This is a genomic window from Sphingobacterium sp. BIGb0165 (assembly GCF_024810095.1).
Taxonomy (GTDB): domain Bacteria; phylum Bacteroidota; class Bacteroidia; order Sphingobacteriales; family Sphingobacteriaceae; genus Sphingobacterium; species Sphingobacterium detergens.
This window is the reverse complement of the sequence record NZ_JANUEB010000004.1, coordinates 346,029-461,371: the sequence shown is the minus strand read 5'-3', so window position 1 is coordinate 461,371 and position 115,343 is coordinate 346,029. Positions and strand designations below refer to the sequence as shown.

Sequence of the window (115,343 nt, the reverse complement as noted above, 5' to 3'; positions counted from 1 at the left end):
CAATTGGGATCAGGTGCAGGTTGAACAGGCAGACTTTTTCCCGGAACGTTTTGAACGTCAATTTACTGGAGGCAGCCAATCTATCCGTAGAGCATGGCCCGTGCTACGTACTGCTGGAGCTACCGCACGACAGATGCTGATCCTTGCTGCCGCACAACACTGGGCTGTTTCAGCCGATGAAATAACAACTGATGCAGGTATCCTCTATCATCAAAAGAGCAAACTCGAGCTGCCCTATGGAGAACTTGCTTCTGCGGCTGCCCTGATACCGCTGCCAAAAAATGTAAAGCTCAAAGCGATCGCCGATTTCAAAATTATTGGTTCATCCAAACACAATGTTGAAATCGACAATATTGTAACCGGGAAACCATTATTTACAAGCGATTATAAAAAAGAGGGAATGCTGATTGCCATGATTGTCCACCCTGCTAGCTTCGGTAGAGAGATTACAACCATAGATGATAAAGCTGTCCGGAAAATGCCTGGAATAAAGGATGTGTTTATGATAGAACCTGTTCTCAAGGATTATAAGAAAAACGGATTTGATGTATTCACCTATGAACAGGTCGCTGTCATCGTTGGCAATACCACCTGGGAGGTAATGCAGGCCAAGAAAAAATTGATTTTGCAACTGAGTGGCCCAACAGGCAATGCCCGCAATGGGAAACCTGATTTTTTGGAGAGCACAGCGCGACATTATGCCGATATGGAACATTATTCCACGCTGCCTGCGGAAGTGAAACGTCGGGATGGTGATCCAGAGTCGGCTTTTAAAAACGCTACACGCATTATTGAACGCACCTATACAGCACCTTTTCTTGTCCACAATACAATGGAGCCGGTAAGCTGTTTTGCTGATGTCAAGTCAGATCATGCGGAATTGTATGCACCCATACAAGCACCCGAATTTATTACCACAACCTTATCTGCTCGGCTGGGCCTACCGAAAGAGAAAATAAAAATTAATCTAGCCCGAATGGGTGGTGGTTTTGGATTGCGAGCCTACGGACATCATGTGGTTGAGGCAGCTGTTATTTCCCAAAAGATTAAAGCTCCGGTCAAGCTGATGTATACACGCGAGGATGAAGCGACCTATGGCATTTACCGTCCCAGTTATAGTGCTACTTATAGAGCTGCGTTAGATGAAAACAACCAATTAATTGGCTTTCATATCAAAGCAGGTGGTGTCCCGGAAACTCCCCTACATGAAAACAGATTTCCAGCAGGGGCGATAGACAATTACCTAGCTGAAGCCTGGGCGGTATCTTCAGCGATTACAATAGGGGCTTTCCGCGCACCGCGATCCAACTTTATAGCAAGTGCTGAACAATCTTTTTTGGATGAGCTCGCTTTTGAAATGAAAAAGGATCCCTTAGATTTTAGATTGGAATTGCTCAAACGGGCAAAGGAAAAACCTGTCGGGCAACGCAATGAATATGATGCTGACCGCTATGCAGGCGTAATCCAATTGTTAAAGGACAAAGCGTCAATCCTACCAAGACCAGCTGGAACAGGAAGGGGGATGGCGGCTTATTTTTGTCATAACACCTATGCTGCTGCGATGGTAGATATCGGCGTAAAGAACAATGAGCCTTATGTTTGCCAAGCCCTAGCCACCATGGATTGTGGCATCGTCGTCAATAAAGACGCTGCCATTAATATGGCTGAGGGTGCACTTATTGATGGGATAGGTAATGCTTTGTATGGCGAACAGCTGTTTATGGATGGCGTACCATTAAAAAGTAATTTCAATACCTATCGGATGATCCGCATGAATGAGGCTCCCACAAAACTAGAAGTACATTTTGTAGAAAACCAGGATAACCCAACGGGTATGGGGGAACCGCTGTTTCCACCGACATTTGCCGCTGTAGCAAATGCTTTATTTGACCATACAGGAAAAAGATACTACGATCAGCCTTTTGTGAAACAATATTTGGATGAGAACAGAAATTCTGTAATTTAATTGAATTACAGAATTTTACAATTTCGGGAGATTTAGTTTTTTGTGATTCAAATTTCAGGAAGATGCTCTTGGACTATTGGCTGCAGTATTCTCAGTATTGATGATTTTTAGTCGATTCCCGACTTTTCCAATCGCAGGTTTAAAGGTTTAAAGAATAGATAAACTACACCGATGCCTAATGTCATTGCAACAACATAGCCTATAAATGCGACCGTTTCGGCCTGTTGTTCTGTTCCGCTACGAACTGTCTCGATAAAAAAACCGGTATTCCCCTTGAAGCCAAATAGCCAATGTATTAGATTCCAAGCAAAATGAAGTCCAGCCGATAGCGCGATATTCCCTGTTCTCAAAGTAGCAAAGCCAAATAGGATCGCTCCCAATCCTGATCCAATAAATGCATTTACGACAGAATAACCACCTAGTAGGTGTTCAATAATGAAAACCGCTGTAACAATAATCATTGCAATAACAGAACCAGCATTTGCCTTTAATTTCCAAAGCATATATGTCCTAAAGACAAGTTCTTCACGACAGGCGACAAAAAGAAATAATGGAATATATACGCCTAAAGTATGTGGATCAAAGGTTTGCGACTGAATAAAGGATACTTCGCTAAAATTAATTACAATCAAGGTCATTATAAGCACCATAACTATACCCATACCAAATCCCGATGCAAAGTATATGAAGCTCTTTCTATTATAACCTAGCCCGTTTTTGGAAAGTGTACTTTTATCATTCCGAATGAACCAATAAACCAAGGCAAAAGTAAGGGTGGATGCAATGATTATAGAAAGCAGATCTGATGACGGCAGCTGTTTTGTAATAGCAGATGAGCCAACAAAAATGAGCAATGTAAGCAAGTAAAAAATGACCACCTTTAAATAGCTAAATACTTTTCCCATTTTTTATAAGCTCCTTTACATAAAGTTAATAGATTATTGGCAGAAATCGTTGAGCTATCTTTAGTTATCCCCAGGATCGCTGATAAAAATTATCCTGGGGATAGATTGTTAATTATTTTTAGGACCTTGCATCCATTATTTATTCAGCTTTGTCATACGAAAATTGAATACCCGCAGTTCCGCCAGTTTCTATAAAAAGATTCATAAAGCCATGGGCGGTATCTGCTCTCGCCCAATCTCGTTGTAATTCACAGAAAAGTTGTGCAACACTAACCGGCTGACCTCCGGCTTGTTCAATTCTGCGCAATGCGGCATCATGTGCTGCTATGGAAGTACCCCCGACAGCATCAACGACCGGATAAACTTCAAACCCCTCTTGTAGTGCATCCAAAGAAGGGAAGGAAAGGCAGGCTTCAGTCCATAAGGCAGTCATAATGAGTTTAGACCGTTTTGTTTTTTTAACAGCCTTTAAAAATTCTACATCCTCCCAAGCATTTATTGTTGTTCGATCATAGGAAGGTATTCCTTTAAGCTCCTTCCGTAATTGGGGAATTGTTTCAAAGTTCAAACCAGTTTTCACATTGACAGTTGAAAGGATGATAGGCAGATTATAGAGCTTTGCCATCTTGGCCAACCCAACAATATTGTTAATAAGGAGTTGCCTATCCATGGAGGCTATCGAATTAACCTGTACCGGCTGATAATCAATAATGATTAAAGCCGCATTTTCTGGAGTGATCAGATGATCCTTCTTTTGATCACGAATTGGAAAACTTGCCATAACGTTGTTTTTTAAATTTTTTGATAATCTTAATAGACCACATTCGCGACCTATTTTTCTCACTGGTAAAATTAGATAAGGCCACTCTTTTAAAGAATAATCTAGATTAAGTAGTAAACTTAATGCACATTAAGTTTTTGAGAATGCTGATAAAAGTTCTTTACAGCTAATTTTTATATAGCAACAACTTCCAAAAAAATAACCATAACCAACTGAATATAAGATAAATTACAGATACTATTGCTTCATAACAGGTATCTTTTATGATTCTATTTAAAACAATTGTTGAACAGACAGACTTGTCTGTTCAACAATTGTTTTCTATTTTTGTATTATAAAATCTTAAAGAAATGGATAATCCAAGAGATAGAGTTTTAAATACAACCTCCTTATTATTCCATCAACAGGGATACAATAGTACAGGAATAAATCAGATCATAAGTGAGGCAAAGGTTGCCAAAGCTAGTTTTTATCAGCATTTTAAATCCAAAGATGATCTTTGCATCGCTTTTTTGACCTCCAGACATGACTTTTGGTTTTCGGAGCTCCGTGCATATACGCAAGACTCAGTCAGCCATAAACAATCCATATTAGCTGCATTTGATTTCATTATTTGTATGAATGAGAAGGAGGATTTTAGAGGTTGTAGTTTTCTAAATATTCTTTCTGAGCTCTCAAAACAACAAGATGCAATTCTTTCTGTCATACAGTCTCACAAAAATGATCTCAGGAAATTTTTCACAGAAATACTTGGTGAGGGGTTATTGGCTGCGCATATCTATCTGTTGTTTGAAAGCGCAATTATTGAAAGTCAGCTTTTTAGATCAAATGAACTAGTTCTGAAATCAAAAGAAATTGTTAATCATATTATTTAAAATTTATGGAACAGAAACATCCATTGCCACCTTTTACATTGGAAACGGCAAAACAAAAGATCCAGATGGCTGAAGATGCATGGAACTCCCAGAATCCTGAGCGGGTGTCTATGGCTTATACAATAGACAGCGAATGGCGAAATCGGCATCTATTTATCAATGGGAGGGAAGAGATTGTCCAGTTTCTAACGACAAAATGGGCGAATGAACTTGATTATAAATTGAAAAAAGAGTATTGGTCTCATACCGAAAATAGAATTGCTGTCCGATTTGAGTATGAATACAGAAACAAAGATGGAAGATGGTTTAGAGCCTATGGAAATGAGAACTGGGAGTTTGATGAAAATGGTCTGATGAGAAAACGGTACGCGAGTATTAATGATTTAGAAATAGCAGGGGGGGATCGGTATTTGTAAAAGTGTTATTGCTTTTTGAAAGCGGAACCTATCATGTTCTTATATAAGTAAAGCCCGACATATAATATCGCGCTCTACTTGCACTTGATTATACAAATCATTTTTTATTTGCTAATCGAGGTCTTCGATCGTTGCATCTGGCGCGTTTGATTTTACAGATTCAATACCGTTTTCCATTCCACTCGCACTTTCATACATTTCGCTTGTTCCTATAACTTGGCCGTTGGTCGCTTTCAAGTTGAAATAGTGCTTCCCATTTGTTGAAGTCTTTCTTTCAAATTTATCATTATCCTGGGCGTTACGTTTTACAGATTCAATCCCATTTAAACAGTTCGCCTTTGTTTTATATCCTTCACTGTTCAAAATAACCTGACCATTTCCAGCTTTTAAATTAAACTGGAATTCGCCATCTTTTCTTGTTTTCACTACAAATTTTCCCATTTTTTCTATTATAAATTTTTATGTGATAAATGCGATTTACGCTCCTAATAAAGATAACGTAATAAATTGTTTTTATTGTGAAACAATGATTAAATTATTTGCGCTAAAACAGTAAGCTGCCAAAACAGTAGATAAAAGTTTACATGATAAAATCAAAAAAATGTGTATGTGTGCTTTATCAAATTTTTCTAGGAATAAAGAAGGGGAGTTTCTACGAAACAAAAAAGAGCAACTTTTTACAGTTGCTCTTTATTTTGCGGAAAGGGAGGGATTCGAACCCTCGATACAGTCATCCCGTATACAGTCTTTCCAGGACTGCTCATTCGACCACTCTGACACCTTTCCGTGTTTCAGTGCACAAATGTAGTAATTTTTTACTTTATTGCAATACCCCTCGTGTTTTTTACAGCTTGATTTTCTCTATACTGTTGAACTTAAGCCTATTGTTTTTATTTTTTTTTGAATAAAACATATTTCTTATTTTTCAGAATGACAAATAGCTATTTTGATATAAAAAAGATGGTTTTAGAAGTTTCCATCGCACGGACAAATGATCGGATCGCGATGATTGAATCTGCTCTGGAAACCGCTAGAGATTCCAGTAATGACGATACAAAAAGTAGCGCTGGTGACAAATATGAAACTTCCCGCGAGATGATCCAACAAGATATCAATCGCTATCAGGGACAACTTCTGGAAGCGAATAAAGACCTGTTACAACTGACCAATATAGCGACAACAATAACAGACGCAACGGACTTTGTAAAACTAGGGAGCCTTGTCAAGACAAATCTAGGACTCTACTTTATTGCAACTAGTATCGGTGCATTAAAAATAGACGATATGAATGTATTTGCAATTTCACCAGTATCACCTATAGGTCAACTGCTTCTGAGTAAAAAAACAGGAGATAGCTTTCTATTTAACAAACTAAATCAGACAATTACAGGAGTCTATTAATCGCCAAAATACAGGAAAGCTAAACAATATCTCAATCTAACTGTTTTTACTATGAACGAAAATAAAACGATACGATGAAATTAAACAACTTACTTTTGATATTTTCATTAGGTGTTTTACCTTTTGTTCACTCATGCCGGTCACCAGAATCCGATGATAAGTTAAAGTCTAAAATTGAAGAAGCTTTAGCAGATAACCAAGGCATAGCAGTGGATGTAGAAGCGGGTAATGTTACCTTAAACGGACAATTAGGATCAGATTCATTGAAACAGGCTATTGAAGAGAAAACAAAGCTGACCGGTGGTGAAAGTATCAAATCTATCCATAACAATATTATGGTCAATCTTCCAGAACCGGAAGACGCACGCGAAAAATATCATGAAATAGTAGAGGGGGCGGTGGATTCTACTTTAACCAGAGATGTCAATCGGGTTTTAAAGGATTTTCCGACGATTACAGCTCAAGTAAAGGAGGGGACAATTATTGCTACCGGAAATATTGAAAAATCGCAATTGGATTCGTTAAAGAAAAGATTGGAACATATTAAACCAAAAGGTCTTGATATGAAAGCGGTAACGAGTCGATAGCTCACCCGTATCCATAACAAAATAAGAGCTACAAACCCATAGGCGAGTAGCTCTTATAATTTATGCATATGTTTATTTAGCACCAATTTAGGGATTTTCCATCAGATCCCGAATAGCAACTGAAGCAATCGCACCGCCAAAAGCTGCCGGTAGATAAGACATTGTTCCATAAGCCGATTTCTTGAAATTACTTCCATCGGTATACAGCAAGGATTTTTTGTCTGGCAATTCAGTTGAGAAGGCAACTTTAACACCGTCACGGATACCATGTTTACGCAATTTTTTGCGGATATGCTGGGCTAACTTGCAGTTATAGGACTTACTAATATCGGCAATCTCAATTTTAGTTGGATCAACTTTACCGCCCGCACCCATTGAACTTACAAATGGCATTTTTGCATCCAGTGCCAGTCTGATAAAGAATAACTTTGGTGTGATACTATCAATGGCTTCCACACAATAGTCAGGTTTCATGTCCAATAAAGCTGGTATTTTTTCGGGGATAATAAAGTCCTTGATCACGGTCAACTCCAATTCTGGATTGATAGCCAAAAGACGCTGTCTCATGATTTCAGCCTTCGCTTCACCGTGGTTCGTTGCAAGAGCTGGGAGTTGTCTATTTCTGTTAGATGGGTCTACCGTATCACCATCTATAATGGTCATTTTACCAACCCCTGCACGACAGATAAATTCTGCTGCAAAGGAACCTACACCACCTAGACCCAGAACCATTACGTGTGAATCCGCTAATTTTTCCAAAGCTGTCCTACCGACCAATGCCTCAGTGCGTGACAGCCAACTTAAATCTTTCATTTTTTTAATACAATCTTATAATTATGATATAATGCCTGCTTTAGCATCTCTACTGGAATAGATCGAACTTGAGCGACATATTGATATAGGCTAGCAATTTCCGTTGCTGTATCGGTATCTGTTTCCAAAAATAAATGTGCAAGGGGAATATTTTTTACGACTTGGTCCTGGCTGCCATCCAAACAATGGACACCGATTGAAAGGTAGTACCCTTTATCAATGAGCTGTTTGGCTAAGATCCAATTCTTGCGATAACCATGAAAGATAACCGGGAGTCGAAATTTTTCTTTTACCAAAGAAGCCTGAATCTCCTGAAAAGCACGAACACAATGAATAATCAGCGGTTTCTGAAAAGCTATGGCCAATAGAATCTGTTGGTTAAAAACTGCTTGTTGTTCCGCGAAGGGTACGTCACTATTTTTGTCCAGACCACTTTCACCTACTGCTAAAACATTTGCGTTTTGTATCATTGTCCGCATCAATTCCAATGCTTTTTCTGTATTGTTGTTGATATACCATGGATGTAACCCAATCGAGCAGTCTCCCCCCTTAATGATAGTCTCATTATGGTTCAATGCTACGTTTACAATAGATAGACTGGAGCCATCCTTTATAGCATTGGGCTGATGTGTATGTATATCAATATAAGGAATCTGCATTTTCAACAGCACAAAGGTCGAAAAAATAGTTGAAGCAAAAAATATTCTCTACAAAATTAGTATAGTTTTATCATTGTACCACCGTATCCAATGCATATAGAAGAGCTGAGGCTTTCAGCAGGCACTCTTGATATTCTTGTTCCGCTAATGCTTGGTTGGTAACAGCCCCACCTGTATGAAAGGACAGGTAATGTTCCCGCTTGTTGTATAGGAGGGAGCGGATCACTACATTAAAATCAAATTCATCACGAACAGTATCAAAATAGCCTGCCGAACCCGCGTAAATACCCCTTTTGGAGCCTTCAATCCGATCACAGATTCCCATTGCTGCAATCTTAGGCGCACCTGTCATTGAACCTGCAGGAAATGTATGTCTAAATACGTCCATATTGGACACCTTTGGATCTTGAGTACAGGTGATGGTAGATATCATCTGATGCACCTGTTTAAAAGATTGGATTTCAAACAAACGTGTTGCTTCAACCGTTCCGGGAAAGGCACTTCGCGTTAAATCATTACGGACAAGATCCACAATCATTACATTTTCGGCGATCTCCTTTTGTGATTGGAGCATACGACTGACAATCTCTTGATCCTCGTACGCTGTAACACCTCTTTTAGCAGTGCCTTTAATGGGCTGAGAAATCAGTTTACCTTGTCTTTTCGCCAAAAACCGTTCCGGAGAAGCGCTCATGATATAATGATGGCCAACTTTAAAAAAGTTGCTGAATGGAGTAGGTGATACAGTATTCAATTTTAGATAAACCTCGATAGGGTTAATATCTGCATTTTCGGCGAAGAACTCCTGACAGAGATTTACTTCATAGATATCACCACGTTGGATATGTTGTTGTACCTTATCAAAGGCGGCAAAATATTCTTCTTTCGTCCACCGCGAGCGTACGTGCAGATCCAGGGTAGCATCTATCTGTGGAATTGTTGTGTCGCAGATGGACTGATACACCGCAACTGGATCATCGGCTTGGATGTGAACCTGATTAGCGGCCCATCTGACCGTAATGGTTGGAACAAAAAAATAGGCTGCTGGAAATCCGAGCTTATCAGTGGCGCTAGTATGTAAATTTTCGATCTCATTCTTAAGATCATAGGATAGAAATCCCGGAATAAACTCGCATTGATGTTTGACTAGGAATTGCTGCAATTGATCCAATACATCATCATCGGCACAAAATGAATGCAAGGCCTTCACCGCCAATACACTCTCAAATCTTCCCCATTCGTCAGGCGCGCCGTTGCTATTAAAGAAAGAAATTTCATCAAATTGCCCCGACCAATGCAGGGCTTTCTGATGAAATTTATCTTTAGAATCGAGAAGATCAAAACTTTCGATCCTCATATTTTACTTTGATAAAGCCAGTGTTTGTTTACGATCCGGACCTACCGATAAAATCGTGATAGGAACTTCAAGTGCTTTCTCCAAATAAGAAATATAGTTGTTTAACGCCTCAGGAATCTCGCCCTCAGATGTGATACCAGTCAAATCTTGTTTCCAGCCTTGAATTTCTTCCAAGATCGGTTCTGCTTGATGAGTAATAATCTCGTATGGCATATAATCAATTACCTCACCATTATATTTATAATGTGTACAAGCATAAATCTTGTCGAAAGTATCCAATACATCCGCCTTCATCATGATTAAATCAGTCACACCATTCAGCATAATCGCATATTTCAGTGCTGGGATATCAATCCATCCTGTACGACGGGCACGTCCTGTTGTAGCGCCAAACTCATGACCCAATTGACGTAGTTTTTCACCAGTCTCATCATGAAGTTCAGTAGGGAAGGGACCTCCACCTACGCGGGTCGCATAAGCTTTGAAAATACCGTATACCTTACCAATTTTATTGGGAGCGATACCAAGACCGGTACAAGCTCCAGCAGTAGTTGTATTTGATGAAGTAACAAATGGATAAGAACCGAAATCCACATCTAAAAGGGTACCTTGAGCTCCCTCAGCCAATACACGTTTGCCTTCTTTCAGATATTGATTGACTAAATGCTCTGAATCAACATGAGGAATGGTTTTAATAAATTCGATAGCATCTAGGAACGCTTGTTCTTTTTCACTGAAATCAGGAATATCGCCATAGTGTGAAAGAATATTTAAATGCTTTTCTTTCAACTTTTGGTAACGCTCTTGAAAATCTGGAAGTGTCGTATCACCTACACGTAAGCCGTTTCTACCAGTCTTATCCATGTACGTCGGGCCGATACCTTTTAAGGTAGATCCAATCTTGCCTGCGCCCATTTTCGATTCTGAAGCGGCATCCAATAATTGGTGTGTTGGCAAAATAAGGTGTGCTTTGCGCGCTAGCACCAAATTGCCTTTACCCACCGGATCAAAACCAGCTGTCTTAAGGTTGTCTAATTCTCTTTTTAGGATAATCGGATCAATAACGACACCATTACCAATAAGATTTAGTGTACCTTCATTGAAGATACCAGATGGAATTGTGTTGAGCACGAATTTTTTGTTATCAAATTCCAACGTGTGTCCGGCGTTAGGGCCGCCTTGGAAACGAGCGATTAAATCGTATTTTGGACAAAATACGTCTACGATTTTACCTTTACCCTCGTCACCCCATTGTAAGCCCAAAAGCACATCAACTTGCATAGCTTTTAAAGTATAGTAATTAAAATGTTATTAATAAAAATAGACTCATTAAAAAAATAAAAATGTTCAGGAATTTTTCTCCTGAACATTCCTGAACAAATGTACTATTATATTTAACAAAAATATAAGATTAATTTGAAATAGCTTCTTGGGCTACGGTTTCTTCTTTTTTATTTTTTTCCTGGCAATCTTGACATACACCGTATAAATTTAAAGAATGGTGTTTGATGTCAAACTTCAATAGGTCCCCCATAAGGCTTTGGATCTGGTTGATACGAGGGTCACAAAACTCTACAACCTTATTACATTCAATACAAATCACGTGGTCGTGTTGTTTGAAACCGTAAGACTTTTCGAATTGAGCCATATTACGGCCAAATTGGTGTTTAGTAACCAAATCACAAGACACTAATAATTCGAGGGTATTATAAACTGTAGCACGGCTGACACGGTATTTCTTGTTCTTCATATGGATATACAAAGACTCAACATCAAAGTGATCAGTACGTGAATAGATCTCTTCCAAGATAGCATAACGCTCTGGAGTTTTTCTTAGATTTTTATTTTCTAAGTATGCTTCAAAGATTTTTTTTACAGTTGCAAAATTTTCAGCTTGATTCATAGTAAAAATATTCTTGTACAAATTTACCAATTTAGATTGACATTTGATAGTATTTCTAAATTGTGATATTCATTTGATTAATTTTCAGATTCATAACGATTTACTCCTGTGATCCCTCTTACTTGTTTGAGGTTTTTCATCAAGCTCTCTAATTGCTGTGTATCATTGACGTATACCATAATATTACCATCAAAAATACCATCATTACTCGATATGGATAAGGAGCGAATATTAACGGCAAACTCTTGAGAAATAACCGTTGTGAGTTTATTGACCAATCCGACATCATCGATCCCCACAATATGCAACCCAGTCAGGAATGCAGAGTCTTTTGTAGAAGCCCAGCGTGCCTTCAGTATACGGTAGCCATAATTCGCCATTAACTTGGACGCATTGGGGCAACTGGTACGATGGATCTTGATACCGTCATTGACTGTCAGGAAGCCAAAAATATCATCGCCAGGAATCGGATTGCAACAAGGGGCTAGGGTATAGTCAACTTTTTGCATATCATCTCCAATAAGGATGGTATCAAACTCTTTCTTATTGATCTTTTCGACTAAACCACCTATATGGCTATTGAACTGATTGCCAGAAGAAGAACCCGCATTAATTTCAACTGCTTTCTCATGCGCCACGTACTCGCGCAATTGCTTGATATCAACAATGCCTTTTGCGACGTTATAAAAAAGGTCCTGAGAACTTGGATATTTCAGATAATTAGCAATCTTGTTGATATTATCTGTATTGTAGGTTACTTTTAAAGACTTCAATTTGCGTTCCAGAATCTCCTTACCGTCCTCTGCGACTCTTCGTTTTTCTTCTTTAAGGGAGGATCTAATTTTAGATTTCGCTTTTGCGGTAACGACAAAATTGAGCCAATCTTCTTTTGGAGACTGCTTACTCGATGTAATAATCTCTACTTGATCACCATTTTGCAAGACGTGGCTAAGTGGGACCAATTTATGGTTCACTTTGGCACCAATACAACTTGCACCTATATCGGAGTGGATCTCAAAGGCAAAGTCCAACGCTGTGGCATTATTGGGTAATTGAATCAGTGTACCTTTTGGCGTGAAGATAAAAATCTCATCGGAGAACAAATTCATCTTAAAATCATCCACAAAATCCATGGCATTCTGATCAGGGCTGCTCAATACATCACGTACCTTTTTGATCCATTGATCCAGGCCTGAATCCGAATTAGACTCTTTATATTTCCAGTGGGCCGCAAATCCTTTCTCTGCAATTTCATTCATCCGTTTGGTCCTGATCTGAACCTCCACCCATTGGCCTTTGGGGCCCATCACTGTGGTATGTAAAGATTCATAACCATTCCCTTTGGGGGAGGAGATCCAATCGCGTAAACGGTCTGGATTGGGGCGGTATAAATCCGTAACAATGGAATATACTTTCCAACATTCGGTTTTTTCCTTTTCGTCTACCGCATCGATGACGATACGGATGGCAAATAAATCATATACTTCCTCGAATGGAATTGACTTTTTGCGCATCTTGTTCCAGATCGAATGGATGGATTTGGGCCTTCCAAACACAGATGCTTTAATCCCTTGTTCTTCTAGAATTTCTTTAATAGGGTCAATAAAATCACCAATAAATCTCTCGCGCTCGGCCTTCTTCTCATTCAGTTTTCGAGCAATAAATTTGTAGGTATCCGGATCGGTGAACTTCATGGACAAGTCCTCCAATTCTGATTTAATCGCATAAAGCCCCAAACGGTGGGCTAGAGGGGCATAAAGATAACTGGTCTCCGAAGCAATCTTCAGCTGTTTATCTCTTGCCATAAACTCCATCGTCCGCATATTATGCAGCCTATCCGCCAATTTGATAAGAATAACACGTACGTCGTCTGCAAGAGTGAGCAGCATTTTACGGAAGTTTTCGGCCTGCATTGAACTATTGGGATCAAATATTCCGGAAATTTTAGTTAATCCGTCGATAATGCGACGAACTTTTTTTCCAAACATTTCCTCAATTTCGTCCAAGGTTACATTGGTATCCTCAACAACATCATGGAGCAAAGCGCATACAATGGAGGTCGTACCTAAGCCTATTTCCTCAGCAGCAATTTGCGCCACAGCAATAGGATGATAAATATAAGGTTCTCCTGATTTGCGGCGCATTTCCTTATGACTATCCAATGCCAAATCAAAAGCTTTACGAATCTCTTGCTTATCCCCGCGCTGCAAAGTAGGCTTGCAAGCGCGCAATAATGCACGGTAACGTTTTCTTATCTCTTTGTTTTCTGCCTCTATATCAATCACATAATCTTTCATAAACGTTGCAGGTAAATGATGTTTTTTTGAGTATTTTTGTTTAATTTAGTTAATGTATTTCGAATACGATTATCAAGCTAACTTATTTTGTAATAAATTTACCAAAATATAATAGCATTGACAAATTAAAAGAGTTATATAGTCATTCAGATGAAGACAATAGTAGGTGGTTTGCTTTTTCTTCTTGGGACCTTGTCAGGTGTGACACAGGCTCAATCTCTTGTTCTTCCATTATATGGTGAAGGGGCACAAGAGACTGTGACTGATTATATGAAAACAACATTACCTTCGGGCGAGATTCTACCTTGGTTTCCCATCCCTGAGGTTGTTATTGTCAGAAAACGAGTATGGTCAAGCGAGGAAGCAAGACGGGAATATCTACGCTTTAGACGAAATGTACTGAAGGTACTCCCTTATGCGATCTATGCGCAAAAAAGATACGACCAGCTGGATCGGGATCTAGCCATGACATCTGAAAAAAAGGAACATGAAGCCTTGGTGGAGCGTTGTGAAAATGACGTGAAACAAATGTTTAATAGGGAAATTAAAAACATGACCATTTCCCAGGGTAAAATTCTTATAAAACTGATCGATCGCTATACAGGGCACACAAGCTACGAAATGGTAAAAGAAATGAAAGGTGGAATTTCCGCGTTCTTTTATCAAGGGGTTGCCAAAATTTTTGGACATAATCTAAAATCTGCGTACGATCCAAAGGAGGACTTCGAAATCGAAAACATTATCCGGGAATTTGAAAGATCAAGACCTAAACCGGTCATGTAGACTTCAATATACTAATTACAAGGAGACTTGAAAAAGTATCCGGATCCTCATGTAAATACCTAAATTAAGATAATATGAAAACGATTTATGACTTTGATGCCTTGCAATTCAATGGAACCATGAAATCTCTAGGGGATTTTGAAGGAAAGGTTTTGTTGGTCGTCAATACAGCGAGTCAGTGTCTGTTTACGAGACAATTTAAATCGCTTGAAAAGCTCTACCAAAAGTATAAAGAAAAGGGGTTTGAGATACTAGCATTCCCATCCAATAACTTTCGGAATCAAGAACCCCTGACAGGCAGTACGTTAGAGACATTTTGTCGAATAAACCAACAAGTCAGTTTTCCGGTTTTTAAGCGCAGCCATGTCATTGGTACCTATACGACGCCATTGTATAATTTTCTTTCAAATAAGACAGAAAACGGTCATATAAATAGTAAACCTTCCTGGAACTTTCACAAGTACCTGATCAACAAGCAGGGAGAGGTTGTGGATTTCTATTACCCCACGACTTCGCCATTGTCAGGTAAAATTTGTCGTAATATCGAACGACTTTTAGCGGAGTAAACAACAAACTTTCTACCTTTGACCTCGGCTTCACAGCAGTAAGTCCATCTATGTTGGCTATCGTCAAAATAAGCTAGCAATATGAAAGAATTAACTGCAGAATCATTTTAACCGATTTTGGTGAAATTGGAAGCTGTAAACAAAAAAGAGGATATCAATATGCTAAAACTAGATTTATTAGTCATTGCTGTGCATCCCGATGACGCAGAATTAGGGGCAGGCGGAGTAATGGCAAAATATGTTGCTGAAGGAAAAAAAGTAGGAATTGTAGACCTGACACAGGGCGAACTAGGTACACGCGGTACAGCTGAAACAAGGGCGCAAGAGGCAAAAGATGCCGCAACGATCCTGGGATTGGCTACTCGCGAAAATCTTGGCCTCAGAGATGGTTTTTTCGAAAATGCTATCGAAGAAAAAATGGCTATTATAAGTGCAATAAGGAAATACCAACCTGAAATTGTTATTACCAATGCGATTACCGACCGTCACCCTGATCATGGTAGGGCAGGACAGCTTGTGAATGAAGCTTGTTTCCTTTCGGGTTTAAGAAAAGTGGAAACAAAAGATGAAAATAATCATGTCCAAGAAGCCTTTCGACCACGGTTAGTATTACAGTTTGTACAAGATTATTATATCAAGCCTGATGTGGTTATTGATATTACGGACTACTATACTATCAAGGAGAAGTCAATCCTAGCCTATAAAACACAATTCTATACAGGTGAAAACACCAATCCAGACGAGCCACAAACCTATATCTCCAATCCGGATTTTATGGAATCTACTGCTGCTAGAGCGAGAGAATTTGGCCGTTATATCCAGGCAAAGTATGCGGAAGGATTTACTTCTAAAAAGATATTAGGTGTTGATGATTTATTCGACCTGAGATAAAGATGTAATAAAAGTAAAGAAGTGAAAAGTCGAAGATTTTATGGAGCCTCCTAGAATCTTCGACTTTTATATATATAAACGATAGGCAGTTTATCAGGAGATAAAACCTTTCACATATTGTTTTGTGATCTCATGCTGTGGATTTAACAACACTTGCTCAGTGGGGCCAAATTCAAGGATTTCCCCCCCATAAACGAAAAGAATATAGTCGGACACCCTTCTAGCTTGTCGTAAGATATGTGTAACCAGTACAATGGTATAATCCTGCTTCAGCTCGATTAATAATTCTTCAATTTTTGCTGTAGATAGTGGATCCAATGCAGAAGTCGATTCATCGCCAAGTATAATTTCAGGTTCAACAGCAAGGCCCCTGGCTAAGCAAAGTCGTTGCTGCTGTCCAATCGAAAGACCGCTTGCAGACTGCCCCAAACGATCCTTGACCTCATCCCATAAGGCTACATTTCGTAATTGTGTCTCGACAATCTTATCCAGTTCTTTTTTATTCTTGGTGCCATGTATACGCGGGCCATAAGCGACATTATCGTAGATGGACATCGGTAAGGGATAAGGTTTTTGGGATAAAAGCCCCATCTTCTTACGAATATGTGTTACCTCAGCATCCTTACCATAAATATCCTCACCGTTTACGAGCACAGACCCCGTTATTTCAACACCTTTCGTATCGTCAACCAGTCGATTAAGTGTTTTCAGCAAGGTGGTCTTACCACAACCTGAGGGCCCAATGATCGAGGTTACACTGTTGTTTGGTAAGGCAAGATTAATATTCTTTAAGATATGTCTCCCATCGATATACACATTGAGATCCTTGATCTTAATGTGAGGATCAGTCAAAGGACTGTTTAACGACGATTCTTTTGTTTCGATTGAAGGATATGAGTGCATACTACGATAATTAAAATAATGATTGTTAAAACCAGGGCTGAAGCGTAAGCTCGCCCCTGTACCTCAGGAATTGGACTACTTAACTGAAAAAATATGGCCAAGGGAAGTGTTGCTGCAGGCTCGTCTATATATTTAGGCAGATTATCACTGAAGCCTGTTGTCAATAGCACACCAGCAACATCACCAATAGCCCTTCCAAACGCCAACAGAATAGCCGTTAATAGTCCAGCGCGAATGCTCCGCAACATAACCTTAGCGAGCTCCCAACGTGTTGTACCAAGGGAAAGCGTGACATTTTTCAAATCTTCAGGAATCGTTTTGATTAATTCGTCTACTGTCCGTACCACAATAGGGATCGTCAATAGTGTGACCGTAAGGATACCACCCAATAGCGAAGCTCTAATGCCAAAATAGACCATGATACCAAAGCCGACAGCACCATAAACAATGGATGGAACACCGTAAAGTACATCGAACAAAAGCTTTGAAAACTGTGTTACTTTGGATTTTGTACCCAAATAGATATTCAGATAAATTGATATTGGAATACCAATAAAAGCCGATAAGGTAGTCGCTACACCTGCCAGATAGAGTGAACCTAATATGGCATTTAAGATTCCGCCTTCTTTACCGATGTAAAACCCACCTTTGGGCAATTGGCTGACCATATCCCAATCGAGATAGGGAAGACCTTTATAAAGTATTGTACCTACAATAAAAAACAGTGAAGCCGTCACCGTAATTCCGGATAGATGCATGAAGCCCTTCGCGATTTTTTCGCTCAATAACCTTCTTTTGGTATTATCCATCTAAACCTCCTTCAAGACGTCTCAAGATCAGACGTGATATTAAATTGAAAACAAATATGATCACAAATAGCAATAATGCTGAAAACATCAATGCTGACTCATAAAGTGGGATAGACATCATCTCACCAAAATTGTTGGCAATTAAAGCTGGGATGGGGTAACCGGCATCAAAGATGGACGTAGGAACCTTAGGCACATTACCACAAACCATTAATACCGCAATCGTTTCTCCAAACGCACGAGAGGTTGATAGGACAATTGCCGCAATAATCCCGGGCTTTGCTTTTTTGAGAATAACATGTTTTATGGTATCCCATTTTGTTGCTCCTAAAGACAAAGAGGCTGCTTTTAATTCATATGGAATCGTTTGGAGCACCTCAACCATAATTGAAATCATGATCGGAAATATCATGACTGCCAATACGATCCCACCGGCTAACACCGAATAACCAGATGTCACCACGCCAAAAATCGGAGCAATATAAAGCTGGATCAATGGTACAATAAATAACACGCCCCAAACACCATATAGCACTGGAGGAATGGCAGCCAAAACATTAACAAGCGGGAGCATCATATTTTTCAATGCATCTGAAGCATATTCAGTCAGATAAACAGCTGTTAATATACACAGTGGTATGGCAATGGCAAGAGATATCAATGTGACAGCGAGTGTGCCAGCGATAAAAGGCAAAAATCCGAATGAGCCCTTCATAGGTGCCCATACTTTGTCTGTCAATAACTGAAATACATTGCTATATTCAAATAGTGGAATGGATTTTACGGTTAAACCGACCGCAATAATGAGGACAACTGAAAGCGAAATCAGCAGCAACAATAATGTGGACCGTTTTACGAAAGTATCTTTAACTAGACGTGTATTTAGCATGCTATAACTTATTTAGTTCTTCATTGATTAGTGTTGCACTCAATGGTACATAACCATTTTCCAGTAATTGTGATTGCGCCTGTTTCTGCAATACAAATGAGATAAATTCCTTCAAGAGCAGAGATTCTGTCTTATTACGTGTGACAAATGTCAGATCACGTGAAGGGGGGGCAGGGTATCTTCCCGCCGCTACCGCTCCTGTCAAGTCCGACAGGGAGCCATAGAATTGCTCATCTGCTTCAATTTGCCCATTTTTATTTAAATCCAATGGCAATACATCAATATGATCAAATACTTTGTTTGTCTTTAAATTATATACATAATTAATGTTGTTGAAGCCAATGCCAAACTTATCATCTTTAATCGCTTGGGCGATGCCAGGGTCTCCGAAGATGCCAACGCCTTGCAGATCCTCCTGTTTGTGTCCAAAAAATTTGGCCCAGGTTTCTGCCGCTCCGGCGGCATCCGAACGCACGTAGACATTAATCGGATCTGAAGTAAATTGCGGATCAATTTGATTCCATGTTTTAAATTTTCGATTGACAAAAATATCCGCGAGTTCCTCCCGTGTTAAACCTCGTTTCAGTAATGCTTTATAATTCGGATTGCCCGGATTCAATGTACAAATCACAGCGTCTTTAGCGACGATAATAGGAACTGCACCTTTTTTAACTTCTTGCGCATGTAAATCCCGTGACACCAGACCAATGTCTACCATACCAGTTAGCACATCGGCTATTCCTTTGCCCGCTCCGCCTGCGGAAATATTAAAACGAACATGAGGGTGAATTTTTTTAAAGTCTTCACTCCAGATTACCGCCAAAGGGTAGAGGGCAAAGGCTCCAGATAATGAAATATTACCTTCAAACCCACGCTCTTTGCTATATCCATTCTTTACTTTTGGCGCGCATGACGTGATCTTAGATACAACTATAAAGCTAAAAACAAGGACTATAAAACATCTTTTTATCATTACACCTATTAGTCTACAGGTTTAGTATATTAAATTTTATACGGCAAATATATATTAATTTGGTAGATATTATAGAATATTAAAAAAATATTTTTACATTTGACATCGAGAAAAGAATACTAAATCAATAGATTTTATTTGTTTTATGCAAAGCTTCCGTACAGAATTAGAAAATCCAGTCGTGGAAAAGGAGATTATTGAACTTGAAAAAAAGATTCGGTTATTTCACGAAGGTAAGATCGCTGATGAGAAATTTAGATCACTGCGCCTTGCCAGGGGAGTATATGGACAGAGACAACCAGGGGTTCAAATGGTTCGTATCAAACTTCCATTTGGAAAAGTTACTTTTAAACAATTGATCAAAATCGCGGCAATCTCTGATGAATATGCAAGTCGCAATCTGCATCTGACCACACGTCAGGATATTCAGATTCATTACGTCAGTCTGGATCGCACGCCAGAGCTTTGGTCAAAATTGGCAGAGGACGATATTACCCTAAGGGAAGCCTGTGGTAATACTGTTCGTAATGTAACGGCTTCACCAACTTCGGGTATTGATCCGAAAGAACCTTTTGATGTATCACCATATGCACAGGCGACATTTGAATATTTTCTACGTAATCCAGTCTGTGCGGAGATGGGTAGAAAATTCAAGATGTCTTTTTCTGCAAGTGAAGAGGACACCGCTTTCTCGTATATCCATGACTTGGGTTTTATTCCAAAATTAAAGTATGTCGATGGTGTAGAAGTACGTGGTTTCAAAGTCTTGCTAGGAGGTGGACTGGGATCACAGCCATTTTTAGCATCGCTAACAAATGAATTTCTACCGGAAGATGAGCTAATTCCTTATATAGAGGCTACCTTAAGGGTGTTTGACCGATACGGCGAACGCAACAACCGTAACAAGGCTCGCTTTAAATATCTTATTCAGAAACTTGGCTTGGAAGAGGTGTTAAATCTGATCGAAGCAGAAAAGATTGCTACAAAAGTAAAAACTTTCGCTATCGATCGAACCAAAATTGAACAACCGCTACCACCGGATGACAGCCAAATCACCGTACTTGATCTCGATACCGATTTAAACTATCAGGTATGGAAGAACACGAATACATTTGAACAAAAGCAAGCAGGCTATTATGGTGTCTATGTACGTGTTTCTACCGGGGACATCGGTACCGATAAAGCGCGGTCCTTGATCGCTGAACTAAAAGATCTCGTTGCGGATGATATCCGGATAACACAAAACCAAAGTTTGCTATTGAAGTATGCAACCGAAAAGTCGCTACCTCATATTTATCAACTGCTAAAATCATTAGATCTTGCTCAGGTAGGCTTTGACAGTACTGCAGATGTGACAACATGCCCTGGCACGGACACCTGTAATCTTGGCATTTCAAATAGTACCGAAATGGCGCGGGTCATTGAGTCGTATATCGCCGAATTCCACCAAGATTTTATTTTCAACAGAGATTTGAAAATTAAGATATCCGGTTGTATGAATTCCTGTGGTCAACATGGACTGGCACATATTGGCTTCCATGGCAGCTCAGTTAAAGCAGAGGGTAAGGTAGTTCCTGCCGCCCAGGTTATGCTCGGTGGTGGCACGATCGGCGATGGTGAAGGCCGAGTCGCCGAACGGATTATCAAAGTACCCACCAAACGCGTATTGCATGTGGTTGAATTCGTGCTGAACGATTACAAAAAGAATGCTGAAGAAACTGAAAACTTTCATGCGTATTACGACAGACAAGGTAAAAATTATTTTTACAATCTATTAAAGCCACTGTCAGATCTAACAACGCTTTCGGAAGATGAGTTTGTGGATTGGGGACATGAAGGTACTTTTCAAACAGCGATAGGTGTGGGTGAGTGTGCTGGGGTAGTGATCGATCTGGTAGCAACATTGATTTATGAGGCGGAGGAAAAGCTGCAATGGGCAAATGAGACATTCGGGGAAGCAAAATTCGCAGACGCTATCTATCATGCATACAATGCCTTTGTTCAGGCAGCGAAAGCCTTGCTGTTAGATAAAGGTATTAGCGCAAGCACACAAAATACAGTGATCAATGAATTCCAGACACATTTTGTGGAGTCCGGGGAATATAACTTTGATCAGTCATTTCCGGAGCTTGTCTTACAAATCAGTAAAAATGAACCTACGGAGGTCTTTGCAACAGGTTATCTGCAAGAAGCCACAAAGTTTATCAATGAGGTTTATCAACGTAAAAATTTAACGCCTGTATTGGCTTAGGAGGGAACGGAATGTCGATAGAAGCAAAAGTTACTTTAGTAGGTGCTGGACCAGGAGACCCAGAATTGATTAGCCTTAAAGGGATCAAAGCAATCCAGAAAGCGGATGTTATTTTGTATGATGCGCTGGTTAATGAAGAACTATTGGATTATGCGAAGGCAGATTGTATAAAAATTTACGTCGGAAAACGTGCTGAACAGCTTTCAACATCACAAGATGAAATCAATCGCTTACTGGTTGATTATGCTTTAAATTATGGGCATGTGGTGCGTTTAAAGGGTGGAGATCCCTTTGTCTTTGGACGTGGCGGTGAGGAGATCGATCATGTGGCACAATATGGTATTGAAACAGCCGTTGTACCTGGTATTTCCTCCGCTATCGGTTTGACAGGGCTACAGCAGATTCCTTTGACCTATAGAGGGATTAGTGAAAGCTTTTGGGTGATAACAGGGTCAAAATCTGATGGCAGTTTATCTAGCGATCTATACCTGGCAGCGGAATCCAATGCGACTGTAGTCGTTCTGATGGGCTATGGAAAATTAACTGAAATTGTAGCCATCTACCGGGATAAAAATCTTCATCATCTACCGATCGCTTTGATTCAGAATGGCTCACTTCCTAATGAAAAGGTTGTATTGGGAACAATGGATAATATACTAGATGAATCTACTGAAAAAAGAGTTGGGGTACCAGCTATTATCATCATAGGTGAAGTGGTGGCGAAACACAGATCGTTTCAACATATTAAAGAAAAAGCGCTTGCATTATAAGTATGAATCAGTTGTTTCCCATATTCGTTAAACTTGATCAGATCCAGACCTTACTGGTCGGAGGTGGAAAAGTTGCGTTGGAAAAATTCCAGGCATTGATAACAAATGATGAGAGATTGAACCTAACTGTTGTGGCAAGGGAAATTGTTCCAGAATTTGAACTATTGCTTGCGAATTATCCTCACATTCAACTTCACATACGTCCTTTTGAGACTACTGATATTGAAAACAAGCAACTTGTGATTGCGGCAACGAACAATATGGAACTGAATGATGAACTTCGTGAGTTAACATCACTTCACAATATACTTTTCAATGCAGCGGATAAACCAGATCTATGCGACTTTTATTTGGGATCAATTGTTACTAAAGGCAATCTGAAAGTTGCGATTTCCACAAACGGCAAATCGCCAACAATTGCAAAAAGGGTGAAGGAATTGCTCAACGATCTATTACCAGCCGAAATCGACGAAACGCTTTCACTAATGAGCGAATATCGTGAACAGTTGAAAGGAGACTTTGAATTTAAGGTAAAGAAGCTGAACGAACATACTAAAAATATATTACGTCATGAGCGTTAAGGAAATTAAAGAAATTATCGGCGATAAAAAAGGAGCGGAGATGCTGCAAGCAATTGCAGCGCTATATCCTTCAGAAGTTGTTTTTTCGACTTCTTTTGGGATAGAAGATCAGATTATCACCGAATGGATTGGCAAAAACAATATCGGTATTGAGATTTTCACTTTAGATACCGGGCGATTATTCAAAGAGACATACTCTTTGTGGAGTCGCACATTAGAACGTTATCAACTGAATATCAAAACATACACACCGGATACGACATTGTTGGAAGATTTTATCAGTAAAAAGGGGCCTAATTCTTTCTATGAATCTGTTGAAAACCGTAAGGAATGTTGTCGAATCAGGAAGATTGAACCATTGCAGCGTGCTATCAAAGGAAAAAAAATCTGGATTACCGGCATTCGGTCTGAACAATCGGTCAATAGACATGATATGGATTTTGTAGAGTATGACGAAATAAATGATATCATAAAAATCCATCCGCTGTTTGAATGGACCTTTGAGCAGGTAAAAATGTATTGTAAAGAACAGTATATTCCCTATAATGTCTTACATGACAAGGGTTTTCCGAGCATTGGTTGCCAACCATGTACAAGGGCTGTTCAGGAAGGAGAAGATTTTCGTGCCGGAAGATGGTGGTGGGAAGATCAGAGTAAAAAAGAATGTGGTTTACATGCTGTTAAATCTTAATTATAAAAAAGCATAAACCCGAATTCATTAAATCAAATTTTATTATTTCAAAGAATGGACTATTTAGATCATTTAGAAGCGGAAGCAATATATATATTAAGAGAAGTCGCTGGACAGTTTGAAAAACCAGCACTATTATTCTCGGGCGGAAAAGATTCCATTACATTGGTTCATCTAGCAAAAAAAGCTTTCAGACCGGGTAAATTTCCCTTTCCACTGGTTCATATTGATACTGGGCACAATTTCCCAGAAACTATTGCTTTCCGTGACAGTCTTATTGAAGAGATCGGAGAAAAACTTATTGTTGGCTATGTCCAAGATAGTATAGATCAGGGCAAAGTCGTTGAGCAAAAAGGTAAAAACGCAAGTCGTAATGCACTTCAGACTGTTACCTTACTTGATACGATCTCGAAACACGGTTTCGATGCATGTATCGGAGGGGCACGTAGGGATGAGGAAAAAGCACGTGCAAAAGAACGTATTTTCTCCGTTCGTGATGAGTTTGGACAATGGGATCCAAAAAGACAAAGACCTGAGTTGTGGAGTATTTTCAACGGCAAGATAAACAAAGGCGAAAATGTACGGGTGTTCCCGATATCAAACTGGACTGAGCTCGATGTCTGGAATTATATCAAACGCGAACAAATCGCATTGCCATCCATTTATTTTAGCCATGAGCGGGAGGTAATTACCCGTAACGGACAATTAATGGCAGCTGCACCATTTTTGAATATTGATGAGGAGGATGTTGTTGAAACTAAATCTGTTCGTTTCAGGACGGTGGGTGATATGACCTGTACAGCAGCAGTAGATTCTACAGCAACTGCTTTGGATGACATCATCGCGGAAATCAAAGCATCAACAGTCAGTGAACGTGGGGCTCGGATGGATGACAAAGTATCCGAGGCAGCAATGGAAGAACGCAAAAAACAGGGATATTTTTAATTCCTCAAATCTAATACTTGATTTTGACAACAATGAATATATTGAAATTTATAACAGCTGGTTCGGTAGACGATGGTAAAAGCACCCTAATCGGTCGATTGCTATACGATACCAATTCTATTTTGGAGGACCAATTGGAAGCGATACAGCGTGCCAACCGAAAAAATGATGATGGAACAGTAGATTTAGCGATATTAACGGATGGACTAAAGGCAGAACGCGAACAGGGAATAACCATCGATGTCGCTTACAAATATTTTCAGACCGATCATCGAAAATACATTATCGCTGATGCTCCTGGCCATATCCAATATACGCGAAACATGGTTACCGGTGCATCCAATTCTGAGCTGATTATCATCTTGGTAGATGCACGGAAGGGGGTTATTGAACAAACCAAAAGGCATTCGTTTATTGCTAAATTACTGGCAATGAAACAAGTATTAGTCTGTGTCAATAAAATGGATATGGTAGATTATAGCGCTACTGTTTTTGAACAAATCAAAAATGATTACCAGCAATTGGCTGCTAACTTAGGTCTTCAGGACGTTGATTTTATCCCGGTATCCGCATTGAAAGGTGACAATATTGTTCATAAATCCGATCGTATGCTCTGGTATTCCGGAGAATCACTATTGGATTACCTGGAAAATGTTGAAATTCACGAAAATCAGGCAGCGAATTGGAGATTCCCAGTGCAATGGGTTGTAAGGCCACAAACGGATGATCTGCATGACTATAGGGGATATGCCGGCAGAGTGTTAGGAGAGGGGCTTACCCTTGGCGATCAGGTGATTATTTATCCCTCAGAAACATATAGCACTGTAAAGGCTATAGAATTTAACGGCCTGCAGCTTGACCGTGCAGAAAATGGACAGTCAGTTATACTTCATTTAACAGACGATGTGGACATTAGTCGTGGCGACACCATTGCAAATGTTGAAAAACAACCAAAATTTGAGCGCAATATACAGGCAAACGTATGTTGGTTTGACAATAAGCCCTTGGATACCGAACAGATCTACTTGCTTCAGAGCCACAGTAAATTGACAAAAATTAAGATTGTCGATGTGCTTTATAAATTTGACATCAACACACAGGAAAAAGTTTTCGACGAAACGATCAAGCTCAATGATATTGGTCGGATTGCAATCAAATCTGCTGAAAATCTTGTATTTGATTTACAAACAGAAAATTCTGCAAATTCTCAAGCCATTGTCATAGATCCACGGACTAACTTAACAGTTGGTGCTTTGATGATTCAGGCAGTTGATTAGTATTTTTTATTCTGTAAATATTCAACCTAAATATTTATTGAGGAATCTAAGCGTTTCGCTTAGATTCCTTTTTTATTTAAAATATGTAAGCCTTATTTGTAAATCATTGTAAGAAAACTTATTTTATATAATATCAAAAACCAGCAATAACTATATTAAATAATTCATTAAAAACCTCCATTCTCATCACTATACATATTTATTATAATTTATATTATGTTAAATAGTAATTTGTAAACCCTCCCTTTTTCCCAATAGTATTGCTACATTGTTATAACGAAGATTCTAATCTCATTGCACATAGCCAATTTTAATTCCGCTTAAAATTAGATCTTACAATTTATTGAGACTTCACGATGTAATGGCCTTATAAATTTTAAAATATATAAGGCTTAGAATTACACAAATCATTACGTTTAGTCTGTTCTATTATAAAAACGAAAATGATTCTTTTTTTTAGCTAAAGTGTCGAATAAAATACGTGGATGATTTGATTTCGGCTACAATTCTATATTACCAAGCTAAATAGACATATTTTATAGAATTCGAAATTTCATTATAACAACGTAAAATTTATAAAAAATTAACAAAAATTGGATTTTTATTAAAAAATACATAAATTAGTGCCAGCCAAAGGGAAATTTTACTAATTAAAACATGTCAAAAAATTTTAACGAGTTCATTGCGAGCGTTGAGAAACGCAATCCAAATGAGCCAGAATTCTTACAAGCTGTAAAAGAAGTTACAGAGGATTTATTTCCTTATATCACCAACAATCATCCTGAGTTTTTCGATCAAAAAATTCTTGAACGTCTTACCGAACCTGAACGTATTATCTCTTTTCGCGTAACCTGGTTAGATGATAATCATAATGTACAGGTAAACCGCGGATACCGTGTGCAAATGAATAGTTCTATTGGTCCATATAAAGGCGGACTTCGCTTCGCTCCTTCTGTGAATCAAAGTATCTTGAAATTTCTTGCTTTTGAACAAGTTTTCAAAAACAGTTTAACAGGCTTACCAATAGGTGGCGGTAAAGGTGGTTCTGATTTTGATCCTAAAGGCAAATCAGACAATGAAATCATGCGTTTTTGTCAAAGCTTTATGACAGAATTATATCGTCATATAGGTGCAGATACAGATGTTCCTGCTGGGGATATTGGTGTTGGAGGACGTGAAATTGGCTTTTTATTCGGACAATTTAAGCGTCTTCAGAATAACTTTACGGGGGTTCTAACAGGCAAAGGTGAATTATGGGGCGGCTCCTATATTCGTCCAGAAGCTACCGGATATGGCCTACTATACTTCGTAGATTGTATATTTAAACATAGAGGACAATCCTTACAAGGAAAAGTGGCAACAGTTTCTGGTGCTGGTAATGTTGCATTTTATGCTGTTGAAAAAGCAATGCAATTAGGTGCAAAAGTAATTACTGTTTCTAATAGCTTGGGTACATTGTATGATCCAGATGGCTTTGATACAGAAAAAATGGCTTTTGGAGCAACTTTAGGACGGAATTTAGACCAATACCCTGCTCGTTATCCAAATGCACAGTTTTTACCGGGCCAAAAACCTTGGCAATTTAAATGTGATATTGCATTACCATGTGCGACACAAAATGAATTGGATGAATCCGATGCGAAAACACTTGTGTCAAATGGCTGTATTTGTGTTGCTGAAGGCGCTAATATGCCTTCCACTGCCGAAGCTATTAAGGTTTTCTTAGATGCAAAAATTAGTTTTGCACCAGGGAAAGCGGCAAATGCTGGCGGGGTTGCCGTAAGTGGTCTGGAAATGTCCCAAAACTCGATCCGTACACAATGGGGTACTGAGGAAGTTGATAGCCGCCTGAAAACAATTATGGAAAGCATTCACGAAACTTGTTTGAAATATGGCAAAGAAAGTGACTTTGTTAATTACTTAAAAGGTGCCAATATTGGCGGCTTTATTAAAGTGGCTAATGCCATGAAAGCTCAGGGAGTTGTATAATCAGCCTTTTTCTAATCATATCATAATCCTGAACGCTCAAATGTATTTCATTTGGGCGTTTTTTTATACTTTTATGGTAATTTTTAAAACAAGAGATTTACATGAGATTAATAGCGGAACTCCCCCATCCTGATTGCAAGATTTCCATCTTTGGAATGAACCAGAAATTCATCATCAAATTTGAACAAGGAAATCTGGAGCAATCCTATAAAATTGCAGAGGTTGACATCATAGGCGGCGTAAATGGTGTTTTTGAATTGCTTGATGAGGAATTTCTTAAAAGTGTAATACACCAGTTCTCGTTAATGCGTCAATCTTTTAACGGTGCTTACAGTAGATACGAATAGCGACAGTTATGTTAAACTACCTTTATTTTGCGGCATTTTGGGCTTGCCAAATTGTCTCCTCCATCCTATTTAAGCTGGGCGGTATTCACCCCAAATATAAATGGGCGGCGTTGATTGTTGGGAATATTATTTTGCTTTCGGCAAGTTGGTTTCTCATTCAATTATTTAAGAATGTCTCTCAACCTATTGTTATAGCCTTATGTTCAGGAGGGACTTTTCTGACGGTTCAATTGGCAATGGCATTTTATTTTAAAAGTCCACTAAGCTGGCAGCAAGTTCTCGGTATGTTTATCATCATTGTAGGTATGGTGATGATCACCTTTGGTGGCAAAGATCAAACGATCTAAAAAGGTAAAAAAGAACTCGCATTTTACATGTGCGAGTTCTTTTTATTGTTATAAATAAGCGTAAGTTATTCCGTCTCCACCGCGGTCTTGATGTTCATCTTCAAACCTACTGACATGGCTGTATTTACGCAAGTAATCCCGAATGAATTTTCGTAAAATGCCGTCTCCTTTACCGTGGATAATTTTTAAAGATGGGTAGCCTACCATAACAGCCCTATCCAGTACTTTCTCCAATTCATTCAACGCATCTTCGGTGCGCATCCCTCTGAGGTCAAGTTCCGGATTAAAATCTGCGACAGTACCCGCAGACAATGATTTAGACAAGCTTTTTGCTGATTTCTTATTCTCTCGTCCTTCGAGCTTAATGACATTCTTTCGCTTCTGTACTGTTCTCAATTCTCCCATAGCAAGAATCAAATTGTTTTTAGCAATTTCAACAACCTGTGCTTCAGCACCATTATCAATAATCTGTACCCAGTCACCTATACTCAATTCGGAGGATTCCGTTACTTTTTCTTTAATGACATGTTTTACTGTTTGCTCTTTCGGCAAAACAGCTTTCAAAGCTTGATCCAGATTACTGCGCAATTCACGGGTTTTCTCCTTATCAGCTTTCGCTGATTTGATCTGTGCAACCGTATTTTCGATTAATTTATTGGAGTTTCTGATGATTTCCTGAGCCTCCTCTTTGGCTTTTTTCAGGATAACCCGCTTATTTTCTTCAAGATAACCTTGTAATTCCAAGTACTCCGATTTAAGCGTTTCAAGTTCTTTCTCTCTTTTATTGATGGCAACTTTCGTGTCAAACACCTCTTTCTTCTCCCGTTCAAGATCGATCAACAAGGTATCTACCTTTTTCTGTTGTACACCGATTTTCCCTTTGGCGGCCTCTAGAATATCCTTGCCTAAGCCGATTTTCTGTGCAATTTCGAAGGCATAAGAGCTTCCAGGTTTACCGATCTGGAGAATATACATTGGACGCATCTCGCGGTTATCGAACAACATGGAAGCATTCTCCAGCCCCGTTGTATTGCTCGCAAATACCTTTAAGTTTGAGTAATGGGTTGTTACAACGCCTCTAATCTGCTTTTTATTCAACGATTCCAATACAGCTTCGGCAATAGGTCCGCCAAATAGAGGGTCTGTTCCGGTTCCGAATTCATCAATGAGTACCAAGGTGCGTCCATTAGCAAATTCCGTAAAATACTTCATTTTCGACAAGTGTGCACTGTAGGTACTGAGGTCACTCTCAATAGATTGATCGTCACCAATATCAGCAAATATTTGCTTGAATACACCTACTTTCGTCGTCGGCTCAGCTGGGATCAATAGACCTGATTGCACCATGATCTGTAGCAAGCCCACTGTCTTCATACAGACTGACTTACCACCGGCATTTGGTCCAGAGACAACAATGACACGTTGCAACTGGTCGATTTGTATATTCAATGGAACGACAGTGCCTTTATGGTGTTCGTTAAGTATGAGCAATGGATGACGCGCATTGATGAGATTGATCTCCGCCTCTTTGGACAATTCAGGCATCTCGGCCTCAATATCCAAGGCAAACAATGCTTTGGCTCTAACAAAATCAACCTTGGTCAATAAGCCATGATAGGATAACAATAAAGGGAGATGCGGGCGCACTTTATCTGTGAGTTCCACAAGAATTCGGATGACCTCCCTCCTGCGCTCAAATTCAAGATCTCTAATTTTATTGTTTAGCTGAAATACTTCTTCTGGCTCAATATAAGCCGTTTGTCCTGTCGCAGACTCGTCATGAATCAATCCTTTAAGCTTCCTTTTATTTTCAGCCAAGATCGGAATACATAGACGTCCATCCCGTACAGTCAAATTGCCATCCGCAGTCCAGCCACTGTCCTGGGCATTTTTGAAAATACTATTTATACGTTTGAGCGCATCTTGTTCTGCCCGTTGTATTTGTTGAGTGATTTCGAGCAATAAGCGTGAAGCATTATTTTTGAGTTTTCCTCGCTCGTCAATCACTATTTCAATATCACGGATGATTCCCTTCTCGATAGGTAAATGCTCAAATAGCACTTCCAAATTCGGATAAAGGCCCTCTCTTTCGTTAAAATAGCGAATGATGGCATAAACAGTTTTCAAGGACAACAGGACACGAAAAAATTCTTCTTCAAGTAGAAAAGCACCTTCCACCCTCGCTTTTTCAATAATGGATTTTAAAGGAAAAAAATTCTCTACGGGAAATGCTCCATCATTGACAAGAAGATCTTTGAATTCACTAGTCTGTCTCAAAAAACGATCTATCTGATCAAAGCGAGTTTGTGGCTGAATTTTTTCGACCAGCTCACGGCCTGATTCACTCAGGCACTTTTGTTTTATTTTATCTTTTATCTCGGAAAAGCCGAGTTTATCTATCGCATTTAATGGATATACCATAAAATTATATTCTTTGATGGTTAAAGTTTTGATACAGGCTTCAATGCCTGTGGTGGAGTAAGAATAGGTTTTTCAAGCCTTTGCTCCATTTGTTTTGGTAACGTTACTGTGTCCTTTGCCGAAACGCCAGGTGTTGTTGCTGGGGACGCAGGATTTCCAGAGGAAGTAGGTGGCGGTGATCCAGCTGGAGTAATTGAACTACCATTAGTTAGCTGGTTCATTAAATAGCTATCCAAGCTAACACCTGTTTTCTGTTGGAAATTTTTGTTAAACAACGAAGACGCTTCTTTAAAACTGAATTTCTCCTTACTTGGTTTGTAGTGGATAAGCGCAGCAATACGTTCTTGATACTGTTGCTGTTGTCGCATCACACGACTTGTACTATCCTGAATTCTTGCATTGACAATCGAATCCCTTGTTCGGATAGAATCTTGTTTTTTACGTTCGATATCCGTATAAAACTTATTCTCCTTCGTCAAATTATCTTCCACTTTCTTATAAATGGCTGACATGACCTCAGCATCTTTACCGTAATAGTCCAGGTTCTTTTTAAAAGAAACGGAATCCAGTCCGTATTTATCAAAAGTCACCTGGTACAAAGGCACCATCACTTTGCGTGCACTATCAATGGGCAAAATATTGAGATATGAATCTGTCAATTGGATTTCTGTCAAAGCATTTACAAATTTGCTTTGTGAGATAATATCCTTCTCCTCTGGTCTGACACAGGAACCAAATAAAAAAATCACCGCAAGTAGATTCAGTATTAATCGTAGCATTTCGTAGTTTTGTACAAATTTACAAAAAGCACCGACATTTGGCACTTTTTACATCATCAAACTATATCGGAAATGAGTATTGCGAGTAATTTAGAAGCTTTAAGGTTGGAAACTGAAGCAAAGGGCGTTCAGCTTGTAGCAGTTTCAAAGACAAAGTCCAATTCAGAAATCATGGAAGCCTATGAGGCTGGACAACGTATCTTTGGTGAAAATCATGTTCAAGAATTAATTGAGAAAGCGGAGCTTTTACCCAAAGATATTCAATGGCATATGATCGGACACCTACAGACGAACAAAGTAAAATATATTGCGCCATTTATTAGTCTAATTGCTTCTATTGACTCCCTAAAACTGCTAAAAGAAGTTAATAAACATGCGATAAAAGCGAATCGTACCATCGATTGTTTATTGCAAGTATATATTGCTGACGAGGATACCAAGTTCGGTTTGGATCATGCCGAATTGATCGAGCTGCTTCGTGATGAAGAATTCCTGGAACTAAAAAATATCCAAATTTGTGGGCTAATGGGGATCGCGTCCAATACAGACAATGAAAAGGTGATCAAAGCAGAGTTCTACGAATTAAAAATGTTATTTGATGGAGTTAAAGCCAGCTTCTACCGTAAAGACGACTATTTTAATATCCTTTCTATGGGAATGTCTTCGGACTATAAATTAGCAATTGAAGAGGGATCTACCATGGTCCGTATTGGAAGTACAATCTTTGGTAAAAGAGTAATTAAACATTATAAAAACAATGACTAAACCAATTATACGTGCAGCAATTAAATCGGATTGCCCACAAATGCTTGAGCTAATCAAAGAATTGGCTATCTATGAGAAAGCACCGGATGAGGTGACCGTTTCTCTCGCGGAGTTTGAAGAAGCTGGATTTGGACATAGCCCTATTTGGGGTGCGTTTGTAGCGGAAATTGGCCAAGAAATTGTTGGAATTTCATTATATTACGTCAGATACTCCACTTGGAAAGGAAGAAGGCTTTACCTGGAAGATTTAATCGTTACCGAAAAAATGCGTGGACTGGGAATGGGTAAACAACTCTTTGACAGAACACTGGCCTATGGTAAAGAATGCGGTTATCACGGCATGGTATGGCAAGTTTTGGACTGGAACGAGTCTGCCATAAAATTCTACGAGCGGTATAAAGCTGATTTTGATTCGGAGTGGATTAATGTATCAATCACATATTAAATTAGAGGGTAAGCAATCAATTCAATGCGGTTTTATCTTTTTTTGAAAATTTTATTTATAGGCAGCTTGTTGTACTCATGTCAAAACAAAAGTGCCGCACCTTCTCTTGCTCAAACTGGAGATACACTCTCATATCATAAAAAAATGGTTGATGAGCATAGTAATTATTTTCTAAAAGGAGATGATCAGTTGGATACCACATACTTTCGGGCAAACTATCCGGTGTTCGATGAAGTAAAAATCAATGATATTGTTTCATCTATTGTTCATCTCGAAGGGGATACAAGCATGGAAGAAGCTGCCCATCGTTTTATAAGTGCTTACAATGAATATGTGGATGATAACAACGGCAAATCTACTGCAACCTGGAATCGCGATCTTCAGGTAGATGTAGTTGCTAACACACCGGTCTATCTTGCTTTACGAACGAAACAGGAAGAATATACTGGCGGAGCTCATGGCGACCATGTAACGTTATATTCAAACTTTGATAGGCAGTCTAATCGTTCTATCACGATTGACGATATTATTCGCAAAGAAGATAAAGGCAGATTTACAACAATAGCCGAACAATGCTTTCGTAAACAAGAAGGGTTAAATAAGGATGATTCCTTAAATGGAAAGTATTTTTTTGAAGAGGGCAAGTTTTCACTCGCAGATAATTTTACGTTTGAAAAAAACGAATTATTATTCTACTATAATATCTATGAAATTAAATCCTATGCGGAAGGTAGTACAGAATTACGCATCCCTTACACCGCTATTAAAGATCTAATGTCAGAAAAAGGATTACATTATATCAATAGTATCAATTAGCAATCAACTAAACTCAATAAAATAAATGCAGGTTTTTAAATTTGGAGGTGCATCAGTAAAGGATGCGGAAAGTGTCAGAAATTCAGCAAAGATTATTTCGAAATACAAAGGTGAAGCTTTGTTGGTCGTTATATCTGCCATGGGTAAGACGACAAACCTTCTGGAGAAATTGACCAGAGAATATTATAACAATACAGGGTTGCAGCTTCAAACCCTTGAAGATGCCAAAGCATTCCATTTTCAAATTCTTCAGGGCCTATTTCCTGATGGTGAGCACCCAATATTCGATGAAATTGCCAATTGTTTCGTCGAGATCGAATGGATTTTGGAAGAGGATCCGCAGGATTCCTATGACTATCTATTTGACCAAATTGTATCAATGGGTGAATTGATATCGACTAAAATTGTTGCTGCCTATGTTGCCTTTATTGGTGAAAAAGTTAAATGGTTAGATGCCCGTGATTATATTTTAACAGATAACACCTACCGAGAGGCTGCAGTTGACTGGAATAAAACAGAAGAAAAGATCCGTGCTGAACTACCATCCATATTAGACGAATACATTGTCATTACACAAGGTTTTCTAGGATCTACATCTGAGAATTTCACAACAACATTGGGTCGTGAAGGATCTGATTATTCTGCAGCGATATTTGCGTCTTGTTTAAATGCCGAAAATGTAACAATCTGGAAAGACGTCCCGGGTGTACTCAATGCTGATCCTAAATGGTTTGAAAAAACTGAATTGATCCCTGAACTATCTTATACGGATGCGATCGAACTGACCTATTATGGTGCGACCGTAATTCACCCGAAAACGATCAAACCACTACAGAATAAGAAAATTGCCTTAAATGTGCGTTCTTTTGTTGATCCGGAGTCTCCCGGAACGATAATTCGAAGTACAAATCAGACATTACCGGTTCCCTCGTTTATATTTAAAGTAAATCAGATTTTTATTTCCATTTCGCCCAGGGATTTTTCTTTCATCGTGGAAGATAACCTCAGAGACATCTTTAATCTATTCCATGAACATCGTATCAAAATAAATATGATGCACAACACAGCGATCAATTTTACGGTCTCCGTGGATGACACTGGAAAGAATTTGGTGGATTTAATTAACGATCTTGAACAACGATTTAAAGTTACCTATGAGTCTGGTCTTGAATTAATCACGATCCGTTATTATAACCAGGAAACGATCGACCGTGTTCTGGTTGATAAAGAGGTGATCAGTGAATTAAAGGATAGATATACATGCCAGCTTCTTGTTAAGAAAATATAAATGAATAGATTGATTCTTCAAAAGGAGGTACAGCTGTTTTTGGAAAAAAACCTGAGCGAGTCTCCTACTAAAATAGCTTTAAAGAAATCTCCTTTTGAAGGAATATCGTCTTCTGAATTAGCTGCACAACTCGATGGTAAGCAGCGTACACGGATTAAAATACCTTTGTGGGCAGGGACTCCAGGAGCCTATTTTCCTGCTAAACTAAATCTAGAACAGTGTTCATCAGAAAAAACGGCACTATTTAAAAGTTCGCTCATTAAGAAAGGCACCAATTTAGTTGATGCGACAAGCGGTTTTGGTGTCGACAGCTTTTATTTTTCAACGCGAGCAAAGCAAGTGATTTCATGCGAACTCAATCCTGATCTTGCACAAATTTCTGCATATAATGCCAGGATATTGTCTGCCGTAAATATCGAGGTTATTGCCACAAATGGTGTAGATTACATACTTAACAATCCACAGGCGCATTTTGATTATATCTATCTGGATCCTTCGCGTAGAGTTCAAAATAAGAAGGTATTTTTACTGGACGAATGTGAACCTAATTTGGTGGCTCTGCAAAACGATTTTTTCGAACGATCAGATGTCATTATTAGCAAGCTTGCACCATTGTTGGATATCTCCTCAGCATTGAGCATGTTAGTCCATGTAAAGGATGTTTATGTCGTTTCCTTGCAAAATGATTGTAAAGAACTTATTTTTATTCAAGAGAAAGGATATATAGGCGAGCCGGTCATTCATGCTGTCCGACTATTCAAAGAGGAACAACAGATCATCTCTTTTACTTATGAGGAGGAACGCGCTACCCTTGTCGATTATAGTCCACCTCTATCCTATCTTTATGAGCCGGATGTTGCCCTGACCAAAGCCGGTGCGTTTAAAACAATCGTCAATCGCCTTGATGTAAAAAAACTACACAAAAGCACCCATTTATATACATCGGATCAGAAAATCCCTGATTTTCCGGGCAAAATATTTATGATAAAACAGGTTGAATCTTTTACAGAATTCAAGAAAAGGAAAAGTCCTCTAATTGCGGATATTATTGCCAAAAATTTTCCGTTAAAAACAGAGGATATAAAAAAGAAATTTAAGATTAAAGATACCGGTGACACCTTCAGCTTCTTCACAACAACATTGAATGATCAGCTGATTGTCATACATACACAGCGAATCCTAGAATAGACAATTTTATTACAATTGTCCTATTTCTTCTCCGTAATTTTAATGCATGGATAAAATCGTATTATCAGCATTAGATTTAGCTCCTGTCAAAAAGGGAGAAAATGCAGCTAGTGCTATCGCTCGCAGTGTAAAAGTTGCACAACATATCGAAAAACTAGATTTTAAAAGAATCTGGGTAGCTGAACACCATAATATGGAGTATATCGCAAGTTCGGCAACCTCACTACTTATACAACATATTGCTTCAAATACTGATCGGATCAGAGTAGGTTCGGGTGGTATCATGTTGCCTAATCATGCTCCCCTAGTGATTGCCGAACAATTTGGCACATTGGAAACGTTATTTCCCGGTCGAATTGATCTTGGCTTAGGTCGCGCACCAGGTACCGATCAATTAACAGCAATGGCCTTGCGAAGAAATAATCTGAATACTGCCTTTCAGTTTCCGCAGGAGGTCAAAGATCTTCAGCGTTATTTCAGCACCGATAATTATGATGCAAAGGTGCGGGCATTCCCCGGTGAAGGACTGGAAATCCCTCTTTATATTCTGGGTTCTAGTACGGATAGCGCTTATTTAGCGGCTAGTTTAGGACTTCCCTACGCCTTTGCGACACATTTTGCACCGGCTCAATTTGCTTCAGCAAGCATGATCTATCATCAGAACTTTGTACCATCGGAGGTATTGGATAAACCTTATTTTATTTCCTGTGTCAATGTTATTGCTGCGGACAGTACAGAAGAGGCTGAGTTTTTGTCAACCAGCTTCTATAATTTATTTGCTGGCATAGTAACCAATACAAGGAGACCATTATCTCCTCCGACGGAAGAGGTAATTTATAAAGGCATTCCGGCCATCGAACAAGCAGTACACAGCATGGCTTCCTGCGCTTTTGTGGGAGATAAAAATAAGATCACCCCAGAGATAGAAAAATTCGTCAAAGATCATAAAGTCGATGAAATTATGGCTACCTCCTATATCTTTGATGATGAAAAATGCCTGAAATCATTTTCCTTACTTAAGGAAGCACTCTCCTAACAAAGCTGAAGGGGGGCATATATTGTGAATTTTTATATATTTAAATAAAAATTCACAATATATGAACAACTACTCTGCTTTCACCTTACTATTTACGCTATTATTTATCCAAGCTTGTCATAGTCCCACGACAAAAAAAAATAACACTCCGATAGACACAATTGCCACAAAAGATAGTTCATCTTTGACGTCAAAAGACAGTACAGGGTTGTCAATTTCGACAGCAGCCGATAGTTCAAAGGGGCAGATTTTCTTGGTTCGCAGTTATCGCATCTGGGAAAAAGAGGATCCGACCGCTGTATTGAATAAGGATTGGTTTGATCTCTATGAGCGTGAGGGAAAATATTATCTGGAGAAAGTGGATTATGAAATTAAGGATAGTTACGATGAATGTGCTCAGGTTCCGTCAAAAAGTGTCGAGTCTAAAAGGAACTCGCTTTTGTTTCTGAATATAAAGGGATTAAAACCGGGCGCCGTGGAAAATATGAAGATAAACCATTCGGAAATCTGGCCCAAAGAATCCGTAGAATATACCTTTAGAAAACAACATATTATCCTGAAAGGATTTGGAGACATCAAATCCACTGAAGTGCAGACGGATGAAAAAGGACATGAAAAACTATTTCACGAAGTCGCACATTACAAGCTTAATGCCACCTTTGGAGGAGCTAAAGAAATAACTTTATTTCAAAAAGATCAATATGATCATATATTTATGTCTACACAGTTTGTTGGTGACATAGATCGTGATGGGCAATTGGATTTTATCTTTTCCAATCCTAATCACTACGAGGAAGAAGCATTGCTCTTGTTTCTTTCTAATGGCGGAAAACCGTTGATTTTTGAGGCGAGCGAGCAGTTCGATTGTTAATTTATGATCATGGAAAAAATAAAGACAATACTGCATCAAATGAAGTCCATTCACCGGGCTCTAATCGCAATTTGCGCTTTTATCCTCGTGTACATCTTCTCCCCGATTAAATCCCTGCCCTTGCTAAGTTTGGTTTTATGTTGGTTTGGCTTTTGTGTTTCCTATATCACCGTCTCCTGGTATACATTCTACACCATGCCAATAGAGGCCATCGCCAAGAAAGCACAACAAGAAGATGGTAGCAGGCTCTTTGTATCATTATTTATTATTTTAGTTACAGTAAGTTGCTTTATTTCGGTACTGATGATAATTATATCAAGTAGGGAAAAACAGCTTAGTGATTCATTTATTATCGTCATCTGTATGTTAGCCATACTGGCGTCCTGGTGTCTGGTTCATACCATCTACACATTCCATTATGCACGTTTATACTATGAAAATGGTTCCGAGGGCAATGGACTGGAATTCCCTGGGGACGACAAACTGGACTATTTGGATTTTGCCTATTTTTCTTTTGTCATGGGCTGTACATTTCAGGTGTCTGATGTGGGTATTTCATCAAAAAAGATTAGACGGGTTGCGTTGTTCCATGGTCTCCTCTCCTTTGCACTGAATACATTCGTCGTTGCCTTGACTATCAATATCATTTCTGGTTTGATAAATTGAGTTTTTAAACTAAAAACCGTATTTTAGTCCAAAATTTACACGTATGAAGTTGCTCAAACCACTAGTTGTACTCATTTTATGCCTTATCACTTTTTTTTCGTGTAAGAAGAATCAAAATACGGATGGTGAAGGATCTGCTGGAGTTACTGGAAATTATGTCGGTAGGGTTCAATTTCAGGGCAACTCATTGTCTGTTGATCGATCCAATAGATTGATCCGCATTCTACGTGAAGGAGGTGTCGAATCATTTAAAATTGAGTTTTTTACTGGCGTACCAAATATTACAGGAGTTCGCTTTACACCGGTTAATGACAGCACCTGGGTCTCGAGCGATACAACAGGACTAAGAAATGTGACCATAGAGGGCAAATTACTTAAAATAAACTACCAGCTAAATAGCCAAAGCTGGATTGTAGATGACGGGATCCGTAAATAATAATCAATCTAAATTGTCATAATAACTTCATTTTTCGTTGCTAAAGTATTTTCTTATCGCTATATTTAGTCAAGCATAAGGAAAAGAGAAATGAAACACGTCAAAAAAATTGGAGCAATTGCTTCTGTATTTGCTATAGCCATCGCCTTGAGTGCATTTAACTTCCAACAGGAAAAACCTCAGGAAGAACCCAAACCAACAAATTTAAAGGTCTTACCAAAGAACATTTCTCATGACGAACTGATCTCAACAATGAAAGAGTTTAATGTCGCATTGGGTGTAAAATGTGGCTTTTGTCATGCCGCTTCAAAAGAAGATCCTAAAGAGCTGGATTTTGCTAGTGATGAGAACCATAAAAAGGAAATTGGCCGAGCAATGATCAAAATGACCAAAAAGATCAATAAAAAGTATTTTAACCACAGTTGGGATAGCTCTCCTGCCAAAGCAATTTCTTGTAAAACTTGTCATGGCGGAAAAGAAGAACCAGAAATGGTCATAGCGAAAAACTAATCAAACTATATATTTATGTAACACCATAAGGTTTCTCTTATGGTGTTTTTTATTGCCTATTCTTTGCTTATTTATTGGCATTTGTTTGGTTATTCTTTGCCATTTCTTTGAGCTTTCCTTGGTATTGGTTTGCCATTCCTTTGCTGTTTCTCTGCTTATTCTTTGGTATAATAGCAATAAAACAGCAGAGAAATACCAATAAAATGGCATAAAAATAGCAAGCGAAGTGGTATGTTGTCTCAAACCTAGTGATAAGAATGTCCAACGTAGTAGAGATAGTCAGCGTTTCATGTGTAATATGATCCATACTGGCCGTGATAAACATAAAAAAGGCTTTTCAAATTGAAAAGCCTTTTTTATTGTACCCGGAGCCGGAGTCGAACCGGCACGGTTTCCCACTGGTGTTTGAGACCAGCGCGTCTACCAATTCCGCCATCCGGGCATATCCGTTTGGGATGATGCAAAAGTAAGGAAAGTTTTTATTTTTCCAAACTATCTCCCGCTTCTTTTCCTAAACTGCCTGAAAATGAATTAGAAATTTTTTATAAAACTATTTACAATGCCTCTCCAAAGGCTTAACTGGCATTTTTTTCTTAATTTTAAGCTAGAAATATTAGGTAAAACATGGAAAAGGTAAAGTTAGGAAATAGTGAAATTGAATTTAAACCGATCGTTTTTGGCGGAAATGTATTTGGTTGGACTATTGATGAGCAACAGTCGTTTGCTCTTTTGGATGCATTTGTCGATATGGGCTTTAGTTTTATAGACACATCCAACAACTACTCCCATTGGGTACCCGGTCACACAGGATCGGAGTCCGAATCCATTATTGGTAAATGGATCAGTAAACGGGATGTGCGGGATAAAATTCAGATTGCAACGAAAGTAGGCGGACGTCGGGCCGGCAATGACAAACCCAATTTGAAAAAAGAACATATTATAAAGTCTGTGGACGAATCGCTCATGAGATTACAAATAGACACAATAGATCTTTATCAGTCCCATCACGATGACCTTTCAACAGCCATAGATGAAACGCTTGAGGCTTACCAGCAATTGGTCCATGCCGGTAAAGTAAAATGGATTGGAGCGTCTAATTTAAGCCCTGAACGCCTAAAGGAATCATTAGTTGTCGCAGAGAAGCATAATCTCCCTGCCTATATTGCTATCCAGCCCGAGTATAATTTGTACGACCGTTCAAAATATGAGAACGATTATGAGCAACTCGCGCTCGAAAATCACTTGGGCGTAATCACCTATTATTCTCTTGCAAGCGGATTCCTCTCAGGAAAGTATAGGTCGATAGATGACATTAGAGATGCAAAACGATCTGACGCCTTAAAAGGCCGATTTGATAACCGCGGACTTCGCATTCTGGACGCCTTAGCTCAAGTAGCACACAGTCAACAGGCCGCTATGCCGACAATTGCTCTTGCTTGGATTCTTCATCGACCTTCTGTCACCGCTCCTATTGTAAGCGCCACCTCCTTGCAACAACTTGAGGAACTAACTAGGGCAACCAAAATAAATTTGTCAACTGAGGAAATGTCTCTATTAAATAGAGCTAGTTCACATGAAGAAAGTTGATTTGAAAATAGCTACAAAGTATTGACATAAAGATCTTTAAAATCAAATTAAATGCTAGTCAGAATATTATTTGGCAAGAAGACCTGTAAAAGCGTTAATACCGGGCTTTACAGCGAAGGCATACTTCACATAGAATACCATAACAAACTGTATTTCAAATAAAAAAATATCCCAACAAAATAATATTTTGTTGGGATATTTTGTATTTCATAACGATAAATTGAGCGATTAGCGCTTTGGTAATCTCTTCTCCTCCAATAAGCTTAGAACTTCCGCAGGCACCATCTCGCTAACATCTCCCCCGTTAAACCAGACATCCCGCACGATAGTGGATGATATATGAGCCTTCCCAGATCTACTCATCAAAAAATAACTTTCGACTGCTGGGTTTAGCAACAAGTTATTTTGAGCGATCGCATTTTCGAATTCAAAATCTCCCGTATTTCGCAAACCGCGCAATATAAACTTCGCACCAACTTTCTGGCAGAAATCCACAGTCAAACCACTATATTTTACCACTTCAATCACCTGTATGCCTTGAAAAACATCTTGTATAGCATTGACTCGTTCGTCATGATCTAACATACCTTTTTTGCTCGCATTATAACCTACAGCAATAATGATCTTATCAAATAATGGCAACGCCCTTTCAACCAGATCCTGATGGGCTAAGGTAAAAGGATCAAATGAGCCTGGAAAAACAGCAATTTTCATATTATAAGGGATTTGCGTAGAATGAAAAAGATGAATAACCGTATTTTCTGGTTTCTATGAAATTCGGATGCTCCTCCATTTGTCTTGTAGAAGGATGTTCGACAATAAGAAGCCCATTATTATTCAATAGATTGTTATCAAAAACCAATTTTGGTAATTGGGGCAGTTTTGGAATATCGTAAGGCGGATCTGCAAAAATTAAATCATAGGTACTTTTGCAGCTGGTCATAAATTTAAAAACATCTGCTTTCCTGGCATTGATCTGTTCCAGCTTCATTTTTTTAGCAGTGTCCGCAATATATTGTACACATTTAAAATGTAAATCGACAGAATCAACATGCTCCACCCCACGAGATGCTAGCTCAAAGCTAATATTTCCGGTTCCTGCAAAAAGATCAAGGCAATTTAGACCATCAAATTCCAAACGATTCTGCAGAATATTAAATAAAGCTTCTTTAGCGATATCTGTGGTTGGCCTAACCGGCAAATTGGTTGGTGGATTCAGCCTTAAGCCACCAATTTTACCTCCTATTATTCGCATAATATTGAATCAAATAATATGTTGTATGGTGTTAAGTTACTATTCACCTCCTGATCCGCCAAGACAACCTTTGTTTTTAAATCCAATACTTCAATATCTCCGGCATAGGACGCTATGCGCTTATAAAAGGATTCGTTGGGAACTTCACCGGAAAGGAGAATTTTATCAATAGAATCGCCCAAGCCAAATTGTGTTAATATGTTCAATATGTAATAACTAACATCATCAAGATTATGAATTTCAAAGCTGTTGTAAAGTTGAAAAACACCATTCTTGAACAAATAAAAGTCGACAATGTTATCAGCTACAAAGTGTAACCCCAATACACTACCCCGAATAGATATACGCTCTTGTGCACGATCCAACACAACGGCAAATTCAGGAAGAATAACAGCATCCGGGAACAACCTGCGCCAGCGATTTAAAAGAAGCTTATCAAATTGATACAAAGCCACCAAACCAAGATTATCTAAATAATAAATAAATGTATTTTCAAGATCTGATGTACTCAAAAATTGTAGATATTGCGCAATATTATCCTTCTGAAAAACCTCCTTTGGTATAAATGTAAAGCTTTGATGTGGGATCACAATCCGAACGAATCGAAATGGCAGACTCATTATTCTTGTCGCATCTAAAATTGGCTCCTCCGAGGAATATTCGATCAATATAGGTGCTACTGACTTCTTATCAACTACCGCTAATACATCTTTCTGGAAGCCAGCTTTTACCAAAAGATTATACTCGGGTAAGTAATGAATGTTAAATTGTTTTGAAATATAATTCATTCGCTGAATTGTAAAAATAAAAACTTGTTAAAGCAAAAATAGCTTTTTCTAGAGGATAAGACAAACCTTTTAAATAACTTTGGGAGTGTTCATCAAAAATCTGCTAATACAACAATTTCCCTGGCAACCAACCGCACAGCAGTTGGAAGCATTCGAGCTATTGGAAGAATTTCTGCTTGCTTTTGACAGGCAGTCTTGTTTTGTCCTCAAAGGCTATGCCGGAACCGGTAAAACAACATTAATTGCGGCATTGGTCAAAGTATTACCTGCATTGAAAAAAAGAGCCGTGCTCCTAGCGCCAACCGGTAGAGCGGCTAAAGTGATGAGTTATTATTCCGGACGAAAGGCACTGACCATCCACAAGAAGATCTATCGGAAAAAATCCGCCATTTCCTTTCAACTAGACTTCACTTTAGCGGAGAATTTGCACGAAGACACTTTATTTATCATAGATGAAGCCTCTATGATTTCCAATGAAGCTGTAAATGTATTTTCAAAAAGCCTTTTAAATGACCTCTTTAGCTATGTACAATCTGGCAAGAATTGTAGCCTCTTGTTTGTTGGAGATACCGCTCAGTTGCCGCCAGTTGGTTTATTGGACAGCCCAGCATTGAACCCCGGCTATCTTGAAAATGAATTCCACCTCTGTGTCTACCCCTATGAACTGACCACGGTAGTACGGCAGTCCCAAGATTCGGGCATATTGTACAATGCTACTAAAATACGAAATGAGATCATATCGGCTGAAGAAGGACAACATGACTTCCCGTTTCCAAAATTCATAACAAAAGGATTTAAAGATCTTTATAGAATGACAGGTGAACGGTTAATAGAGGGAATAAACTATGCCTATGATAAATATGGTGTAGAAAACACCATGATCATATGCCGTTCGAACCGTTCAGCAAACTTATATAATCAGAACATCCGCAACAGGATCCTTTTTAGAGATGAAGAACTAACGGGTGGGGATTACATCATGGTTGTGAAAAACAACTACTTCTGGCTACAGGAAAACAATATGGGCGATGGTTTTATTGCAAATGGTGATATGGCCAAAGTCCGGAAGGTGAGCAATATCCACGAGCAACATGGCTATAGATTTGCCGACGTTACACTAGAATTTATGGATATAGATGAAATCGAACCGATCACTTGTCGCGTTATTTTAGATAGCCTCTATACAGAGGGTCCCAACCTTTCCTATGAAAGTCAGAAAAACCTGTACGAAGAGATTGGTATGGATTATGCAGATATATTAGACAGGAAAGATCGGCTTGAAGCTATTAAAAAAGACCCCTATTATAATGCACTCCAGATTAAATTTGCGTTTGCGATCACTTGCCATAAAGCTCAAGGGGGACAATGGCCTATTGTATTTGTCGACCAAGGATATATCAATGATGAAATGCTCGATCTTGAGTTTCTTCGCTGGCTATATACTGGTGTTACCCGAGCCACACAGGAACTTTTTTTGGTAAACTTTAATGAAAACTTCTATCCATCATAGTATTATTACACGAATCATTCGTATGACTGTACAATAATGAATATTTTAGTGGTCAAAACCAAGATTACACAATTATCTATATTTATTTAATGCATAAGTTCTATTTTATTTTTGCAGCCAGTCTATTACCCTACTTCGGCTCCGGACAGCAGATTCAAGAACCTCCGGTAAAAGCGAATTATCAATTGGCCGCCAAATTTTCTCCAGAGAAATTAAAAAAAATGATTTTCTCTACAAGCATCAAACCAAATTGGATCAATTTTTCGGACCGCTTCTGGTATGATTACGCAAGTCCACAAGGCAAAAACTGGTATATCGTCAATCCAGCTCTTAAAAAGAAAGAGACCCTTTTTGACAGCGAGAGTGTAGCCGCTCAAATAACCAAGATTGTTAAAAATCCTGTCGATGCACAGCATCTGGAATTACAGGGCCTGAGATTCACCAAAGATGAAAAAAAGATCAGATTTCAGATCCAGAGCACAAAAGACACTGTGAAGGCTAAAGATGAGATCGAAAAGCTTAAAAACAAATCAGACACAACAAAGAAAAAGCTTTTTTATCTAGAATATGATTTTGTTTCAAAGACAGTAACTGAAATCAGCGATTCTACTAAGGTTAAGGCGCCGCTAGCTTGGGCAAGTTTTTCACCCGACATCAATACTATCTACTTCGCCAAAGACTTTAATCTGTATTGGATGGACAAAGCCAACTATCTCAAAGCAGTCAAGAATGAGAAAGATAGCACCATTGTTGAGCACCAGATTACAAAAGACGGTGTACAATATTATGCTTGGGGTGGTGATGAATATAGCACTACCACAGGTGACGAAAAGGATAAAGATAGTGAAACGAAACGTAAGCGTGTATGGATCAGCTGGTCACCGGACGGTCGCTATTTTACCCTGACAAGAAAAGATAACAGATCATTAAAACCTCTGTGGGTGATCAATAATGTCGGTTCTGCTCGCCCTACCCTGGAAACTTATAAATACCAAATGCCAGGTGAGGTTGACTCGACCGAAACCGAATTCTATATCTTTGAAGCGGCAACAAAGGCACCACGCAGGATAAATATCGCAGCTTTTAAAAACCAAACTATCTCCAACTGGACCAAAACGCCAGACAGAAATTCATACAAAGAGGATTATTACATTAACTACTGGCTAGGAAATAACGAAGAGTTCTATATCTCCCGTTCCAGCCGTGATTTAAAAAGAATAGACTTATTGAAGGTGAATGTAAATGGGACGGTCAATCCTATTATTCAGGAACGTTCAAACGTATATCTTGATGTCCAAAAACCGCTCCTGACCGAAAATGGGAATCATTTGGTTCATTGGTCCGAAAGAGATGGATGGGGACATTACTACCACTACGATACCAACGGTAAATTGATTAACCAAATTACAAAGGGAAGTTTTCATTGTGAGGAAATTACAGGGATAGATCCGACAACTCAGACTTTGTTTTTTACAGCATCCGGTCGTGAGAAAAATGAAGATCCTTATTACCTTCACCATTATAGTGTCAATCTCAACGGCAATGGGATTAAACTGTTGAACCCAGGAAACTTTGATCATCAGATTGAGATGAGCGAATCCTCCAAGTATTTTGTCAACAACTCCTCAAGAGTAAATACAACACCAGAATCTATATTATTGAATAGCAATGGGCAGAAGATCATGACGCTTGAAAAGGCAGATCTGTCTTTACTATTTGCCGCAGGTTATAAATTCCCTGAACCGTTTAAAGTAAAGGCTGGCGACGGTACCACAGATCTCTATGGTGTCATGTACAAACCTTTTGATTTTGATAGTACAAGAACCTATCCTATCGTAGAATATGTCTATCCAGGCCCACAGACAGAAGCTGTCAATAAATCTTTTGGACGGAGCATGGATCGGATAGATCGATTGGCCCAATTTGGTTTTATCGTTGTTACCGTAGGAAATCGAGGCGGACATCCATCCCGTTCACAATGGTACCATACTTATGGTTATGGCAATCTACGTGATTATGGATTGGAAGACAAAAAGGTGACAGCGGAGCAGCTTGCTGACCGTTATAAATTTATTGACATCAATCGTGTGGGTATCACAGGACACTCTGGAGGTGGTTTTATGTCAACTGCAGCAATGCTAGTTTACCCAGACTTCTTTAAAGTAGCGGTATCGGGAGCCGGAAACCATGAAAATCAAATCTACAACCGTTGGTGGAGCGAACGCCACCATGGTGTGACAGAAAAAGTGTCGGCAAAAGGTGATACAACTTTTTCATACCAGATCAACAAGAATACCGAATTAGCCAAAAATCTAAAAGGAAGACTATTGATTGCCACGGGTGATATAGACAACAATGTTCACCCTGCAAATTCGATCCGAATGGTCGATGCATTGATAAAAGCAAACAAACGATTCGATTTCCTACTCTTACCAGGACAAAGGCATGGATTTGGTGATATGACGGAATATTTCTTCTGGAAAATGGGCGATTATTTCAGCCAATATCTCTTGGGTGATTCCAAAATGAATGAAGTCGATATGACCGAAATGAATAGAGAAAAACCTCAAAAATAATAGGTTTTATGACCTACATCGAAAAAATAAAGTTTTTATCCGTTACCTTAAGATCATTTGAGGTAACGGATTTTTCTTTGAATATACTTGGGGATATTAGCCTTCAGGACTTACTAGACATCTCACTGGAGAAAGATAAAACCGTTTCTTTCCGGGCTGCCTGGGTATTTGAAACCATCGTATTAAAGGATACGGCTTTGCTTGATGGATTGTTACCACAATTCTTTGATAATTTGAAAAAACAAAAAAACTGGAGCTGTCTTAGGAGTTATAGCAAAATTTTGATGTATTTGACCTCAAAAAAGAATAAACGCTATGATCTTGATGAAAAGACTGAAGAAGAACTTATTGAACAGGCTTTTCAATGGATGATCGAACAACAATGCCCCGTAGCTGTTTTGGTCAATTGTTTGGATATATTAAATAATCTGAGTAAGAAACATGTTTGGATAAAAGAAGAGCTTTTTGCTCAGATAAATCATTTTCAAAAAATAAAACCTAGTCCGGCATTATTGAGCCGAACGAATCGTATCCTTCGAAGCGAGTAAAAAAAGCTCCCTCCTAAATCATTAGAGATCAAAACAATGTATTTCCTTTTGGATTATACGCCCGACCAAGGTGTTTATAGGCAGCTTCAGTGCACTCACGCCCCCTCGAGGTACGCATAATATAACCTTCCTGAATCAAAAAGGGTTCATACACCTCTTCGATTGTCCCCTCGTCTTCTCCTACTGCAGTAGCAACAGTTTTAAGTCCTACTGGCCCGCCTTTGAATTTGTCAATAATTGTAGTCAAGATTTTATTATCCATCTCATCCAAGCCATTTTCATCCACGTTCAGCGCTTGCAGCGCATATTTTGCAATTTCTTGATCGATACTTCCATTTCCCTTTATCTGAGCAAAATCCCGTGTACGACGCAATAAAGCATTTGCGATCCGTGGGGTCCCTCTACTCCTACGTGCTATTTCGTAAGCACCCTCATCAGAAATAGGTGTATTCAGAATATGTGCAGAACGGAGTACGATTGTTGTCAATAGTTTTGCATCATAATATTGAAGCCGTGAATTGATCCCAAAACGTGCACGCAGCGGAGCCGTTAACAAACCTGATCGCGTCGTTGCACCAATTAGTGTAAAAGGATTTAATGAGATCTGCACAGATCGGGCATTAGGCCCTGTTTCCAGCATGATATCGATCTTAAAATCCTCCATAGCCGAATAGAGATACTCCTCCACCAAAGGGCTTAACCGATGGATTTCGTCAATAAACAACACATCACCCTCCTCCAGATTTGTCAATAATCCTGCGAGATCCCCTGGTTTGTCCAAGACGGGGCCTGAGGTAATTTTTATACCTACTCCCATTTCATTGGCAATAATATGCGAAAGTGTCGTTTTACCTAGTCCTGGAGGGCCATGTAACAAGACATGATCCAAAGCTTCTCCTCTCAATCGTGCGGCTTTTACAAAAATATTTAGATTCTCCAATATTTTTGCCTGCCCTGTAAAATCTTCAAATGCTTGAGGTCGCAACGCCCGTTCGATGTCACGATCTGTATTGTTCAAACGTTCCGGATTTGGATCTAAGTTTTCGTTCATTGACCAAGATTATTAATTTCTCTTATAGCTTTTTCCGATACTCCCCAGTTTCAACTGGATCACACCAAAAAAAGCCTCCTTAAAGATACTCGTACTCATTTTAGATGTGCCTTCGGTTCTATCCGTAAATATGATAGGTACCTCCACAACATTAAAACCATATTGTATGGCCGTGAATTTCATCTCAATTTGGAAAGCATAGCCAACAAATTTAATCTTGTCCAAAGGAATAGTCTTCAACACCTCCCGTGTAAAGCAGACAAAACCAGCCGTAGCATCCTGAATTTTAATTCCAGTGATAAAACGGACATATACAGACGCAAAATACGACATCAAGACCCGGCTCATAGGCCAGTTGACAACATTTACGCCTTTAATATACCGAGAACCAATACTCATATCAGCACCATCCACACAGGCTTGTCTCAGACGGACCAAATCCTCCGGATTGTGACTAAAATCAGCATCCATTTCAAAGATATATTGATAATGTTCTCTGGCAAGCCCCCATTTAAACCCATGAATATAAGCGGTCCCCAAGCCCAGCTTCCCTTTCCGTTCTTCTATAAACAAGCGGTCAGCGAACTCGTTCAATTGTAAATTTTTTACGATATCTGCTGTGCCATCAGGCGACCCGTCATCCACAATCAGGATATCAAATTCATGTGATAAGGAAAAAACTTTACGAATAATCTTTTCAATATTTTCCTTCTCGTTATATGTTGGAATAATTACTAAACTCTCCGCCACTTTTCTTTTATTTAAGACCCGTAAAGGTAATAATTTAAGCCAAATTCTATACTAGGAATTTCGATGAAATCTTCACAAATGGGATATTTTGTATAATAACTAAAAAAAGAAAAGCCCGCTACTATGGGAGTAACGAGCTTTCATTAACCAATTATAAACTTAAATTATGAGACTGCAAATATGATGAATATTGCTTACATATGCAAATTTTTGTGCGTTTTCATGCAACATTTTCAATACAATATCCCATTTTTTATCAAAACATCTTCATAATGTGCAGAATACTGCAACTTATCGATCTACTTCACCCAAAACAATGTCAATTGACCCAAGTATAGCAATGAGATCCGCAATCAACACCCCTTTTCCCAATTCGGAAATAACAGAAAGGTTATTGAAACTTGGCCCCCTCGATTTTACCCGCAATGGAATATCGGATTTCTCTTTCGTCACAAAATAAAAACCGAGCTCTCCTTTTGGATTTTCCGCACGCACATAGTAATCTTGCGCTTTCAAATTCACTTTTTTGGGTACGAGTGCACGTGGATCAAAATCAGCTGTACGCTTAAAATCTTTCTGCAGCCGCTCAAGGCATTGTTCAACGATACGAACAGATTCATGCACCTCATCTACCCTAACCTTATAGCGATCCCAGCAATCTCCAATGCTCCCCATAGCTCCTTTTCCTACTGGAATCTCAAAATCTATTTCCGGATAGACGGAGTATCCATCAATCCGCCTCAAATCCCATTTAATACCTGATGCGCGCAACATAGGACCCGAAACACCATAATTGATTGCAACATCCGCTGGTAGGATACCTATATTCGCTGTCCTAGATATAAATATCTGATTCTGGGTTAATATCTCATCCAATTCAACCAATTTCGGTTTAAAATAGTTGATGAATTCTGCGCAACGCGCTTCAAAACCAACAGGCAAATCATAGAAAAGACCACCGACCCAGATGTAATTATATAACATACGCGAACCGGATGCCCATTCCAACATATTCATAATATGTTCACGATCTCTAAAACACCATAGAAAAGGAGTGGTAGCACCAATATCGATGCCGTAGGTACCAATAGCAATTAGATGTGATGCAATGCGATTGAGTTCACAGACCAATACCCGAATATATTCTATTCTTTTAGGAATTTTACTATCCAGCCCCAACATACGTTCCACTCCCATCACAAATGCATGGCTATTGTTCATCGATGCCAAGTAATCTAGACGATCGGTAAATGGAATTGTCTTCCCATAGTTTAAAGATTCCGCATGTTTATCAAAACATCGGTGCAGATACCCCAAATGCGGAACGACTTCCTTAACGATTTCCCCATCCGTGATCAACTGCAAACGCAATACACCATGGGTTGAAGGGTGCTGCGGCCCCATATTCAAGACCATCTCTTGCGTAGAAATCTCCGTGAGATGCCTTTCATAACGATCTAACGCTTCTTTATATTTTGGATTCGCCATACAGATCAATTAATGTTAATGCCATGATATTTTTCAGCCTCCTGATAATCCTTTCGTAGCGGATAACCCTCCCAATCATCCGGCAGGAGAATTCTTCTTAGATCGGGATGTCCTGAAAAATAAATTCCCATCAGATCAAAAGCTTCCCTTTCATGCCAATCTGCTGTACGCCAAACGGAAGTAACGGACGGGATTTCTGGCAGCTCATCCAACGAGCGATTGCCCTCCAGTTCCACTTTCAATACGACTGTATGTTGATAAGGCAATGAACTCAGATGATAGACGATCGTAAAGTGATCTTCGTAATCTACAGCAGTTATATTACTCAAAAAATCAAAATATAGACCTTCGGTATCCCTAAGAAAAGAGCAAACAGGAACTAGGTCTTCAACATGGACAAACAAAGCGGCTTGTAAGCCAGTCTCCTCCTCTTTCAGGATTACTGAATCTCCAAATGTGGAAACTAGTTTTAATTTAATTTCTTCAAATGTCATATTATGGAGCTAGACGCGTGATTTTCCAAGAATCCGAAACCTTTTTATAGACAATCCGATCATGAAGACGACTAGCACGTCCCTGCCAAAATTCAAAATAGATCGGTTTTAGGATATAACCACCCCAATGTGCCGGTCGAGGTATGATCTCATCACCCGTATATTGATCCAAAAGTTCTTCTACTCTACTCTCCAAAAAATTTCGGTTTGGAATTTCGCGGCTTTGGGGTGATGCCAAGGCACCTATGCGACTACCCTTAGGACGCGATTGAAAATATTCATCCGAATCTGATTCATTTACAAGCTCAATGATCCCCTCAATACGGATTTGCCGTTGTAGCTCAGGCCAGAAAAATAAAAGCGCAGCATGCGGATTGTCTTTCATATCTTCCCCTTTTCGGCTCTCATAATTTGTAAAAAATACCAGCCCTCCTTCTGAAATATCTTTTAATAGAACGATCCTTGAGGATGGCAAATGCTGTGGCGAAACAGTGGACAACACCATAGCATTGGGCTCAATCACCTCACTATGAATAGCCTCATCAAACCATTTTTTAAACTGATGGATGGGATCATGATCCACATCAGATTCAGATAGGTTACCCAATACGTAATCTTGTCTGATCGCTGCAATATCTTTATGTTGAATGGACATAGAAACCTATTTTTATATTCCTACAAACTTACTAAAATCATTGCTTTTTCTCTATAAACTTAGTAGAAATTGCCAAAAACGTTTTTTTGGCACAAATCTCGCATGAGTTAAGCAAAAAAGGATTAATTTCAACATATACTTAATTTTGCGTCCTATGTTTAATGAATTAGACCCACAAAAAGGAAGCTTACTGATTTCAGAGCCATTCATGTTAGACCCTCGGTTCCTAAGGTCCGTTATCCTATTATGTGATTATAACCAAGAAGGCAGCTTAGGCTTTGTATTGAATAATAAAACAAATGTCCATATTGGTCAATTATTAGAATCAATAGCGCAATGTCATTTCCCGATCTATATAGGCGGACCTGTGGCACAGGAGAGTCTATTTTTTGTACATAGTCGGTTTGATCTTCTACTAAGTGGTGAAGAGGTTGCTCCAAACCTCTATTTTGGTGGTGATGAAGAAAAACTTATTGACGCAATTCAACAGGACCAGATTAAATCTGATGAAATTAAGTTTTTCATCGGCTATTCAGGTTGGTCAAGTGGACAATTGGATAAGGAAATAAACGAAAACAGCTGGGCTGTTCAAAACAAATACCATCATCAGATTATTTTTGAGGGTAATGGTGAGTTGCTCTGGAAGGATGCCATTATTGGGCTAGGTCCAAAATATGCCCATGTCGCCAATTTCCCACAGAGCCCCGAATTAAATTAAGATTATTTTTAGATCTAAATCTTCTACTGGATTGTTGATCGCCCGATTCCAACATTCACTTGCCCCCATAGTGGGCCTGTATAATTTTTTCTGTCTAAGCTACCCTGACATAGGTTCAAATACGATTACTAGGGTATATTGAACGTTTATGACAAAATGAATGAATTTCTGCCATCCTGTCCTACAATCGCTATTTGGAACACAGATTGTACATTAATCACCAAAATCATAAAATTAAATAGCAACATACAAATTATGAATCCAGAAAAAGGTAGTATTTCAATCCACACGGAGAACATATTTCCCGTAATCAAAAAATTCTTATACTCAGATAATGAGATTTTCTTGCGCGAACTGGTATCTAATGCAGTTGATGCTTCCCAAAAGATTAAACGTTTGGCATCTTTGGGGCAATACAATGGCGAAACAGGTGAGTTAATCGTAGATGTGAAGTTTGATGAGGCGGCCAAAACCATTACGATCTCAGACAATGGTATTGGTATGACTGCCGAAGAAATCAAAAAATATATTAATCAAATCGCATTTTCGGGAGCAACAGAATTCATGGAGAAATTCAAGGAAGCTAACGATGCAAATGAGATTATCGGTCGCTTTGGATTAGGATTCTACTCTGCATTTATGGTGGCAGACACCGTAGAAATTCAATCATTATCCTACCAAGATGAAGCCGAACCAGCGCATTGGACATGTGATGGTAGTACTTCTTACGAAATTTCAACAGGGACTAGAACAACACGTGGTACAGACATCATTTTGCATATCAATGATGAATCCACTGAGTTTTTGAGTCAAGCTCGTCTACAGGACATCTTGGATAAATATGCGAAGTTCCTTCCTATCCCAATTCGTTTTGGCACGAAGACAAACTCTGAGCCAGATGGAGAAGATGAGGAAGGCAAACCAAAGTATAAATCTGTAGAAGTTGACAATATCATCAACAATACAAATCCAGCTTGGACAAAGTCTCCTTCAGAATTAAAAGATGAGGATTATTTAGCTTTCTATCGCGAACTATATCCTTATTCGATGGATGAGCCATTGTTTTGGATCCACCTTAACGTAGATTATCCATTTAACCTGACTGGTATTCTTTACTTCCCTAAAGTGAAAAATGAGCTGGAAATCCAACGCAACAAAATCAAGCTCTACTCTAGACAGGTGTTCATTACCGATGAAGTAAAGGATATTGTGCCGGAATTCCTAATGTTACTTCATGGGGTAATTGATTCACCGGATATTCCGTTGAATGTCTCGCGCTCTTTCTTACAGGCAGATAGCAATGTTAAGAAGATCAATAGCTATATTACCAAAAAAGTTGCGGATAAATTAAATGAAATATTCAAAACTGACCGCAAAGGCTTTGAAGAAAAATGGACAGATATTGGCTTGTTTATCAAGTATGGCATGCTAAGCGATGAAAAGTTCGCAGAAAAAGCGAGTGATTTCTGCTTGGTAAAAAACACCAACAACGCGAGCTTTACAATCAAAGAATACTATGAAAAGGTAAAAGATATTCAAGTCGATAAAGATGGTAATATTGTTTACTTATATACACATGATGCTGCTCAGCAAGATGGTTTTATCCAAACAGCATTAAACAAAGGCTACGATGTTTTGGTACTTGATGGCCCACTTGATACACATTTCACCTCCTATTTGGAACAAAAAGGAGGCGAAAAGGTACAGCTTAAACGTGTAGACGCGGATGTGATCGACAAGCTCATTCAAAAAGATGAGAAAATCGAACTTTCATTATCTGAGGAGGAATCCAAAAAAGCTTTGGAAGTTTTCGAAAAAGCGATTTCGCGCCAGGATATGAAAGTTGAGGTAGATGCCCTTCGTGAAGGCGACTTACCCGTATCCGTTACTATAGACGAGTTTATGCGTCGTATGAAAGATATGGCCAAAACTGGCGGTGGTGGTATGAACTTTTATGGTTCATTGCCAGATAATTACAAAGTAACGGTTAACGGCAATCACCCGTTGATCAAAAGAATTTTATCTTCTTCTGATGAAGAAAGTGCGAAATTGGCGAAACAAGCCTTTGATCTAGCACTCTTGTCAAGAGGCCTGTTATCTGGTGCAGATCTAACATCTTTTGTAAAAAGATGTGTTGAGATGATCTAATATCACAATAACTGTATAAAAAAGCGTTCACTCTAGTCGGGTGATCGCTTTTTTTTATACTTTTTGATTCAATTACCGAACAAAAATCGCCCTCTTTTTAAATAAAAATCTCAAATCAGGTCCTACGGGCTATTACAATCTTTTTTTATTAAAATTTAATAAACTAATCTTCACCTAGTTGACTTTAATGCCTGTTTTTTTTCATTCAAATATTTGGAGGCAATAGGGTTTAATCGTACTTTTGTATCATCAAAATCACGGTAGGTATAGCTCAGTTGGTTAGAGCACTAGATTGTGGTTCTAGGGGTCGTCGGTTCGAGCCCGATTACTTACCCGAAAAGGGCAAATCAAAATAAATTGGTTTGCCCTTTTTCCATTTTATATCGGCTATATTTTTACTCAACAACACGACAATTTACTTTCCCTATCCATAACTTGCAACATGAAACACTTTTCAGTAGTCATGCGAATTTGTTTGCAATAGATCTGTGCAAATGGCCACTTTTTATTTGCGAGCAATCAAAATAGCTGTTATGGAGAGATTAAGGACAATTTTAGATTCCCAAGGCCAGATCTCGTCGATAAAAATATGATCATGAATCTGCCGCGATTAGCACATGTCCACAGCTTTGAAATCTTTCCTGATCCAACGATAATATCGTCCTCTAGGACCATTCCCACGCAGTTCGAGCCAACCAAGAGCATGCAGCAATTTAATTGTGGAGTATAAAGTTGCCCAACTGATATGTTGTATTGTTCGTAACTCAACATAGAGGTCGTCAATGTTGTCAATAATAACTTTGCGCCACAAATGCTTGATAATATGTAGGCGTTGAGGTGTTAATTTGTGTCCATTACTTGTTAATGAGCTGATTAAAACTTCCATATCTCTTATACTATAAATAGTAGAGTCCGATGACCTTGTTCTCTCCATATCTTACCATCCAACTCTATATTATATATTGCATAACTTGTAAAATACCGAAGGTAAAAAACTATCCCTCCAATGAATAATACACAATAAACTAATAATCAACCTAATAAAATTCATCAAACTATTACACATAACTCATCATTTTTAAAGAATTATCTTGTCTTTGATCATATTAAGTGATAATACATGAAGATACTCTTAAGAATGAAAACAACTGGATATATTTACTTGAGTAAGAATTGTAGTTCTTTAGATCTCCTAAACCCGGCGTATTTCGCTGGCCTATTGTGATCATAGATTTGTAATGAACAATGATGGCATATAGGTATAGATAGGTAAAATCCAGATAAAGTGGACAACAAATGTAATTTTCCCAAAGAAAAATCAATCCAAATATATAAGGATCGATCTAAAATAAGCCAAGATATACTTATATTTATATCTAGGGCCCTACTTCGGTCCAACAGTTCGTAGATGTAATTACAAAAAGAATACTCAACAGCAAATAACCTTGCTTCAACAAGATCATATAAAAATGAAAAATACCAAGATCAATACCGGAATTCTAAGCTTTGGTATGTCGGGTCGCGTCTTCCACGCACCTTTCATCCACAGCAATCCACATTTTAACTTAGTCGCCGTTGTCGAACGGTCACAGAAAATAGCAAAAGACCTTTATCCCGAAATCAAAAGCTATGATACCGTAGATCAGTTATTGGCAGACGATACGATAGCACTGGTGATTGTAAACACGCCAAATCATACACACTTTGAGTTCGCGACAGAGGCCCTAAAAGCAGGAAAACATGTTCTGATCGAAAAACCAGCTGTGGAAAATATAACGCAGTTCAACGAAATTTCCGAGGTCAGCAAAAAAAGTGGGAAGCGGATTTTCTTTTATCAAAACAGACGTTATGACAGCCATTTTCTCGATGTAAAAAAAGTTATTGAAAGTGGCAATCTTGGTAAACTGACCGAAGTATCTTTCCGCTTCGACCGCTATAAAATGGAATTAGGTCAAAAATATTTCAAGGAAAATAACCAATATATTTCGAGTGGTCTCACCTATGATCTAGGGCCTCATATTATAGATCAGGCTATTTCGCTCTTCGGAAAACCATTGAAATTTAGCAAAACAACTTCAATTAATCGGCCCGACTCCCAAGTAGCAGACTACTTCCATTATCATTTACGCTACCCCAATGAACTGAATGTATTTCTAACGGGGAGCCTTGCTGTGGCCGATCCCTTACCCGCTTTTGTGGTAAATGGTACCAAAGGAAGCTTCATAAAAACGATGGCTGATGTGCAAGAACAGCAATTGATAGATGGCATGCTTCCCGATAATCCAGCCTATGGTGTAGAACCGAATGGCAGTGAGGGTAAGTTGGTGACTATCGACAACACAAATCAAAAGCATATTTCTTATCCGCTTCCACATAGAGGAGATTACAATCTATTATTCAACGACATCTATGAGAATCTTGTTAATGAGGTCGAATATCCAATTACAATGGACCATATCAGATGGCAAATTGAAATGTTATCTGCCGATAACAACCTCTAGCATATAGCATTAATAAGGCAATCGTAAAGACTCAAGCACAAAAGTAGTAGCTTTTAACACAAAAAACCATCCCAATTAAATTGGGATGGTCCTCTCCTGTTTATATTGCCAATATCAATTTTTATGCATTAAAAACTAATAGTTTAGCAAAGTCTTTCACAAATGGATTTTGCACTGAAATCGATTTAAAACAGCTCGAATTTGAGTCCCAGTTGATATTGTTCAATATCCGCAGTCCAATTGTCTATGATATCATTTGTTCTATTAAATTTTCTATACCGAAAATAAACCTTACCCAATTCTGCACCTAAACTGTAACCTGTTCTCGGTTTACTACGAAATGCGTTCTCTCCGTTGTTGAGTTTGTAACGGTCATCATTGAGCAAAAAATTGAAATCCAGTCCCCCCATAATCGCAATTGTACGGGTAAAATTTACCTTTAGATACAACGGCACACTCATATATTCTAATTTTCTGGTTCCGGCTCCTATCCCATATTCACTTTCTGCAGTCTGATCATTATTACGGATCCGCATTAAATTATAGACCGGTTCGGCTTGCAACGCTATGTTTTTGTTAAAATGATAGCGAAGATCCCCTCCGATCTGAAAACCGATTCTTTTACCGGAACGAAAAGCCGAACCATTTGTACCAGATAGATTCCCGCCGGCCCTAAGCCCCATTCCAAATTGCGCTAACGCATCATGTGTACACAACATTCCAAAAATTACTGTTACCGCAAATACTATTTTCATTCTTTTGTTGACTAGCATACAATGTTATTTACAATATAAGCTTCTCCCAACAATCCATCCAACATAACTGCATGTATATTTAACAAAGCGCCCTCATCGTGAACAGGAGGAGAAAACTTACAGACAATCTATTTCCATAGAAATAAATTGTTATTTAGAATAAAGCTAAAGGAAAAATAAATACAAATTGACAAAATTATACGAACATCGCTATTTGATATACGAACAGGCTAATTCTTGCCAAACAGGGCCGTTTAGTCTATATATGTACTCGGTTCGATGTGGATCATAACATGACCAAGGTCGGGTATATGTTCGATCAGATAGTCTTTGAGCTCATGAGCCAGTGCATGACCTTCTTTCACCGTGATCTCACTATCCACAATCGCATGTAGGTCGACGTGATATTTTGTTCCCGACTTTCGAACATAGCATTTCTCCGTCGCTTTTATACCCGCTACCTCCAAAGCATATTTTCTGATTTCCTCGATCACTTCCTCGTAAACATTTTCATCCATGATTTCACCAAGAGCAGGTCTAAAAATATGGTAACAATTATACAAAATAAATCCAGCTGCAAATAACGCGGCATAATCATCCGCATTCTCGTATCCCTTACCCAATACTAAAGCGATAGATATACCAATAAAAGCCGCCACCGAAGTAATCGCATCACTTCGATGATGCCATGCGTCCGCTTTCAGTGAAGAGCTATTGGTCTCTCGACTCTTTTTCATCACAATTCTGTAAGAACTTTCTTTCCAGATAATGATCCCTCCAAGGACGAATAATGTCCAGGGCTTCGGCAGTTCATGGGGTGTCCCAATATTTTCTATACTTTCATAGGCAATGATCGTAGCTGATACAATGAGAAAGCCAACAACGATAAACGTAATAAGTGGCTCTACCCTTCCATGGCCATAGGGATGATTTTCATCAGCAGGCCGCTGGGCATATTTTAATCCAAGAAGAACCAAAAAGGAAGAAAAAATATCAGCGGTGGATTCAATGGCATCTGCTATAAGTGCATATGAATTTCCAAAAAAACCCGCCAACCACTTCAGCAAAGCCAACACTGTATTTCCTATAATACTGAAATAGGTAGTTTTTATCGCTGTTTGCTCTTTAATTTGGGACATATCATTATTGCTGTGATCTATTACGAAGGTAATATTTTTATAGTCAACTGTAAAGAAAGTATATGATTCAATGTTGTGACATACTATCAAAAGTTTTCAATAATTTTAATACAAAATTATTGTGGCTTAAAATTTTTACCAGCTATGTCTGAGATTGTAAACGAATACACTAAGTTTGGACCCCTATTTTTGGTCGATGAAGAACACTATCCTGAATTTTGTAGTTATCTCAAATTGGCAACCTATAAAAAGTCCGATTTCTTTTTGAAAGAAGGCGAAAAATGTCAATACTTAGGTTTTTTAAAAACCGGTTTTATGCGAACGTTTTATATCAATGATAACGGAGAAGATGTAACTTTCAATTTCCATTTTGACAATTACTTTTTTACCGATTACGAAAGTATCCTTTGTAATACGAAGTCGCGTATGAATATTAAAGCGGTATCCGATGCTGAGGTCTTACTTCTACACAAAGATGACCTTCAAAAACTCTATCAAAAGGATGTTTACTGGCAAGAATTTGGGCGAAAGATGACCGAGGTCATTTATCTCGGAGCTAAAAAGAGAATCGAAGAGTTGTTATATTACTCGCCGGAAATACGGTATAATAATCTACTCGCCGAGAATGCACAAATTTTTCAACTCGTAGCCCAAAAACATATTGCCAGCTATCTCGGTGTTAAACCACCTTCACTAAGTAGAATCCGTCGACGAATTTTAAAACGTTAACTTAAGTTAATATGTTTAATAGCAACTTAAACATATATTTGTTCTATAAACTTCAACGAATATGGGAAATCAAAATGTAACAATTATTTTAGTCCATGGAGCCTGGGGAGACGGGTCTCATTGGAGACATGTTATCACTAATCTTCATGCGGAAGGATATACAGTACGAAGCGTACAAAATCCATTGACATCGGCCGAAGACGATATCCAAAAGACCAAAGATTTGATCGACCTACAAGCAGGTAAAGTTATTCTGGTTGGTCACTCTTATGGTGGCGCAGTAATATCCGCCGCTGGACATCATGAAAAAGTTGCAGGCTTAGTATATATCGCTGCCTTTGCTCCGGACAAGGGTGAAAGTTTGGGCGGTATCTTCGGCCGTAGAGAACCACCATCCGGTGCGGCCAACCTTGTTCCTGATGAAAAAGGATTTCTATGGATCAAGTACGATAAATTCCACGAAAGCTTCGCTCAAGATTTAGATGAAAAAGATGCGATCGCAATGTCTTTGGCGCAGAAACCAACACATGGAAGTATTTTTGCGGCAGAGGCGGGAGAGCCAGCCTGGAAAACAAAACCCAGCTGGTATCAAGTATCAGACAATGATCATATGATACCGCCAGTGACTCAACAAGAAATGGCGGAACGAATTAATGCTCGTAAAATTATTCATTTGGAAGCCAGCCACGCTTCACTAGCTACCCATCCAAACGAAATTACAGCATTGATCAAAGAGGCGGTTGAAGCAGTATCTTAGGTCAAAAATCATAAAAAGAGCTAAATAGGCGTTAAACCTACTTAGCTCTTTTTAGTCCTTGCGACTTTCGTTGTGCACTAGTAGTGTTAATTTGCCTTTGTCAGCTCTACTAAAGCCTTTGCAATCTCCGGAGCTGCATAATCTCTGCTCCCCTCCAAACGTTCTACAATTTGTCCATTTTTGTCCAAAATCACCGTTGTAGGAATGGATCCACCCAAAAATTCTGGTGGAATTTCTCCCGCTGAGGTATATAGTGGTAAATCATATTTGTTCTCCTCCATAAACGCCGCCGATTGCTCAATATCATTGTCGACATCAACCATTAGGAATACTATATTTTTGTTGTCTTTGAATCCCTGTCTTAAGGTATTAATGGACGGCATTTCATGTATACACGGTGGACACCAAGTAGCCCAGAAATTGATAAAGACAACCTTCCCTTTTAAATCACCTAGTTTAACAACATTACCGGCTTTATCTTTGAAGGAAACATCGGCTGCTTTTGGTTCCTCAACTTCTTTAAAAGCTTGAGCTTGCTCTTTTTCTGCTTTGGGTTTGTTACCATCTGCCGAGTTTCCACAGGCAGTCAAAACACTTGCTGCAATAATGAAAAGTCCAAAACCTGTTATAATCCTATTAAATTTTATATTCATTATTATATATGTAAATTACTATATTTTAATTATTTATACTAATACCAAAATCCGCCAACGGTTTATCTTTCTTGATCTTAATAGTTCCCTACCGTATAAAAACAGATAAATATCTAGACTATCTCCTAGCGAAGACAGAGCTGATTAAAAAAGAATCCTAAATGCGTAATGTTCGATATTGGAGAAAAATGGGTAAAGTATGCACAATCTTCTGGCGACTGTTTCGATTAGCCGACAGTTGCAGATGCTCCTGTATGCTAAAAGGATAAGACGACCTCAGGATTTGCACATCATCTGGTAAAAGAAGAGTTTCTTTTACAAAGCTTAGTCGGGCATTTTCACTATCTACCAACTCACTACAGCGCTCAAATCCGTTATCAAGGGGTATGGCCCGATCCGCTATTCTCCCCTGCTCCGTATTCATTGGTGTCCCTATGAGACTTTTGATTCCATTTTTTATTGGACAAGATGTGAGCAATACAAGAATAAACATTACCAAAATAGTAATGTATTGTCCATAGCTTCTGAGAATATTAGTTTTAATGCTGCCCATTAATGGCTAAAATAAGCTTATTTGCGCAAGCACACAAATAGCTTGGGCTATTTTCTTCAACAGATAGTCTATAAAACGAGACCTCTTCATAAAAAGATTGACCTTGTAATTAAAAAAACAATTCAGCCATGCTTGTTTTTGCTCATATCAGTCGGTTAGTATAGGCAAGACTATAGCGGCTTTCAAGTGTTGATAGGATCCTATGCCTTGTAACAACTTAAGTCTAAGAATAAAAGTCGTCCCGGATAAAGGACGACTTTTTCTTGATTTCCGTATTCAATTTATGCAGAATGTGATGTTGCAATGAAACCTTTTCTTTTGATGATTTCTATAACCTCTTCTTCAGAGATACCGTTTGATTTCACTGTAAGAATTTTATCGCTATCTGATGTATCGACGCTCCATTCACAGATCCCTGCTGCATTGTCTAAATCAGCACTTACTTTGGATACACAGCCTCCACAGTTAAGGTTTGTTTTGAATTGAATATTTTTGCTTTCCATGTTATTTAATTTTAAAGTTATTATTTACTATTACTATCTATTTTTTCCATTTTAAACGCAAGCTGTTGCTCACGACACTAACACTGCTTAAGGCCATTGCTGCTCCAGCGAGCATGGGATTCAAAAGAAAACCATTGATTGGGAAGAGTATACCTGCAGCAACAGGAATACCGATCACATTGTAAATAAAAGCCCAAAACAGATTTTGCTTGATGGTGGCCACCGTTTGTTTCGACAAGCGTATTGCTTGTGGTATTTTAGTCAAATCCGAGGAAATGATGGTCATTTTTGCCACATCCATAGCAATATCACTTCCTTTACCCATCGCTATACTGACATCCGCAGTTGCTAAGGCGGTACTGTCGTTGATACCATCACCAACCATCGCCACTACCTTTCCGCGTTGTTGAAGCGCTCTTACGAAGTCAGCTTTATCTTGCGGCATCACTTCTGCTTTATAATGTTTAATGCCTGTCTGTTCTGCAATAGCTTTGGCAGTCGATTCATTGTCACCGGTAAGCATATAAAGCTCAATACCCATGGCCTGCATCTCTTGAATGGCCAATACAGAGGTTTCCTTAATCTTATCAGCAATAGCGATCACTGCTAACGCCTGGGTACTATTGGCAAACCAGATGACAGTTTTCGACTCCTCACTCCATTGTTCTGCCTGATCCTGCAATTGCTCTGCGATAGCGATGCCATTTTCAACCAATAGTTTCCTGTTGCCAACGTAATAAGTCTCCAGACCATGATTGGCTTTCGCCCCTTTTCCCGTAATACTGTCAAATGCCGATATTGTCGTCACTGCTACACCTTCAAGGTGATTGACAACAGCCTCCGCAAGTGGATGTTCAGATTGCTTCTCTATACTTAATAATATTGCATTTGTCGTATCATCGTCGTTCAACCATTGGATACCTGTTACCTGCGGTCTGCCCTCGGTAATTGTTCCAGTCTTATCCAAGACAATTGCATTGACACGTTTGGCAAGCTCCAAGCTCTCAGCGTCTTTGATCAGAATACCTTGTTCTGCCCCTTTGCCAACACCTACCATAATTGCTGTGGGCGTCGCTAAGCCAAGCGCACAGGGACAGGCTATAACTAATACTGTTACAGCAGCCAGCAGACCTTGTACCACACCATTTTCACCGCCCAGAATAAACCACAATACGAAAGTAAATAGGGCAATACCAATCACCACTGGAACAAATATTCCGGCAATCTTATCGACCATCTTTTGCACTGGAGCCTTACTACCCTGGGCGTCTTGAACCATTTTGATGATCTGCGCCAGCATCGTCTCCTTACCTACTTTGACCGCTTTGAATTGAAAGCTACCTTTCTGGTTAATTGTACCAGCAAAGACCTTTTCGTTTTCTTTTTTGAATACTGGAACCGGTTCACCACTCAACATGCTTTCATCAACATAGGAATCGCCCAAAATGACCATACCATCCACAGCAATCTTTTCACCAGGTTTTACCAGGATAATATCACCTGCTTTTACGGCTTCTATTGCAACTTGTATTTCAGATCCGTCAGGTTGTATGACCATGACCGTTTTGGGTTGCAGCCCCATTAATTTTTTTATAGCCGAAGAAGTATTACCTTTCGCTTTTTCTTCCAATAATTTTCCAAGCAAGATAAATGCAATAACCACCGCTGCAGCTTCGAAATACACATGCGCATGCAGCCCACGCTGATGCCAGAAATCGGCAAATAACATATTGAAAACACTAAATATATAGGCGATCCCTGTGCTTAATGCAACCAGTGTATCCATATTTGCTGAACGATGCTTTGCTTGTTTCCATGCATTAATAAAAAAGTCCTTACCCAACCAGAGCACAACAGGTGTTGCAAAGAACCACATGATCGGATTTGCATACGGAATATCCATAAAAAACATACCTATTACTACCACGGGAAGTGATAGGATAATTGCCCATATCGTTTTGCTTTTGAGTGTCCGAAATTTTTCGGCATGGATAGATTCCAACGTTTCTTGTTGGGTTGATTCGTCTTCCACTAATAGATCATAACCGCCGGTTTGTACAGCTTTTTGGATTTTAACGGCATCAGTGATATTCGGAAGATACTCAACAGTCAAATTTCCGGTAGCAAAATTTACGGAAGCATTCACTACACCAGATTCGTATTTTACCATACTTTCCGCACTCCCTGCACAGGAAGCACAGGTCATTCCCAGTACAGGAAATGTTTTGACGACAGTCGACACGCCATAGCCAAGATCCTTTACAGCTTTCACAGCATTGGCTACAACCTCATTATTTTTGACCGTAATAGCCGCCCTACGATTGTTCAGTTCAACTTTGTGGCTCTCTATACCCTTTACCAAGGCCAACTCTTTTTCAACAATTAATGCGCAATGTTCGCTTTCTACATCCTCCAAAGGAATATAAATTGTTTCGTTATAATTATTTGTAGCCATATCTGTATGTATTAATCTTACATTACAAATTTGGCCACAAACGTGGAGTAAATCATTACAGAATTACGGAATTGATTTGTAATATTATGGCTTGTTTTCTATCCTCCTATTCCTAAATGCAAGATCAAACTTTTAATCTGATCTAAGAATAGATCCTGTCTATTTTACCCTAAGTTATTTTTAAATGCTGCCTTAAATATACAGCAGTTAGTGATATCTTATCTTCCAACAGATTAGCCACTGTTCCTTCAAAGAGCAGCTCACCACCATATTTGCCAGCTCCGGGACCAATATCTATCACCCAGTCCGCCTGAGCAATGATGTCAAGATTATGTTCGATCACAATAACGGTGTTCCTATTTTTCACAAGTTCATCTATAAAGTTCAGTAGTTTTTGTGTATCTGATGGATGTAATCCTGTACTTGGCTCATCGAGGACTATTATACCATTACTTTGGTTGAGTTCCCTTGTAAGCTTCAGACGCTGCCGTTCACCACCAGAAAAGCTATCCAGTCGCTGTCCCAAGCTGAGATAACCTAGACCAAGGTTGGATAACATGTTAAAAGCATCATGAAAGGACTCATCGGGAAAGAATACAGCTGCCTCCGTGACAGTCATATTCATGACATCAACTATATTTTTACCCTTATAATGATAATCTAGTACCTGTGCCGTGAATCCTGAACCACCACATAGCTCACAAGGTTGTTCAATATCATCCATAAAAGCCAGATCAATTTTCTCAACCCCCAATCCGTTGCAATTTTCGCATGCCCCTAAACTATTTCTACTGAATAATTTATCAGAGACCTTATTTGCTTTTGAAAAAAGCTTCCTGATCATATCTGATAAATTAAGATAAGTGAGCAGATTGGAACGTACACTGGCCGCAAATAGCGCCTGATCAACTACTTTGATCTCTTGATAAAACATAGGCAATATTTTGTTGATCAGCGTACTCTTACCTGAACCGGCAACACCTGTAACAACAGAAAGCACTTGTTTGGGTATTCTTACATGGATATTTTTCAAATTATGCAAGCTCGCATTCTTTATCTCCAGATAACTTTCCGCCTGTCGTGGAGTGTGATTGAAATTGAAGCATCGTCCAAAGTAAGATCCTGTTTTTCCCTTGGAATATTTCAGTCCTTCAAATTTGCCTTCGTAGACAATTTCACCACCTAATTTTCCTGATCCCGGTCCCATATCGATAACCCAATCCGCAATCCTAATTAAATCTGGATCGTGTTCTACAATAATTACAGTATTGCCCTTCTCCTTGATCTGTTGAATAATCGTTGTGATATTTTGCAAATCTTTAGGATGGAGACCAATACTCGGTTCATCAAAAATATAAAGCAAGTCAGTTAAACTATTACCAAGATTACGTACCATCTTGATACGTTGGGATTCTCCGCCAGATAAGGTATCTGTGCGTCTGTCCAAAGTCAGGTATTGGAGGCCAATAGTGACTATATCATGTAATTTCTTGCTCAGTTCATTTAACAATACCTGATAGGTCTTAGCATTTATTGCACCTATGAATTCGAGTAGCTCATCGACGGATAGTGATGCACAATCCGCGATGCTTTTCCCCAATATTTTACACGATAGAACCTTTCTATTTAGCCTTGTCCCATTACATACAGGACATTTTTTTGTGATTATAATATTTTTGAGAGCCTCTTTACGAGTTATATTCTCCTTCGAATCTTTTTTTAAGAATGCCTTTTCGATACGATGAATTAAGCCTTCGTACTTCACAGTCTTTCCCCATTGTTTGTCAGGGTATCTGGGCTTATGTTCCGTTGCATTCAAAAGCATCTCCCATTCTGATTTGCTATAATTTTTTAATTTCTTGTCATTGTCAAAATATCCAGATAAAGTATATCGAGTTAAGCGCCATCCTCCGGGCTGAAATGTCGGAAATGCGATTGCACCTTCATTCAAAGATTTTTCCATATCCAAAAGTCGTGTAATGTCAAGGGTTTGCACAAAACCAAGTCCCTCACATTCACGACACATACCCAGTGGGTTGTTAAATGAAAATACATTGGAATATCCCACAAACGGAGTACCCATTCTAGAAAAAAGCAATCGCAATGAACTATAGATATCTGTAGCTGTACCTACCGTGGAACGGGCATTCCCACCTAGCCTTTTTTGATTGATAATAATAGGTACATTTAAGTGTTCAATCTTATCTACTTCTGGAACCCCGATGTGCTGCAAACGATTTCTGATAAAACTTGTCTGAGTCTCGTTAAACTGCCGCTGTGCTTCTGCTCCAATCGTTTCAAATACCAAAGACGATTTTCCTGAACCAGATACACCCGTGAAAACAGTGATCTCTTTTTTTGGAATATTGAGCGAAATATTCTTCAGATTGTTTTGCTTTGCATTTACAATGACGATATAATCCATTTTAATTATCTTTGATATTGATTAACTTAGTTAAATATAATACTTAACAAAGTTAACTAAACTATTGTTTTATGAATAAGAGTGAAACTGATTTTTATCAGGTCTTTACAGATCTACAGTGTTTTATATTAGCCAATATGAACCGGGGAAATATACATGGGGTGACCGCCACACATTACAATATAATGGAATATATTTATAGAGGTCATCAGGTTACTGGTAAGCAGATCGCTGAAGCCTTTCAGATCAGTCAGGCTGCTATTTCTAAGCAGCTTAAATTTTTGACCGAAAATAGGCTTATCAAGCAACAGCAATCTACAATAGATCGTAGATTTTTCGATCTGACCCTGACTGATGAAGGTCGATATATTATTGATAATTCGGAAAACTTTAGGGAAAGTATTGCAAAAAAAGCCTCACGCTCTTTGACAAAGGATGAATTAAAAACACTTACTTTACTTCTTCATAAGCTTATGCAACAGGTAAAAGATTAATACAATGATTTGGTGCTGCTTCTATTATTTTTGTACTGCGCCCAGTTAATGCTAATACCGTTAATAATTCACAACCAGTTACTATTGCAAAGGATCATGCTCTTTGCTATTGCGAGCCAATGAGATACAACGACGGTTACAGCTAATAGAGCTAAAGTTCGAATTCAAAGTACGAAATAATATTCTATACGAAATACGTGGAAAACTTATCAGCAACAGGATGTTTATTTGTGATTCAACATATTTAGCTATTGACAAACTGTTGTCAGTTCTATCATCTAGTTTTGTCTCTAACCAACAACTTGGCACGATGAAACTTCGGTCAAGTTGTGGCCACATCTTGTTTTAAATATATATTTGAATTATATACAATATTTATGAGTCTTATCAAAGATATCTATTCGCTCAATTTCTATCAACTAATTGCAGATCAGTTTAGTCAGGTAAATCCCGATTTCAATAAAGAGCAATTTATTACGAGAATCTTTAGTGCTGATTTCAACGCTATGGAATGGAAACAAAGGACCAAACATACCACACAAACCTTGCATGAATTTATGCCATCCGATTTTCCGGAAGCAATCGCCTTAATCACCCAAGTTGTTGAGAATTTAATTGCCGCAGGGTATCCTGGTGGACTTGAATATATTATATTTCCCGACTACATCGAAATGTATGGTGTTGAGCATTTTGAAACCGCCGTGCAATCACTAGAAATAATTACACAGTTCATCACTTGTGAATTTGCTGTTCGCCCCTTTATTATCAAGTATAAAGAACGGATGATCGATGTAATGGAACAATGGGCACGAAGCCAGAATGCACAAGTTCGCCGTTTGGCAAGCGAAGGTATTCGTCCACGACTACCATGGGCTATGGCTATCCCCTTTCTGAAGAAAGATCCGAGCCCTATTTTACCTATTTTGGATTTACTAAAAAATGACGTATCAGAGACTGTACGAAGAAGTGTCGCTAACAATTTAAACGATATCTCTAAAGACAACCCCGATATTTTACTGGTCATTACGAAAAATTGGAAAGGGATAAGTAAAAATACAGACGGAATTATTAAGCATGGCTGCCGTACACTATTTAAACAAGGGCATCCAGAGATTTTACACTACTATGGTTTGGACGGAACAGATTTTGAGGTTTCCGATCTACGCATTGAGACACCGTATGTAAAAATTGGTGAATATGTCTTTTTTTCATTTCAGATCGAAAATACACATGCGCAATCAAAACCACTCCGCTTGGAGTATGGATTATATTATCAAAAATCAAATGGTTTAATGTCCCGTAAAGTCTTTAAGATTAGCGAGAAGATCTATCTATCAGCTGAAAAAAATCGGATTGAACGCAGACAATCATTTAAAGTAATCACCACCAGAAAATTCTATATTGGTAAACATAAGATTTCCATTATTGTCAATGGCAGGGAAACATCGGAAATGGAATTTGACTTGATTTGATAATTTTCAAATCACATTTGCGTTGATTGATTCGGGCTCCAAGTCTCAAGCTAAAACAAAGTGGGCAGTATGATGTTTTTATCCGTAGGTCTCTATTTGAGATGGTATTGATATAAACGTTCTACCGCAAACAACGCTATTATGAAGAAGCTACTTTTGGTTCTATTGCTATTGCTGATTGTGATTTTTATTGGTTTAGTGATCAACACATTGCTCTTCCCTTTTGCCAAAACAAAAAAAAACGATGCACAAGCATTCCAGCCCATGAACAATGATAGCATCTTATCCCGATTAGCTGGGGGAATTAAAATACCATCCGTTTCCAATGGTGATCCAAATTTATTTGTATACGCCCCTTTTGATAATTTTAAGCAGTATATCGCAGCAAGTTATCCACTTATTCACCAACAATTGGAGATCTATACAGTCCATTCCTATGGATTAGTTTTTAAACTTAAGGGTAGCAATAGCAATTTATTACCACTCCTATTTTTGTCCCATTATGATGTTGTTCCTCCGGGTTCAGCTGAAATTAAAAACAAGTCCGAACATGTTTTCCGTCCTTCAGACAAACCACTCCCCCCAGTTTCCACAATAGCAGAAGATTGGGATTATGCCCCTTTTTCGGGTGCAGTAGCAGATGGACGGATTTATGGGCGCGGAACATTGGATATGAAAGGGATGCTTTTTTCTTTACTTGAAGCCACTCAGAAAATATTGCGGGATGAGCAAAGGCCTCAACGTGATATCTACCTTGCGTTTGGTTTTGATGAGGAAGTTGGAGGCGAACTTGGGGCAAGCAAAATCGCAGCAGATTTCAAGCGTAAGGGACTTCGATTCGAAGCTGTCTACGATGAGGGTGGACTCATTCTGGAGAAAGGATCTGTTAATGGAATACATTCAGATGTCGCTCTAATTGGCTGTGCCGAAAAGGGGTTCCTGTCTTTAAAGCTCAAAGTTAAAGGCTTAGGAGGACATTCTTCAATGCCTCCGTCTGAAACGGCCATTGGCAAAGCCGCGGTGATCATGCAACGGCTCGAAGAACAGCAGATGAAACCAATGATCAGTCCCCTTATTCAGCGTTTTTTCCAGCAGATAGGTGGTTCAATGCCTTTTATTTCGCGCCTTGCGATAGCAAATAGATGGTTGATGGAACCTATGCTCCTTGCCCAGTTAACCAAAAATCATTCGACAAACGCCTTGGTACGCACCACCACAGCGCTGACGATGATGAAAGGTAGCGATGCCCCCAACGTGCTATCTCCAGAGGTCGAATTTGTTGTCAATTTTAGACTATTGCCTGAAAATACAATTCAGGAAGTTCAAGCACATGTTAAAAAAGCGACGGCGGGTTTTGATGTCGAAATAGAACAGGTTGATAATGCCCGAGAGGCCTCCAATGTATCTCCTAGTGATACAAAAGCTTATCAGATGATGGAAGCCTCCATTCGAAAGTTATACCCTGACCTTATTGTCACACCATACCTGACCGTTGGCGGTACAGATGCTATCAAATACCAAGAGCTCAGCAAGAATATTTACCGATTTATGCCAATCAAAATCAATCATTCCGAACAGCAAAGCATGCACAGTACCAATGAATATATCAGTATCGAAAATTATATGAAAATGATTGCGTATTTCTATTATATCATGCGAAATTATGATGATCAAATACCATCATCTAAATAATGGATATCTAATGTAGCCTTATGGTTTTCTGAATTTTATGCAATCGATTGCTATTAATTTCTGCTTTTAAACGTCAAAAAATCACGTATGTTTGTAAGAACCACCGATTAAGCAAAAGAACCAAAATTAAAATCAGTAGTCTAGTCGGTTCTTTTTCGAGACAGAAGCCCAAAGGCATCTATTTTTAAAAGCTTAACAACTTAATAGCAATATAACCAATAGGTGCCCGATGGTATTCAAAATCTAAAATAATCCAGAATGAAAATTAAAATTTTAGTCTTCTCCCTTTTATGTGTCCTCGTACATGGTAAAAGCATTGGCCAACAAAAGAATGCTCCATTGAAAATAGGTTTAATCGCAGACCCACAATACGCTGATCAGGACACCAAAGGGAGTCGATTTTACCGCAATTCACTTTCGAAATTAGATTCAGCAACGGCAGCCATAAATGCAACTGGCGTGGATTTTACGGTTATGGTAGGAGATTTAGTCGATGTAGGGACAAAAGATTTGACTCCGGCCTTGCAGCATCTGGACAAACTCAAGGCACCAGTTTACAATTTACTGGGCAACCATGATTATGTTGATGTGAAAGACGGTGCCACACTTTACAAGGCCTATCGCATGCCCGCCCCCTACTATACCGTAGAAAAAGGTCATTGGTTATTTATTCTCCTCAACACCAATGAACTCAGCGAATACGCAACATCAGAAGCATCAGCTGAGCGCGCTGCTTGGCAAGCATTAAATAACCAGCTAAAACTCGAAGAACGGGAAAATACACAGCCATGGAATGGTGGCATCAGCACACAACAACTTGCATGGATGGAAAAACAGCTAAAAAAAGCAGAAAAAGATGCTAAGAATGTGATCATCTTTACTCATCATCCCTTATTTCCAGAAAACGGACTTGAAACACTCAACAACAGGGATATATTGGCAGTAATCGAAAAATATCCTCGTGTGAAAGCTGTTATCTCAGGGCATCATCATCCCGGTAACTTCGCTAACTATAAAGGGATTCCCATGATTACACTTGAGGGGATGATCGAAACCAGCAATGAAAATGCTTATGGGGTTTTGGAACTATCTCCCCACCGAATAGACCTGAAAGGTCAGGGTCGTATGACCACCAGAAAATTTGAATTTTAATAGCAGAATCACCCCTATATTGGATGATTTGTTACCTAAGCGTTAGCGTACTGTTAAATTAGATTTGATTCAAATTGCAATTAGATGCCTGTAAAGAGATTGAAAGCAAAGTTTTAAAATTATCTTTAAAGTGCTAAATATAATGCGCAACGGATATGGAAAAAATAAGGACTTTTCAGCAATATGAGCTAAATAAAATCAGGAAAAATGTCAAAGATAGCGGACTGCAATTCGAAAAGTTTGGGAGATCTTCAAATATAATGGATTATTCCGATAGAGAAATCAACGAGATGATCCTGGGCATCTATAAAGATAGTAAGCATCTATTGGTCGATGGAGATTATTTTATTGATGTCTCGACAGTGCAGAAAGCAACATGCATTTTAACTGATATATCCTATTCCCGGAGGATAAAACTGGATAAAACCTCCGCAATCAAATTGAAAAATATAAGAAATTTTTATATTCAGGATTATTTCCTGGAAACAAGTGAAAAGTTTTCCAATTCCTCCAAACACAAAATAACCGGCTACCTAAAAAAAATAGGTGGTATCAGTCTCGGCAAGGGAAGGTATAATCATGCTTATTCTATTCCAAACGATTTCAAAACGTTCTATAAAGGTATTCCGATAGACCTTTTTTACCCAATTCAACATTACGTCAGTAGCCTATTTTTTGGAGACGATTACCACGTTTCTACTTTCGAAGTAGTCAGCAACTTAACTATTATAGACGAATAAGCCCCCCAATTTCCCATAACACGACTATCTGTCTCGATCATTAGTAATTGGTTAATGCCCGAATTATTTTCTATCAAAAGTTAACAGTCCCTTGCTTTTTCGTAAATTCAGTGAATAGAAATATAAAGCACGATATGAGAAAAGTAATAGCGGCGATTAATATGAGCCTAGACGGCTTTTGCGATCATACTTTAATGCTTCCTGATGATGAAATTCATCAGCATTATACCGACTTATTACGGGAGTCTGATACAATAGTATATGGCAGAATAACCTATCAGCTCATGGAATATTGGCGGGCCTTTCTGACAACCTCTAGTGGTAATAAATCCTCAGACGAATTTGCGCATGTCATGAACACAATACCAAAAGTCGTCTTTTCACGAACCCTAAAAAATCTGGATTGGGATAGTGCAAGACTGGCAAAGCGAACTATCGTTGACGAACTTCTGGCGCTTAAACAACTACCGGGTAAAGATATTTTAATAGGTAGCCCTAGTCTAATTGTCGCATTAACAAAAAGCGACCTTATAGACGAGTATCAAATTTGTATTCATCCCGTTATCGCTGGAAATGGTTTGCCTTTGTTCAATAACATAAACAAAAAAATACAGCTGACATACCTAAAGACAAAAACGTTCGCGGGCGGTGCCACAATTCTATATTACAGGCCTACTCTCCAATAAACAATCGCATACTCCTCCTCTTGTAAACGATTCTCCCCGTTGGTTTCTATATACTATTTAAAGATGTCCATACTTTCATCATAAACAGGGCTCTGTATATTTAAAAAGTTCAGAACACTGTGAAAGACATGGTTCTGGGTCAATATTTTATTGGGTTTTAGCTCTTTCGCTGGGTCAGAAACCCAAACGATAAAAGGAATATCATATTGCTCCTTAGGAGCGATACTCATTGGCAGTCCATGCATATATAGATTATTTTCACCTAAAGATTCACCATGATCAGAAACAAAAAGCATAGCACTTTGGTACTGCTTCAATTCTTTTAAATCTTCTATCAAGCGATTTAGGATATAATCGGTATACACAATAGTATTGTCATAAGCGTTGACAAGTTCTTCCTTAGAACATTTTCCCAACTCTACACTATTACAAACAGGTTTAAACATTTCGAATTGAGCAGGATATTTTTTACTATAAGTAGGCCCATGGCTTGTACTTGTGTGTAACACAATAAATATTTTATCCTTTTTACTGGCTAATATCTGCTCCTTTAATCCTGCCAGAAGAACCTCATCATAGCCACAGCCCTCTCCTTGACAATTTGCTGTTAATTGCTCCGCTTTTTTGTAATCTTTAATATGAACCGGTGGTTCTCCCCAGTTGGAAGTTCTCCAGACAACATCTACATCATTCCTGAACAGATAATTTGGTAATATTTCATATAAATCCCCACTATTTTTATGTTCCAAAATACATTTCACACCCGCGGTTGTATAAGTGGAACAGGAAGTCGCTTCAAAATGGTGTAGATTCGGGATCTTGGATAGCAAGGGATTTGTATTTTTCTTATAACCATATAACGAAAAATTCTGACTTCTAGCAGATTCACCTATTACCAAAACAACAACGGCCTTTTTGTTATCCATTATTTTGGCGTCTGGAAGCAAGATTTCCTTTTTATTTTCCTGCTGCTGATGAATATAAAAACGTGTGAAATTTACCGTATAAGACCAAGGCATCGCTAGCCCTCCTAATGTCTTTGAATTTTTATCGATCCATAACCAATTACTCGCATTCGCAAAAATCAGAATGATAATAAACAATAGACTGAACGCAGAAGTAATAAGAAAACGCTTTAATTTCACATTCTCTATTTTCACTTTTGCAATATAGATACTGGGTAAGATACCCAATAAAACGACATATAAAATCAGTTTAATAGAGAAAAAACTACTCGACTCCGCATAATTGGTATTGAGGATATTCCCCACCATCGTTTCGTCTATGATGACACTATAGGTATTGATAAAATAAACCGCGATGGAATTGCCAATGAAAAAGAAGATTAGCAAAACTTTGCCAACAATGCGTGACAGAAAAAATATTAAATAGAGTACAAAAGCGTTTAAGACCAGCATCAAGATCACTAAGCTTAGGATCAGAACAATGCCATTCAGACTTTTAAAATCAATATTTTTAAAAACGAATGAAAAAAACGGGAGATGGAAAAATATAAAATTAAGAACACTCATCAATAATACGAAATGAGTTATCTTTAGGTTATTTTTTAGCTTAAACATTGTAGTTTTATAAAGTGAAATAACGATGTTGGCCAACGAAAAAGCAAGAAAAGCATCAAATTTCCGTCAACTATTCCGATGATTAATATCGTGCCGAAAATAAGAAATAATAAAATAAAAAACGGATAATTTTCCCTAATATTAATCGATTTCAAATCTCACATTTTAGCGATAAAAAACAGCGTTTGTTGCGCAACCCGGCTAAAATCACATTCTTTTAGTACGTATTATTCATTTCACGAAACTGTTTTCTGCTGGAGGAGATTGCGGCTGCACCAACTGCTTAAGATCAGATGTTCAAGTACACCAGTCAAATACCTTAGATCAGGATTAGGGCGCTTGGAGAAAGATTTAGCCTATTCTTCGGATAGCGGAATAAGCCAAAGCATAATTGGTAGTGACATAGAAGCCAGTTTCCGGGTACTCAAACGTCTTAACTTCGGTCAGTTTAAAGCCCGTTGATCTCTTTTTTGAACTTTGCTTCGAAATCGGTTGTATGAATACCCAGAATAGATTTTACAATTACCTTGATTATTAAGAAATAAAAAGGGATTAAAATACGTATTTTTTGAAAGCTCCTGGCTATGCTTGATAGAATTTAAATATTTTTCACAAAACCAATAAAACCAATCGATTGTAGATTTCAAACTACAGTTTTAACGATCAAGATGAATGTAATTATAATGGGCATGACTTTTGCCAAATTAAATTTATAAGTAATAAATAAAAAAAGATCATGAGAAGAACCCCTTATACTACAACTGTCATCGTTTTATTGATACTATGTGTGGTCGTATTGATGACAACTTGCGCTAGAATTGTGTAAATGTTGGTGCAAATTCGGATCAGGCAAACAATTCAATAAAAGACCAGGCGCATACAGCCCCTAGTCCTTTACTCATTTATGTCTGAAAAATAGCTAACAACCTATACTTACACCATTCGAAATAACTGCATTTTTCTTTACAACAACAATGCCATCGCAGATTGCATGCGTATGAAAATCACCATCCTCCAAATGTGGCCCTCCTTTTATTCTGACATCATTGCCTATCCTGCAGTTTTTATCCAAAATAGCATTTTCGATATAACAACGCTCCCCAACGCCAACAGGCGGCGGTTTTTGGGTATTCCCCAATTCAATGACTTCCTCAAGTTGTTCGTAATGATCTGATCCCATCATATAAGTCGATTTAATTACTGTACCCTCACCAATACGGGAACGTATACCGATCACTGAACGCTCGAGCTTATCAGCATTGAGGATACAGCCATCAGCAATGACTGTATTATTGAGTGTTGTTCCCGAAACCTTAGACGGAGGTAGCATACGCGCTCGCGTAAATACAGTTTCATCAAACAAATTGAAATCAGGAACATCTGCCGTCAATCCGATATTGGCATCAAAAAATGATTTTATCGTTCCAATATCTGTCCAATAACCATCAAACTGGTAGCTAAGCACCTTATACTTGTTAATGGCATCTGGTAATATTTCCTTCCCAAAGTCCATACCCGGATTGGCGAGCAGTAAATTGAGTAAAACACCTTTTGAAAAAACATAAATCCCCATCGATGCCAGATAATTCCGGCCACATTTGGCCATCTCACTGGAGACTTCTGAAGACCAATTCAACACCTCCTCTTTATTGGGTTTTTCGGTAAAAGCGGTAATTACATTTGCCTCATTGGCTTTGAGAATGCCAAACCCGGTTGCATCGGCTACATTGACAGGAATGGTTGCAATTGTGATATGCCCGCCGTTCTGCACATGAAAGTCTACCAAAGCAGAATAGTCCATTTGATAAAGCTGGTCACCTGATAAAACCAATACGTAATCGTAGTCAACATTCAATAGGTGCTTGTGTGTACGTCTCACGGCATCAGCTGTTCCCTGGAACCATCGATCGCCTTCGTTCGTTTGTTCAGCAGCCAAAATGTCAACAAAACCCTTACTGAAAATGCTGAAATTATAAGCGTTTTTGATGTGCGTATTCAAAGAAGCTGAATTGAACTGTGTTAAAACGAATATCTTGTTATATCCAGAATTTAAACAATTCGAAATGGGAATATCGACCAATCGATATTTCCCCGCAATTGGAACAGCCGGCTTAGAACGCTGTTGTGTCAATGGATAAAGTCGAGACCCTCTACCCCCTCCCAAAATAAGGGAAACTACTTTGTGTGCCATACCTCAAATTAAATAATTGGTTTACAAATCTAATTAACTATCGAACGCATCCATTGAAGGATCTATATGACAATCCGCTTGATCATATTTACCTATATTAGGCCAAGCACAGGATATTTTTTTTGTTTAATTTGATGCAATTGGTTACTTACTTGCCTTAGCTTACCGCCCCTTTTTGGACCAAGCTACGCTACCTAAATATAATAAAATTAATCTTCGAAACAAAAAAATATTGTCAAATCTGGTCTATCCATATCGCTAAAATTTGATTTGCAAAATAAGTCTGACCTTCTGAACGACATCAGCTCGGCATCTTCCGAAAATTATGAAATAGATTTTTTGAGCGTGATGACGGTGATCTCTGGCCATACACCTATCCTACCCTTGAGTCCATGATAGCCAAAACCACGGTTGACGTACAAGTATTTACCTTGTTTTTGATATAATCCCGCCCATTGTTCGTAGAAGTACTGTATCGGGCTCCATTTAAATCCGAACAACTCTATACCGAATTGCATTCCATGCGTATGCCCTGCTAAGGTTAGATGTACATGTTTTTCGTGATCCAAGGTAACATGATCCCAATGAGAAGGATCGTGCGACATCAATATGTTAAAAGAGTCCACTGGCAGACCTGAGGTCGCTTTGCTCAGGTCTCCATATTGATGAAAACCACCCTTTCCCCAGTTTTCCACCCCGATCAATGCAATACGAGCACCCTTTTTTTGAATAGTAATAGACTCATTCATCAACAGCTTAAATCCCATCTCCTGGTGAATCTCTTTCAGCCTAATAAGATTAGATGCCTTTAATTCAGCACTATCCCATTGCGTATAATCTCCATAATCGTGATTTCCAAGTACTGAAAATTTACCAAACGGGGCCTTTAGTGAGGTGAAATCTGAAATCCAGGATTCCATCTCAGCCGCTTTGTTATTGACAAGATCCCCTGTAAACAGCAGAAGATCACTATCCTGCGCATTTGCCAGTTCGATACCTTTTCGGACTCCATTAACATCCGACAAGCTTCCAGAATGGATATCCGAAATTTGTGTGATCTTAAATCCATCAAATGCATCTGGCAGATCCGGAAAGCTTAGGACTTCCTCCCTTACCCGATATAGATGTCGCCCTCTAGTGAGGCCAAAAACAATAATTAAAACAATCAATAAAGCCAGTGTTAGTACAAATTCACTTATATAAATACTTCTTGGAGGAAATCCTTGTAACAGCCGTACCAAGTCCTCCGCCAATAAGATTGGAAAGGCTGGCAATTTCGGGATAAATACAATTAAAAAAGAAGTGACCAGATCTCCTGCCAGTCGCTGAATATCTTTACCCTGTTGCCGAAGAAAAATCAGGGTAAACACTCCGATAAGCAATAGTACATCTAAATACCAATAAATCTTGTGTAAAAATGGAGCATGAATAACGGTCGTAAATGCCTGAAAGAAATAAGCATCGCCAATCACAAACAGCATTAATATGAGCAATAATCTCTTTGCCATGTTTCAAATCGTTTAAACCTAAACAGGCGAATGATATGCCAAAAAATGGGGATGATCAATTGGACGATTCTTTAAATAGAATATTGATATCTGTATGACAATATCAGTAGTAATCAACTGTTTTCCTTTGCTATAATTGACAGAATGGCATAGTGGACTATCGACCCTTTCGTCAAACTTCGGTCCGATTTTTTTCATTCTCTCCATAAGCCCAAGAGAGAATTGATTTAACTGCATTGCGAATTCTGTCTAAACCATCAGCGTTAAGCTCAATTTCACAAAAAGTACTTTCTGTATTTATCGAATGTAATACCAAGTAATAGATCCCCGCAGTCAAAATACTACTTACAGCCCGTAAATCGACATTTTTACCTTCCATTTCCTTATCGGCAAAGGCGAAAAACAAAGCACTCATCTTCTCCCGTTCCCTTGTAATTTGAGACATAATCTCAGACTTTTCACTGATCTGCCAAAGAACCGCTTTTTGCATTTCGGTATTCTCCAGAAAGCTATCCATTTGGTTCAATAACAACGATTCAAGAAAGCCCTTTGAACCCTCGGTTGGGGCAGTACCAAAATATTCAACAGCACCCAGCGTAGCAGACACCCAGTAGTCCTTACTTCTAATGTATGTTTCAACTAAATTGTCAACGGAGCCGAAATAAAGTGAAATGAGTTTCCTGTCAACACCTGCCGTTTTAGAAATATTGGCAATTGTTAAGCCGGTATACCCTTTATCGCGAAGAACCTGACCAACAGACAAAACAAGTTTGTTCATGGTACGTTCTTTATCATTCTTTTCTCCCTTATAAGTTTTACGCATGTGTTATTAATATGGTATTGATCTGAATGCCTAAAATTAAGGATTCAGATCAATATAATAAATAATTAAATATTATAAGATTAATTTATCTTGATTTTTTTAAACTTACAACCTTACTAATATCTTCCAATGTATTTAAGACCTTATCCAAATGTTCCTTTGTATGGGTAGCCATCAGACTTGTACGGATACGGGCATCTTTTTTTGCGACTCCGGGATAGACAATACAATTGGCATAAACACCGTTTTGCAATAACATGCGCGAGATCTGAGCGGTTCGAATTGGATCACCAATCTTTATCGGAATAATTGGGGACGAGGACGTGCCAATATCAACACCAAGAGATAGCAATCCCGCCTTAAAATAAGCCACATTGTCACTGAGCTTTGTTCGCCAATAAGGCTCCTCATCAATTAAATCAATGGCTTTCAATAAACCGAAACTTGCGGGGGTCGATGTGGAGGAAAATACCTGCTGCCTCGATTGATAACGAAGATAATTAATGATTTCTGGCGATGAAACTATAAACCCCCCAATATGACCAAACGCTTTGCTCAAAGTACCAGCTATAATATCTACTTTATCCAAAAGATTATAGGCTTCAATAGCCCCCCTACCATTCTCACCCATTACACCTATTCCATGCGCATCATCCACCATTAAATAGGCACCATACTTCCTCGTTAATGTATAAATTTCATCCATCGTCGCTAAATCACCATTTTGGGAGTATACTCCGTCAATGATAACCAACTTGGTTCTGAACTTATTTTCCGCGTCAGCCAGTGCCCGTTCAAGATGAATCATACTGTTATGTGGAAATCGCTTGACATTTGTATTTAATAAACCCTCATAAACACTTGCATGCACTTCCATATCAACGATAGCACAGTCCTCCTGTTTCAACAAGCTCAATAAAGTAGAACTGTTTGCCGTATATCCAGTGGTAAAAACGATACTCGATCCCTCCGGCCTATTGAAAAATTTACATAGCTTCTCCTCCAACGCAACATGATATTCATGGTGCCCCCCTATTAACGGTGATGCTCCAGCTCCTGTACCATATTTTTCTATTCCAGCTATGGCCGCTGCTTTTATTTTTGGGTGTTGGGAAAAATTAAGGTAATCGTTTGACACAAGACTTATGCATTCTGTTGGCTGCTCCAAAAATGGTGAACTTACAATAGCAGTCGGTCCACATCCCTGCGTTATAAATCTAAAGTTAAGATGTTGATTTTCTTTCATGTAATTGATATAGGAATGGAAATACTTTGCAGTATCCATCATATCAAAACCAGCTATATTCTCAAATTCTTTGAAACTTGCTGTCGCAAAATCAATGTGTTCGTTAATTTCCATAGATATCTTTTTAGGTATTCATAATAATACCATAAATATAAAGTAAAAAACAGATCGCTCATCTGGTCAGCGAAGCATTTGCAAGAAATTTTAGATGAAATATTTAGGACGCGCCAAAAAGCCCGATATATAAAAGTCGAATTGCCTCATAAGTAACAACCTGGGGACAGCTGAAAACATTCCTAGAGGATATAAAACTTAGCTCATAGCGTTAACCTTGAAGCTGCTATGGAAAACAACAGTGGTAGCCCCTACAGCTACCACTGTTAAATTATACACCTACCTACAGTATACATATCATAATTATATCTCTATATGGAAATATGTCCATATAAAACTTCACTCGGATCAAGCATTAAAGCCGAACAAGTAAAAAACTTCTCAATGATATACAAATATAAACAAATAAAATTTCCCTTGTATGTTAAAATTAAAAAAAATAATAAAAACACAGATTACGGTCCCTATGAGCCAATTTTTATACAAAACGAATTAACAGGTTTGACCTTTGTAACTATAGCTACTATTTTTTTTCATTCCTATAAGAAAATAACATAACGGACGCATATTCGAATAATAAATTTTCTCAAAACAAGGAATATTATAAATTATTGTTATAAATTTGAATAGCAAGAGGAGTTAAAATAACCAATTGTTACTTTATGCTATATTCCCTAAAGAATAAGCAAATAAACGAATCGTAAATGCTGTACAATGTATTAAAAGAAAAACGGCTACTAATCTGTTGATTTGTAACCGTTTATGATAGGTATACTGTAGGGTGCTGCGTAATAATTTCTGTAAAGCTAAGAAAAATACTGCAAAACATTTCTTTTTCGTAAAAAAAAATGTTTAAAACACAGATGAAATTAGTAATAATACAGATAATAATTTCTTTAAAAACTTTTGACAAATCCATAGAAATACCAATTTTTCTGCTGTCTTATTCTTAAATTATTATGACAATGCGCAAAAAAAAGTAGCTTATGAAAGTTCATTCCACAAACTACATTGATACATTTATTGAAGTGGCTGAAGATACACAAGTATCCAAAGGATCCGCTCCTCCCATCAGAAATAAAAAGACAATAGCCGAAATGCAATATGAACTGATCACACAATTTCCATACGCATATACTTCCGATGAATTGCTTTTTCAGATCTATGCAAACCGTAACGCGCTTAATGATGTAGATTATAAAGAGGCCAGGAATATATTCTTTTCCAAAGGACAAGCTTGTCTACGTACATCCCCGCTGACAAAAATCTATGGCTTTGGTATCCATAGTAATCACGAGGGCAAAATAGCAGGTTATGGAATGGAAACCAAAGAGTACCGCAATTTTATAAATGACGCGACCGTAAAGAAAGTGAAGGCGATGAAATCAAACAAATAGCGAATCAACCCCGCAAAGTGGACGATCATCTTAATTGTTGTCACATCATATAGTCCCCCTATTGATCTAAGAAGATGATCAGTATTTTTATTGGGCAATCTTTGCTTTGTCTTTCGAAGTAAATGCTTTTATAATTACTGGTGCCGTTGCTATCAAAACAATAACAATAATAACAAGCTCCAGATTCTCCTTCACCCATACATTCTCACCTAACAAATAACCAAGGGTAACCAAGCTCCCTGACCAGACAACCGCACCAATTACATTGTACAACACAAATTTTCTGAACTCCATCCCAACAATACCAGCGACAATTGGTGCAAAAGTCCGAACAATAGGAAGAAACCTTGCAAGCACAATAGCACCTCCACCCCTTTTTTCATAAAACTCCTGTGCTTTAAAGATATAGCTCTTTTTGAAAAACCAGCTATCCTCCATGCTCATGATTCTCTTCCCAAAGACCTTCCCACACCAATATCCAACAAAATTACCCAGAATTGCAGCCAACGATACAAGCACGATCCAATAGAGTAAGGTAGGTACCTGTTCGGAAGGCGAAATACTCATGTTGGAAACAATCATTCCAGCAATAAATAGAATAGGATCTCCGGGAAGGAAAAAGCCAATGAGTATACCTGTCTCAGCAAAAATAATAAACAACAGCAGATATAAACCTCCATGAGACACAATCCAGTCTGGATTTGTGAGGTTATTTAGAAATTCAAAAAAAACATCCATCAAATAAGTCGAATAATATCTAAAACAAAAATAATCAGCCGCTCTTCCACTGACGCGCTTATTCTACCAGCTGTATCAAAATAAGATACAATTGAAAAAACAAATTTTTAAAGCATCTAGCGCTCAGTTAAACCTGCTTACAGCCCGAATATCTTATAGCCATGTGATCTCTAATTAAAGGCGCAAGATAGAAAATCGCTTGCAATTGTAGGCAATTTTTCATACTTATTTTTGGAACAAAATATTATGTTTTATAAAAGTCCAATTCACAGGGATATTTTAGATAAGAAGATAGCGATCCTACGGAGTCGGCAGATCTGCGAAGATCCTTTTCAGCATATTTTGTAAATCCTCAGCCCTTAGATTGCGGGCGATTATTTTACCCTTCGGATCGAGCAGAAAACTGGCAGGAATTGCATTGATTCCGTAAATTTTTGCGGCATAGCTGTCCCAGCCTTTTAGATCAGAAACCTGAGTCCATAATAGACTATCTCCTTTTATGGCATCGATCCAGGCATCTTTCCGTGCCGCATCGTCCAGTGAGATCCCCAATATTTCAAATCCCTTATCATGATATTTTTGATAAGCTTTTACCAGGTTGGGATTTTCGGCACGACAAGGGCCACACCAACTCGCCCAAAAATCTAAGAGTAAATACTTTCCCGAAAAATCCGAAATTTTGATGGTCTTCCCCTCCGGGTTTTTGAGTGTTAGGTCTGGCGCCTGCTGCCCAACTTTGGTCTTGGACTGGGCTTCCAACTGCACCGGAATTACCTTGCCCAACGGACTTTCTTTTAGCCTACTCGAAAGACCATCAAACGCTGACTTGGCCGATGCATAAAATTTCTCCTGACCAGCAACAAAACTTAAACCAATTACACTGAGGTATGAATCGGGATGGCTTCTAGCAAAATCCAGGTAGGCACTGTAATTTTCATCCATAAGATTCATTTCCCGAGCGAGAAACTGGGCAAATATGACAGAATCTTTCTGTTGTTCTGGTGGAAGTTTAGCAAATTCTTTATTTAATGCGTCGAATTTATTGTCAACAGTTTTTTTCATCGCTAGGAGCTCCGCATTTTCCGTATTGAGCTTGGAACCATTCAATACAATATTTTTTAGTGAATCCTTCGCATTCATCCCGATTTGAGCAGCTTCCAGATAAAAGCGGAAGTAATCCAACTTTTCACTGGGTTGTAGCTTGTTCACATAGGGGTTTTTATGGAGATAAAGTGCAGAATAAACCGGATAGGCGAGCTGCCCCTTAAAGGTAAAGCGCCCGTCTTTGGCTTCTGTGGAATCGACAAACGAGACACCATCACTGTTATAAACCAGAAAAAGCCTACTGCCATCTTTCAACTGATCTACTTTACCTGTAATGAAATAATTATTCTGAGCAAAGGTCAAAATAGGAAATAGCAAAAATATCGATAAACACAGTAAAAAAGTTCTCATTAAGCTTACCTTTAGATCTATTAATCAATTAATTACTAAAAATAACAAATTTATTTCGATCAAACGAACATTTAAATGCCCTGAAATATCCGTGTATTGGAATATAGCTTTTTCACGACGGCAATCAATCGCTCAACCTGTCTCATATCAGCACCGATTGGAACAGCTATATGCGAATCTTTTAGGCCATACAATGCCGGATCTTTTATCTTCAGAAACATTTTGCATTTACTCTTTCCAAGGAGTCGTTTAAAATTAATTTCCTGAATATCATTGATAAAGACAAACTGATAATCACTCATGTATATCCCGTTGGGCGCCAACTTAATGGTTGTTTTCTCTGTAAATGGAATCAGTAGAAATTTCCCACCAATAAATAACACAAAAACACCGAAGATTGATTTCTCGTAAAACATACCAATTCCGGAAAAGCAAATAATTGATCCAAAAATCATCATCGCTAATATACTTGAACTTACAGTATATGTCTCTTTGTAATTTATTGTGGCTTTACTCAAGGAGCGTTGATGAACAGCTTTGTACTTTTGTACAAACTCCCCTTTTTGGGCATCTTCCTTCCATTCCAGAAAATAATACACATTGATCAGGGTTAAGCCAACAGCACAAAAGCTTAATCCCGTCGATTTCATATCGAATGGATAATACATCAAAAGACTGCCTACAACATACAATACATTATATCCTATGATCCGATAAACTCTTTTACTATCCATTCCGTATTTTTCAATTATCCGTAAAGATAATCATTCTACCTGTCAATCATCCCTTAAACAATCCACAAGATTAGCCAATGAAGCACGTATGGATTGATAACCCACCGTTAATATTGTAATTCCGATCGCCAAAATTCCTGTTGCTGCAAAAAGCTCCCAGCCTATGTTAATTCGATAAGCATATTCCTGAATGTAACTATCCATCGCCCAATACGCAATTGGAAATGCAATCAAACAGGCGACACTGACCAATAGCACGAATTCACTTGATAGCATCCGGACAATAGAAACGATAGAGGCACCATGAATTTTGCGGATACTAATTTCTTTTGTTCTGCTTTCAGCTATATAAGCTGCCAATCCAAACAGACCGAGGCAAGAAACGAAAATGGTAAGCGCAATAAAGATGCTGGCTAATTTCGCTGTTCGCTGTATCTCCTGAAATTTCCGTGCATATTCAGTATCTAAAAAAGGATAATTGGGATTATATTTTTTGAATATTTATCGCCAGACCGATGATGTTGATCACTGTAAATCCCTTCCTTCTCATCAGACTGCGGAAGGCTATATTGACATCATTGCTCATCATATTTAAATCCATAATCAATCCGCCCGCCAATCTAAATATAACACTGATATACAGGATATTAAATAATTTAAAAATCATGTTACATGTTCGCTTTCGGACGATTATTGTTCGTTTGCGGACAGACTTCCCCTACCGGACAGTAATAAAATTAACGCTTCAACCTACTTTTACATACTTAACTTACGTATATTTAATACCGCAACTAAGTCATTCGAGATGTCAACTCCACTAGTACAGTTATGGTTATATAACGATTGGGCGAATAACTTGCTCATCGAGAAAATGAAACAGGAAGCCGAAAAAATGCCTTCCGTGTGTTTACGATTATTCAGTCATATAATGAATGCACAGCTGATATGGTTATATCGACTGAATGGAGAAAAACCTCCGGTAGGTGTTTGGGATGAGCATAGTTTATTAACATGCGAACAATACCATCAACTGGCTTCTTCGGGATTTAAGGAAAAGGTCTACGCTGATGCGGCTGAGAACGCTGCAATCATATCCTATACCAATACGAAGAATGAACAATTCCAAAATTCGTTTGGAGACATCCTCTTACATGTATTTAATCATGGCACTTATCACAGAGCGCAAATAGCCTCAGAAATGAGAAGAAATGGACTTGATCCGATCAACACGGATTATATTTCGTTTGTTCGAATATAAAGTTGGTATCATAAGTAGAAATTAATAAAAAACGCCATTTCATAAAATGAGTTTCAAACATTACTTTAAGGCTAGTTTAACCTGGTTTCAGCAAGAACAGTCTACATCCTTACCAAAGGTATATAACAAGAGCCATCGGATTTCCATTCAGGGCAAGGCAGATCTGCAGGTCTCAGCGGCAAAAGCTTTCAAGGGTGACCCAACATTATATAACCCCGAAGATCTTTTACTGAGTAGTCTTGTTTCATGTCATATGATGTCTTATCTATATGTCTGTTCCAAAAATAACATCGAAGTAATTTCGTACACGGACAATGCTGAGGCGGTATTAGAAACTAGCCCTGATGCAAGTGGCAGATTTGTGCAGGTCGACCTGTTTCCAGAAGTCGTTATTTCAGATCCTGATAAAATAGTATTGGCGACATCACTACATCAGGAAGCAAATCAACTTTGTTTTATCGCCAATTCCTGTAACTTCCCCGTACGACATCATGCTATTTGCCACGCTATTTAAGCGCTAAATATAGATGCAATACAACTTGTTTTCCCCGTAGATTTGACACTTATAAAATGAATAGTGGCCTTATCGACCAACTTTCCCAATTAGCCCAATAGTTTACCACAAATTAACCTTTTAAAATTTAGGTGAATTTTTTCAGGAATTTTCTATTTTTAGGCCATGATTGACAACTCCAAGAAAAAGGCCGCCATAGGCTTTATATTTATCACTTTACTTATTGATATCACAGGATGGGGTATTATCATTCCAGTGGTACCCAAATTGATTGAAGAACTGATCCACAGCGACATCAGTGAAGCTGCAAAGTATGGTGGCTGGCTGGGTTTCGCTTATGCTTTCACACAGTTTATATTCTCACCTGTAGTAGGTAATCTGAGTGACAAATATGGACGAAGACCGATTATTTTGATTTCTTTGTTCGGTTTTGCAGTAGACTACATTTTTCTCGCCCTCGCCCCTTCAATAGGTTGGCTATTCTTGGGACGGGTTATTGCTGGATTGACCGGAGCAAGTTTCACAACTGCCAGTGCTTATATCGCGGATATTTCTACTGATGAGGATCGGGCCAAAAACTTCGGATTAATTGGCGCTGCCTTTGGATTGGGCTTTATTATTGGCCCCGTAATCGGGGGATTGCTTGGACATTACGGCGCACGGGTTCCTTTTTACGCTGCGGCAGGCTTATGTCTATTGAACTTCCTGTATGGGTATTTTATTCTGCCCGAAAGCTTGGACAAAGATAAGCGACGGGCTTTTGATTGGAAGCGCGCTAACCCCATCGGATCCTTTCGCTTTCTGGGAAAACACCCCGAGATTTCTGGCTTGATCGTAGCATTGATCCTGATCTATATTGCGGGCCATGCCGTACAGAGTAACTGGAATTTCTTTACCATGTACAAATTTAATTGGACCGAAAGAATGGTTGGTATCTCCCTTGGGGTCATCGGTCTCTTGATTGGCCTTGTACAAGGTGTCTTGATCCGTTGGACTACACCAAAACTCGGTGAGCAAAAAAGTATTTATTATGGACTTACATTTTATGCGATAGGATTATTATTGTTTGCATTTGCCAATCAGGGTTGGATGATGTTTGTATTTCTTATCCCTTATTGCCTGGGAGGAATATGTGGGCCTGCACTACAGTCTGTCATTACCAAAAATGTCCCATCGAATGAACAGGGAGAACTTCAGGGAGCGCTAACCAGTTTAATGAGTGCGACATCGATTATAGGTCCTCCAATGATGACCAATCTGTTTTACTTTTTTACACATGATAACGCCCCATTCAAATTCTCTGGAGCACCCTTTTTTCTCGCGTTTATTCTAATGACAATCAGCGTCATTATCGTATATTCTGCCTTTAAACGAAAGAGTAAAGAACAGCTTGAAAATTAAATTCAGATAGCGATACTATCCAATAAAGGCCAGCCCATCTTTTGATGGGCTGGCCTTTGCTTTTATCAAATATCAATCTGATACATTTGACGAATTAAAACACAACAGTCTACTTTCTAATGCCAAATATTTTGTTTTATTAACCTGTAAAGTATCCAAGAATGCCCTATGCTTTTTGCCAAAAATGGAAGCAGCATAAAAAACTATAATTTTGATTTCAAGCGACTGAGTGTCTCCTGCGAAATATTTAAATAAGATGCGACCATTCTATTCGATATTCTACGTACGATCATCGGATTTTCCGTCAACAATTGTCGATATTTTTCCAGCGCATCCTGCATAAGGAAAGACATTAAGCGTCTGGTATTGGTAACATATGCTATTTCCAAGTAAATCCGATAAAATTTCTCCCATTGCGGAACAACGTTCAACAAATGGTAGAAATCTTTATGACTGATGGCATAGATTTCAGATTCTTCAACAGCCTGAATAAATTCCTCGGATTCTTCCAAGGTAATAAAGCTGACAAGTGCGGTCGCAAATTGGTTCTCAAAAGCAAAATAACGTATCGCTTCCTGTCCATTTTCATTGATAAAAAAGATCCGTAGACAACCCTTGACAACAAAAAATGAACGCTGGCTAATCTCTCCATTCGCCAGCAATAGTTCATTTTTCTTTAATTTGATAGGTTTGAAAAAACCGAGTATAGTACCAAGTTCTTCATCTGTTACAGTTATCTTACTTGTTATATATGATATCAATAGATCATTCATGCATCTTTTCTAAGTCACTAAACAGCAAAGTTAGCAAAATTGCAAGGACAAATCTATCGTAATGATCAAGCTTTAGGCTTTTATTTCATCCGAATGCTCCCCTTCTTTGGCACCGATTTTCCAATACGAACAGGCATACATCTCTTTCGGATTCCAGCAATTTTCGACACGAAAATAATGGCGCAACGTTTTAATTATATCATATTCTGCCGCTAGATAGATATATCTGGCCAAACCATTATCATCAAATTCAAATGCTTTTACGCGCTCTGCGAGTACACTCCCCTGTTCGGGATTTGGGTTATGGATCCATTCTAGATCCACATCGGCAGTCGTAGAAAGTACAAGTTCATCTTCTTTTGTCGCAACTTCTATAAAGGCCTTGACTTTCACTCCTAGGGGTAGCTGTTCCAAAATAGCCGCAATGACAGGTAAAGCAGTCGCATCACCAGCAATTAAATAATGTGCTGCGTCCGGAACCAAGGTTCTCATACTTTCTTTCATACCGATTTCCAGAGAGTCCCCAACTGCAGCATTTATTGCCCATGCTGACGCTAGGCCATTATCTCCGTGGTGGACAAAATCAATAGAAAGTTCCTTTGCGACAAGATCTATTTGACGATTTGTATAGGTTCTTACTTGTGGCTTTTCGTTATCCGATGTTGAAATAGACAGTTTATTATTGGAACCGGATCGAACACCCGAAAGCCAGACAAGTTGTTCTTCATTAATCTCAAAAACTACTCGAATAAGATGTGGAGTTAGGTATTTTTTGTCTTTCACAGTAAATATCGAACGTATTTTTTTTGAATCTTTCTCGTTCATAAACAATATAATTTGTGATCATGACAGATCAATTTTCTACTTAATTTGATTGGCGATAAACGATAATATCTGTTATTGACAAGACAGCAAGTCCCTCCTTTAAAGCGAACGCCACAATCTGCGGCAAACGTGACATGCTACCATCCTCATTCATAAGCTCACATAATACCGACAACGGCTGTAAACCTGCCAAACGCATCAGGTCAATACTACCCTCAGTATGTCCGTTTCTACCCAGTACGCCATCGGCATGGGCTCTTAACGGAAAAATATGCCCCGGGCGGACCAGGTCTTCTGGTCTGGCACCAATCGCAGACGCTGCTTTTATAGTCGCAAGCCTATCCGCAGCCGAAAGCCCAGTTGTAGCACCCAATCTTGTATCAATAGAAACCGTAAACGGCGTTTGAAACGGACTTGAATTGTCATTGACCATATAAGGTAGTTCCAGTTCATCTGCTTTTTCATGCGTCAGACATAGACAGATTACACCACTGCAATAGCGGATCATCTTCACCATATCCCCATGGTTCATTTTTTCAGCCGAAAAAATAAGATCACCTTCGTTCTCCCTATCCTCATTGTCAATGAGTAAAATACCTCTTCCCTTACGGAGCTCTGTCAGCGCACGTTCGACCCTTTCATGTGCATTACTACCAAATACTTCCAATAGATTCTCCATCATTTTTTAATTTAATCAATATGTTATATGTCATCCTATATCACAGGATGACATTATGTACAACCACTGCCCGATCATGTTATAAAAACACTTTATCAAGGCTTACACCCTGATAAAGTGCATTGAACAAATAAAGCGCTAAAAAAGGACATTACTTGTTCAGTGGTTTCATAGTCTGAGGACAAAGATCAGCAGCTGCTTTTCCCTAAACATTGACTTAAGTCAAAAAATGATATTTAATTATACGAGTAGCAATTCTCCAATTTAGATCCTCGAAGTAAATTATTGAGGTTGTTGCTGGGTAACACAGTGAATCATTCCGCCATTAGCGTATAGATTTCGAACATCAATACCGATGACGACTCTTCCTGGATAGAGGCTTTGGATAATCTTATTGGCGACCAGATCATTGGGGTCATTATAATTAGGCACCAATACACAGGTATTTCCGATATAATAGTTTACATATGAGCCTCTATAATCTAGTTTTTTACCATACGCAGTTTCCACATTATTTTGCGTTAGCGGGAGTTTAACAATCTGGTAAGCGACATCCGCACTATTTTTTGCTGTATATAGTTTGTTAATATCCTGTTGTGGGACTTCCCATTCTAGTAAATCCTCGGCATCCATCGTCACTAAAATATTCGGACTGGCAAATCTGGCAAAGCCATCAATATGCATGTCCGTAATTTCCAGGCCTGCCCTACCTTCCAACCAGATAAAATTGGTTGCCCCCAGATACTTGGCAAAGATCGCTTCCGCCTGTCGTTGCGTCATACCAGCGTTTCGATTACTGTTCAAAATCGCACTTTTGGTCGCGAGCAGTGTACCTTTGCCATCTATTTCTACAGCTCCACCCTCATTAACCATCAGCTTGTTTAGATCAACGCACTTAAGCCCTTGATCTTTTGCTATTTTAGCTGGAACCTGATCACAGTTTTCAAATTCCGCTTTTTCGCCCCAGCCATTAAAACCCCAGTCTTGAATCACCAATTCACCCATTTGGTCATGCACATAGATAGGACCATTGTCACGCACCCAGACATCATCTGTCGGATAAACTTTAAAATCAATATGGTTTAGCGAAATTCCCGCATCCTGCAACAAGGCGGTAATCCTATTTTTTTCGGTATCATCATAGGCGATGATATGAACTTTTTCCCCTTTAACCAACGCCTCAGTCATCTTGACCCAAGTGGCGTCCAGCCGATTGCGATAGGTAATACCATACTGATATTGATGTGGCCATTGAAGCCAGGTTCCCTCATGCAAGGCCGATTCTTCAGGCATGCGATATTGGATAGTAGTATCCGTTGAAGGACGATAATTTTCTTCTTGCTTACATGAAGAAAGAATGCTTAATAACGTGATCATTACGATTTGCATGTTTTTTATCATTTTAAAAATTCTTATTTCCGACAAAAAACGGGATAAATCCCAATCATATGTTGTCCAAAATTGACAACTATTTTTTCTGTAGCGGAATTAAAATTTCGGTGACATAATCGTTAACATGAGCTGTATTGGTCTCATTTTTCACATAGTGCTCCAGAATAGGATCATTGTCAAATGCATAAGCACCTTGCAAAAGACTCTCTTTATAAATCCGTCTATACGTATCCATTATCGCATGATAGTCCCCTTTGTGAATATATCGGAGGTATCGTCCCCCCATAATATACCGCGGGAAAAACAACGGACTTGCAGGATCTTGATCCACACAGGCTTCGTATCTGCATTTCAGCCGGTCGGTAATCAAAGGCTGATCCACGATAATGCCGTAATAATCCGCACTAAAATCTGCGGCAACCAAGGTATCAATATCCGCCCATAACTGATCAATTTCTCTATTTCGGTATTGGTCCGTATGTATTCCAATACTAAAAACCTGTTGTGCCCTCAAAAAGACAATATCATGATGGAGAGATTGATGTTCTACTGCTAATCCGGCAATAAATTCCTGAAAAATGCTCGCCTTTTCATCCCGTGCATCACTGGGAGAATGTGCAAATTGTTTTTTGAAAGATTTGGAAAAAGATTGTAAACTATCAAAACCAACCGCATAAGCGATCGAGCTAATGGATTCATCTGTATAAATCAGTTTTTTATACGCGTTTTCAAGTTTTAACCGTTTTTGAAAGGCCCCAATCGATTCATTGAAAATCCCTTTAAATATGCGTTGTGTATTTCGGTAGGAATAATTTGACAGCTGCTCCAGTCTTTCGATGGAAAGGTCTTCATTGTAATGTTCTTCAATGTATCTAATGATCTGTTGAATCCTTGCTAAACTCATCTTGTAATGGTAACGCTACCTATTCCGTTTTTCTAAGTTAGTAAACTTCTTTCATTTAAGAACAATCAGTTCTCTTATGTATATTCGCATAAAGAAAAACAATCTGTTATGAATAAGATACTCCAATTTTTCGATTTACATCCAGGAGAGGAACGAAAAGAAGCTGTTCTTGATAATGTGATCAACAATATTTCATTCCGCGGTGCCAATGCATGGATTTTGGCCTGTGCCATAGTTATTGCATCTGTTGGTCTCAATGTGAATTCAACAGCAGTAATCATTGGTGCTATGCTTATTTCCCCACTGATGGGGCCGATCGTGGGTGCTGGTTTTGCATTGGGTACATTTGATTTTCAACTCCTAAAGAAATCGATCAAGAATTTATTGATCGCAACGCTGATCAGTCTGATTGTATCATACTGTTATTTTCTCCTGAGCCCATTTAAAGAGGCACAATCCGAATTGCTCGCTCGTACCTCGCCCAATATCTATGATGTACTTATTGCACTTTTTGGCGGACTAGTCGGTGTTATCGCTATAACCAGGGTAGATAAAGGGAATCCAATACCAGGTGTAGCCATTGCAACAGCACTGATGCCTCCGCTCTGTACCGCAGGCTATGGACTGGCCATCGGCAACCTAAGTTATTTTGCTGGGGCTTTATTCCTCTACATCATCAATTGTGTATTTATATGTATCGCGACATTTACGATCGTAAAATACCTCAGATATCCCAAGAAACATTATGTTGATCCAAAAAGAGAAAAAAGAATAAGTCAGAGCATCACATTGATTATTCTTGCCTTGGTAATACCAAGCTTATACTTCGCCTATAATTTGCTACAGGAGAAGAAATACACGAATAAGGTTAAACAATTTGTTCAACAACAATTTAGTGATAAAGGTTACACGGTCGTCTACGAAAAATTGCTTACTAAACCGAAACGTTTAGAACTAGCCTTTTTAGCAAAGAAATTTAGTGACCAAGAAATCGCTGCTTTAAAAAAATCCATGGAATCATTTGGTATCGCGCAGACCGATCTGATCATTCGACAGGATAGCCTCGATTTAAAAACAACAATTCTTAGTGAAATAGACAAAAGAAGTGCTGCTGTAAATGATAAAGATTTAACCATACGGGCACTCAACAATGAACTTACGAAATATCAGGTAGCAAGCCCACAATTAGATAAAGATTTAGCAGTACTTTTTCCAGAACTACAATCCTATAGCATAGGACAACAACAGTATTATGCAAAAAAAGATAGTTTAGCGAATGTCGTTGCCTTTATTTATGCGTCAAAAAATCCTTTAGCTGAAGTACAGCAATTAAAATTGCGTCAGTGGTTAAAAAACCGTTTTCCAAAAGACAGCCTCCAGATCATAGACAGGAAGTTCAAATAGGCTGTTCAACATTCGATTTCCAAGTATGAACTTTGGTCGAAACACCGACTGCCTGTGGAACGATCCGGTATTTACCAGCTCTTTTGTCTACTTCTGGTTCTATTCGCACATGTTTGTCAGTGCAAAAGCTCGTTGTAGACAATCCGTTTTCTGCTGGATATGACAGTCCCAATTATTGCGATATAATTGGGACTGCTTTTATCAGCCTATAATTTTAAATACATCAACTCTTTTTTTAATAAGTCAATGCTCATACGGTGAACGAAAATTGACTACCCCCCAATCTGAATCTGGGTGAAGCGCTTGTGCCTTACTTATTGAATTCAGGGTAAGGAAAACCTGTTCCTGTTTCACACAAAAATTTCAGACTCCTAAAGAACAATGCCCAATCATAGCTACAGGAGGCAAATTCCCCACTATAATTATCCCAGCCATCGTGATGGAATAAAAGTGTACAACCTTGCTGATGTGGTATCAATTCAAATGTCAGTGTTGTGCCTATCCATTCCTCAAAGCCTTCCTTACATTGCCAAGCGACAAATGCATAGGGATATAACGCAAGGACTTCCATCTTTTTGAAATAATCGGGGCCAAAGCCAAACCGCAAGATGCTACCTACCGCAGGTGCAGCAATGGTATCGGGTGTCCACCAGCCTGCCAACCCTTCCTGAGTAGTAATTGCCCAATATACTTTTTCAACTGGGGTTTTAATCAACAATCTATGATAGATACTTTTACCCTTTTGTTTCGCCAATAATTGTTCTTTAACTTCCGCTAGGGACAGCGTACTCTCTTTGGGTGTAGCAAGTCCCTGCCCTGCTAGAATCAATTGCTTCAGACTTTCGTGGATATAATATGTCCAGGCTGCCTGACAGACATCATAACATTCCATATCAGGTACCAGCCCCTGATGAGTAAATTTTAATTGCGTCTTACCGCCAAGATCAATAATATCAAAGATCACATAGCTCTCCACCCATTCCTGTTTATCGGTCGTAAATTTGAAATAGTTTTCCAACACCTGCCATACAACTTTGACATTGTGCTGTATTTCAACGATCTTTACCTTACACTGATGTATATCCTGGTAGTGATAAGAAAATACATCATGCAGTGCTTTTGTCCCCCCTTCAATGTTCTCTGACCACCAGCCACGAACATTGATAATCGCTTCAAATACCTGTTGCGGTTTCGCTTCAACGATTATGTCAGTTGTAAAATCCAGTTTTTTCATCATCTATTTTTTTATTAGTATTTATTTTTCAATCACTTAAATATCAAACCTGCCATATATAAATCAAAGATATCGACATTTTAAATCTAAAATAGGGTGCCAAATAGACATTGTGAACGGTTGATTTGGACAACATCTTTTCTTATATTTGAGTAATAGATCATCAATCAGATTAATCAATGTTAAACCAAGAAAGATGAAACACCTAACAATTTTGGTCCCCGAAGTTCAGACTGGCCCCAATACACTGTCATGTATTGTGGGTACCTATCATATCTTTACTGAAGCCAATAGGTACTACCATCAGAATCATGATAAGACAATGTTTAAAATTGAACTGGTCGGTCTTTCAAAGCAGTCCGTTTTCTTGAATGGCTTACTTGCGGTGATGCCGCAGAAAGAAATTACCGAAATTATCAAGACCGATCTAATCGTAATTCCTGCCGTCGCCCCGAACTTTACAGCATTAGATGCTCAAAACAGCCCGTTTCTTGACTGGATATGCAATCAATATACCCATGGTGCTAATGTGGCCAGCATGTGTACTGGAGCCTATATACTCGCCTCTACAGGTCTGTTGGAAAATAAAAACTGTTCAATCCATTGGAGTGCTGAAACAAATTTCAAGCAGTTATTTCCCAGTGTCACCATGAAGACTGACAGTATTATAACAGATGAAGAAGGTATTTGTACCAACGGTGGTGGATATTCATTTTTACACTTGCTCATTTATCTGATTGAGAAGTATTATGATCGACCGACAGCAATCTATTGTTCCAAGATATTCCAGATTGACCTTGACCGGCAACAACAATCTGATTTCGTTATCTTTAATGGTCAAAAAAGGCATGGAGATGAAATGATCATCAAAGCTCAGGAGTATATTGAGCATAATTTCACTGAGAAGATTTCCATTCAACAACTTTCAGAACGATTTACCGTAGGCCGACGGAATTTCGACCGGCGATTTATAAAAGCGACCGGTAATACTCCGATTGAATATCTACAACGTGTCAAAATCGAATCGGCAAAAAAAGAACTGGAAATCTCTGGAAAAACAGTGAACGAAGTAATGTATGAAGTAGGCTATTCCGATTCAAAAGCCTTTAGGGAAATATTTCGTAAAGTTACCGGCCTCTCTCCTTTGGCCTATCGCAACAAGTACAACAAATCTGCAATGAAATAATATTTTTTACCCTGCATTCGTAATGTTTTGGTAAAAATTATTTCCTGCGATAAAAATTAAAGCCAAGTTTTACGAAACTACTTATATTTATCCTTACTATAATATTAGTATTTATCGTTGATCATACATTATAACATGCAGAAACAGGAAATAGATTTTTTACAGCACAATGAATTGGCTTGGAACAAACAAGCATTGAAACAAAATGATTGGTTCAAAGCAGTGGATACCGCATTGGTCAATACTTATTTTTAGTCAACTCATGAAGACTCAATTTTACACATTAGACCAGATTCATCACCACTATACAATTGATACACAGCTAAAATCAAAAGGGATCTTTATTCTTCATCAGACCAATGCGCTTTCACAGGAACTGGTGGACAACAAACATCAATTTGAAGGATTGGTCATCAGCTTTATGTTAAAAGGTAGCATGCGGGCCAATATTCATTTTTTATCCCATGAAATCAACGCCAATGATACCGTGGTGATACTCCCGCAATTAACAATAGACCCGCAATGGGCCAGTGAAAACGCAGAAATGATCACAGTGGGTATCTCCTTGGATTTTATTAGCACATTTCCTCTTTTACGCGAATTTATAACAAATGATCAGATACGTTGGCGCCCTGTTATCCGATTAAACACGGAAGAACAAGCCCTGCAACAAGAGTTCGTTCATTTTCTTCAGCGCTATTATCAAAAGGGACCAAGCTCAAAAAAAACGGAAGTCCTTCAATATTTGATCATTGCCCTGATTACAATGCTGTCCGAAGCCTATACCGGCTTACCCAAAAGCAGCAGCCAATCAACAAATCGAACAGATGAGATTATTGATAATTTCTATGTTTTGATCTCGAAATATGCCAATCAACAACGTAGTGCAAAATTTTATGCTGAAAAATTGCACATCACAGCACAATACCTCACCACATTGTTAAAACGCAGAACGGGAAAATCCATTGTCGAATGGATAGATCATGTCGTGATCATGCATGCAAAATCACTATTGAAGTCCTCTAGCCGATCCATTAAGGAAATCAGCAATGAACTCGAGTTTGGCAATACAAGTTTATTTTGTCGGTATTTTAAGCGAAACACAGGCCTATCCCCAAAAAAATTCCGCGATGATTAACCCCTTGTTTTTTAACATTTGTAAAATGTTAACAAGATATCATTACAGATCTTTGTATAAAAGAATAAAATATGAATTGGGTAATTTTAATCATCGCCGGACTCTTTGAGGTAGGATACACTTACAGTCTGGGAAAAACGAAAGAGGCATCAGGCAATGCCATCTATACCTGGTACGGTATCTTCGTATTATGTCTCATCATCAGTATGGTTTTATTGATCAAATCCGTACAAGGACTTCCTTTAGGAACTGCTTATGCAATATGGACGGGCATTGGAGCTGTCGGCACAGTCATTATTGGAATCCTTGTATTTAAAGACCCCGTAAGCTTCTGGCGTCTATTTTTTATCGGTACGCTAATCGCCTCTATTCTTGGATTAAAGTTTGTAACTGGCCATTAGGAACAATAGGAATCTACATCTTCTGCGGTGGCATTATTATACATTCCTGTCATTCATTGCCGGCATATGAATCTCTTTTACACAACTTGCTTTTGATGTCGAGATAATAAATCTTAACGCCTGAATGACATCCGATAATGGTATAAGATCACCATTTATTTCATGAGTAGTCATCCCCAGATTATTATCGCCATCAGGCTCCGTTGCCAGATAACCAAGGTTCAATATAGATACTGCAATCTGATCGGATCGAAGTTGTTCTCTCAATGCATGAACCACACCCCGCAGCGCAAATTTTGTTGCTGAAAAGGTAACTTCCCTTCCATTGTGGTTGTCAAGCCCCCATGTCGAACCAATTAGAATAATTTTGGCATTATCGGCCTGCTTCAAATTTTCCAATGCAGATTGAATATTTAAAATACATGAAGTGATATTGGTATTGATCAGGCCGCTAATCTCCGCTACGGGAGAAGAAGCAAAATCATAATCGTCTCTAAAAGCGTTATTCTCCCAAATACCGACATTATAGATAAAATAGTCAATTTTCGTATTTTTTATCCTGTCTTTGATTGCGTGAACAGCCTCCACAGGGTTAGATAGATCAGCCGGCACCCAACACACATTTGCGTTATCCTCCAAATAATCGGGTTTACTTCTGGACACTCCAAATACAAGATCAGACCGATCTGGAAGATGCAGTGTGATTGCTCTTCCCAATCCTTTACTAATGCCAAAAATAAGATATGTTTTCTTTTCCATTGTATTACAAATATAAGGTAAGAGCCCCCTTCTCTATGGAATATTCCGAACTATTTTGAATTATTTTCGATCGCATGAAGGTAGAAAATAGCTAAAAAAAACAACAAATTGATATTTCCAGTGTTCTATGCTTATGGAAAGACATTATAACAAAGGAAACACGATTTCTAGTGGTCATAGTACCCACAAAGGTAAGGCTGCAAGAAAGTATATTGTCAGTGAAATTATTCTCAATGGCGAGCTTGTTGGTGTGGGCATTTATTATGATGGAACCGACGAACTTCGGGCCGCCGTTGTGGTAAATGATCAGGGACAGGGTGTCGAAATCCGCAATCTCCATGATGAACACTATCCAGAAGCACAATCAGATGATGACCTTGCGGAGCTTTGGCCGCTCTACGAAAAACTCGTGGCAAAATAAATGATGCCCGTCTTCGTCCCTCAGTCGATATAAGACCATAATGAGTACATCGTCATACTGCTAGCATACCGTGTTTAACTCGGACTCACCATGGACTCATGTCGGATTCATAGTGGACACAGTATGAAGCAGGTCAGACGAAAACTATACGCAGGCTCGACCAAATCCTATAAGACACCCGAATCATTGGGTTTGCTATTTTACAAGAAATTAGTGTTTAAAAAGTTTATTAAAATGATCTTACAGCACTTACTCCAAACCTATTATGTCCTATATAGGGTATAAATGCTGATTGCCCTTGTCGCTGTTCTCTCCCTTTAAATAAACCTGTCATCTTTGGGTACAACCAATAGGCGAGTTCAGTAGAGGCGATGCCTATTCCTGCCCAGCAACGATATCGCTCACCCAGTGTCGATTATTGATCACTCGATATATACCAGTAAATGCCGCAAAAGGATATCCTGCAAGACCGAGCCATATATTTTTATCACGATATTCTTTATACATAAAATGGGCTGTCGCAAATGCGGTCGCCGCATGACCTGAAGGAAAGGATTTCTTATTGGATCCATCGGGGCGCTCTTCAGCTATAAACTGTTTGGCAGGAAATACGATCGCCCCTGAAATCAGCTGCGAAGTGAGATAAATGAGCGTGCGGTCCTTAAAATCGTGAAGCCCTTCAATATTAAATGCATTAAGACCGTAAACCATCACTGCAGGGAAATATTGGGTATAATTATCTATTGTTGTCGTTGCCGGGTTCTTATGCAGCACTTCATTCCGGGTCTGTAAGTCCCATTTCTTCATCTTGGGAATGGCAAAGCTGCTCGCACCATAGGCTATGAGCGCTGTTGGAACGATAAACTTCCGCAACTGGAAATCGTGGTTATCAACAGTGGAAAATTGCATTCCTCTACTTGTTTTAAGTGCAAGACTATCCTGAGCGCTCAACAATAAAGGGAACAATATTAATACAAACCATAGGATAAATAGGGTCGTTATAAATTGGACTATATTCATGTAATGGAGAATTTAAAAATTAGACAATAGAAGACCTACCCTTCCAATATTTCAACTTGAAGGGTAAGCACATCATAAATGAAAATTGATTTAAAACTTCATCTTCTGGATCCGGATGGCGTTCAGTATAGCGATAAGAGAAACACCCACATCCGCAAACACCGCTTCCCACATCGTTGCCAATCCTCCGGCGCCAAGGATCAAAACCACCCCCTTGACCACAAATGCCAATCCTATATTTTGATAAACAACTTTTTTGGTCTGTTTACCAATATTAATTGCCATTGGTATCTTAGATGGTTTGTCGTCTTGTATAACTACATCGGCGGTTTCGATAGTTGCATCACTGCCTAGTCCCCCCATGGCTATACCAACGTCACTCAAAGCCACTACGGGGGCATCATTGACACCATCACCAACGAAAGCCACACTTTCATCAACAGCCTTTATCTCCTTGACTTTATTTACCTTATCTTCCGGAAGAAGATCTCCATAGGCTTTATCAATACCTAATTCCTTCGCTACATAAGCGACGACTGTACTCTTATCTCCACTTAGCATGGTCGCTTTCACTCCAAGTTTGTGCAAGAGTTGTATGGTATGTGCAGAATCTTCTTTGATACTATCTGCAATGGTAATATATCCGACGAAGCGATTATCCAATGCAATGGCTATTGTGGTATAAACAATTGTATTGGGATCGATGGTATAGCTGATATTAAACTTGTCCAAAAGCTTAAAGTTACCAACCAAAAATACCTTGCCGTCCACACTCCCCTTCAGTCCATGTCCCGGTATTTCTTCGACATCAGTCAAATTTACAGCTACATCGACCTCACCCGCATATTCCCTGATTGCTGTCGCTACCGGATGACTGCTATGACTTTCGATTTTATTGACCAATTTGAGGATTGTCGCTTCATCAAAATCTGGTTCTAAACGAACTTCCTGCACTTTGAAAACCCCTTCAGTCATCGTACCGGTTTTATCCATGACAACATTCTGTATCGCTGCCATCGCATCCAGAAAGTTACTTCCCTTAAACAGGATACCGTTTCTACTTGCAGCACCGATGCCACCAAAATAGCCCAATGGAATCGAGATCACCAAGGCACATGGACAGGAAATCACGAGAAATACAAGCGCTCGATAAAGCCAATCGCTAAATACGTATTGTCCAACAAAAAAATAAGGCAGCAGACAGATCGCTATCGCCAAAAGTACCACAATCGGCGTATAGATTTTCGCAAATTTCCGGATAAAGAGCTCCGTAGGAGCCTTCTGCGAGGTCGCATTTTGTACAAGCTCAAGGATTTTGCTTAATTTACTGTCTTGGTATGCTGTTGTCACCTTTACCAGACTCACGGTATTCATGTTGATCATTCCGGCCAGTACAACTTCACCTTTGGTCTTTGTGTCAGGTTTACTTTCTCCCGTCAACGCCGCCGTATTGAAGGAGGCCGTATCGGAGATAAGTTCCCCATCCAAGCCCAACTTCTCCCCGGGCTTCAATTGGATGACATCACCTATTGCTGCAGCCTCAGCTTTGATCACCCGGCTACTGTTTGCTGCAACAATGGTCACCTCATCCGGGCGCTGATCCAGGAGTGCCTTAATATTGCTCTTGGCACGGCTGACAGCCAATGTCTGAAACACTTCCCCTACCGCATAAAAAAGCATGACAGCAACACCCTCCGGATATTCTTTGATTGCAAAAGCTCCAATGGTGGCGATGCTCATCAGTAAGAATTCAGAGAAAATCTCTCCTTTTCCGATACTCTTCAATGCATCTTTAATCACTGGAAATCCAACCGGAATGTAAGCCAGTACATACCAAATGATCCGGATCCAGTCTTTGAACCATTCCTGTGGTAACCAATTGTCCATTGCAATGGCCACAATCAGCAGGACAAATGAAATTATTGCTGGCAGAAAGAGCTTCAATGTACCGCCTTCCGCCACTGAATGATCATGACCGTCATCATCACTGTGATTATGTGCCTGATCCTGGGCAGGCGCGCCCTGTATTAAACGTTGGGCGCCCGCCTGATTATATATTTTTTCCGTCTGTGTACAACAAAGTTGTTTACCTTGTGCATCATAAATATGTTTGTGTTCCATACCTTATCATGATTACTTCGTTAACAAATGCTACTACTTAATGTTCATGCCCACCTGTATTGCTCATCTTGGCATTGATAAAAAATGCTCCTTTCACAACGATTCTGGTTTGCGCAGGAATTTCCTGTACTGGTGTAATTGCTGTATATCCCAATGCTGAGACACCTTTTTGAATTTCAATTTTCTCAAAATTCACATTCTTACCCTGTTCAGTTGCATGTTTAGCCGCTTCTGATTCATTTTTATGTTCGTGCTTAGCCTCACCCTCATCATGCGCATGTCCATGATCATCGTGTCCTTCTTCATGCTCCTCGGCCTGCTTGCTTGTTTCTACGAAAATGTAGAACTTACCATCCGCTTCCACAATTGCGTCATTCGGAACCGCCGGAGTGGTCACATTATTGATCCCGATCATCCCTGTAATATTCATCCCGTCTATCAGACCAACCTTGCTACCGATCACAGTACTATGAACAGCAATTGTTTTACTATCATTTTCAAAAGACGATCCTATCGTAAATACTTTAGCCGAGTAAGTTTTATCAGGGTTGTTTGTCAATTGAAAATTAATAATCTGCCCAATTTTGATCATAGGAAGGTCTTTTTCAAAAACCTGAAGATCAAGGTGCAATAGACTATTATCTATAATCTCAATAACCGGTGATGAAACATCCACATAACTACCTATCTTGGCAAAGACATTACTCACAGTACCATTAATCGGACTTGTCACCACGAGTGAAGCCCGCAAATTGGAAAGGCTCACAGTGTTGGGATTGATGCCCATCAGTTGAATCTGCTGTTGCAACGATGCCTTTCTGGCACGAAGACTATTGAAATCCGCCGTTGCAGACTGCAAATTTTTTCTTGCGCCAGCGTTGCCCTCATTGAGTTCTTGCTGTCTTGCCATCTCCTGTTCTGCAAGCGTAATTTTGCTCGCCAGAGCGACATATTCTTCCTGAAGCTGAATAAATTGTGGATTCGTAATGGTTGCAATAACCTGGCCTTTGCGCACGATGTCACCTAGTTGCACATTTAAAGTCTTAATTACGCCACCATACAAGGTTGTCGCATTGGCTTTGTTGTTATTGGGAACACTGAGAAGACCATTGGCTTTGATTGTCGCTGTCAGCTCCTTTTCCTCTATAGTTCCAAAAGCAATACCTACCGCCTTTATCTGTTGTTCACTCAATGCCGCTACCGTCACGGGCCCTTCCTCATGGCTTTCTTCGGCAGCACCTTTCCCTTCCTCCTTCTTGGCATCGCCAGCACCTTTTGAATCTGATCCGCAGCTATATAAAACTGTTGTAATCGCTAGTGCAAAAAATATTTTTATGATAACTCTCATTGTTGACTTATTTATTATTGAAGTAATTGTATTGGATTGCTGATTGATTATATTGATTGAGCACGTCTAAATAGTTCTGTCTGATACCGATCGCCTGACTTAAGAACTGGCTCATCTCCGCAAAACTTATTTCACCGGTTCTGTAACCAAGGCTTGCGGCTTTGATGATGGCGTCAGCTTGCTTTAGGCCTGCGGATTCATAGAACTGCAATAGCGCAGCATTTTTCTCAATATCAGCCAATGCATTCACCTTATTCGTCTGAAAAACTTGTGTATCATATTCCAGTTGTCTTTGTTGCGCCTCCATTTCCGCGTTTGCAGCTTTCACCTTGCTTTTATAAGCACCCAGGCCAAATACAGGAAATGATGCCGATACCGAGAATCCCGTAAAAGGATCTTTTGCCCCCCAAAGACGCTGCGAAAAGAATCTGCCCGAAAACTCAGGCTTATTTGTATTTTTCTGTACCGCAATATTGGAGGATGCAATATTGACATTCTGTTGTTGCAAAGCTAAAACAGGATGTGAGGCATCAATCGATGGATTTTGTACATCCACGTCCATTTTTATCTTTTCCAGCGATTGCTCTACAGGTAATATCCATTCATTGCGGTTGAGAAGCATCATCAATTGCTGCTGCTGAACCAACATATTCTTCTTGTTTTGAACCAATTGAGCCTGCAACTCCCGTAATTTCGCTTCCGCGGCAATTTTATCCAATGCTGCGACATCTCCGGTTTTGAAACGTAATTCAGTCGCCTTAAACATCGCCGAGTAGATACTGTCCAACTCCACATAGAGCTTCTGTCTATCTTGAAGATACCAGAGCTGATAATATGCTGTGCGCACATCTTTCTTAATATTGGCATTGAGTACTTCGGTATTCAGATTGGCATATTTTAGCTGTTGCTTAAAATATTCCTTTCGTGCCGAATAGAGTCCCGGCCAAGCAATACTTTGTGTGATACCGATTTTCATGATCCCTGTCTTATCGCTGGGTCGGTAATCTTCATTCTCCACAAAAACACCCGTCTTTGGGATTTCATTCGCGGTTTTAACATTATAAGTTGCTCCAGTTATTTCGGCCTCATTGACCTGAAACTGGCGATTGCTCTTCAATGCCATACCGATTGCGTTATCAATCCCGATCCGTTCCTGTGAAAAAGCCTTAAATCCAATGGTAGAAAATAGGAAAACCAATACCGTTGCAATGGTCTTACCCGAATTTCCTTTTTTCATATTCAGTTTTGAGTTAAAAATAATATACAGCAAAGGCAGTACAAACAATGTTAAGAAGGTTGCTGTCACCAGTCCGCCGATAACAACCGTCGCCAGCGGTTTCTGAACTTCCGCTCCAGCACTCGTACTAATTGCCATCGGCAAAAAGCCCAGCGAAGCTACGGTAGCTGTCATCAGTACAGGGCGCAACCTTGTCAATGTTCCCTCCTTCACTCGCTGAAAAATATCATCCATACCTTCCTTCTTCAATTGGTTGAAAGTCCCGATCAGTACAATACCATTTAGTACAGCAACACCAAACAAAGCAATAAAACCGATTCCAGCACTGATGCTGAAAGGCATACCGCGGAGCATCAGGGCAAAAACACCCCCAATTGCACTCATTGGAATGGCTGTAAAGATCAGCGCTGCTTGCTTAAAGGAGTGGAATGTGAAATACAATAGCATAAAGATCAGCAAGAGGGAAACAGGCACTGCAATCATCAGACGAGCGCTTGCTTTCTGTAAGTTTTCAAACTGCCCTCCATACGTGAAATAATAACCAGCAGGTAATTTCACTTTGGTCGACAACTGCTGTTGGATATCTTTGACCACACTCTCCACATCCCTTCCCGAGACGTTGAAGCCAATGACGATCCGACGCTTTCCGGCTTCTCTACTAATCTGCGCGGGGCCAAGTTTATAATCAATGGCTGCTACCTGCGACAGTGGAATCTGAATACCTGTATCAGTTGGAATCATCAGATTGCGTACATCGTCTATGCTATTGCGGTGTGTCGTATCCAAACGAACAACTAAATCAAAACGACGTTCATTTTCATAGATCTGTCCAGTACTGCGACCAGCGAAAGCCGTACTTACCACATCATTGACATCTTGAATCGTTAGACCGTAATTGGCAATACGTGTACGATCATATACGATATTGATCTGTGGCAGCCCCGACACTCGCTCCACTTGCGGAGAAGTAGCACCTTTAACGGACTGAATCTGTGCCGCCACGATATTCGCATAAGATGCCAGAGAGTCGATATTTTCGCCAAAAATCTTCACGGCAACATCCTGACGAATTCCTGTCATTAACTCATTGAATCGCATCTGTATTGGCTGGTTCTTTTCAAAGAAAACACCCGGGATAGCTTCCAATTTTTCAAGGATGGCTCCGCCTAGTTCATTATAACTTCGGCCGGACTTCCATTCCTTCTGGGGTTTCAGTACTACCATCAAATCGGTCGCTTCCGGTGGCATTGGATCCGTCGGTACTTCAGCGGCTCCGGTTTTACCAACAACCATTTTTACTTCGTCAAACTCCTTAATGATACGGGAAGCCTGCATGGAAGTTTCTATACTTTGCGACAGAGAGCTTCCCTGTGGTAATATACAGTGAAAGGCATAATCTCCTTCCTGCAACTGCGGGATAAACTCTCCCCCCATATTTTTAAAGAAGAAAACAGATATGGCAAAGAAAGCGATTGTCAAGCTGACGATAATATATTTGAAACGGATAGCTTTCTGCAATAAAGGCGCATAGATACGCTGAAGTTTTTCGATAAAACGGTCACTGAACGTTTTCTTGTCATGATGTTTTTTAGGTAAAAACAGGGCACACATCATTGGAATGTATGTCAGCGAAAGGATCAATGCGCCAAAGATCGCAAAACCTACGGTCTGTGCCATCGGGCGGAACATCTTGCCTTCCACCCCGACCAATGTCAAGATAGGAATATAGACAATCAGAATGATGATCTCACCAAATGCCGCACTGGTCCGGATTTTTGAAGCAGATTCAAACACCTCATGATCCATTTCCGATTGTGACAGCTTTTCAGTAGACTTGCGCAGGCCAAGATGGTGAAGCGTTGCTTCCACGATAATTACCGCGCCATCGACAATAAGACCAAAGTCTATCGCACCTAGACTCATTAAATTAGCACTCACACCAAAAACATTCATCAATCCCAAAGCAAAGAGCAGGGATAATGGGATGGCTGAGGCAACGATAAGCCCCGCACGGAGGTTACCCAAAAATAGCACCAATACAAATATAACGATCAGTGCTCCCTCGATTAAGTTCTTCTCAACAGTACCTATTGCACGACCAACAAGATCCGTACGGTCCAGGTAGGGTTCGATCACCACATCGTTGGGTAGGGATTTTTGGATCGTAGGGAGCTTCTCTTTTACACGCTTGACCACTTCATTGCTATTCTCACCCTTCAGCATCATCACTACACCGCCCACGGCATCCACTTCCCCGTTATATGTCAGGGCACCGTACCTGACCGCATGTCCAAAACGCACATCGGCCACATCTTTGACATAAATAGGTACAGCACCAGTTTTTTTAATCGCTATATTTTTCACATCCTCCAGCGACGTAGCCAGTCCAATGCCACGAATGAAGTATGCGTTCGGTTTTTTGTCAATATAAGCACCACCCGTATTCTGATTATTTTTCTCCAATGCGGTGAAAATTTCCGAAATGGTGATATTCATCGCCTTAAGACGATTAGGGTCAACGGCGACCTCATATTGTTTCAATTCACCGCCAAAGCTATTGACCTCAGCAATACCGGGTGTACCGTAAAGCTGGCGTGCAACGATCCAGTCCTGCATGGTCCGAAGATCCTTTGCATTATACTTGCTTTCGCTACCTTTTTTGGGGTGAATGATATATTGATAAACCTCTCCCAAGCCCGTACTAACGGGAGCTAATTCGGGTTTACCGATACCTTGTGGAATTTGGTCCACTGCTTCTTTTAGGCGCTCACTGATAAGCTGTCGCGCAAAGTAGATATCGACATCATCGTCAAAAACGACGGTAATCACCGAGAGTCCAAAACGGGAAATACTTCTGATTTCTTCGATCTTCGGTACCGTAGCGATACTCTGTTCGATCGGGAAAGTAACCAGTTGCTCCACTTCCTGACCCGCCAAGGTCGGACAGGAGGTAAAAATCTGTACTTGATTATTGGTAATATCCGGAACGGCGTCTATGGGCAGCTTTGTAGCACTCCAACCGCCCCAAATAATAAGTAACAAGGTCATTAAACCAATAATGATCTTATTCTTGATGCTAAATTTAATTATACTATCTAACACAATATGCTTGATTAATGCTTAAATAATAGATATATAGAATATCTTATTTCCCTGTAACATCAAAAGTTACAGCTACACACCGATGGCCAACATTAATTAGAAAAGCAAAATTCCTCAATAATGTTTGCGTACGGCTATAAAAAGTAATAATTAAGCATCTACCTTAGGCGGCTGCCAGATAGTTCCGAAGTAGCTAGATAAAATAGGTGTATTGAGAACCGGCATCCGATTATCAAAATAAATTGAAATCGGGATACCTTCAATTTTTGGTAACTGATATTCGAAGACTGTAATATTTCCGCTACAACAGTTACAATAACAGAAAATAGAACAGGCATCGGTGGTATCTTCACTATGATTATGAGGTTCATTGAATTGTGTTTCCATGGCTGTCACCTCGCTGCGAATGTTCGCATCACTACATGGGACAAAGGAAAGTCCCAAGATATAGGTGATCAATATGAAAACAATTACCCTCATTGTTATACAAATTTAGAAAAATATTTCAAAAATTTATTCTTTTATAATAACATCGCTTTACTGGCAAGTTAAATTAATCAAGTTTGCAATAGCTTCTGCCCCTATTACACTGAACTGGCCGCCAGTAATCTTCAGTATAGCAACCAACTACTAAAGTCCTAAAACATTCAATTGTATATTGTGCTGTCTCACTAACGCTGTAGTCCATGCTTACGCCTAGTCCAAATTGATGTACACAAGCAACATGCCTTAATAACGAATAACTAATACCGAATTTACCCGACGATATAAATAGCTTATACGAAAACTGTGCCATAATAGCAGACTTTCTATTATTATAGTCCATTCCGTTGGATTATCTCCATAAAAGCCTAAATTAATCTACACGAAAATATTAACCCATTAGAACTATAAATAAAACAACAAGCAACACACGCCAAAACACTTAAAATCAACGTCTAAACATCAATGACCGTTTGTAGAACTCTCGCTACAGGAAAAATTACTTATTGAAAATCATAATGATTAAACAGAAAGCTATATCTATAATTGCATCAATAAATTTCGACATCTATCAAAAAAAACAAACATGAAAATAGGCTTAGCTATTAAACCTATAAATAAGAAGTAAAAAATCGCGCAAGTACAAATCAATAAAAATACTAAGAAACAAAGTAAAATTAAATGTCTACTTACATGAAAATGAAAAATTACCGCAACCTCAAAAATGTACTTATGTTGGGATGCATTATACTGGTTGCCTCAAGTGTCTACTCTTGTAAAAAGAGTGGCGAAACCACAGCCATAAGCGGGGAAACTGTGGTCAAAATCAATCTTCAGGGAGTTGAGGCTTATAGCGAGGAGGAAAGTAACGTTGGTCAAAAGCAAGGATCCACAAAAGCCTCCACTTCCGCAAACAATGTTTCTGAAGTACAAGAGATGACTGTTCCTTTTGGCAATAGTTCTTCCATTGACGTTGTATTGACAAATAACTCAGCGACGACTGTCAATAAAGGATTGATGGCCTCATCAGGCAGCAAAGCAGCAACCACTCCTCAAGTAACAGAGAAACAGCTGAACAAAGATGTTAAATATAAAGTAGTTGTTTATAATAGCCAAGGGAATTACGTTACTGAAAAGACCTATAGCTATGGTGGAGAAGCTGCCGCAGAAGGGATTGTTCTTGATGCAGGAAAAACCTATACGTTTGTAGCCTATTCGACAAATAGTACAAGTACAGTACCTAACATTAGCAACCAAAGTACTTTGTCCTCAGCAAGCCTCAGTAATATCAATGGTGACTTAATGTATTTCACGAACACACTGAAATTAACCCCAGGTGTTAATAACCTAAATGTTGTGTTGAAACATCGCTTCAGTCAAATTACCACAACCATGACAATGGATGCCAATATGACTGGGGCAATCACTAAGCTTGAAAACTCTGTGTTTAAACCAAGTCATACATCCGCCAACCTGAAACTTTCGGATGGAGCGCTTACATACAATGGATTGAATGATGCAGGTGTGCAAGCACAATTTCCAGCTTTGGGTATTGGACTACGTACAGTTGTGAGCACCCCTTCCCTATTAATCCACCCAGGGACTAGTATAGGAGCACTTAACTTAGGAACGTTGACGATCGATGGTGAAACCAAATCAAATCTTAACATTCCAAATGTAAAGATCAATCCAGGACAAAAGTATGATCTGAAACTTAATTTTAAAACCTGTACCCAAGATGTGACCAGTGATGGCCTAAACTGGAGCTACCCTGCTGTGGTCGTTAATGGTAAAACTGGAATCCGAATTGATGGTGTATTTTATCCAAGCGGAACCACTATCTCCCGGAACTTCACCGCGCCAGCTGCTGACTACGGGTTTGTGTTTGATATCACTGAATTGGACAATGCTTTTAATATGGAAATTAATGGTGTGAAACTAGCAAAAAATGAAATCCAGTTTGAAGTTGGTGCTTCCTCAGCACAAAATATCCAGTTCCTTGATGGAAGTAAATATGCGGGGAATAATGTACAAACAAATACTAGTATTGCACAAATCTATAATATGCAAGGAACTGCGGCCAATCCGTTGATCAAAGTTGTGATCAGCAGAACAGGTAAGGTAACCATGTTTGGCAGCAAGGTCAATGGTGGACCTTTATATGAACTTGTATTGTACAATGGTAACTCCTTCAATACTTTTCCTTGGGGAAGTACACAGAGCAACACAGTTAAAGTAACTCAGCTTGTTGATGGTCGTACAATCATTAAAGGCGTGGGCGCAGGAAAGAAGAAAATATCTTGTAGCTAGGAACGGAACAAGAATAAATTTAGCAAAAATCGAATAGAATACAATAAATAAAAGACTATGAAAAAGAAATTGGCCTATATCGCACCGAAAGTTAAGACGCTCCTGATCGAACTCGAGCAAGGTATCGCGGCCGCTTCAGCAACCGCTAGACCCGAAAACTCCAAAGGACAGGTCAGTGAACAATGGGAGGTTAGCGACACTGACAACAGAACAATAGATTGGTAACAAACCCATAGAATCAAATATATAAAGCCGTATTAAACTGCGCTGTTGCACAGTTTAATACGGCTTTATTACTCCTAACATGACTATATTACGATAATATCTTCTGTAAACGTTTTGGAAACTCGTCAATCTTCGAAATGCTCAGCTGTTTCATCAACTGAAATAAATGCGCTTTGAACATATTGATGGTATGTTCTCCGCCGGCATTTCCCAAGGCACCTACGCCGTACATAAATGGTCGCCCCATGAAGTTAAATTCAGATCCCACAGCATGTGCACGGGCAAGGTCTACTCCAGAACGGATACCACCATCCAACATAATCTTGATTTTGCTTTTATAATCTGGGTTAGCTGCCAAATGAATCAATGAATTAATGGATGATTCACTGGCGTCGAGCTGTCTTCCACCATGATTAGACACGATAACGCCATCTACACCTAATGCAATGGCAGCCTGCATATCTTCATCTGTTGCAATCCCTTTTAACACCAAAGGTCCCTTCCATAAATCCCGAATGGCCTTGATCTTTTCAACATCTACTTTACCCGTAAACGTTCTGTTCATAAATTGCCCCAGCTGTGCCAGATCCAAGCCTTTCTCCATATAAGGCTTTAAGGTTGCAAAAGATGGAATACCATGTTTAAGTGTCTCAATTCCCCAGGTAGGACAAGCAAATGTCTGTAAGATATTGGCTATGTTCATCTTTGGAGGCATAGACAATCCACTCTTAATCTCTTTGTACCGAAGTCCAAAAGCTGGAACATCGACCAGAACAACAAGCACAGGACATTCTACCTCTTTCAGACGTCGCAGGATATCATCGCGCAACTTATTTTCCGTAGGATGATAAAGCTGAAACCAGGCTTTACCCTGTGACACTTCAGCAATACGCTCAATACTACTTGTCGATACGGTACTCAATATATAAGGGATATCATTTTCTGCGGCGGCTTTGGCCAAAATTTCTGGTGCATTAGGCCACATCAAGCCCTGTAAACCAATCGGCGAAACACCAAATGGCGCACTGTAATGGCGACCAAAGAGTTCTACGGACATATCAATTTCCTCGCTCACTTGAAGGTATTGCGGCTTTAATAGGATATTGTCAAAATCATTTTCATTTCTGGCAAGATTTAGCTCTTCATTGCAACCTCCTATTAAATAGTCAAACGCAAATTTTGGAATTCTTTTCTTTGCCTGTCTTCTCAAATCTTCAACAGCAGGAAATCGGGTATTGTATGTAAACTTTTGGTTCATGATTGATGTATTAAATATTGGCAGTGATTTATCTGCGCGCCAAATATACTATATAATTTGAAATTAGTTCGTTATTTATCAATAATCTCCTAGCTATTCCGACGGTAGCCAAGCTCTGCACCACCACTCACAGGCAGGTTCACACCGGTAATAAACCGGGCACTATCGGACAACAAAAACAGGCATGTATCTGCGATTACATCCCCTTCCGGGCAATAGCCCAAGAGGTGGATATCTTTTAGAAAACCAAATATCTGTTCTGGCTCAGGTTGCTCCAAAGCCCATTGCTGAAGCATAGGCGTCATCACCGCCGCAGGCATAACAGAATTCACCCTAACCCCCAATGCTGCGTAATCTATCGCCATTGATTTGGTCAGGGCGTTGACCGCACCTTTTGTTGCAGCATAAGCAGCATGGTTTTCCTGACCAATTTCCGCCACCAGGCTACTTGTATTTAATATACATCCTCTTGAAGCTTTCAGATGAGGAAAGCCATATCGCGTCGTCAACAAAATACTTTTCACATTGACATCAAACAATCTGGTCCATTCCTGCTCCGTAGTGTCATGCAATGGCTTTGATGGACTCGCAAGACCAGCGTTATTATGAATGGCATCTAATCGCCCAAAGGTTGCGACTGTTTGGTCCACCGCTGCCCTCACATCCTCCTCCTGGGAGAAATCAGCACAAATACCCAAATGTGGAGTACCTAATAACTCACCTGTAGCAGCAACGGAGGCCTGATCAAGGCCGATAAAAACAACTTGGGCCCCAGCCTTTGCATAGGCCTGCGCACATGCCAGACCGATTCCAGCAGTACCACCACTGATTAATATCACTTTATCTTTCAATCTATTCACGATAAATCTATAAAAGCTTATTCAATTAATTCTAAAAACTAAAATACGACAAGTAACTTCTTACCTGAAAATTATGTATAAAATTGTGACAATAGCCAGCAATAGTCCCGATAAAACACGGTAATTTCCGATTCCTTTCCATGCGATCCCAGAAAGTGGCTCCAATGGGCTCTTCCAATAGAGCTGTTCGCTTTCTGCGCTGTGCTGTACCGGATACCGATAAGATAAGATAATCTGAAGGATCATGCAGGTCAGAAAAAGATAGAATGCCATCATCATAAATGGAGTTTGTCCGATCCAGGAATCTGGCAGGACCTTATTCAGAATAAAGACCCCCATACCCAAAAAAGATCCAATCCAGAGGGTCAATTTAGCCGATACCGCCGAAGCTTTCCGCCAGAACACGCCTAAGAGGAATACACAGGTTATGGGAGGCGCAATATGGGCGATCACATCATTGATTCCGTTAAAAATACTTTCATATCTGTCGAGTAATGGCAGTAGAGCCAACGAAAAAACCATAGCAATCACCGCAGATATTTTCCCGATACGGATAAGCTGTTTATCTGTGGCCTGTGGCTTCCGTTGCTTAAAGATGTCGTAACTGACCATGGTTGAGATCGAATTAAGGGCACCGGAAATCTGACTCATCAACCCGGACAACAAAGCCGCCACAAGGATCCCGATCAGACCAGAAGGCAACAGCTGTGTAATCATCAGCGTGTATATTCCTTTGGAATTCACATGACCTGCCGCATCTAAGCCCAGACTACTTAGATCAAGATGCCCACTCTTAAAAAGGGTGTAAGCGAATAACCCGGGCAGTACAAAAATAAA

109 protein-coding genes and 3 tRNA genes (2 of these 112 cut by a window edge) are annotated in these 115,343 nt (G+C 39.1%); 54 read left to right on the top strand and 58 right to left on the bottom strand.

The features are described 5' to 3' along the window. Nucleotides 1-1,966 carry the 3' portion of a xanthine dehydrogenase family protein molybdopterin-binding subunit gene (locus tag M2408_RS11420; protein WP_259181860.1) on the top strand. The gene continues 266 nt to the left of window position 1, outside the view, so 1,966 of the gene's 2,232 nt are visible here — the last part of the coding sequence; its start codon lies beyond the left edge, outside the window; its stop codon occupies nucleotides 1,964-1,966. A gap of 107 nt (nucleotides 1,967-2,073) precedes the next feature. Here the strand turns inward: M2408_RS11420 and M2408_RS11415 are convergent, their stop codons facing one another. Then, on the bottom strand, nucleotides 2,074-2,871 hold the full coding sequence (locus M2408_RS11415) for a CPBP family intramembrane glutamic endopeptidase (protein WP_259181858.1): 798 nt from the start codon (nucleotides 2,869-2,871) through the stop codon (nucleotides 2,074-2,076). A gap of 139 nt (nucleotides 2,872-3,010) precedes the next feature. Further along, nucleotides 3,011-3,652: a hydrolase gene (locus M2408_RS11410; RefSeq protein ID WP_259181855.1), complete on the bottom strand. Its 642-nt coding sequence runs from the start codon at nucleotides 3,650-3,652 to the stop codon at nucleotides 3,011-3,013. Nucleotides 3,653-4,002: 350 nt separating this feature from the next. Between M2408_RS11410 and M2408_RS11405 the strand changes: the two genes are divergently transcribed. Beyond that, nucleotides 4,003-4,527, top strand: coding sequence for a TetR/AcrR family transcriptional regulator (locus tag M2408_RS11405; RefSeq protein WP_259181852.1), 525 nt, complete (start codon nucleotides 4,003-4,005; stop codon nucleotides 4,525-4,527). A 5-nt stretch (nucleotides 4,528-4,532) separates the two neighbouring features. Further along, the gene (locus tag M2408_RS11400) at nucleotides 4,533-4,943 is read left to right on the top strand and encodes a nuclear transport factor 2 family protein (protein WP_259181851.1); all 411 of its coding nucleotides are present in this window, start codon (nucleotides 4,533-4,535) and stop codon (nucleotides 4,941-4,943) included. 111 nt (nucleotides 4,944-5,054) lie between these two features. On the opposite strand, the gene M2408_RS11395 is transcribed toward M2408_RS11400, so the two are convergent. Further along, nucleotides 5,055-5,384 carry a YegP family protein gene (locus tag M2408_RS11395; protein WP_120257519.1) on the bottom strand — a complete coding sequence of 110 codons (330 nt, stop codon included), beginning with the start codon at nucleotides 5,382-5,384 and terminating at the stop codon, nucleotides 5,055-5,057. A gap of 257 nt (nucleotides 5,385-5,641) precedes the next feature. Continuing rightward, nucleotides 5,642-5,729: transfer RNA gene (locus M2408_RS11390), tRNA-Ser, on the bottom strand. A 174-nt stretch (nucleotides 5,730-5,903) separates the two neighbouring features. Here M2408_RS11390 and M2408_RS11385 point away from each other — a divergent pair. Together M2408_RS11385 and M2408_RS11380 are read left to right on the top strand one after the other, a co-directional pair. Then, nucleotides 5,904-6,344 carry a hypothetical protein gene (locus M2408_RS11385; protein WP_147420314.1) on the top strand — a complete coding sequence of 147 codons (441 nt, stop codon included), beginning with the start codon at nucleotides 5,904-5,906 and terminating at the stop codon, nucleotides 6,342-6,344. A gap of 74 nt (nucleotides 6,345-6,418) precedes the next feature. After that, nucleotides 6,419-6,931: a BON domain-containing protein gene (locus M2408_RS11380; RefSeq protein WP_259181841.1), complete on the top strand. Its 513-nt coding sequence runs from the start codon at nucleotides 6,419-6,421 to the stop codon at nucleotides 6,929-6,931. 87 nt (nucleotides 6,932-7,018) lie between these two features. Here M2408_RS11380 and M2408_RS11375 read toward each other — a convergent pair whose 3' ends face one another. From M2408_RS11375 to M2408_RS11350, 6 genes are all read right to left on the bottom strand, one after another. Next, entirely contained in the window at nucleotides 7,019-7,744 is a 726-nt protein-coding gene (locus tag M2408_RS11375; protein ID WP_259181839.1) for a tRNA threonylcarbamoyladenosine dehydratase, read from the bottom strand. Further along, entirely contained in the window at nucleotides 7,741-8,403 is a 663-nt protein-coding gene (locus M2408_RS11370) for a TatD family hydrolase (protein WP_259181837.1), read from the bottom strand. The genes M2408_RS11375 and M2408_RS11370 overlap by 4 nt, the downstream gene beginning before the upstream one ends. 70 nt (nucleotides 8,404-8,473) lie before the next feature. Then, nucleotides 8,474-9,760 carry an anthranilate synthase component I family protein gene (locus M2408_RS11365; RefSeq protein ID WP_259181836.1) on the bottom strand — a complete coding sequence of 429 codons (1,287 nt, stop codon included), beginning with the start codon at nucleotides 9,758-9,760 and terminating at the stop codon, nucleotides 8,474-8,476. A 3-nt stretch (nucleotides 9,761-9,763) separates the two neighbouring features. Continuing rightward, nucleotides 9,764-11,041: an adenylosuccinate synthase gene (locus M2408_RS11360; RefSeq protein ID WP_120257513.1), complete on the bottom strand. Its 1,278-nt coding sequence runs from the start codon at nucleotides 11,039-11,041 to the stop codon at nucleotides 9,764-9,766. A gap of 130 nt (nucleotides 11,042-11,171) precedes the next feature. Then, entirely contained in the window at nucleotides 11,172-11,663 is a 492-nt protein-coding gene (locus M2408_RS11355) for a Fur family transcriptional regulator (RefSeq protein WP_104381932.1), read from the bottom strand. 77 nt (nucleotides 11,664-11,740) lie between these two features. Further along, nucleotides 11,741-13,960, bottom strand: a complete 2,220-nt coding sequence (locus M2408_RS11350) for a bifunctional (p)ppGpp synthetase/guanosine-3',5'-bis(diphosphate) 3'-pyrophosphohydrolase (RefSeq protein ID WP_120257512.1) — start codon at nucleotides 13,958-13,960, stop codon at nucleotides 11,741-11,743. Nucleotides 13,961-14,110: 150 nt separating this feature from the next. On the opposite strand from M2408_RS11350, the gene M2408_RS11345 reads away from it, so the two are divergent. From M2408_RS11345 to bshB1, 3 genes are all read left to right on the top strand, one after another. After that, nucleotides 14,111-14,743: a DUF4294 domain-containing protein gene (locus M2408_RS11345; RefSeq protein WP_120257511.1), complete on the top strand. Its 633-nt coding sequence runs from the start codon at nucleotides 14,111-14,113 to the stop codon at nucleotides 14,741-14,743. 74 nt (nucleotides 14,744-14,817) lie between these two features. Further along, nucleotides 14,818-15,309, top strand: coding sequence for a glutathione peroxidase (locus M2408_RS11340; protein ID WP_259181833.1), 492 nt, complete (start codon nucleotides 14,818-14,820; stop codon nucleotides 15,307-15,309). A 159-nt stretch (nucleotides 15,310-15,468) separates the two neighbouring features. Then, nucleotides 15,469-16,200, top strand: a complete 732-nt coding sequence (bshB1, locus tag M2408_RS11335; protein WP_259181831.1) for a bacillithiol biosynthesis deacetylase BshB1 — start codon at nucleotides 15,469-15,471, stop codon at nucleotides 16,198-16,200. Nucleotides 16,201-16,293: 93 nt separating this feature from the next. On the opposite strand, the gene M2408_RS11330 is transcribed toward bshB1, so the two are convergent. From M2408_RS11330 to M2408_RS11315, 4 genes are read right to left on the bottom strand one after another with little or no spacing between them, the layout of a single operon-like run. Next, the gene (locus M2408_RS11330; RefSeq protein WP_259181829.1) at nucleotides 16,294-17,103 is read right to left on the bottom strand and encodes a phosphate ABC transporter ATP-binding protein; all 810 of its coding nucleotides are present in this window, start codon (nucleotides 17,101-17,103) and stop codon (nucleotides 16,294-16,296) included. Continuing rightward, nucleotides 17,061-17,912: a PstA family ABC transporter permease gene (locus M2408_RS11325; protein ID WP_259181828.1), complete on the bottom strand. Its 852-nt coding sequence runs from the start codon at nucleotides 17,910-17,912 to the stop codon at nucleotides 17,061-17,063. The genes M2408_RS11330 and M2408_RS11325 overlap by 43 nt, the downstream gene beginning before the upstream one ends. Then, nucleotides 17,905-18,801, bottom strand: coding sequence for a phosphate ABC transporter permease subunit PstC (pstC, locus tag M2408_RS11320; protein WP_259181827.1), 897 nt, complete (start codon nucleotides 18,799-18,801; stop codon nucleotides 17,905-17,907). The genes M2408_RS11325 and pstC overlap by 8 nt, the downstream gene beginning before the upstream one ends. Before the next feature lies 1 nt (nucleotide 18,802). After that, a complete protein-coding gene (locus M2408_RS11315; protein WP_259181826.1) occupies nucleotides 18,803-19,774 on the bottom strand; it encodes a PstS family phosphate ABC transporter substrate-binding protein in 972 nt (323 codons plus the stop codon). Between the two features lie 145 nt (nucleotides 19,775-19,919). On the opposite strand from M2408_RS11315, the gene M2408_RS11310 reads away from it, so the two are divergent. The 9 genes from M2408_RS11310 to M2408_RS11270 all read left to right on the top strand — a co-directional run bounded on the left by M2408_RS11310 (nucleotide 19,920) and on the right by M2408_RS11270 (nucleotide 28,972). After that, the gene (locus tag M2408_RS11310; protein ID WP_259181823.1) at nucleotides 19,920-22,025 is read left to right on the top strand and encodes a HEPN domain-containing protein; all 2,106 of its coding nucleotides are present in this window, start codon (nucleotides 19,920-19,922) and stop codon (nucleotides 22,023-22,025) included. Between the two features lie 11 nt (nucleotides 22,026-22,036). Then, a complete protein-coding gene (gene cobA, locus M2408_RS11305) occupies nucleotides 22,037-22,795 on the top strand; it encodes a uroporphyrinogen-III C-methyltransferase (RefSeq protein WP_259181820.1) in 759 nt (252 codons plus the stop codon). 2 nt (nucleotides 22,796-22,797) lie between these two features. After that, nucleotides 22,798-23,376, top strand: a complete 579-nt coding sequence (locus M2408_RS11300; protein ID WP_259181817.1) for a bifunctional precorrin-2 dehydrogenase/sirohydrochlorin ferrochelatase — start codon at nucleotides 22,798-22,800, stop codon at nucleotides 23,374-23,376. After that, nucleotides 23,366-24,067, top strand: coding sequence for a phosphoadenylyl-sulfate reductase (locus M2408_RS11295; RefSeq protein WP_259181815.1), 702 nt, complete (start codon nucleotides 23,366-23,368; stop codon nucleotides 24,065-24,067). Before M2408_RS11300 ends, M2408_RS11295 begins: the two co-directional genes overlap by 11 nt. 54 nt (nucleotides 24,068-24,121) lie before the next feature. Continuing rightward, a complete protein-coding gene (gene cysD / locus M2408_RS11290) occupies nucleotides 24,122-25,012 on the top strand; it encodes a sulfate adenylyltransferase subunit CysD (protein WP_259181814.1) in 891 nt (296 codons plus the stop codon). Between the two features lie 32 nt (nucleotides 25,013-25,044). Next, entirely contained in the window at nucleotides 25,045-26,289 is a 1,245-nt protein-coding gene (locus M2408_RS11285; RefSeq protein WP_259181812.1) for a sulfate adenylyltransferase subunit 1, read from the top strand. A 657-nt stretch (nucleotides 26,290-26,946) separates the two neighbouring features. Then, nucleotides 26,947-28,278, top strand: a complete 1,332-nt coding sequence (gene gdhA, locus M2408_RS11280) for an NADP-specific glutamate dehydrogenase (protein WP_259181810.1) — start codon at nucleotides 26,947-26,949, stop codon at nucleotides 28,276-28,278. Between the two features lie 101 nt (nucleotides 28,279-28,379). Beyond that, the gene (locus M2408_RS11275) at nucleotides 28,380-28,625 is read left to right on the top strand and encodes a hypothetical protein (protein WP_259181808.1); all 246 of its coding nucleotides are present in this window, start codon (nucleotides 28,380-28,382) and stop codon (nucleotides 28,623-28,625) included. An 8-nt stretch (nucleotides 28,626-28,633) separates the two neighbouring features. Further along, the gene (locus M2408_RS11270) at nucleotides 28,634-28,972 is read left to right on the top strand and encodes a hypothetical protein (RefSeq protein WP_259181805.1); all 339 of its coding nucleotides are present in this window, start codon (nucleotides 28,634-28,636) and stop codon (nucleotides 28,970-28,972) included. A gap of 48 nt (nucleotides 28,973-29,020) precedes the next feature. Here M2408_RS11270 and M2408_RS11265 read toward each other — a convergent pair whose 3' ends face one another. Both M2408_RS11265 and M2408_RS11260 read right to left on the bottom strand, forming a co-directional pair. Continuing rightward, nucleotides 29,021-31,393 (bottom strand): endonuclease MutS2, encoded by a 2,373-nt coding sequence (locus M2408_RS11265; protein ID WP_259181803.1) that lies wholly within the window; start codon nucleotides 31,391-31,393, stop codon nucleotides 29,021-29,023. A 20-nt stretch (nucleotides 31,394-31,413) separates the two neighbouring features. Further along, nucleotides 31,414-32,172: a DUF4296 domain-containing protein gene (locus M2408_RS11260; RefSeq protein ID WP_259181801.1), complete on the bottom strand. Its 759-nt coding sequence runs from the start codon at nucleotides 32,170-32,172 to the stop codon at nucleotides 31,414-31,416. A gap of 72 nt (nucleotides 32,173-32,244) precedes the next feature. On the opposite strand from M2408_RS11260, the gene M2408_RS11255 reads away from it, so the two are divergent. The 10 genes from M2408_RS11255 (at nucleotide 32,245) to M2408_RS11210 (ending at nucleotide 40,193) form a co-directional block, all read left to right on the top strand. Continuing rightward, nucleotides 32,245-32,937, top strand: coding sequence for a YggS family pyridoxal phosphate-dependent enzyme (locus tag M2408_RS11255; protein WP_259181798.1), 693 nt, complete (start codon nucleotides 32,245-32,247; stop codon nucleotides 32,935-32,937). Then, nucleotides 32,930-33,382 carry a GNAT family N-acetyltransferase gene (locus tag M2408_RS11250; RefSeq protein WP_259181797.1) on the top strand — a complete coding sequence of 151 codons (453 nt, stop codon included), beginning with the start codon at nucleotides 32,930-32,932 and terminating at the stop codon, nucleotides 33,380-33,382. The genes M2408_RS11255 and M2408_RS11250 overlap by 8 nt, the downstream gene beginning before the upstream one ends. Before the next feature lie 144 nt (nucleotides 33,383-33,526). Then, complete coding sequence (locus M2408_RS11245) at nucleotides 33,527-34,198, top strand: DUF3298 and DUF4163 domain-containing protein (protein WP_259181795.1); 672 nt, start codon at nucleotides 33,527-33,529, stop codon at nucleotides 34,196-34,198. A gap of 25 nt (nucleotides 34,199-34,223) precedes the next feature. Continuing rightward, the gene (locus M2408_RS11240; RefSeq protein WP_259181793.1) at nucleotides 34,224-35,486 is read left to right on the top strand and encodes an aspartate kinase; all 1,263 of its coding nucleotides are present in this window, start codon (nucleotides 34,224-34,226) and stop codon (nucleotides 35,484-35,486) included. After that, on the top strand, nucleotides 35,487-36,674 hold the full coding sequence (locus M2408_RS11235) for a class I SAM-dependent methyltransferase (protein WP_259181791.1): 1,188 nt from the start codon (nucleotides 35,487-35,489) through the stop codon (nucleotides 36,672-36,674). A gap of 46 nt (nucleotides 36,675-36,720) precedes the next feature. Continuing rightward, on the top strand, nucleotides 36,721-37,710 hold the full coding sequence (locus M2408_RS11230; protein ID WP_259181788.1) for an LLM class flavin-dependent oxidoreductase: 990 nt from the start codon (nucleotides 36,721-36,723) through the stop codon (nucleotides 37,708-37,710). A 61-nt stretch (nucleotides 37,711-37,771) separates the two neighbouring features. Beyond that, on the top strand, nucleotides 37,772-38,581 hold the full coding sequence (locus M2408_RS11225) for a hypothetical protein (RefSeq protein ID WP_259181785.1): 810 nt from the start codon (nucleotides 37,772-37,774) through the stop codon (nucleotides 38,579-38,581). Between the two features lie 9 nt (nucleotides 38,582-38,590). Continuing rightward, nucleotides 38,591-39,247 carry a DUF1345 domain-containing protein gene (locus M2408_RS11220; protein WP_259181784.1) on the top strand — a complete coding sequence of 219 codons (657 nt, stop codon included), beginning with the start codon at nucleotides 38,591-38,593 and terminating at the stop codon, nucleotides 39,245-39,247. A 43-nt stretch (nucleotides 39,248-39,290) separates the two neighbouring features. Next, nucleotides 39,291-39,683: a hypothetical protein gene (locus M2408_RS11215; protein ID WP_259181782.1), complete on the top strand. Its 393-nt coding sequence runs from the start codon at nucleotides 39,291-39,293 to the stop codon at nucleotides 39,681-39,683. Between the two features lie 90 nt (nucleotides 39,684-39,773). Then, nucleotides 39,774-40,193, top strand: a complete 420-nt coding sequence (locus tag M2408_RS11210; protein ID WP_259181781.1) for a c-type cytochrome — start codon at nucleotides 39,774-39,776, stop codon at nucleotides 40,191-40,193. Nucleotides 40,194-40,555: 362 nt separating this feature from the next. On the opposite strand, the gene M2408_RS11205 is transcribed toward M2408_RS11210, so the two are convergent. Then, a tRNA-Leu gene (locus M2408_RS11205) sits at nucleotides 40,556-40,635 on the bottom strand. 182 nt (nucleotides 40,636-40,817) lie between these two features. Between M2408_RS11205 and M2408_RS11200 the strand changes: the two genes are divergently transcribed. Continuing rightward, entirely contained in the window at nucleotides 40,818-41,780 is a 963-nt protein-coding gene (locus M2408_RS11200) for an aldo/keto reductase (RefSeq protein ID WP_259181779.1), read from the top strand. A gap of 228 nt (nucleotides 41,781-42,008) precedes the next feature. On the opposite strand, the gene coaD is transcribed toward M2408_RS11200, so the two are convergent. The 3 genes from coaD to M2408_RS11185 are packed head-to-tail and all read right to left on the bottom strand — an operon-like array spanning nucleotide 42,009 to nucleotide 43,823. Further along, entirely contained in the window at nucleotides 42,009-42,494 is a 486-nt protein-coding gene (gene coaD, locus M2408_RS11195; protein ID WP_259181777.1) for a pantetheine-phosphate adenylyltransferase, read from the bottom strand. Between the two features lies 1 nt (nucleotide 42,495). After that, nucleotides 42,496-43,035 carry a 16S rRNA (guanine(966)-N(2))-methyltransferase RsmD gene (rsmD, locus tag M2408_RS11190; protein WP_259181776.1) on the bottom strand — a complete coding sequence of 180 codons (540 nt, stop codon included), beginning with the start codon at nucleotides 43,033-43,035 and terminating at the stop codon, nucleotides 42,496-42,498. Then, nucleotides 43,026-43,823, bottom strand: coding sequence for a DUF3822 family protein (locus M2408_RS11185; RefSeq protein ID WP_259181774.1), 798 nt, complete (start codon nucleotides 43,821-43,823; stop codon nucleotides 43,026-43,028). The genes rsmD and M2408_RS11185 overlap by 10 nt, the downstream gene beginning before the upstream one ends. 85 nt (nucleotides 43,824-43,908) lie before the next feature. On the opposite strand from M2408_RS11185, the gene M2408_RS11180 reads away from it, so the two are divergent. From M2408_RS11180 to M2408_RS11170, 3 genes are all read left to right on the top strand, one after another. Beyond that, a complete protein-coding gene (locus M2408_RS11180) occupies nucleotides 43,909-45,333 on the top strand; it encodes an ATP-dependent RecD-like DNA helicase (protein ID WP_259181773.1) in 1,425 nt (474 codons plus the stop codon). A gap of 89 nt (nucleotides 45,334-45,422) precedes the next feature. Next, entirely contained in the window at nucleotides 45,423-47,909 is a 2,487-nt protein-coding gene (locus M2408_RS11175; RefSeq protein WP_259181772.1) for a DPP IV N-terminal domain-containing protein, read from the top strand. Nucleotides 47,910-47,917: 8 nt separating this feature from the next. Next, complete coding sequence (locus M2408_RS11170; RefSeq protein ID WP_259181770.1) at nucleotides 47,918-48,457, top strand: hypothetical protein; 540 nt, start codon at nucleotides 47,918-47,920, stop codon at nucleotides 48,455-48,457. Between the two features lie 28 nt (nucleotides 48,458-48,485). Here the strand turns inward: M2408_RS11170 and ruvB are convergent, their stop codons facing one another. From ruvB to pdxH, 5 genes are all read right to left on the bottom strand, one after another. Continuing rightward, nucleotides 48,486-49,508, bottom strand: coding sequence for a Holliday junction branch migration DNA helicase RuvB (gene ruvB / locus M2408_RS11165; RefSeq protein WP_259181768.1), 1,023 nt, complete (start codon nucleotides 49,506-49,508; stop codon nucleotides 48,486-48,488). Between the two features lie 12 nt (nucleotides 49,509-49,520). Next, on the bottom strand, nucleotides 49,521-50,258 hold the full coding sequence (locus M2408_RS11160) for a polyprenol monophosphomannose synthase (RefSeq protein ID WP_259181767.1): 738 nt from the start codon (nucleotides 50,256-50,258) through the stop codon (nucleotides 49,521-49,523). Nucleotides 50,259-50,549: 291 nt separating this feature from the next. Then, nucleotides 50,550-51,746 carry an NADH-quinone oxidoreductase subunit D gene (locus tag M2408_RS11155; RefSeq protein WP_409049488.1) on the bottom strand — a complete coding sequence of 399 codons (1,197 nt, stop codon included), beginning with the start codon at nucleotides 51,744-51,746 and terminating at the stop codon, nucleotides 50,550-50,552. A 5-nt stretch (nucleotides 51,747-51,751) separates the two neighbouring features. Beyond that, the gene (locus tag M2408_RS11150; RefSeq protein WP_259181765.1) at nucleotides 51,752-52,240 is read right to left on the bottom strand and encodes an NADH-quinone oxidoreductase subunit C; all 489 of its coding nucleotides are present in this window, start codon (nucleotides 52,238-52,240) and stop codon (nucleotides 51,752-51,754) included. A 1-nt stretch (nucleotide 52,241) separates the two neighbouring features. Next, a complete protein-coding gene (gene pdxH / locus M2408_RS11145) occupies nucleotides 52,242-52,895 on the bottom strand; it encodes a pyridoxamine 5'-phosphate oxidase (RefSeq protein ID WP_259181763.1) in 654 nt (217 codons plus the stop codon). A gap of 154 nt (nucleotides 52,896-53,049) precedes the next feature. Here pdxH and M2408_RS11140 point away from each other — a divergent pair, with 154 nt between their 5' ends. The 3 genes from M2408_RS11140 (at nucleotide 53,050) to M2408_RS11130 (ending at nucleotide 56,095) form a co-directional block, all read left to right on the top strand. After that, a complete protein-coding gene (locus M2408_RS11140; protein WP_259181762.1) occupies nucleotides 53,050-53,613 on the top strand; it encodes a YqgE/AlgH family protein in 564 nt (187 codons plus the stop codon). A gap of 255 nt (nucleotides 53,614-53,868) precedes the next feature. Beyond that, complete coding sequence (htpG, locus tag M2408_RS11135) at nucleotides 53,869-55,761, top strand: molecular chaperone HtpG (RefSeq protein ID WP_259181760.1); 1,893 nt, start codon at nucleotides 53,869-53,871, stop codon at nucleotides 55,759-55,761. A 260-nt stretch (nucleotides 55,762-56,021) separates the two neighbouring features. Then, nucleotides 56,022-56,095: transfer RNA gene (locus M2408_RS11130), tRNA-His, on the top strand. Between the two features lie 276 nt (nucleotides 56,096-56,371). Here M2408_RS11130 and M2408_RS11125 read toward each other — a convergent pair. Then, a complete protein-coding gene (locus M2408_RS11125) occupies nucleotides 56,372-56,647 on the bottom strand; it encodes a transcriptional repressor (protein ID WP_259181759.1) in 276 nt (91 codons plus the stop codon). 583 nt (nucleotides 56,648-57,230) lie between these two features. Between M2408_RS11125 and M2408_RS11120 the strand changes: the two genes are divergently transcribed. Beyond that, on the top strand, nucleotides 57,231-58,262 hold the full coding sequence (locus tag M2408_RS11120; RefSeq protein ID WP_259181757.1) for a Gfo/Idh/MocA family oxidoreductase: 1,032 nt from the start codon (nucleotides 57,231-57,233) through the stop codon (nucleotides 58,260-58,262). A 185-nt stretch (nucleotides 58,263-58,447) separates the two neighbouring features. On the opposite strand, the gene M2408_RS11115 is transcribed toward M2408_RS11120, so the two are convergent. Continuing rightward, entirely contained in the window at nucleotides 58,448-59,017 is a 570-nt protein-coding gene (locus M2408_RS11115) for a PorT family protein (protein WP_259181754.1), read from the bottom strand. A gap of 254 nt (nucleotides 59,018-59,271) precedes the next feature. Then, nucleotides 59,272-60,156, bottom strand: coding sequence for a cation diffusion facilitator family transporter (locus tag M2408_RS11110; protein WP_259181752.1), 885 nt, complete (start codon nucleotides 60,154-60,156; stop codon nucleotides 59,272-59,274). Between the two features lie 144 nt (nucleotides 60,157-60,300). Between M2408_RS11110 and M2408_RS11105 the strand changes: the two genes are divergently transcribed. Beyond that, entirely contained in the window at nucleotides 60,301-60,885 is a 585-nt protein-coding gene (locus M2408_RS11105; protein ID WP_259181750.1) for a Crp/Fnr family transcriptional regulator, read from the top strand. A gap of 61 nt (nucleotides 60,886-60,946) precedes the next feature. After that, nucleotides 60,947-61,642 carry an alpha/beta fold hydrolase gene (locus M2408_RS11100; protein WP_223583343.1) on the top strand — a complete coding sequence of 232 codons (696 nt, stop codon included), beginning with the start codon at nucleotides 60,947-60,949 and terminating at the stop codon, nucleotides 61,640-61,642. 86 nt (nucleotides 61,643-61,728) lie between these two features. Here the strand turns inward: M2408_RS11100 and M2408_RS11095 are convergent, their stop codons facing one another. From M2408_RS11095 to M2408_RS11075, 5 genes are all read right to left on the bottom strand, one after another. Beyond that, nucleotides 61,729-62,295: a TlpA disulfide reductase family protein gene (locus M2408_RS11095; protein ID WP_259181746.1), complete on the bottom strand. Its 567-nt coding sequence runs from the start codon at nucleotides 62,293-62,295 to the stop codon at nucleotides 61,729-61,731. Nucleotides 62,296-62,452: 157 nt separating this feature from the next. After that, nucleotides 62,453-62,788, bottom strand: a complete 336-nt coding sequence (locus tag M2408_RS11090) for a hypothetical protein (RefSeq protein ID WP_259181745.1) — start codon at nucleotides 62,786-62,788, stop codon at nucleotides 62,453-62,455. 341 nt (nucleotides 62,789-63,129) lie between these two features. Further along, entirely contained in the window at nucleotides 63,130-63,351 is a 222-nt protein-coding gene (locus M2408_RS11085) for a hypothetical protein (protein WP_259181743.1), read from the bottom strand. Between the two features lie 37 nt (nucleotides 63,352-63,388). After that, a complete protein-coding gene (locus tag M2408_RS11080) occupies nucleotides 63,389-65,806 on the bottom strand; it encodes a heavy metal translocating P-type ATPase (protein ID WP_259181742.1) in 2,418 nt (805 codons plus the stop codon). Nucleotides 65,807-65,975: 169 nt separating this feature from the next. Then, on the bottom strand, nucleotides 65,976-68,231 hold the full coding sequence (locus tag M2408_RS11075) for an excinuclease ABC subunit UvrA (RefSeq protein WP_259181740.1): 2,256 nt from the start codon (nucleotides 68,229-68,231) through the stop codon (nucleotides 65,976-65,978). A 71-nt stretch (nucleotides 68,232-68,302) separates the two neighbouring features. Here M2408_RS11075 and M2408_RS11070 point away from each other — a divergent pair, with 71 nt between their 5' ends. The 6 genes from M2408_RS11070 (at nucleotide 68,303) to M2408_RS11045 (ending at nucleotide 74,467) form a co-directional block, all read left to right on the top strand. Beyond that, complete coding sequence (locus M2408_RS11070; protein WP_259181739.1) at nucleotides 68,303-68,725, top strand: MarR family winged helix-turn-helix transcriptional regulator; 423 nt, start codon at nucleotides 68,303-68,305, stop codon at nucleotides 68,723-68,725. A 377-nt stretch (nucleotides 68,726-69,102) separates the two neighbouring features. Beyond that, on the top strand, nucleotides 69,103-70,197 hold the full coding sequence (locus M2408_RS11065) for a DNA alkylation repair protein (protein WP_259181736.1): 1,095 nt from the start codon (nucleotides 69,103-69,105) through the stop codon (nucleotides 70,195-70,197). Between the two features lie 141 nt (nucleotides 70,198-70,338). Then, nucleotides 70,339-71,889 (top strand): M20/M25/M40 family metallo-hydrolase, encoded by a 1,551-nt coding sequence (locus M2408_RS11060; protein ID WP_259181735.1) that lies wholly within the window; start codon nucleotides 70,339-70,341, stop codon nucleotides 71,887-71,889. 258 nt (nucleotides 71,890-72,147) lie between these two features. After that, complete coding sequence (locus M2408_RS11055) at nucleotides 72,148-73,041, top strand: metallophosphoesterase (RefSeq protein ID WP_259181732.1); 894 nt, start codon at nucleotides 72,148-72,150, stop codon at nucleotides 73,039-73,041. A 155-nt stretch (nucleotides 73,042-73,196) separates the two neighbouring features. Beyond that, on the top strand, nucleotides 73,197-73,781 hold the full coding sequence (locus M2408_RS11050) for a hypothetical protein (protein ID WP_259181730.1): 585 nt from the start codon (nucleotides 73,197-73,199) through the stop codon (nucleotides 73,779-73,781). A 134-nt stretch (nucleotides 73,782-73,915) separates the two neighbouring features. Then, complete coding sequence (locus M2408_RS11045; RefSeq protein ID WP_259181728.1) at nucleotides 73,916-74,467, top strand: dihydrofolate reductase family protein; 552 nt, start codon at nucleotides 73,916-73,918, stop codon at nucleotides 74,465-74,467. A gap of 53 nt (nucleotides 74,468-74,520) precedes the next feature. Here M2408_RS11045 and eptA read toward each other — a convergent pair whose 3' ends face one another. The 5 genes from eptA to M2408_RS11020 all read right to left on the bottom strand — a co-directional run bounded on the left by eptA (nucleotide 74,521) and on the right by M2408_RS11020 (nucleotide 81,929). Beyond that, nucleotides 74,521-76,047: a phosphoethanolamine--lipid A transferase EptA gene (eptA, locus tag M2408_RS11040; RefSeq protein WP_259181726.1), complete on the bottom strand. Its 1,527-nt coding sequence runs from the start codon at nucleotides 76,045-76,047 to the stop codon at nucleotides 74,521-74,523. Between the two features lie 919 nt (nucleotides 76,048-76,966). Beyond that, nucleotides 76,967-78,238 (bottom strand): glucose-1-phosphate adenylyltransferase, encoded by a 1,272-nt coding sequence (locus M2408_RS11035; protein ID WP_259181724.1) that lies wholly within the window; start codon nucleotides 78,236-78,238, stop codon nucleotides 76,967-76,969. Between the two features lie 323 nt (nucleotides 78,239-78,561). Beyond that, the gene (locus tag M2408_RS11030) at nucleotides 78,562-79,746 is read right to left on the bottom strand and encodes a metallophosphoesterase (RefSeq protein WP_259181723.1); all 1,185 of its coding nucleotides are present in this window, start codon (nucleotides 79,744-79,746) and stop codon (nucleotides 78,562-78,564) included. 172 nt (nucleotides 79,747-79,918) lie between these two features. Further along, nucleotides 79,919-80,569: a TetR/AcrR family transcriptional regulator gene (locus M2408_RS11025; RefSeq protein WP_259181720.1), complete on the bottom strand. Its 651-nt coding sequence runs from the start codon at nucleotides 80,567-80,569 to the stop codon at nucleotides 79,919-79,921. Nucleotides 80,570-80,654: 85 nt separating this feature from the next. After that, nucleotides 80,655-81,929: an aminotransferase class I/II-fold pyridoxal phosphate-dependent enzyme gene (locus M2408_RS11020; RefSeq protein ID WP_259181718.1), complete on the bottom strand. Its 1,275-nt coding sequence runs from the start codon at nucleotides 81,927-81,929 to the stop codon at nucleotides 80,655-80,657. A 986-nt stretch (nucleotides 81,930-82,915) separates the two neighbouring features. Here M2408_RS11020 and M2408_RS11015 point away from each other — a divergent pair. Next, nucleotides 82,916-83,326 (top strand): DUF6157 family protein, encoded by a 411-nt coding sequence (locus M2408_RS11015; RefSeq protein ID WP_259181716.1) that lies wholly within the window; start codon nucleotides 82,916-82,918, stop codon nucleotides 83,324-83,326. An 87-nt stretch (nucleotides 83,327-83,413) separates the two neighbouring features. On the opposite strand, the gene M2408_RS11010 is transcribed toward M2408_RS11015, so the two are convergent. The 5 genes from M2408_RS11010 to M2408_RS10990 form a co-directional block, all read right to left on the bottom strand. Then, complete coding sequence (locus M2408_RS11010) at nucleotides 83,414-84,064, bottom strand: DedA family protein (RefSeq protein ID WP_223583326.1); 651 nt, start codon at nucleotides 84,062-84,064, stop codon at nucleotides 83,414-83,416. Nucleotides 84,065-84,364: 300 nt separating this feature from the next. After that, nucleotides 84,365-85,519: an AhpC/TSA family protein gene (locus tag M2408_RS11005; protein WP_259181711.1), complete on the bottom strand. Its 1,155-nt coding sequence runs from the start codon at nucleotides 85,517-85,519 to the stop codon at nucleotides 84,365-84,367. A gap of 71 nt (nucleotides 85,520-85,590) precedes the next feature. Further along, nucleotides 85,591-86,253 (bottom strand): hypothetical protein, encoded by a 663-nt coding sequence (locus M2408_RS11000; RefSeq protein WP_259181710.1) that lies wholly within the window; start codon nucleotides 86,251-86,253, stop codon nucleotides 85,591-85,593. A 42-nt stretch (nucleotides 86,254-86,295) separates the two neighbouring features. Next, the gene (locus tag M2408_RS10995; RefSeq protein ID WP_310446849.1) at nucleotides 86,296-86,655 is read right to left on the bottom strand and encodes an FtsX-like permease family protein; all 360 of its coding nucleotides are present in this window, start codon (nucleotides 86,653-86,655) and stop codon (nucleotides 86,296-86,298) included. A gap of 82 nt (nucleotides 86,656-86,737) precedes the next feature. Then, entirely contained in the window at nucleotides 86,738-86,920 is a 183-nt protein-coding gene (locus tag M2408_RS10990; RefSeq protein WP_259181707.1) for a hypothetical protein, read from the bottom strand. Nucleotides 86,921-87,058: 138 nt separating this feature from the next. Between M2408_RS10990 and M2408_RS10985 the strand changes: the two genes are divergently transcribed. From M2408_RS10985 to M2408_RS10975, 3 genes are all read left to right on the top strand, one after another. Next, the gene (locus tag M2408_RS10985; RefSeq protein ID WP_259181704.1) at nucleotides 87,059-87,511 is read left to right on the top strand and encodes a DinB family protein; all 453 of its coding nucleotides are present in this window, start codon (nucleotides 87,059-87,061) and stop codon (nucleotides 87,509-87,511) included. Nucleotides 87,512-87,557: 46 nt separating this feature from the next. Further along, nucleotides 87,558-88,025, top strand: coding sequence for an OsmC family protein (locus tag M2408_RS10980; RefSeq protein ID WP_259181703.1), 468 nt, complete (start codon nucleotides 87,558-87,560; stop codon nucleotides 88,023-88,025). Between the two features lie 165 nt (nucleotides 88,026-88,190). Further along, nucleotides 88,191-89,426, top strand: coding sequence for a TCR/Tet family MFS transporter (locus M2408_RS10975; protein ID WP_259181700.1), 1,236 nt, complete (start codon nucleotides 88,191-88,193; stop codon nucleotides 89,424-89,426). 203 nt (nucleotides 89,427-89,629) lie between these two features. On the opposite strand, the gene M2408_RS10970 is transcribed toward M2408_RS10975, so the two are convergent. From M2408_RS10970 to M2408_RS10950, 5 genes are all read right to left on the bottom strand, one after another. After that, nucleotides 89,630-90,199, bottom strand: a complete 570-nt coding sequence (locus M2408_RS10970) for a Crp/Fnr family transcriptional regulator (protein ID WP_259181697.1) — start codon at nucleotides 90,197-90,199, stop codon at nucleotides 89,630-89,632. A 72-nt stretch (nucleotides 90,200-90,271) separates the two neighbouring features. Next, entirely contained in the window at nucleotides 90,272-91,024 is a 753-nt protein-coding gene (locus tag M2408_RS10965) for a siderophore-interacting protein (protein ID WP_259181695.1), read from the bottom strand. A 40-nt stretch (nucleotides 91,025-91,064) separates the two neighbouring features. After that, nucleotides 91,065-91,706: a 3,4-dihydroxy-2-butanone-4-phosphate synthase gene (gene ribB, locus M2408_RS10960; protein WP_259181693.1), complete on the bottom strand. Its 642-nt coding sequence runs from the start codon at nucleotides 91,704-91,706 to the stop codon at nucleotides 91,065-91,067. Between the two features lie 279 nt (nucleotides 91,707-91,985). Beyond that, nucleotides 91,986-93,080 (bottom strand): agmatine/peptidylarginine deiminase, encoded by a 1,095-nt coding sequence (locus tag M2408_RS10955; RefSeq protein WP_259181690.1) that lies wholly within the window; start codon nucleotides 93,078-93,080, stop codon nucleotides 91,986-91,988. A gap of 91 nt (nucleotides 93,081-93,171) precedes the next feature. After that, on the bottom strand, nucleotides 93,172-93,999 hold the full coding sequence (locus tag M2408_RS10950; protein ID WP_259181688.1) for a GyrI-like domain-containing protein: 828 nt from the start codon (nucleotides 93,997-93,999) through the stop codon (nucleotides 93,172-93,174). Between the two features lie 108 nt (nucleotides 94,000-94,107). Between M2408_RS10950 and M2408_RS10945 the strand changes: the two genes are divergently transcribed. Next, nucleotides 94,108-95,403 carry a DUF389 domain-containing protein gene (locus M2408_RS10945; protein ID WP_259181686.1) on the top strand — a complete coding sequence of 432 codons (1,296 nt, stop codon included), beginning with the start codon at nucleotides 94,108-94,110 and terminating at the stop codon, nucleotides 95,401-95,403. Nucleotides 95,404-95,713: 310 nt separating this feature from the next. Here the strand turns inward: M2408_RS10945 and M2408_RS10940 are convergent, their stop codons facing one another. Then, complete coding sequence (locus tag M2408_RS10940; protein WP_259181684.1) at nucleotides 95,714-96,640, bottom strand: SRPBCC domain-containing protein; 927 nt, start codon at nucleotides 96,638-96,640, stop codon at nucleotides 95,714-95,716. A 193-nt stretch (nucleotides 96,641-96,833) separates the two neighbouring features. Here M2408_RS10940 and M2408_RS10935 point away from each other — a divergent pair, with 193 nt between their 5' ends. The 3 genes from M2408_RS10935 to M2408_RS10925 all read left to right on the top strand — a co-directional run bounded on the left by M2408_RS10935 (nucleotide 96,834) and on the right by M2408_RS10925 (nucleotide 99,362). Further along, on the top strand, nucleotides 96,834-97,823 hold the full coding sequence (locus M2408_RS10935; RefSeq protein ID WP_259181682.1) for a GlxA family transcriptional regulator: 990 nt from the start codon (nucleotides 96,834-96,836) through the stop codon (nucleotides 97,821-97,823). A 262-nt stretch (nucleotides 97,824-98,085) separates the two neighbouring features. Then, the gene (locus tag M2408_RS10930) at nucleotides 98,086-98,961 is read left to right on the top strand and encodes a helix-turn-helix transcriptional regulator (RefSeq protein ID WP_259181678.1); all 876 of its coding nucleotides are present in this window, start codon (nucleotides 98,086-98,088) and stop codon (nucleotides 98,959-98,961) included. Nucleotides 98,962-99,032: 71 nt separating this feature from the next. Beyond that, entirely contained in the window at nucleotides 99,033-99,362 is a 330-nt protein-coding gene (locus M2408_RS10925; protein ID WP_259181676.1) for a multidrug efflux SMR transporter, read from the top strand. Nucleotides 99,363-99,398: 36 nt separating this feature from the next. Here M2408_RS10925 and M2408_RS10920 read toward each other — a convergent pair whose 3' ends face one another. Beyond that, entirely contained in the window at nucleotides 99,399-100,121 is a 723-nt protein-coding gene (locus M2408_RS10920; protein ID WP_259181674.1) for an SDR family oxidoreductase, read from the bottom strand. 133 nt (nucleotides 100,122-100,254) lie between these two features. On the opposite strand from M2408_RS10920, the gene M2408_RS10915 reads away from it, so the two are divergent. After that, nucleotides 100,255-100,542 (top strand): hypothetical protein, encoded by a 288-nt coding sequence (locus M2408_RS10915; RefSeq protein ID WP_147430503.1) that lies wholly within the window; start codon nucleotides 100,255-100,257, stop codon nucleotides 100,540-100,542. A 375-nt stretch (nucleotides 100,543-100,917) separates the two neighbouring features. On the opposite strand, the gene M2408_RS10910 is transcribed toward M2408_RS10915, so the two are convergent. The 5 genes from M2408_RS10910 to M2408_RS10890 all read right to left on the bottom strand — a co-directional run bounded on the left by M2408_RS10910 (nucleotide 100,918) and on the right by M2408_RS10890 (nucleotide 109,850). Continuing rightward, nucleotides 100,918-101,562: a phosphatase PAP2 family protein gene (locus tag M2408_RS10910; RefSeq protein ID WP_259181669.1), complete on the bottom strand. Its 645-nt coding sequence runs from the start codon at nucleotides 101,560-101,562 to the stop codon at nucleotides 100,918-100,920. A gap of 90 nt (nucleotides 101,563-101,652) precedes the next feature. Further along, entirely contained in the window at nucleotides 101,653-103,683 is a 2,031-nt protein-coding gene (locus M2408_RS10905; protein WP_259181667.1) for a heavy metal translocating P-type ATPase, read from the bottom strand. A 37-nt stretch (nucleotides 103,684-103,720) separates the two neighbouring features. Then, nucleotides 103,721-105,031 (bottom strand): efflux RND transporter periplasmic adaptor subunit, encoded by a 1,311-nt coding sequence (locus tag M2408_RS10900; RefSeq protein ID WP_259181665.1) that lies wholly within the window; start codon nucleotides 105,029-105,031, stop codon nucleotides 103,721-103,723. Nucleotides 105,032-105,038: 7 nt separating this feature from the next. Next, nucleotides 105,039-109,370 (bottom strand): CusA/CzcA family heavy metal efflux RND transporter, encoded by a 4,332-nt coding sequence (locus tag M2408_RS10895; protein ID WP_259181663.1) that lies wholly within the window; start codon nucleotides 109,368-109,370, stop codon nucleotides 105,039-105,041. A gap of 150 nt (nucleotides 109,371-109,520) precedes the next feature. Then, nucleotides 109,521-109,850 carry a DUF6660 family protein gene (locus tag M2408_RS10890; RefSeq protein ID WP_259181661.1) on the bottom strand — a complete coding sequence of 110 codons (330 nt, stop codon included), beginning with the start codon at nucleotides 109,848-109,850 and terminating at the stop codon, nucleotides 109,521-109,523. A gap of 696 nt (nucleotides 109,851-110,546) precedes the next feature. On the opposite strand from M2408_RS10890, the gene M2408_RS10885 reads away from it, so the two are divergent. Next, nucleotides 110,547-112,163: a fimbrillin family protein gene (locus M2408_RS10885; protein ID WP_259181659.1), complete on the top strand. Its 1,617-nt coding sequence runs from the start codon at nucleotides 110,547-110,549 to the stop codon at nucleotides 112,161-112,163. A 57-nt stretch (nucleotides 112,164-112,220) separates the two neighbouring features. Continuing rightward, nucleotides 112,221-112,388, top strand: coding sequence for a hypothetical protein (locus M2408_RS10880; RefSeq protein WP_257090927.1), 168 nt, complete (start codon nucleotides 112,221-112,223; stop codon nucleotides 112,386-112,388). An 88-nt stretch (nucleotides 112,389-112,476) separates the two neighbouring features. On the opposite strand, the gene M2408_RS10875 is transcribed toward M2408_RS10880, so the two are convergent. The 3 genes from M2408_RS10875 to M2408_RS10865 all read right to left on the bottom strand — a co-directional run. Next, nucleotides 112,477-113,646 carry an alpha-hydroxy acid oxidase gene (locus M2408_RS10875; protein WP_259181658.1) on the bottom strand — a complete coding sequence of 390 codons (1,170 nt, stop codon included), beginning with the start codon at nucleotides 113,644-113,646 and terminating at the stop codon, nucleotides 112,477-112,479. 89 nt (nucleotides 113,647-113,735) lie between these two features. Beyond that, nucleotides 113,736-114,506, bottom strand: a complete 771-nt coding sequence (locus tag M2408_RS10870) for an SDR family NAD(P)-dependent oxidoreductase (protein WP_259181656.1) — start codon at nucleotides 114,504-114,506, stop codon at nucleotides 113,736-113,738. 60 nt (nucleotides 114,507-114,566) lie between these two features. Beyond that, a protein-coding gene (locus M2408_RS10865; protein WP_259181654.1) for a sodium:solute symporter crosses the window boundary here: on the bottom strand, nucleotides 114,567-115,343 show its final stretch. 861 nt of this gene lie beyond the right edge of the window; 777 of the gene's 1,638 nt are visible here — the last part of the coding sequence; its start codon lies off the right edge, out of view; the stop codon is at nucleotides 114,567-114,569.

What these genes read in the sequence shown, in the direction of transcription:
- M2408_RS11415 (WP_259181858.1), bottom strand. Translation starts at nt 2,871, where the DNA reads ATGGGAAAAGTATTTAGCTATTTAAAGGTGGTCATTTTTTACTTGCTT.
- M2408_RS11410 (WP_259181855.1), bottom strand. Translation starts at nt 3,652, where the DNA reads ATGGCAAGTTTTCCAATTCGTGATCAAAAGAAGGATCATCTGATCACT.
- M2408_RS11405 (WP_259181852.1), top strand. Translation starts at nt 4,003, where the DNA reads ATGGATAATCCAAGAGATAGAGTTTTAAATACAACCTCCTTATTATTC.
- M2408_RS11400 (WP_259181851.1), top strand. Translation starts at nt 4,533, where the DNA reads ATGGAACAGAAACATCCATTGCCACCTTTTACATTGGAAACGGCAAAA.
- M2408_RS11395 (WP_120257519.1), bottom strand. Translation starts at nt 5,384, where the DNA reads ATGGGAAAATTTGTAGTGAAAACAAGAAAAGATGGCGAATTCCAGTTT.
- M2408_RS11385 (WP_147420314.1), top strand. Translation starts at nt 5,904, where the DNA reads ATGGTTTTAGAAGTTTCCATCGCACGGACAAATGATCGGATCGCGATG.
- M2408_RS11380 (WP_259181841.1), top strand. Translation starts at nt 6,419, where the DNA reads ATGAAATTAAACAACTTACTTTTGATATTTTCATTAGGTGTTTTACCT.
- M2408_RS11375 (WP_259181839.1), bottom strand. Translation starts at nt 7,744, where the DNA reads ATGAAAGATTTAAGTTGGCTGTCACGCACTGAGGCATTGGTCGGTAGG.
- M2408_RS11370 (WP_259181837.1), bottom strand. Translation starts at nt 8,403, where the DNA reads ATGCAGATTCCTTATATTGATATACATACACATCAGCCCAATGCTATA.
- M2408_RS11365 (WP_259181836.1), bottom strand. Translation starts at nt 9,760, where the DNA reads ATGAGGATCGAAAGTTTTGATCTTCTCGATTCTAAAGATAAATTTCAT.
- M2408_RS11360 (WP_120257513.1), bottom strand. Translation starts at nt 11,041, where the DNA reads ATGCAAGTTGATGTGCTTTTGGGCTTACAATGGGGTGACGAGGGTAAA.
- M2408_RS11355 (WP_104381932.1), bottom strand. Translation starts at nt 11,663, where the DNA reads ATGAATCAAGCTGAAAATTTTGCAACTGTAAAAAAAATCTTTGAAGCA.
- M2408_RS11350 (WP_120257512.1), bottom strand. Translation starts at nt 13,960, where the DNA reads ATGAAAGATTATGTGATTGATATAGAGGCAGAAAACAAAGAGATAAGA.
- M2408_RS11345 (WP_120257511.1), top strand. Translation starts at nt 14,111, where the DNA reads ATGAAGACAATAGTAGGTGGTTTGCTTTTTCTTCTTGGGACCTTGTCA.
- M2408_RS11340 (WP_259181833.1), top strand. Translation starts at nt 14,818, where the DNA reads ATGAAAACGATTTATGACTTTGATGCCTTGCAATTCAATGGAACCATG.
- bshB1 (WP_259181831.1), top strand. Translation starts at nt 15,469, where the DNA reads ATGCTAAAACTAGATTTATTAGTCATTGCTGTGCATCCCGATGACGCA.
- M2408_RS11330 (WP_259181829.1), bottom strand. Translation starts at nt 17,103, where the DNA reads ATGCACTCATATCCTTCAATCGAAACAAAAGAATCGTCGTTAAACAGT.
- M2408_RS11325 (WP_259181828.1), bottom strand. Translation starts at nt 17,912, where the DNA reads ATGGATAATACCAAAAGAAGGTTATTGAGCGAAAAAATCGCGAAGGGC.
- pstC (WP_259181827.1), bottom strand. Translation starts at nt 18,801, where the DNA reads ATGCTAAATACACGTCTAGTTAAAGATACTTTCGTAAAACGGTCCACA.
- M2408_RS11315 (WP_259181826.1), bottom strand. Translation starts at nt 19,774, where the DNA reads ATGATAAAAAGATGTTTTATAGTCCTTGTTTTTAGCTTTATAGTTGTA.
- M2408_RS11310 (WP_259181823.1), top strand. Translation starts at nt 19,920, where the DNA reads ATGCAAAGCTTCCGTACAGAATTAGAAAATCCAGTCGTGGAAAAGGAG.
- cobA (WP_259181820.1), top strand. Translation starts at nt 22,037, where the DNA reads ATGTCGATAGAAGCAAAAGTTACTTTAGTAGGTGCTGGACCAGGAGAC.
- M2408_RS11300 (WP_259181817.1), top strand. Translation starts at nt 22,798, where the DNA reads ATGAATCAGTTGTTTCCCATATTCGTTAAACTTGATCAGATCCAGACC.
- M2408_RS11295 (WP_259181815.1), top strand. Translation starts at nt 23,366, where the DNA reads ATGAGCGTTAAGGAAATTAAAGAAATTATCGGCGATAAAAAAGGAGCG.
- cysD (WP_259181814.1), top strand. Translation starts at nt 24,122, where the DNA reads ATGGACTATTTAGATCATTTAGAAGCGGAAGCAATATATATATTAAGA.
- M2408_RS11285 (WP_259181812.1), top strand. Translation starts at nt 25,045, where the DNA reads ATGAATATATTGAAATTTATAACAGCTGGTTCGGTAGACGATGGTAAA.
- gdhA (WP_259181810.1), top strand. Translation starts at nt 26,947, where the DNA reads ATGTCAAAAAATTTTAACGAGTTCATTGCGAGCGTTGAGAAACGCAAT.
- M2408_RS11275 (WP_259181808.1), top strand. Translation starts at nt 28,380, where the DNA reads ATGAGATTAATAGCGGAACTCCCCCATCCTGATTGCAAGATTTCCATC.
- M2408_RS11270 (WP_259181805.1), top strand. Translation starts at nt 28,634, where the DNA reads ATGTTAAACTACCTTTATTTTGCGGCATTTTGGGCTTGCCAAATTGTC.
- M2408_RS11265 (WP_259181803.1), bottom strand. Translation starts at nt 31,393, where the DNA reads ATGGTATATCCATTAAATGCGATAGATAAACTCGGCTTTTCCGAGATA.
- M2408_RS11260 (WP_259181801.1), bottom strand. Translation starts at nt 32,172, where the DNA reads ATGCTACGATTAATACTGAATCTACTTGCGGTGATTTTTTTATTTGGT.
- M2408_RS11255 (WP_259181798.1), top strand. Translation starts at nt 32,245, where the DNA reads ATGAGTATTGCGAGTAATTTAGAAGCTTTAAGGTTGGAAACTGAAGCA.
- M2408_RS11250 (WP_259181797.1), top strand. Translation starts at nt 32,930, where the DNA reads ATGACTAAACCAATTATACGTGCAGCAATTAAATCGGATTGCCCACAA.
- M2408_RS11245 (WP_259181795.1), top strand. Translation starts at nt 33,527, where the DNA reads ATGGTTGATGAGCATAGTAATTATTTTCTAAAAGGAGATGATCAGTTG.
- M2408_RS11240 (WP_259181793.1), top strand. Translation starts at nt 34,224, where the DNA reads ATGCAGGTTTTTAAATTTGGAGGTGCATCAGTAAAGGATGCGGAAAGT.
- M2408_RS11235 (WP_259181791.1), top strand. Translation starts at nt 35,487, where the DNA reads ATGAATAGATTGATTCTTCAAAAGGAGGTACAGCTGTTTTTGGAAAAA.
- M2408_RS11230 (WP_259181788.1), top strand. Translation starts at nt 36,721, where the DNA reads ATGGATAAAATCGTATTATCAGCATTAGATTTAGCTCCTGTCAAAAAG.
- M2408_RS11225 (WP_259181785.1), top strand. Translation starts at nt 37,772, where the DNA reads ATGAACAACTACTCTGCTTTCACCTTACTATTTACGCTATTATTTATC.
- M2408_RS11220 (WP_259181784.1), top strand. Translation starts at nt 38,591, where the DNA reads ATGGAAAAAATAAAGACAATACTGCATCAAATGAAGTCCATTCACCGG.
- M2408_RS11215 (WP_259181782.1), top strand. Translation starts at nt 39,291, where the DNA reads ATGAAGTTGCTCAAACCACTAGTTGTACTCATTTTATGCCTTATCACT.
- M2408_RS11210 (WP_259181781.1), top strand. Translation starts at nt 39,774, where the DNA reads ATGAAACACGTCAAAAAAATTGGAGCAATTGCTTCTGTATTTGCTATA.
- M2408_RS11200 (WP_259181779.1), top strand. Translation starts at nt 40,818, where the DNA reads ATGGAAAAGGTAAAGTTAGGAAATAGTGAAATTGAATTTAAACCGATC.
- coaD (WP_259181777.1), bottom strand. Translation starts at nt 42,494, where the DNA reads ATGAAAATTGCTGTTTTTCCAGGCTCATTTGATCCTTTTACCTTAGCC.
- rsmD (WP_259181776.1), bottom strand. Translation starts at nt 43,035, where the DNA reads ATGCGAATAATAGGAGGTAAAATTGGTGGCTTAAGGCTGAATCCACCA.
- M2408_RS11185 (WP_259181774.1), bottom strand. Translation starts at nt 43,823, where the DNA reads ATGAATTATATTTCAAAACAATTTAACATTCATTACTTACCCGAGTAT.
- M2408_RS11175 (WP_259181772.1), top strand. Translation starts at nt 45,423, where the DNA reads ATGCATAAGTTCTATTTTATTTTTGCAGCCAGTCTATTACCCTACTTC.
- M2408_RS11170 (WP_259181770.1), top strand. Translation starts at nt 47,918, where the DNA reads ATGACCTACATCGAAAAAATAAAGTTTTTATCCGTTACCTTAAGATCA.
- ruvB (WP_259181768.1), bottom strand. Translation starts at nt 49,508, where the DNA reads ATGAACGAAAACTTAGATCCAAATCCGGAACGTTTGAACAATACAGAT.
- M2408_RS11155 (WP_409049488.1), bottom strand. Translation starts at nt 51,746, where the DNA reads ATGGCGAATCCAAAATATAAAGAAGCGTTAGATCGTTATGAAAGGCAT.
- M2408_RS11150 (WP_259181765.1), bottom strand. Translation starts at nt 52,240, where the DNA reads ATGACATTTGAAGAAATTAAATTAAAACTAGTTTCCACATTTGGAGAT.
- pdxH (WP_259181763.1), bottom strand. Translation starts at nt 52,895, where the DNA reads ATGTCCATTCAACATAAAGATATTGCAGCGATCAGACAAGATTACGTA.
- M2408_RS11140 (WP_259181762.1), top strand. Translation starts at nt 53,050, where the DNA reads ATGTTTAATGAATTAGACCCACAAAAAGGAAGCTTACTGATTTCAGAG.
- htpG (WP_259181760.1), top strand. Translation starts at nt 53,869, where the DNA reads ATGAATCCAGAAAAAGGTAGTATTTCAATCCACACGGAGAACATATTT.
- M2408_RS11125 (WP_259181759.1), bottom strand. Translation starts at nt 56,647, where the DNA reads ATGGAAGTTTTAATCAGCTCATTAACAAGTAATGGACACAAATTAACA.
- M2408_RS11120 (WP_259181757.1), top strand. Translation starts at nt 57,231, where the DNA reads ATGAAAAATACCAAGATCAATACCGGAATTCTAAGCTTTGGTATGTCG.
- M2408_RS11115 (WP_259181754.1), bottom strand. Translation starts at nt 59,017, where the DNA reads ATGAAAATAGTATTTGCGGTAACAGTAATTTTTGGAATGTTGTGTACA.
- M2408_RS11110 (WP_259181752.1), bottom strand. Translation starts at nt 60,156, where the DNA reads ATGTCCCAAATTAAAGAGCAAACAGCGATAAAAACTACCTATTTCAGT.
- M2408_RS11105 (WP_259181750.1), top strand. Translation starts at nt 60,301, where the DNA reads ATGTCTGAGATTGTAAACGAATACACTAAGTTTGGACCCCTATTTTTG.
- M2408_RS11100 (WP_223583343.1), top strand. Translation starts at nt 60,947, where the DNA reads ATGGGAAATCAAAATGTAACAATTATTTTAGTCCATGGAGCCTGGGGA.
- M2408_RS11095 (WP_259181746.1), bottom strand. Translation starts at nt 62,295, where the DNA reads ATGAATATAAAATTTAATAGGATTATAACAGGTTTTGGACTTTTCATT.
- M2408_RS11090 (WP_259181745.1), bottom strand. Translation starts at nt 62,788, where the DNA reads ATGTTTATTCTTGTATTGCTCACATCTTGTCCAATAAAAAATGGAATC.
- M2408_RS11085 (WP_259181743.1), bottom strand. Translation starts at nt 63,351, where the DNA reads ATGGAAAGCAAAAATATTCAATTCAAAACAAACCTTAACTGTGGAGGC.
- M2408_RS11080 (WP_259181742.1), bottom strand. Translation starts at nt 65,806, where the DNA reads ATGGCTACAAATAATTATAACGAAACAATTTATATTCCTTTGGAGGAT.
- M2408_RS11075 (WP_259181740.1), bottom strand. Translation starts at nt 68,231, where the DNA reads ATGGATTATATCGTCATTGTAAATGCAAAGCAAAACAATCTGAAGAAT.
- M2408_RS11070 (WP_259181739.1), top strand. Translation starts at nt 68,303, where the DNA reads ATGAATAAGAGTGAAACTGATTTTTATCAGGTCTTTACAGATCTACAG.
- M2408_RS11065 (WP_259181736.1), top strand. Translation starts at nt 69,103, where the DNA reads ATGAGTCTTATCAAAGATATCTATTCGCTCAATTTCTATCAACTAATT.
- M2408_RS11060 (WP_259181735.1), top strand. Translation starts at nt 70,339, where the DNA reads ATGAAGAAGCTACTTTTGGTTCTATTGCTATTGCTGATTGTGATTTTT.
- M2408_RS11055 (WP_259181732.1), top strand. Translation starts at nt 72,148, where the DNA reads ATGAAAATTAAAATTTTAGTCTTCTCCCTTTTATGTGTCCTCGTACAT.
- M2408_RS11050 (WP_259181730.1), top strand. Translation starts at nt 73,197, where the DNA reads ATGGAAAAAATAAGGACTTTTCAGCAATATGAGCTAAATAAAATCAGG.
- M2408_RS11045 (WP_259181728.1), top strand. Translation starts at nt 73,916, where the DNA reads ATGAGAAAAGTAATAGCGGCGATTAATATGAGCCTAGACGGCTTTTGC.
- eptA (WP_259181726.1), bottom strand. Translation starts at nt 76,047, where the DNA reads ATGTTTAAGCTAAAAAATAACCTAAAGATAACTCATTTCGTATTATTG.
- M2408_RS11035 (WP_259181724.1), bottom strand. Translation starts at nt 78,238, where the DNA reads ATGGCACACAAAGTAGTTTCCCTTATTTTGGGAGGGGGTAGAGGGTCT.
- M2408_RS11030 (WP_259181723.1), bottom strand. Translation starts at nt 79,746, where the DNA reads ATGGCAAAGAGATTATTGCTCATATTAATGCTGTTTGTGATTGGCGAT.
- M2408_RS11025 (WP_259181720.1), bottom strand. Translation starts at nt 80,569, where the DNA reads ATGCGTAAAACTTATAAGGGAGAAAAGAATGATAAAGAACGTACCATG.
- M2408_RS11020 (WP_259181718.1), bottom strand. Translation starts at nt 81,929, where the DNA reads ATGGAAATTAACGAACACATTGATTTTGCGACAGCAAGTTTCAAAGAA.
- M2408_RS11015 (WP_259181716.1), top strand. Translation starts at nt 82,916, where the DNA reads ATGAAAGTTCATTCCACAAACTACATTGATACATTTATTGAAGTGGCT.
- M2408_RS11010 (WP_223583326.1), bottom strand. Translation starts at nt 84,064, where the DNA reads ATGGATGTTTTTTTTGAATTTCTAAATAACCTCACAAATCCAGACTGG.
- M2408_RS11005 (WP_259181711.1), bottom strand. Translation starts at nt 85,519, where the DNA reads ATGAGAACTTTTTTACTGTGTTTATCGATATTTTTGCTATTTCCTATT.
- M2408_RS11000 (WP_259181710.1), bottom strand. Translation starts at nt 86,253, where the DNA reads ATGGATAGTAAAAGAGTTTATCGGATCATAGGATATAATGTATTGTAT.
- M2408_RS10990 (WP_259181707.1), bottom strand. Translation starts at nt 86,920, where the DNA reads ATGATTTTTAAATTATTTAATATCCTGTATATCAGTGTTATATTTAGA.
- M2408_RS10985 (WP_259181704.1), top strand. Translation starts at nt 87,059, where the DNA reads ATGTCAACTCCACTAGTACAGTTATGGTTATATAACGATTGGGCGAAT.
- M2408_RS10980 (WP_259181703.1), top strand. Translation starts at nt 87,558, where the DNA reads ATGAGTTTCAAACATTACTTTAAGGCTAGTTTAACCTGGTTTCAGCAA.
- M2408_RS10975 (WP_259181700.1), top strand. Translation starts at nt 88,191, where the DNA reads ATGATTGACAACTCCAAGAAAAAGGCCGCCATAGGCTTTATATTTATC.
- M2408_RS10970 (WP_259181697.1), bottom strand. Translation starts at nt 90,199, where the DNA reads ATGAATGATCTATTGATATCATATATAACAAGTAAGATAACTGTAACA.
- M2408_RS10965 (WP_259181695.1), bottom strand. Translation starts at nt 91,024, where the DNA reads ATGAACGAGAAAGATTCAAAAAAAATACGTTCGATATTTACTGTGAAA.
- ribB (WP_259181693.1), bottom strand. Translation starts at nt 91,706, where the DNA reads ATGATGGAGAATCTATTGGAAGTATTTGGTAGTAATGCACATGAAAGG.
- M2408_RS10955 (WP_259181690.1), bottom strand. Translation starts at nt 93,080, where the DNA reads ATGATCACGTTATTAAGCATTCTTTCTTCATGTAAGCAAGAAGAAAAT.
- M2408_RS10950 (WP_259181688.1), bottom strand. Translation starts at nt 93,999, where the DNA reads ATGAGTTTAGCAAGGATTCAACAGATCATTAGATACATTGAAGAACAT.
- M2408_RS10945 (WP_259181686.1), top strand. Translation starts at nt 94,108, where the DNA reads ATGAATAAGATACTCCAATTTTTCGATTTACATCCAGGAGAGGAACGA.
- M2408_RS10940 (WP_259181684.1), bottom strand. Translation starts at nt 96,640, where the DNA reads ATGATGAAAAAACTGGATTTTACAACTGACATAATCGTTGAAGCGAAA.
- M2408_RS10935 (WP_259181682.1), top strand. Translation starts at nt 96,834, where the DNA reads ATGAAACACCTAACAATTTTGGTCCCCGAAGTTCAGACTGGCCCCAAT.
- M2408_RS10930 (WP_259181678.1), top strand. Translation starts at nt 98,086, where the DNA reads ATGAAGACTCAATTTTACACATTAGACCAGATTCATCACCACTATACA.
- M2408_RS10925 (WP_259181676.1), top strand. Translation starts at nt 99,033, where the DNA reads ATGAATTGGGTAATTTTAATCATCGCCGGACTCTTTGAGGTAGGATAC.
- M2408_RS10920 (WP_259181674.1), bottom strand. Translation starts at nt 100,121, where the DNA reads ATGGAAAAGAAAACATATCTTATTTTTGGCATTAGTAAAGGATTGGGA.
- M2408_RS10915 (WP_147430503.1), top strand. Translation starts at nt 100,255, where the DNA reads ATGGAAAGACATTATAACAAAGGAAACACGATTTCTAGTGGTCATAGT.
- M2408_RS10910 (WP_259181669.1), bottom strand. Translation starts at nt 101,562, where the DNA reads ATGAATATAGTCCAATTTATAACGACCCTATTTATCCTATGGTTTGTA.
- M2408_RS10905 (WP_259181667.1), bottom strand. Translation starts at nt 103,683, where the DNA reads ATGGAACACAAACATATTTATGATGCACAAGGTAAACAACTTTGTTGT.
- M2408_RS10900 (WP_259181665.1), bottom strand. Translation starts at nt 105,031, where the DNA reads ATGAGAGTTATCATAAAAATATTTTTTGCACTAGCGATTACAACAGTT.
- M2408_RS10890 (WP_259181661.1), bottom strand. Translation starts at nt 109,850, where the DNA reads ATGAGGGTAATTGTTTTCATATTGATCACCTATATCTTGGGACTTTCC.
- M2408_RS10885 (WP_259181659.1), top strand. Translation starts at nt 110,547, where the DNA reads ATGAAAATGAAAAATTACCGCAACCTCAAAAATGTACTTATGTTGGGA.
- M2408_RS10880 (WP_257090927.1), top strand. Translation starts at nt 112,221, where the DNA reads ATGAAAAAGAAATTGGCCTATATCGCACCGAAAGTTAAGACGCTCCTG.
- M2408_RS10875 (WP_259181658.1), bottom strand. Translation starts at nt 113,646, where the DNA reads ATGAACCAAAAGTTTACATACAATACCCGATTTCCTGCTGTTGAAGAT.